This window comes from Ketobacter sp. GenoA1 (assembly GCF_003671475.1).
Classification (GTDB): Bacteria; Pseudomonadota; Gammaproteobacteria; order Pseudomonadales; family Ketobacteraceae; genus Ketobacter.
Genome location: NZ_RCHM01000009.1, coordinates 115,178 through 230,520, shown reverse-complemented (window position 1 = coordinate 230,520; position 115,343 = coordinate 115,178). Strand labels below are relative to the sequence as shown.

Sequence of the window (115,343 nt, the reverse complement as noted above, 5' to 3'; positions counted from 1 at the left end):
TTGCGATACGCCCACATCGGTACTGCCGGCAGGCGTAAACAGGCCTATGTCGCCACCGGAACGGGTCTGGATGGTTGAGAACCGCATATCAATATTGCCCCCTCCGGCCACCCCGGCAGGAAAGGCAAAATCAACGCCAGCATCCTGCTGCCACGACGCCAGCAATGCTCCCAGTGACTGCAGGTCGGTGGTGCTCGGGCCACCCAGATTGAAATCTTCCAACTGTTGGGTGCCCTGGATAATATCCACAACCATCTGCGAATCCATTGCACTGAAATCCAGGCGACTTAACTGCAGCAAGCGACGGTCAAGCGCGTCACGGTCAATCACCCCACGGCGAAAATCTTCATGCGCCGACAGCATGTTCTGCAGTGTTCCCGGGCTTTTGCTTCTGATATCAATCATGGCAGACTTCAGATCCATACCACGCAGGGCCAGATCATAGTCTGAACCAAAGAACTGCCGTTGCGCTACATAACCCCGTTCGAAGTTGAACACAGCGCTACCGGCAGCAGCCCCTTCTTCCGCTGCCGCCGCGTTGTGATGCAACATAACGGACTCAGCCACCAGCAATTGCTTGCCTGCGTCCAATTGGTTGAATGCGGTGGCCGCCAACTGCAATTGCTGCCAAGCAGGTAACTGGGCCACCTGTTCCAGCGTTCTGTTATCCGCCAGGGCCAGAAAATCTTGCGTTCTATTGGCTCCCTGCAGGTAATCCAAGGCAATAAAACTGCCCGCGCTTTCCAGGTACGACCGGAACAGATTGCTGCGCGCTGCCCCTGATTGCAGTCCGGAATCCCCAATGGCCGGTAAAGTAAATAGATCACCGGCACCCACCACCAACCGATCCGGCTGCTTCATCACCACCTGCTTAACAAAGTTCACTGCCAAACGCTGCTGCAGGGAGACTTCCAGTTCCGCAAAATCACGGCGCATGGCACTCAGGTTGAGGTCAAGCTGGGCAGACTCATATCGATCACCGGTCGCACTGGAAAGCACCTCGGCCAGGATCAGGTAGAGGTCGTAATCCGTGTTATCCGAATCGGGTGCGGCGCTGTTCAACAGGGATTCTGCCAGATCAATGAAGCTGGCCTGCTGCCGCTGAGATGCCCCCAGTTGCGATCTGAACAGTGCTATTTCGTTGTTGTTGGTAATTCCATCCCCCACCAGATTACGGTATCCCTCGAGGTTGAAGGAATCAGAATAGAGAGTGTTACGTAGGCCGGCGTATACGTGCAGAGAGGCTCCGTTGGCAGACAGATTCCGGTTCTCATCATTGGCAATGGAAAGAATGCCACGGGATGCACCAAGTTCAACATTGCCACCAGCCTGCATCAGCAGATCACCAGGCCCGGCCACCTGAATCACCTGAGTTCCCCCTGTGGTGGTCAGGTTATTACCCCGACTATCCAGAGTAAAACGAATGTCGCCGGCAGCAACGATCGTGCTGAGATCATTATCGTTATTGTGCTGCAAAACGAAACTGGCATTGGTCATGTCAGCACCGGAATAGGCCTCCACCCGGTGTGGCAACCGGAACATAATGGCTTCGTCTTCCGAGCCGATCCCACCGGACAGGGAAACAATCCTGCTGGCAATGGACTCATCTCGCTCAATCCGGGAACTGCGATGATTGAACTGCAGATTATCCGAGTTCATACCATAGGGCAGCAGAATTCCCGCCACCTGTCCCCGGCTGCGCAGGGAATTCACCGGATTCTCCATGGAAGGCAGATCCTGAGGCAGAAAATCCGGCAGGTAGATTTCCAGACTTTCATTCACATTCGCCGCAGTCGCGCGCGCTTTGATGCCGTTTGCAGCATAGAGTTTGATACGGGATGAAGTGGAAGGAAACAGGGTGAGCACATTGGTGGACAATGTAAGCGAACCGGTTGCCAGCGGAATATTCCTTTCATCAATGTTCACACTACCGGCAAGAGCCGCCACCCCCACCCTGCTGGGCAAGACATAGTAAGCTGGCAACAGCTGTTCATAAGCAGAAGAAAAACGTGGAAAATGACGCTTCAACCCGCTGTTGGATTCCATATCCGCCAATAGGTTTAAGTCACCGGCAACACTGGTCAGTTGCAATGAACTGGAATCGTAGCCTTTGAAATAATAAGAGGACAGTTGATCTATCAGCGACGGATTAACGAAAGGCTGGGCCGACTGTCTGAGATCCCCCGGCAGCATGAAGGTATTGATCATACCGCCGAAATCCAGCTGCCCGATGGTAGTAATCTCCGCATCGGCTTCCGAGCCGATAAACAGGCTGTCAGCAAGCGCCCCACGGACCAGCAACTTCAACCGACCGTTATCAACGTGATAATAACCGTTATTAACATCCGCCCGGGCGGACAGGTCAATATCACCACCGGCAAGCTCCAGTGACTGGCTAACACCCTGGCTGGGCGCAGCAAAGCCGGCAGCATACACCGTCCCACCAACCTGCGCAGCAATGGACCCGCCACCTACGGCATTCACACCACCGCGCAAATCACCTATGGCGGCATACCAGGAGGTGATGTTGCTATAATCTATCCCAAGTACACTCACATCGTCCTCAGTGTTGTAACGGATCATATAATCCGCGCTGGTGATCCCAGCGCTATTGCCTTGCAGATCACCTCCCACGGCAAGACGGATATCGCCACCCTGCACACCAAAGCCACCGAATTTTCCATACAACAACCAAAGAGATGGGTCGGAACCGGGAGTGATACCGGACAGGTAATCTAGATCGCCCCAAGCGGGAAGCCCGGCAGAATCCAGCTTGAAATTGCGTCCCAAGGTGGCAATATAGGATGTGCCTTCCTGCAGCAGGTCACCGGACGCCTGCACATCGATGTTACCGGTGCCAGTACGAACATAGCTGTTGTTCCGCAGCAGAATGTCGGCGGAACCAAGACGCAGACTCCGATTCATCGCTGACCCCTCGGCAACACCGGCGGTCAACTGAAGGCTGGAGGACTCATCAGCGGCCAATACCGGCACGGCGGCCGCAGACTGATTCAGGTCATCGGTGTAATCAAAAGTGATTCCCGCGGGACTCAAATTCGACAGCAGTCCACGGACACCATCACTGATACCCCCCTGAACAGTAATACCCTCTCGGGCCCGAAACGACACCCGTCCGGGATCACCCGTCGCTGTGCGATAGCTCATCAAATCCAATGCCTGCCCCGGCTCCCCAATCACCAGATCAGCATCACTGACGATATCCAGTTGCGGCCGTAACCGTAGCGCAACCGGATCCACGCCCGCCTGCACCGAAATGAAGTCAGTGGGGCTCAAACCATCCAGCGCTGCCAGGCTGCTCTGCAGTTCCTGGCTCAGGGTGGGTACATTATCACTGGCAAAGGTGCTGACCCCAAACACATCGATGCCCGCTGCGCCAATCACATCATTATTGCTGATCACCACATCGCCAACACCGGCAGCACTCGCCGGTAGCATCACCTCCAATCCACTCTCCAGATTCAAGCGCGCCCCTGCAGACACCACCAATGCACCGTTTCCACTGTGCAATAGCAAGGGAGCACCACCAGCTTCAGACTGAGAGACGGTGATACTTGCCGTGTTCCCGAGCGACAAACCCTGCTGTCCAAACAGCCCGGATTGATGCTGGGCATTAGCTGCTGCAAGATCAGAGGCAACCGTCAAGCTGCCACGGGCAGCTGCAAGATAGAATGACTCAGCAGCCAGGTCATGCTGCCCCTCTAACAGATTCAGATTGCTGCCAACACCGGTAAGAATCAGTTCAAGATCACCATTGGCACCAGCTGCATTGAGCCCGGTGATGGCATCCAGTTCCGACAGCCCGTTGCTGTCCGTTTGCGCTTGCGCAAACCGTTGCGCCTGTATCCGTAAATCAACACCACCATTTCCCAGCTTGAGGTTCTGCACTGACGCCAGATCCAGTTTGTCGCCGGCAATGATCTCCAGTACCCCATCATTCGCACTCTGCCCCTCATCACCATAGTCAAACGCACTCATTTCCTCGATTGTTATATCCTGGGCGGCACGCAGACTGATTATTCCCGCTGGCCCGGTTATCGTTTCGTCGAGGAAGGTCTGCCGATACGCACTGGCGTCAATGTACGCCTCCCCGCCCAAAGTGAGTTGGCCACTGTCTGCAACCAGTGTGGTGATACCACTGCGATTGGCAATGGCTGTGTCCAGTTCAACAGCATCACCGAACAAGCGAATACTATGACCGGGCGCCAGCGCCGCCAACTCCGCAGGTATGGCCGCTTGACCATCACTGTTGCGCAGCACCAGATCTCCCTCAGTTGCAAGTTCAATACGGGCGCCTGCCTGGCGTGATCCCAATAATGGAGAATCCACTACAAGCCCGCCCTGACCTGAACCAGCCCGCAAACTAAGGCGGCCGGTCAGATTGACCAGATTGCCTCCGCCAAGCTCCACTTGCTCCGCCAGCAGACTGATCCCGGCGGCCTGCTCTCCATCGCTGCCTTGAATGTTCAGCGTATCCGCCGCCACCAGCAGAGATGATCCCGCCGCTATACTTCCATTGGTGATGGAACCTGCGCCAGCCTGAATCGTCGCCTGCTCATTGGCACGCAGCTCAACCCGACTGTTTTCCGCCACGGCCACACTGTTGGCAGCCAATTGCAATGTATTCAGGTCGAGAGTCAGATCATTTGCAAATCGCATCACGTCGCCGGATCGCAACTCCAAGTTACTGGCCGTGGTCAATATCGCTGTATCCAGGTTTGCGTCAGCAGTCGAGGCATCGCCCAGCGTCAATTCGTTGGCAAACACCTGTAGGCGCCCGCCTAGCGCATCCACCACACCCGCGAGCAAACCTTGCCCACGTTCTTGTCCAAGTTCTTCATCGCTGTCATTACTGCCACGGTGAGCAATCGCCACGGTACCACTGCCTTGAATACGACTGCCTGAAGCAAGATTCAGCACCCCCGTCATGTTTGCGAGATCATCCAGCAGAAACTGGCTGTCCGACGAATTTGATGTGAGCAAGGCAGCGCCCGCTTCACTGATATCCCAGGCGTTACCACGATAGGACGCGGTACCAGTGGCCGAGATCTCCACCGCGCTGCCCAGATTTATGGTGTCTGCAGACACCAGTAAAATTTCGTCACCCGAGATCGAATCGTCAACCATGATATCACTAGTGAGATTACGTTCATCATCGATTGCCCAGCCACCGTCCTGCCAGGTCCTGTTGCCACCCAGTAAGATGGAGCCTGCACCGATTTGATCAAACAGCGAAGCCGATAACTGCAGTGTATCCTCCAGTGACCGGTTCGGATTGTCACCAACCAGAATGTCTCCGGGTGAAGTAATATCAACAAAGGTGCCGACTTTGGAACGTGAGGAACCCCGCACCATTGCATCAAAGTCCAACTGCTGGATAACATCAATACCCACGCCACCATTCGCACCGGGTAAGCGCCCGGGCGCCAGGTCACTGTCAGCAAAGTAATCGTCCACTGACGTCAGGTTATAGGTGCCGTATTTACTCAGTTCTGTATCCGCCTCCAGTGTGAAGCCGGTCCACAGCGACTCACCACGACCACCATCATGCACCACCCGACCGGATACCACTTCGATACCATTCAGGTTATCCGCCGCATAACCCCTGCGCACCAGTTGATCGCCATCAGGACGCACCAGATAGGCACCGGGCAGCAACGCGTAGTTAGCCGGAAGAACAGTATAGAGGCCATCGCCAATCTGCCGCGACCCGCTGACCTGGAACTGCGTACCCCATTCCTCATTCAGACCACTGCCCCGAAATTCCAGCGGATCATAGGCAGCATAACCTGAGCGCATGGTGGGCACGATGGCAAACAGCTCGGTGTAATGGGCATCCGCCAGAATATCCACCGAGCCTTCAAGGCCCGCTTCGAATTCACGACCATACACGCTGCCACCCGCAGACACATCCAGCACACTGCCGGCATCCGCCAGCACCCGGTTTCCTTTCAGGCTCACAATCTTGTTCACAGGATTAGTGTCGATGGTGTTAATTTCCGTGGGGTTCTGGTAATTGAACAGCAGCTCCCATTCCACGCCATCAGCCTTGATTCTACCCATGGGCACGTTCTCGGTGGACGCAACCGAAAGCACGGCATTCTCTCCCAGAACCAGATCGCCGGACGCCAGACCATAGCGCTGATGAGCAGCTGTCTCATTCCCCGGTGTGCCCGTTGCATCCAGAACAATCTCACCGAAACTGGCTGCAACCCGGGTGTCTACCGCGATCGCATCCCCTGCCAGTTTCAAGGTGGATCCTACCGACAGAATACTATCGGTATTATTGCCGGTGCGCTTGAGATTAATGACGCCGTCCGAATACAACGTGGCATTGGCGTATGACTCGGTCCAGATAACGGGGGTTGCAATGTCCAAGCTGCCGTTCACCCTCAACAGCGATTCATTGAACAATCCATCCAAGGTATCAAAAGCGTTGCTATTGAGTAATACCGAGCGCAACCGAAGCCCCTGCTGCGCCATCAATTGGGCTTGGCCATCACCCGACAGAATGAGATCCCCGAACAGGTCCACCAGACCCCCATTGATGTTAAGCCTTCCCACACCGTTACCCGGCAGGCCCTGTGGCATTAACGCGGGATCTGTCAACAGCGACCGGTTATCACTGTCGCCAATCTGGACGTAGGCCGAATTCAGGCTTAACTGATGATCCGCCAGATCCAGCGCTACCGAATCCAGGATCAGGGATTCAGATGTGGATACATCAACATCACTGGCCAGGCGGATATTACTCTGGGCGGAGAGACTAACGTTATTATTGGCCACGTAACGGTCGGTATTGAGACGAGCCGAACGCACATGGTTTTGTTCCAGGTTATCGGTGGCAATCAAGCCCAGGTTTTTCGTTAGGTTACTCAATTCTCCGAAAGACCCGTCAGCATTTCTGACGGCATTCAGGCTCAAGTCATTGAGCAAACTGAACGCACTGCTCTGGTCATCACCACGGTCGGCTCCCAGTACGATCGAATGCACCTGCGGCCGTTCACCACCTGAGTAGCCTCTGCCGGAAGACAGATCGAAGTTCAGCACGCCCCCCCGATAACCTTGTCCAGCGGCGCCAAAATCCACTTCCGCCGCCATCACGAAACCACCGTCTGCTTTTAGTTTAAAGGTACCCGCCGCTGCCGCCCTATTCACATCACGTGTTACACCCTGAATGTCTTCCACACCACTGAAAACACCGCCTTGTAAGCTGATGGTTGCGCTTTCATCCACCAGCACGTATCCCAGGTTGGATTCCAGGTTGACCTGCCCTGCTGCAATCAAGTCGCGGGAAGGAGCGGGATTGACGCCGGGGCGGGAGATCATATCTGCGGCCAGATCAATCACTGCATTTTCACCCAGGTAGATACTGTTGCCGATGCTTGGCACATCCGTTGTTTCAAACTGATCCAATACCGCATTGAAGACTCCACCTTTGGAGCGGAAGGTACCATCAAACAGGATCGCCTCGTCCGCGTGTAGGTTCAACGTAGACCCATACAACCCGTGAATAGTGGCTCCTTGCTCCACTACCACAGAGCCTTTCGTGGAAACGGAATTGGTTTTTCCCGCCTGCAGGGTCAATGAACCAGCGAGGGCTTCGTAGGTCGGTACTTCATAATGCGCCAGTGCACCGGCAATGGAATCCCCACTGATGGTACCTGCCGTGCCGTTGCTTTCACGATAGGCGTGTTGATGCATGCGGATGTCAGCATCCGAGCCCAGCGTGATATCACCCTCCCGGGCACTCAACGTGACATTGCCCACACGCAACTGGTCAAACCATTGGTTAGCAATGGTCACGGTGTCGGGGTTTGCACCACCACTATCCAATAGACGGGTAGGATCATCACCCCCAATGCGAATGTCCGAGGCCACCAGCGAAAATTGTCCACCCTGCCGGTTATCCAGTGCCTCAACCCTTCCCCGCATGTCCAATGCCGGTCGATCCGGGGCGTTACTGGCACCGGGGCGACCATCATCGGTCAATCTCAGTGCAACCTCACCCGCGTGTCCTATCTGTAGCTTGCCATCAGCACTCAATCGGGCGCCAGCGTTGGCTCTTAACCGGGCTTCATCCTCTATAACCAGGCTTTTTCCTGCGGCAAAATCAATGGTTCCGGCATCCAGCACAGATACCAGGGAGCTTGATTCCACCTGATCCAGACGCCGGTTAACCCAATTTCCGCTGACATCGATGGTGCCCGCCACATCCACCCAGTCTGCCGCATCAAGTACAACATCCCCTCCCAGACTGCGCACATCGCCCAACATTTGAATGTAACCGGCACCCAGCTCCAGCCCCTGATTCCGCCCCAATGCCAGCTGCACACCGGGTTCCAGAACAATAGACTGCGTACCGGAAATCCTGAAGCTGTCTGCGCCACTGCTTTCTATGATATCGGCACTGAGATAAAGCGCTTCCATATCATCTTCAATCAGCGCCATACCGTCCTGAATATAGATGTTCTGGGTACCGCTCAACCCGGCGACATCAATGTGCACTGATCCGCCGGTCGCCCCCAAGTCATCCCTCTGATACAGACCTATATAGGGCGCCGCCCGCAGATTGATGCCGTCTGCAATGCTCTGCCGGTTGGCCACGATATCAATGGAACCCCCGTCGTGCCCCTCTTCATAGGTTGGATAGTAATTCAGGGAAGACATCAGCACTGTGCCGGCATGATGGGAATCCCGCTCCCCCCATTTGCTATCCATCACCGAAGACCTTTGCAGGTCAATCACGTCATCGATGGTTGCGTTGGCCGGTGCTTCACTAATATCCATCAGGCGCCCATTGGCAATGACTTTGGATGTCTCAGCAATGCCTTCCTGGTAGGTCACCTTGCCACCGGAGACATCCACCGTTGCCCCCTGGTCCAAGTTAACAGAGCCGGTAGAGGACACCACCACGCGCCCACCCTGCGCTGAGCGTTCACTGGCAGTCTTCTGTACGGTATCCAGTGCCGAGCGCCAGTCAAACAGCTGCGTACCCTTGCGGATATCAACGGCAACCGTCTTGCGCAGCAGCTCGCCCCCTTTCTGAACCGCGTTGTCTTTCACTTCACTGGAGGTAACAAACATGCTGACCACATTGCGTTCCGCCTCCAATACCGTATTAGTAGTACCGGAGGCGTCGATCAATGCGTTTTTACCAATGGTAATACTGGCCTCTGAGTTTGCTTCCCGCACATCGTTGCCCGGCAGCGGATCCTCTTTGGCAACCAGACTGATGGCAGCACCCTCATTCACCCATGCACCGGTTCCGCTTACTTCCGTAATTTTTGCACCTTTGGCACGCAGAACACTGTTCTCTTGCAGATCAATGCTTTTACCCGCCACGTGAAGGCGGGAATCACGTTGCAGAGATTGATTGGTCGCATACTTAACGTGGTCTGAAAGACGGAACTGACGCTCCGCATCGCTTTCCAATTTCTTTATCTGAGCGATCTGCTGCGCCTCAGACTGTTTGTAAAAAGCCACCGGGTCGACACCATGATCCACCAACAACGGCGTCAGTTTACCGTGATCCAGATCCTGAACCGCAACCTGCGTAACGCTACCCGGCGCAAAGGTGACACTGCCACCTTCCCGCCCGATAAAGGCTTTACCGGTGGAAGGACGTTGATTGGTTTGTTGATCCGCCGGAGGATCGGGAACCAGTCCTGCACTACTGGTCACACCATCGGGTTTAAGGTTGGTAGACTCCCGAGCCACATCAAAATTGGCGGCACTCCAGTAAGCTGAGTTGCGGGCCAGAGTCTGAAAATCGCCTACCTCTTTAGCCTGATCACGGGCCATAATATGGATACTACCGTTTACATCCACTGCCGAAGTCGCCTTGATCTCACCGGCCTGAATGATCTCGCTGCCAACCAGGGTTACGTTACCCAGCGTGGCAACGATGCTGCCGGCGTTCGTCACCTTACCCCGCTCACTGCCTGAACCGGAGTTGACTTCAACCAGATAGCCCCGCAAATCATAATCGTTATCGCTCACCGCCAGATAAAAGTCTTTGCGGCCACCTGCCAACACCACCTGTGAATTGGAAGCCAGAATATCCCCGTAATTCTCCACTTCCGGCCCCGCCAACACCACTGGTGCATCATTGGAGTGTATGGCCGCACCTTTTTCCACGATAATACGCGGCAGATTTTCTTCACCGAGTTCGCGGATGGCCTCGTCGTCTACAACCAATAGCGCTTTACCATCACCAATCACGTCCAGTAGCGAGTTCTGCAGGAACGTTAGCTTTTGATCCTCACTGATTGAGGCCAGGTCATCGTAACCATTGAGTTTTGCCGCAGCGGCGATCATCCCACGTACATTCACCTGGGACCCTTCCCCAAAGATAACGCCATTCTGGTTCAACAAATAGATCTGACCATCCGCTACCAGTTTGCCAAATATGCGGCTGGGCCTGGCATCTTGAATTACGTTGACGGCCACATCTTCGGGATTCTGATTGAACTTCACCGTGCTGCCTGATCCAATATCAAACGTAGCCCACTCCAGCAGTACCTTAGCCGTCTCCTGGTCGATCACCAGCGTATTGTCTTGTTGTGTCAGGGACGCTGCACCGGCACGAACAAAATCTCCACTGGCTGTTCCGGGCAACGCATTGGCAGCCGGAGCCGGCACTTTGATGTGACGGCTGATCACTGCCTGCTGCATCTGCGCCGGTAAGGTACGGGCATACAGGGAACTGATCGGCCAACTCAGATAAATCACCAAATACAGTACAAGAAATCGCTTTAACATAATCATAACCTGCAGCAAAACTGCCTAGAATTCGTAACGTAACTTAGCATTGACCCGAACATCACCCTGCTTAACCTCATCAATGTCCTTCAGGGGATAACCAGCGTCCAGATTTACAAACCATTGCTTTTTTAACTGAGCCCGCACCCCGATTCCGAACGAGGCCAACCTGAATTCACTTTCCTCTTCAATGCCTGTATCGGTATTTTCCAAATAGGCACCCTCCAAAAAAGTCAAAGCCCATAATTCGCCCAACTTGCCCGCATAACTGGGGGTGCTTATTTCAAAACCCAGGCGCGCTCCCATATCGGCAGACACCTGTGATTCATAGTAACCACGGACGGTATCCACACCGCCAGCCGACATCTGTTCGTTACTCACCAATGGCGTCGAACTCCACTGTGCACTCAGAGCTCCCAGCGCCGACCAACCCTCCCCCAGAAAATAATTAAGTTCATAGTCCAGTTTCAAAACGGTGAAATTGGGTTCTCCCCTGGAACGCTTGTTATTGAACTCTTCGTTCTCATTAAACAATTCCCGCACCCCGAATTTCAGCGCCAGCCCCAGATTATCGGCCCACTGTTCGGAGCGATTGAACGAGCTGTACTGGCTGGTTAACACCATATAGTCAATGGGCGTGGTCAAATCGTCTGTACCGGCCACGCTGATTGCTTCGTCAAAGTCCTTATAGTCAAAACCGAATATCAGTGTACTGATGCCCGTATCCCGACGCTGAAAAGGGTGGATATAACGACCGCCTAGAATGAAACCATCACCCACTACCCGTGTGTTGCCAACCGTTGCCACATCGGAATCCGACAGCACTGCGTAGAGCGCCACCTTGTTGCCCTTGAAACCAACGGGTAACACATAGGTACCGGCCAGCACCTGGACTTCGTCGGTGTCTTCAGGAGAAACCTGTATCTGAAAAGACAGATCATGCAGCTTCTGCCATAGATTGCTGTACTGGATCTCACCAATCAGGCGAGCATCCGTTGTGTTGGCCGAGTTGTAATCGTTCAGCTCTAGCGCACCCGACAAGGGCAGCTGATCATCCACTTCCAGATCAACCTCAATGGTCTTTGCAGTGGGGCCCTGTTTCAGCATTGGCAGCAGTTTCAAATTCGGGTTCAGGGCATTGGCATATTGAATATCTTCCTGCAGATCTCGCAGATTCAAGGCATTGCCGGTTTGCAATGAAGGCAATGCCTGCCGGATCATACTCGGCAGGAAATATTCGGCCCCCGACACTCGCAGCCGCCGTAACCGGGTTTCCACTACCTGCAGGCGAAACACCCCCTGCACCACCGTTTGTGGCGGTATTTCCACAAACACCGCCGGATATCCCGCCCGTTTATACAATTCCTGCAATACCTTGGCTGCCCGCTCCACATCCTCAAGTGTTCTGGCCGCCCCCAGATACGGAGCGAGCTCCCGTTGAATCAGCTCATCAGCCAACAATGAGTTACCTTGTACACGGTATTCCCAAATATCCAGATACTGCACGGCTGCTGTAACGGAAGTCGAAACAACCACCACGCAAACCGCCCAAAACCGCATTATCCCCTTCACCATAAAACCCACTACTGTCCAGTGCTCTCACTAATCTGCTTTCTATCTCTACCGTTAGAAAACGCAAGAACAGGAGCACCCTAAGGTACTCCTGTCTTGGCGTTGTACTACTGGATTTTTACTGTGCTTTAATCCGTATTACTGACTCACATCAATACCGGTAGAACCCAGGGTTGGAACGGCACAAGAACTCTGGCCTGTCAGCCCTTTATTAAACGGCATCACCGGATTTGAAGCATCAAACGGGAAAGAAGGAACGTTGGTGCTGTCGGCAAACACCAGGCTGCCCACGTTTACCGGTCCGGCACCGCCGGTAACCAGAATCTCCGGAGTATTGAAGCCACCCACAGGACGGTTATCATTGTTGGTGCTGCCATCATCAGTCTGCAGACCCAGGTTAAAGTCTTTCACGTCATCAATATTGCGAGCGATCTCAACAAATTTTTCTGCCAGTGCTTCAGCGTCGGAGCCCGGCGTCACAACATCAGTACGCCATTGAATGGTCATGGAAGCCCAGTTCTGATACAGGCCGGCCTGCACGTTTTCCAAAGTAGGAGCGACACCGTCGATTGCCAGGTACTTGAAGTTGTTACGGTCAGTACGACCTTCGTCCACTTTTTCCAGCGACTGCACACCCAACGCCCAACGTCCGTCTGCAGAAACGTTGGTCACACATTTACCCATATCGGAAGAACCTTCGTTTTTGTGGATATGAGGACCTGGAGCCGGGAACAAACCACCGATCAGGGGAACAGACGAATTGTTTTCTACGCCGTCACTGTCAACAGCAGTGGAGAAACCCACATAGCCGTAATCGCCCGCGCCACGGTAGTTACAGGGATTACCCAGATAATAAGCGTTGAACTGGGCCTGGGTACCGGAACCAGGTGTGCGCACACAAATATTCACAGCACCATTGCTGAGACCGGCACTGGCATCAATGCCCAGGCCTGCCGCATCACGCAGCTGCGACCAGTTCGCCACTTTACCGGAGAACAGGTTGGCAATCAGATCAGAAGACATGGACGGCATATCCTGGACTTCGTCAGAACCCACCGACAGCCCCTGAGCCGCCTGCAACGCGTCACGCAAACCGGGGGATGCTACCACACCAAATGTTTGCGCGTTCACAGTGTTCACCTTACGGGGAGCGTTCAGGTTAATCTGTACACCGGCTTCGTTGTTATCACTAATGGTGAACAGTTCAGGTTCAACATCAGAAATACCAACCATCGCCGCTGCGGGTACAGTCCCGGTGCAGGTATATTCGCCAGCAACGGTTCCGGTGTTGGCAGATATCTGGGTGCAGGTGCTCAGATCCACCGCTTCAACCGGAGTCACGTTGAAAACGGGTGCTACACCATCAATAGAACCACCGCTCTGCTTGTGGAACAGCACATTGCGGTCAGTTGCAAACACACCCGCTGACGCTGGCACGGTGCAGAATACGGCACTTGCATCGGTACCGGAGCCATCAAATTCATAGTTATCCTGAGTGGAAATATCACACAGTGTGGAGTAGTAGGTTTGTACCTGGACGTCAGCCGCAGTGGCACCTGACAACTGGAATACTGCATCAGGTGTGGTGGTTGGGCTCAACGCGTAAGCGTGAGACGCCACAGTGGCTGCTACTGCAACCGCCAGTTTGTTCAATTTCATGATGTTAACCTCTTGGTCGAATTGGGAGTATTACTGTGCCGGGGAACCAGCCGGAAGGCTGACTCCCGCTCACAGGATTAACTGATGGGAATCAGGCTTGACGACGGCGGCGAGCTACACCCGCCAGACCCAGTACGCCGGAAGCGAAGAGCCATACTGCGGCCGGAACCGGCACGTAGGACAGCGTGGAGCTTTCAAGATCCACAACCCAGTAACCGGCAGATTGAACCGCATAAGGTGTGAAATCCTGCTGCGCGATATCGGACAACTGGAAGCTGTAGGCATACAGTGAATCACCGACCACGGCAGCGGAGTCTATTACCCCTACGCCCTGGTTGGTCATACCGCCCATGGTAGTACCCCAGTAGCCATTGAAACCAGAGTACTGAGTTCCACCTGACATCAGGATGGTAGGATCTTCTTCAGTGGAAGTGGCTGACTGAGAACCGTAGTTGAGCAACTGTAGACCGTAGTTGGACACACGACCCAACATCCCACCACCCATGGTAGCGAAGGTAAATGTGGGAGTAGGCTGAGCCACCTGGGTGGCATACAGAGAATAGCTCTCAGGATTGTTAACGATATTGGCCTGATCGGCGTTTGAACCTACTAGGTTGAAATACAGATCGCCAGCACCGGCAGTAGCCGCGCTGATGTGATCCAGACCACCTTGGTCCAGTGCAAAGGTAGTACCGATGGCCAGGCTGGTGGCATCCACGGTGGATACTCCAAGATCCATAGACATGGAGGTTTCTGTAGCATTATTCCAGATAGTCAACATCAACTCCCCATTAGGAGAAGACACTCCACCACCGTTTTCCCAGGCAGCGTTTGCAGTAGCAGACACGGCAGCCAACGCAACGGAAGCTGCAATAGCTTTCAATTTCATATTCACATCCTCGGTCAAAAATCAGTTTTTTGTTCGTAACTACCAAGCCGAATGCTGTATTGCGCCAGCACACCCCAGTAGGAATGAGTGTCAATGCAACTTCCCCACTGCACCGACGGGCACAATAATGGCGATGAAATATGAAAAATTGTTGAATTCATGGGAGAAATCCTCATGAATTTTTCGTGAGAGAACAGAGTAGCTTTCAGGTCGCTTTTGTTACGTTGATTGAAATAAAATATTCATCAATACTACGTATTGGTGCCACCTGATCGTTCATGTGGCGTAGATTCACCTTCGCAGTCAGAGTTACTGTGATGAATTGGACTCACCAGGTCGCGCAAAAATCCCCAACAGCAAATAAAAAAACAACCATAACAGAAGCATCAAAAAAACATCATAAAAATGCAACCCGGCAGGCGGCCATGCTGATACGCTTGCCGTTGATACACGTATCAGGACCAGCTCAAATCCTGTTTGCGAAACGGTGTTGAACGCACCCGTTTGCCGGTGGCCTGAAAAATGGCATTACCGATGGCAGGGCCGATGGGCCCCACCGGCGCCTCACCAATAATCGCAAACCGGTCGTGGCCGGAGAGCGCATCAAAGTGAATATTGATCTCGGGCATGTCGCCCATCTTGAGTAGGGGCAGGCTGTCAAAATTTGCCTCTACGATAGCGCCATCACTAACCGTCAAGCCTTCATTCAACGCCATGTTCAAACCAAAAATAATCCCGCCCTGCAGCTGGGACAACACCGCGTCCTGATTGACAACCCGCCCGCAATCAAAGGTGAAATCGATTTGATGAACGATCAACTTGCCTGCGGGGGTCACCTCAACCCGCGCCACCGCACACACGGTTGAGCCCGCTTGCTTTGATCCTGAATGCGGCCAGTTACTGATGGCAATTCCGCGGCCTTGCCCCGGCGGCAATGCTTGACCCCAGTGGGCTTTTTCCGCTGCAATTCTCAGGCAGTCCGACCAGGCCGGATCCCAGTTTGCCAACAGCCTGAGACGGTATTGCAGCGGATCAATCCCCGCGGCAACCGCACACTCATCAATGAAGGTTTCCACAGTGAATGCATGGGAGTTGTAACAGGGGGCCCGGTAGGCACCGGTGGCAATGTGCAAGGGCAGTTTGCTGGTGGCAATGCGCACATTGGGGATGGCACCGGCAGCGGCGTACGCCATGTCGGTATAACCCAGGCTTAACTCCATACCGCTGAAGCAGGTTTCACTCTGCAGCGACAGGGGCATCCCCTGCTCGTCCAACCCGGCCTTGTAACGGGCGGCCAGCATGGTGCGGTACGATCCCTGGCGCGTGGTTTCCTCCCGCGACCAAATGACCTTTACCGGCACTCCGGGGTACTGGCGGGCTACCGCCACCACCGTACGCACATCATCGCCAATCACCCGGCGGCCAAAGCCACCTCCCACCATGGTCTGGTGAAAGTGCACGTGCTCCGGTGCCAGCCCCGACTCATCCACCGCCACCCAGAATGCCTGTTGCATGTCCTGCGTGGGATGCCAAAGCTCCAGGCTGCTCTCGGTATACTGAGCCGTGCCGTTCAGCGGCTCCATGGCCGCATGCTCAGAAAACGGCGTGCGATAAGTGGCTTCAACCGTTGTGGCCGCCTGCACACCGTTCACATCACCGGCCTTGGTGAGTGCCGCGCCACCCCACTTTTGCAATACCTTATCCTGGCGCTGGTGGATTTTCTTCTCCGACTCCCAGAAGGTTCCCAGGCCCGGAGCCCAAGTCACCGGCAATGCATCCAGGGCTGTTTTCGCCTGCCAGTAATGCTCTGCGATCACCGCAACGCCACTGTGACATTGCGAGCCTTCAAAGCCGAAGGTAGGGTCCGCCGGCACCGGCGAGCCCACCGTTGCCGCCGGATCAATCACCACCACCGCTTTCACACCAGGCATGCCCAGTACCGCATCAGGGTCATGGCTTTTCAGTAAGCCGCCGTGCACGGGGCACTGCAGCACCGCGGCGTACACCATGTTCGGCAAGATCACATCCATGCCATAAACGGCTGTGCCCCGCACCACATCCGGCAGCTGCAGTTTGTGGGGTTTACCTTTGCCCAACAGGCGCCAGTCACTCTGTGGTTTCAGTGCAGGTTCGGATTCCAACTGCACGGCGGCCGCAGCCAGGGCCACTTCACCAAAACGCACTGTACGGCCACTGGGTACATGGGTCAGCACACTGTCCCGGGCTGTGATCTCGGCAACCGGCACACCCCAACGCAATGCCGCGGCCATTTTCAGGCGCTCACGGGCGCTGGCCCCCAGTTGCAGGGTATAGGGCATGCGGGCGTGATCGGTACTGTGGCCACCGAAGAACGGCTGCAGGCCCACCGCGTAACTGCCGGGCGTGCGATACTCGCGGCTGTAAGAGGCAAACTCCACCCGGACCTTGCTCCAGGCACACTCCAGTTCTTCGGCAATATTCATGGCCTGCTGCGTAGAGGCGCCATTGCCGATTTCCGGAGTGGGCACAGTTACCACCACGGTATCGTCCGGCTGAATCACCAACCAGGGCGACAGCTCCCCTGCGTTGTCCTGGGCGGCTGCGGTGGCGGACGCCAGGCCGGCAACCGGCAGCAATCGCAGGGACAGCCCCCCCGCCAAAGCCGAGGCCGACACCAGGAATTGCCGCCGGGTCAGATGCTTTTTCTGCAAAACGTTCTGTTTCATGCCTTCAGCTCCTGTGCCGCCCGCCGAATCGCAACCTTGATGCGTGGATAAGTACCGCAGCGGCAGAGGTTGGAGATGTGAGCGTCGATCTCCTCATCGGTGGGATCCGGCGTACGCTTAAGCAGGTCTGCTGCGGCCATCAAAACCCCGGACTGGCAATACCCACACTGGGGCACATTCAACTCCACCCACAAGGTTTGCAGGATGTGATCACCGGCTTCCGACAGGCCCTCAATCGTGCGGATATCCGCACCGGCCACCGCTGCAGCCGGAATCTGACAGGAGCGCACGGCGGCACCGTTGAAATGCACCGTGCAGGCGCCACACAGGCCGGCGCCGCAACCGAATTTAGTGCCGGTCATTTGCAGATGATCCCGTAACACCCATAACAGTGGCGTGCTGGGATCAATATCCAGCGATTGCGCCTGCCCGTTGACCGTAAACGTCAGCTTTTTCATTCCAACCCCGCCCTCTTTCTGGCCAACGCTTCAAAGTCAGCATTTATTTTTTCCAGCTTGGCATCGGTAATCGCCTCACGGTCAAATTTCTGCATGAAATTCAGGGTAAAGCCGCGCCCCTGGCCGATATCCGGATGCGTTGAGAATCCCGGCAGGTAGCTGTCTACAATATCCCGTGCTTCGGGATCATCCAGTATCACCCCCACCAGGGTGGAACCGGTGGTGTAAACCACCACATTCGACCCTTCCAACTGCCTCAGTTCTGCATCAATGGCGGCCAGCCGGCCATCGGTAATCATCTGCGGAAAATAGGGCTGAATATCCTCCAGTGTCAGTGGGCGGGCCACGTCGATCTGGCGCAGGCCGGTGAGGCCCGGCACGTGTCGCTCCAGCACCGCCCGCGCCTCTGAATAGTTCAACAAAGAGTCTATATCGGATTCCGCTACGGAATAGGACAGGCCGGGCAGCGTCACGGTGGGCTGGGGCGCCATGATGTAGTAAAACCAGCCGCCGGCCGCCGCAGCCAGCAGGACAGCCACAACGCTGCCAACAATGAGGGATAGTTTAAGTCGGGTCATGATTTGTGGGCCCCGGAATATTTGTTATTATGTCGCTATTGTACACCACTGTTGATCATATGAAAACGACAGGCAGAGCGCGGTCAGCCCGGATTAACACTTTCACAAGTGCTTGATTTCCAATTATGGTGTCAACTGGGGTAAATCCGTTCAAAATAGAGAAACAGAAGAGAAAGGATCAACAGGTTCTATGCACAGTCTGGATCATCAGGTTCTCCACACCTTACAAAGCTGGGTGGAACAACACCACGCCGCCTGGTTATGTACCATCGTTGCCACCCATGGCTCATCACCTCGCCCGGTGGGCTCCTTGATGGCCTGCAACAATCACGGCCAGGTGGTGGGGTCCCTGTCCGGCGGCTGCGTGGAAGAGGAGCTGCTGGAACAGCTCCTGGGGGGAGAGTACACAACCCTCCCCTGTACCGTACGCTATGGCTTGAACGCTGATGACAACGCGCGCCTGGGCTTGCCCTGCGGCGGACACCTGACCGTGCTGATCGAAAAGATAGACAAAACCTCGCTTCCTGATCTCATCACTATTAACAACCGGCTGAATGAGCGTAAATGCATAAAACGCACGGTGGCACTCAACAGCGGTCGAATGTGGCTTGAACCGGTAGCGCAATTCGAGGCCCTCACCATGGATGAACACCACTGTGCCCAGGTGTATGGCCCGCGCTATACCCTGCTATTGGTTGGTGCCGGGCAACTGGCCGCCAGCCTGGCACAGATGGCAACCATGATGGATTACCGGGTGCTGGTGACCGACCCGCGGGCCCAAAAGCTGGAGGATTTTCAGGCTCATCTGTTAGGCCCGGACACCGAGGTTCTGTGTATCCATGGCATGCCGGATGATGTAGTACGGGAACAAGGAAACGATCCTTTTAGCATTGTGATCACCCTCACCCATGACCCCCGCATTGACGACATGGCGCTGATGGAAGCACTGACCCAGAATAATTTTTACGTGGGTGCGCTGGGATCCCGCAAAACCACCAACCAACGCCTGCAACGACTGCAGCAACTGGATCTGTCGCCCCAACAACTGGCGCGTCTGCATGCTCCGGTGGGGCTCGCCATCGGTAGCAAAACGGCACCGGAAATCGCTGTCGCTATTTTGGCTGAGCTCACTGAAATCAGGCGCACCGCCCTGCGCCACCCACCACAGGCACAGGGCACCCGGTGAATAACACCGGTGTTATCATCCTGGCGGCCGGCCGTGGCGAACGATTCGGCAGCGACAAGCGCGAGGCATTGATCGGGGACACCCCCATGCTGCTGCATACGGTGCAGCAATACGCGCCCCTCGCTACCCCTATATTGGTGGTGGCGAGCCCAACGTTATCCGCCGGGTTGCGCCAGCAGGTACAGCAATGGGCCGAGGTGATAGTGCTGCCGGAGCGGGCACACCCAGATCAAGCCGCAGGTATGGGCGATAGCCTGGCACTGGGCGTGCAACAGGCACACAGCAACGGATGGGATGCCGCGCTGATCGCGCTGGGGGATATGCCCTGGGTTCGGCACGGCACCCTGAATCAAATTAACCGGGCACTGCAAACCAACCGTGCGGTCGTACCGGTTTTTAATGGCCGCTGGGGGCACCCGGTGGGTTTTCAACGCGACCATTTTGCAGCGTTTGAATCCTTGCAGGGTGAGCGGGGTGGACGGGCGATTTTAACCGGTATCGCCCCCAGGGAAATACCGGTTACCGACCCCGGAGTTATTCTGGATGTCGACACGCCGGACCAGCTGAATTTACACCATTAACCACTAACCACTGACACTGAGCAGGCAACCGAGATTACGCTAATGAAAGAAAATTTTGCAGCCATTATTAATGCCATTGGCGAGGACTTATCCCGCCCCGGCCTGGAGAAAACACCAGAGCGTGCCGCCAAGGCGTTCGAGTACTTGACTCGAGGTTATCATCAGAATCTGGACGACGTCATCAACGATGCCTTGTTCCCCTCGGATGCCAGTGAAATGGTGGTGGTGAAAGACATTGAACTTTATTCCATGTGCGAGCATCACCTGTTGCCGTTTATCGGCCGGGCCCACGTCGCCTACATTCCTTCCGGCAAGGTATTGGGCTTATCCAAAATCGCCCGCATTGTGGATATGTATGCGCGCCGGCTGCAAATCCAGGAGCAGCTCACCACCCAGATTGCTGAAACCATTCAGAATGTGGTGAACGCTGCAGGGGTGGGTGTCGTGATTGAAGCTCAACACATGTGCATGATGATGCGCGGTGTGGAAAAACAGAACTCCGTAATGAAAACTTCCGCCATGCTGGGTACATTCCGCGACAATCAGGCAACCCGCACTGAGTTCTTATCACTGATTAACGCACGATAAACCAATGAAGACAGCCGTGGTTACTGCACACGGAGCACATACAGCTCAGACAGGCTGCTTTCAAGGCGGTTGATGTCCACTGTGGATAATGCGAATTTGTATTCACCAAACGTCAGATCCTGCAACACCGCTCTGGTGTTGCTGCCATCCACTTCGATCATATTGCTGTATCCGGACTCCGACGTTAACCCATAATAAATTCGGTAGGTATCGATCTCGGTTTGACTCAACCAACTGCCATCCATCCGGGACGAAGGCGCGCTCCATGAAATCGCCACATCGGCACTGCCCGCAACCGCCAGCACATTCACGGTGATGGTTCCACTGCGCGTACTACCGGCGGCATTACTGGCAACGCAGTAATAACTGCCACCATCGTCACTGTCGACGTCGTTCAATGACAGCGCATTGGCGGTGGCACCCGGAATGCTCACCCCATCCCGATACCACTGATAGAGAATGCCGGAGCCCATGGCCGAGATACGCAAGACCACGTCACTGCCTTCGGAAACAACCTGATTACCGGACTGGGTTGTCACCACCGGTGGCTGCAGATCGCCGCCGGTGAAATCATCAACCGAGTCACGAACCAATACGGTTATGGTGGCGGGCATGGTGACCGGCTTAGTGCCGGAAAAAGCCTGGGCAGTGAGGGTGAAATCATCGGAAAACCCAGTGCAACTGAGATAATTGCCGCTGTAATCACCACATGCCGCGTAAGGCGCCGCGCCTTCCTGCCGACTGCTGCCATTGGACGTATTGAATTTCACTCGATCATAGGCAACACCGGAGAACTGCACATTGAAATTGAACGCCGAGTTCTGCTGCAACACAACCTGGCTGCCGGGGAAAAATGAGGCCAACGGCACATCCGTATCCGCATCAATCAACCCAAACGTGGCTTGCGCAGAGCCGCCACCAGACGCCCCCCTTGCAACCGACAAGGTGGCGGGCTCGCCAACCGGTGAGCCACCCGAGTAGGCCTGTGCCGACAGCACGAAATTACCGGCAAAACCCGATACTCCGGAACAACTAAAATAATCCCCGTTGTTATCACCGCAGGCCGCATAGGGCGAAACACCCTCCTCCCGCACGGCGCCGCCCGTGGTGGTGAAGCGCACACGATCGTAGGTGATATTCAGAAAACGCACATTAACATTGAATTTTGCGTTGTCGGGTAAAGCCAACTGACTGCCACTGGCCAGTGTACTCGTCACCTGGTTGGTGTTGGCGTCCACCAAGCCGAAATAGGCGTCGGCTACCGGTGTCGGTTGCGGTTGCTGCACCAACACACGAATGGAAGCGGCACTGCCCACCGGGGCATTGCCTGAATAGGCTTGGGCGGTAAGCGTAAAGTCACTGGTAAAACCGGCCCGGGCGGAACAATCCAGGTAACGGCCGTTGATATCACCGCACAGGGCATAGGGTGCCACGCTTTCTGTCTGGCTGTGTCCATTGGAGGTGAAGAAATGGATCCGGTCGTACTTAAGATCCGTAATCTGCACACTGACATTAAAGGCCGACACATCACCCAGCACAATCTGCTGTGACGGTGCGATATTCGATTGCACCACAGCGCCGGACTCGGCATTGATCAGATTGAATCGAGTAAGGGCGCTAACCTGATTGCTGAAAACCTGACTGGTAAAAAAGAGGGCACTAAAAAGAATAAAACGGAAAACGGTACATCGATCACTCATCACTTCAATCGCTCATAATGGTAATTGGGGGAGTGTCTGTTCTCTGATAGACGAGAATAGTGGTTATTCCTGATAGCCTTTTAAAGCTCTTTTCGCAGTTAGCCGCAGCCCTGAGCAACCAGTCACATGCAAGCTTTGAACCCAATCACACAACACGAAAAGCACGCTGACAAAGCAGTTCGTATTTTGATCAATGCCGAACCCAACACCGTTGCACATTGCTCGGGCAGCGTCGTTTAAACCGTATCCAATCCGGCTTTTTTGAAATATTTGTGCAACTTTTTGGAGCGCAGTGAAAGCCCATTGTGCAGCGCACTTAAGCGCGCTGGCACCATCAGGTTATCGGCGTGTGATGAAGTGGTGCGATCCTTCCCCATCGCTTGAGCGAAGATCGGGCCTATCAGGGATGCCCTTCACTCCACCCGCAATACCGTCATCCCAACCTGCGATGAAACACCATCGCGATGGCATTGTTATAGAGAAAGTCAGGCAGCAGTTTTCTTACCGTCAATGTAAAGCGGGCATCGTGACCCACCACATAGCGCAGCTTTTTACGACCATCGGTGGCTGCTGCCAGAATCGCCTTGGCAACCGCTTGCGGTTGCGACGATATTTTTGCCGCAGTGCCATCAATAAATCCAAGAACCTTATTGCTGTAGTCAGTATAGACATCGACACCGGTCTGGTTTTCCCGATCAGTGGAGCGGCCCCAGAATTCCGTTCTAATGGTTCCCGGTTCAATGATTTTTACCCGAATATTAAAGCTGCTTAGTTCAAAGGCCAGCGAATCCGAAAAGCCTTCAACGGCCCATTTGCTGGCGTGATAAACGCTGTACAGTGGCACCGTGGATCGCCCGGCAAAGCTGGCGATGTTGATGATGGTGCCACTGTTGCGCTGCCGGAAATGGGGCAACAACGCCCGTGTCAATTCCATCAAGCCAAACACGTTAGTCTGGAATTGGCGTTCAATCTGCTCCCGGGAGAGCGTTTCAAAGGCACCAATCAAACCGTAACCTGCATTGTTCACCAACACATCAACGGCTCCAAATAGTTCCAATGCCTGATCCACAGCCTGCTGGATACTGTCACCGTCACACACATCCAGTTTCAGGCAGGTTACGTTCTGCAGTTGATTCAACTCTTGCTCTTGTTCCGGCGAGCGCATGGTGGCCACCACATTCCAGCCCTGTTGCTGAAACAGTTTTGCCGTCTCCCGACCAATCCCACTGGAACAGCCGGTAATCAATACGGTTTGTGTCATGATTATTATCTCAAGGGTTATCCCAGTATGCTGGGTGGGGGAATCGATCAGATTCACATCCAGGGCGATTTCAGGAGCCCTGAAACCGCCCAGACGGGTATCGGCAGTATTTGCACATTGCACTGATTAGGATCGAGAAACGCGCGCCTGATATTCTCGGGTCTGTTCATTATCCGGTGCTATGCGTTCCTGTGCACCTGCCATTTTCTTAATCCAGTTACCCACTCGTTCAGGCAAGGCCTGCTCGATAGTACCAATCGGAAACAACCATTTCGGCATGGTTACCTCCGGCTGACCATGCCCACAGGATGCGACAACCTCTGCCGCGATATCAGAAGGCTTGGCCTTGGGAATTCCACGAATATTCATACCGGCCGTCAGATCAGTATCCACTGCGGACGGCATAATCGTAGTAATGGACACGCCCGAACCCATAATTTCGGCACGCACCGAGCGCGATAATCCAGCCACTGCAAATTTACTTGCGGTGTAAACGGCAGCCCCCGCGCAAGTCATTTTTCCCGCCATGGAGGACACATTCACAATATGCCCATAACCCCGTTGCAGCATTTCCGGAAGGACAAGGCGCATGCCATTGATCACACCACCGGTATTAATCGCCATTTCCCGGTGCAACAATGCCAGGTCGATGCTGGCGAACTCGCCGGTACGCATAATACCGGCATTGTTCACCAGCAAATCCACCGGCCCCAGTTCACGCGCCACATTCAAAAATTCTGCGAACGACTCGGGGTCGGCCACATCCAGTTTTACTGCTCTTACACCTGAGAGTGACGCCGCTACGGCCTCTGCAGCTTTGGCATCAATGTCACCGATAACCACGCGTGCCCCGTGATCAACCAGGGCTCTGACCGTCGCCTCGCCGATTCCTCTACCGCCACCGGTAACACAGGCAACCGCACCATTCAGAGTGATGGACATAAACGACAGCCTCTTAGCGAACGAAGGGATAACGAAGGGCGAAGTAACCGACAATATCCCAGCCGTGTTTCACCTTGTACACCACCCGACCCAAAAATACGTCTGGCACGATTTCCACGATCTCGTCCCGAACTTTAGGAAGAATCAGTGGATTCTTGAATGACGGTTCATCATAAGTAATGGCGCGAACTTTCAGGTGAGGTGCCACAGGTGAGCTGTCAATGCGATGATGGAAATCGAATCCAAGCAACTCATTACCCTGCTTTTGCAGCTTGTAGTGAGGCATAGCAAGCTTGGTAGGGATATAAGCAGAGGCGGTGATTCGGTTGTAGCCGGTGCCGGTTTTTCGATTAAACGTTTTGCCTGTCCAACCCATGCGCCCCAGAAGCTGCCCCAGCATAACGGCGCTGTTAATCGTCCGCATCAGGAATGAACCGTGCAGGTTCATCACCATGCCTTCAGTGTCACCATTGGGTGCTTCTGCGTCACCATTGCCCTGGGCAAACAACCAGGGTAAGCGATAGAACTGCGATTCGTTTTGCAGCTCTTTGAGCAGCTCCCAGGCATTTTCTTTCGCCAATTCGGGGTGGCTCTCGGCTTGCGCCCTGAGATTCTTCAGTCGTTGCTCGTCTGATATTGGCGCCGGAACGGTGGATGCCTGTTTTAACGTGGCTTGCATAGTGTTACTCCCTCTACTGATCTGAACGTTTATAGTCTATAGTTGGTACAGCACAGTACCAACTATATATTCAGTCATCTCGGCCTGTCAATGCTTGCTCGACTGAACTTCATACTGCTACGATAATTGCCTGATCTAATGGAATATTTTAGCCAATGACCCATCCTACTCGCCCTTTTCAGGGGCAATCAGCAGAGTCACGGGTTCACGCTCGGCGACAACAATTATTAAGTAAGGCTTATGAAATCATTGCCGCTGAGGGTTGGCGAAACCTGTCTATCCACAAACTCTGCGTTGAGGCGGGGCTGAACAAACGCTATTTCTATGAAAGCTTTGATAGTCTTGATTCATTGGCTGCGGCGCTGGTGAATGAGCTTGCAGATGAACTGATTGGCGTCGGTCAGAATGCAGCACAAAGCGGCTGGCAGAAAGGGCTGGACACTTCAACACTCGCGCGCTACGTGCTTGATCATTGTATTAGCTGGATGGTGGATGAACCGGCGCGCACCCGATTACTCTTTTCCTCAGCGTCCGAGAATCCGCAGGCTCTTGTGCAGCGTAAGTTGGTTATCCGAAAAATGGCGCAGGTGCTGTCCGCCTTCAGTATCCAATACCACCAGGCGGGTGAGCCCCTGTCAATTGCACATGTCGGCTCAGCTTTTCTGATCGGCGGAACAATCGAAGCGGTGATGACATGGCTGGACCAAGACGTTGCTGTCAGTCGGGAAGAGTTTATAGAGGATCTGGCTTGTTTCTGGGTTGCCGTGGGTGACAGTGCGGTCTCGCTTGCTCGTAGTCGAGGCGCTACACCGACTAGCTCGCCCGGCACCGAACCAAATTCAGACAGCTAAAGCCCCGCAGGTTCCATTGTAAAAATCGGATACCCCATGTCCGGCAGCACAGGATTACAGATTTTGCATCGTCAACAAGAAAACTTATACACTTCTGTTTTATCAATACACTACAAGCGCCGCACAGCATTTCATAACCATCTCGCCCGATGGCTGCGCTGACATTCAATTCTGCTGGAGGAGCGGCCGGTTGGCCTTGGTTACTCGGCCAAATACATCTGCTCGTACGTATTTAGTATCAAGATTGAACTGCGGGTTAGACGAAGACCTCGTCATTGATCAGTTTCTTCGCGGGCCATCAGGGTCAACACATAGTGGTATTTCCATCCTTGCAGCAGCCCCGCCCCTACAGCCCGGTTACAATCATGTGATGTTGGTCTGCTGGCTGAATGCCCCGCGCATCCGTCGCGATAAACTGTCCACCAACATATTCAGCAACGCGGTTACCACAATCAGCAGAAAGGCCCGGTCGTAACGGATTTCTTCAAACGCCGAATCAATATAAAACCCCAGTGTTGCCACGCCCAGTATGCCCATAATCGCACTCTCCCGCAGAATCACCTCCCAGCGGTAGAATAAAAACGCCATCAGCGCCGGCAGGCGCCGCGGGGTTTCGATGTAAGCATAACGGGTGAGACCCCGGGGATCATCGGCGCGGGCCTGCCCGCTCCTGAACGCCGCATCACTGGCATTGGCCACCAGAAACGCGATCAACCCACCATTATGCAAAGCCAGCGCCAGCACCACCGGTAACCCGGAGGGCCCAAACAGCAGCAACAAAACAAAGGCCAGAACCATCTCCGGAGTGCAACGCAACACCAGCAACACAAAGCGCCCGGGCCAACGCAACCACGGCCCCACCAATGCCCGTGAGGCAAAGGGATAGGTGAACAGGACAATAAACCCGGTCAACACCACGGCAATCTGGGTCAGTAACAAGGTTTGCACCACACCGGGCCACACCTGCTGGCTGAACATGACACTGAACCAATGCAGCAAGCCGTGCCAGTCTCCTGCCAGCAGTGCGGCGGGCCAGATATCCACACTCACAAAACGCCACAACGAACCACCGTCACTGAACCCGATGGTGTCCGGTAATAGCCAGATGGCGGCAATGAGGTAAGGAACAATCAGCCACGGGCGCAACCACCAGCGGATGCTGGCGATCAGCAACAGAAACGCCCACATCAAAGCGCCGGCTTCACTGTACTGACCCTGCTTGAAGGCCGTCTCCAGATGAAACCCCAGAGTGGGCAAACCAATAAAGCCCAGAATGGCGCTGGAGCGCAGGGCACACTCAAAGCGATAACGGGTATAACTTAACAACGCCGGCCAGGATTGGGGAATCAACGTGTACAGGGTGCGTATGAAAACAGAGGCCCCCTTGGGTGCCGCACGGGCCGGCAAGGGCGATTGCTGCTCAAAGATTTCAGCAAACACCTTGGCAAACACACCACTAAAGGGAACAATGATCGCCAGCAATCCCGTCAGTGGGCTGATGCCGAACAACTGCATGAAAATAAGGCCCCAAAACAATTCGTGCACCGAGCGAAGCGCCGCACACAGCATTCGCACCAGACGCCAACGAAAGGCCATGGCCAGCAACAGGCCCAAGGGTGTGGACACAGCCACCGCCAGCAAGGCGAACGCCACCGTCTGCAGCAGAGCTTGAATGAGCGTTGTTGCTTCGCTCCAGCCCGGCAGCAGCAAGCCCCAGCCAATACGGGACAGCTCCTGCCAGGGGTCCACCGGATAGCGTTGAAAATCCACGCCCAACAGTGCCAGCACGGCGGCACCGATCATCAACAGACAAACGGCATTGAGGCGCCGTGCACTGGAATGCGACGGCCACCAACGTTTTGTGGATACCTTCATGAGGTGCGGATTACCCAGCCATCGGTTTGATGCCCGCAAGCAACCGGATTCAGCGGAGAGGTGTCCTGTTGATAAAAGTGATCCAGTTGTTCCGCGCTGAGATCCCCCGCCGGCGCATCACAACAAATGCGTCCGCCCTGCAGCACAACAATCCGATCAAACAAATCCAGTGCCAGGCGCCGGTTATGCAAGCACACCACCGCCGTTTCATGTTGTTGTAAAACGTAGGTTAACAGCTCCGCCGCCTGCACCGGATCCACCGCGGACACCGGTTCATCCCCCAGAAACACCGGCTGCTGCCGGAACAGGGCGCGCCCCAGGGCCACCCGTTGCCGTTGCCCGCCGGAGAGCCGGTCCACCGAATGCCAGAGTTTGTCCTGCAAACCCAGCCGTTGCGCCAGATCTGTGATGGCCTGCCGTTGACCTGCCAGCGGGCGCACCAGGTTCCACAGGGCGGCCACAGTGCCAACCCGGTCCAGGCCACCAATAAAAATATTCTGGTAAGCCGATAACAAATCCACCAGGCCACCCCCCTGGGGTTGCAGAGCGCTGCACTGGGGTTGCTGCTGATACAAAAGATCCAGCAAGGTTGACTTTCCCGCACCGGAAGGCCCCAGCAACGCCACCTTTTCCCCTGGCCCGATGGTGAGGGTGATGTCGGCCAGAGCCGGGCGTTCCCCCTGCTCCGGGCCGCTGTAACGAAAGGTGCACCGGATCAGCTGAAACAGCTCCGCAGACGCCGTCATCAATCCAGCAACCCGATCGCTTTGGCAGTGGCTTCTATGGGTTCGTAATCCCCATTACTGGCGGGGACGAAACGCAGCCGTGGAAAACTCGCCAGCAGTTCGGCATCGTTCATTTCCAGTAACGCCTTGCGCACGTTGTCGGTAAACCCCACACCAAAGTGCTGATCCACATCGCCGCGAATCGTCCACTGATAATCAGGGTAAGTGGGTGTGGTCCAGATCACCTGAACTTTATTGGTATCGATCTTACCCGCCGCCAACTCGCTTTCCCACACTGCATAATTCACCGCACCCACCTGATAGGCGCCGGACTGCACCTGGGCGATGGTGCGACTGTGATCGCCGGAAAAACCCACCCGGGAAAACAGCGCCTGTGGCGCACTCTTGAACTGCTGCCGCAGATAGAACTCCGGCATCAAACGCCCGGAAGTGGATCCTTTGGAACCGAAGGTAAAGGTTTTACCTTTAAGCGCCGCGGGCAATTCATCAGCCTGTTCCAGGCCTGCATCCTGATGGGCAATAAAGTAGGTTTTAAAGAGTTGGTCTTCGTAGCCCTGGGCCAACGCCTGTGAACCGGGCACCAGACGCCGGGCCTGTACCCCGGAAAGCCCGCCGAACCAGGCCAACTGCACCTGGTTATTACGAAACGCCGTGATGGCGGCGGCATAGGATTTTACCGGAATGTATTGCACCTCCACTCCCAGTTGGGCACTGAGATAATCCGCCACCTTGCCAAAACGTTGCTGCAGCCGGGATTCATCCTGATCCGGTATCGCGGTGAACACAAACGCTTGCGCCTGCGCCCACAATGGCAGTGCCAGCAACAACAACGAACTACAGATCAGCCGTACACACACCAGACTTTTCAGCAAACCATACAACCTTGACATAAACACTCCCGTAAAAAATCAACCCGGTTTAAATGAAGTAGAATTCCAGAGCCCCGGCTCCGCGAAGTGGGCGGCCTGACAGCCCAGATAATCCTGTACCGCCTCCCGATTGCCCTGAAAAGCGATCAGATCCTGCCGCTTGGCCAGCTGATAGTCGTACATGGGATCGTAGTAATTGACCAACAGCAATCGAATCAAATCGCGATGGCGCAGGGGATTGCCCTGGCGGTGCTCAACCAGGGCCTGCTCCAGCAAGGCACCGATTTCGCGGTAACGCACCCCCCCCAAACGCTTGCGCACCCGATACAGGGATTGGGTCAGATCATCGGCAAAGGCGTCAAAGCCCGCCGCCTCCCCCAGATACGCCTGCCACTCCGCCAACTTATTCAGGATATAATTGCGATAACTGTGTTCAATCCGTTCTTCCAGGGGAGCTTCCAACACCACCACCGGGCAACGGCCCATGGCCTGCAGCAAAGGCGGTGGCAATGAACAACGCCCCACCAGCCGGCTTTCGTCTTCCAACAGAACAGGCAGATGGTGACTCTGTGCCTGCTGCTCCGCTTTCAATAGCGCCACGGCCACCCGGTTTTCAAAGTTCAATTGCGATGGCTGGCCACCGGGGCGGCGGCCAAAACTGGAACCCCGGTGATGGGCCAGCGCCTCCAGATCCACCGCCTGCGGCAGGGCCTCAATGAGCGCGGTTTTGTTGCATCCGGTGCGCCCGGCCAGCAACTGCATGGGATAGTGCTGACAAATCCGTTCAAACTCATCAAGCAGAAACCGGCGCAACGCCTTGTATCCGCCGCCTATACGGGGATACTCACAGCCGGCTTCCCGCATCCATTGCTGGCAGATTTCACTGCGCAAACCGCCACGCCAGCAATACAAATAACCTTCAGGGTGGCGTTGGGCGAAATCAACCCAGGCACTCACCCGCTGCTGCTGCAGTTGCGGTGTGACCAATGCACGGCCCAATTCCATAGCGGCCTCCTGGCCGTGCCGCTTGTAACAGGTGCCCACCTGCGCCCGTTCCTCATCGGTCATTAACGGCAGATTCACGCTGGTGGGAAAGGCACCCCGTTTGAATTCCACCGGCGCACGGGTATCGATCAAGGGCACGTCATTGAGAAAGAGGGCGCGAAAATCCCCACTGTCTGGGCTGGCATCCGGGCGCGTCACGCTGTTTCCTCTTCCGTTACCTGCACACGATGCTCACCGGTGGCCCGGGTTAACGTGCCAATGGCCTGTGCAGGCAGGCCCTGATCCCGCAACAGTGCCTCCAGTGCGGCCGCCTGGTCCGGCCGCACCGCAATCAACAGGCCGCCACTGGTTTGCGGATCGCACAGCAGTTGCTGCAGGGGTACGCTCATGGGCCCCAGGTGATGGCCATAGCTTTCATGGTTGCGGGTCGTGCCGCCGGGGATGCATCCCTGCTGTAAATAGTCACGGGCCGCCGGAATCACCGGAATCCGGTGGGCCTGAATGCTGGCCTGCAATCCACTGCCCTCGCACAACTCCAGCAGATGCCCCATCAGGCCAAAGCCGGTGACGTCGGTCATGGCGGTAACACCCGCCAGCCGCGCCGCCAGCGCACCCACTGTGTTCAACTGGCACATAATATCCCGGGCCAGGTGTTGGTGTTGCGGCTGCAGCTTCTTCTGTTTCTGGGCCGTGGTCAGGATGCCGATGCCCAGGGGCTTGGTCAGGTACAACAGGTCACCCGCCTGAGCCTGGTTATTCTGTTTCAGATCAGCGCGCTCACTGAGCCCGGTAACCGCCAAACCGAATATGGGCTCGGGCGCGTCAATACTGTGCCCACCGGCCAGCGGGATACCGGCCTCGGCACAGGCCTGCCGGCCACCCTCCACCACCTGTTGCGCCACCTCGGGCCCCAGGCTGTTCACCGGCCAGCCCAGTATGGCGATGGCCATCAGGGGATTGCCGCCCATGGCGTAAATATCACTGATGGCATTGGTGGCAGCAATGCGGCCAAAATCAAACGGATCGTCCACAATGGGCATAAAGAAATCCGTCGTGCTGAGCACCACCCGGCCATCCCCCAGGTCATAGGCGGCGGCGTCGTCCTTGCTGCTGTTGCCCACCAGAAGCTGGGGCCAATCCGGCAATGTCAGCCTGGAAACCAGAATCTTGTCCAGTACCTGCGGTGAGATTTTGCAGCCGCAACCCGCGCCATGACTGTATTCGGTCAGGCGGATGGGGGTATCACTCATGCGTTGGCCTCCGGTTGGTATAGCCCTTGATTAAACAGGGGGAATGATACGGACTCGGCAGCGTTTTGTCAGTGCAGAAGCCGTTCCTTTCCTGTCACGTGGGCAGCTTGGCATTAATTTGATAAGGTCAGAGAGACGCTGTGCCACCCAGTAAGGAGAACCCCATGTCCGTAAAAACGGCTTTAGTCCCCGTGGCCGACGGCTCGGAGGACATCGAGACAGTCTGCATCATCGACGTATTGAGGCGGGCGGAAGTGGCGGTAACCGTTGCCTGCGTCATGGCCGGGCGTCTGGAAATCGAGGCCGCCCGCGGTACACGCATTGTGGCGGATATCAACATCGAGGATTGCCGACACCTGCAGTACGACCTGATCGCCTTACCCGGCGGCCTGGCGGGGGCTGAAAATCTGCGCGATTGCGCCACCCTGATCGAGATGCTGAACCGGCAACGGGACAGTGGCCAGTGGTTCGCCGCCATTTGCGCCAGCCCGGCACTGGTATTTGCAGGCCACCACTTGGATGAGGGGTTTCGCACCACAGCGCATCCTGGCTTTACCCAATCCCTGAGTGCGTTTCAGGATGCGACCACGGTGGTGGACCGCCACTGTATCACCAGTCAGGGCCCCGGTACCGCCATTGAGTTCGCCCTCACCCTGGTGGAAGCCCTGTTGGGTAAAGCAAAACGGGAAGAGGTGGCCAAACCTATGGTTTTGGGGCACGCAGCTGCAGCACCCACATAAGAAAACAGGGCAGAAACGTCAGTGTAATGATGGTGGAGCAGAAGATGCCGGCCAACACCACAACCCCCACCCCCCGATACAGCTCCGTGCCGGCGCCGGGGATCAGCACCAGCGGTGCCAGTCCAAAAATGGTGGTGAAGGTGGACATCAGGATCGGCCTGAGCCGCATGGACACCGCCGACATGACCGCCTGCTCCACCGACTGATCCGCCACCCGCATGTTGTGTCGGGTCTGGTCCACAATCAGGATGGGATTGTTCACCACCGTGCCCAGCAGAATCAGAAAGCCCAGCATGGTGATCATATCGAAGGGCTGGGAAACACCTGCGCCGTTGAGCGCGATCAGCCCCACCAGGCCGCCGGCCAACCCCAGGGGAATGGTGGTCAGAATCACCAGCGGGTACCCCCAGTGATTGAAGATCGCCACCAGCAGCAGGTAAATCAAAACCAACGCCACCGCGAAATTATCGGTCAATGCCTGGCGAGTGGCCTGTAGCTGGTCAGCCGCACCGGAAATACTGACACTGACACCATCACCGATTTCACCTTCGGCCCGCATCCGGGGCAGCAACTCGTTTTCCACCCGCGCCACCGCTGTCTCCAGTGCCACGGCGCGGGGAGGAATAATGCGTAACGTGACCGTGCGGTGGCCATCCACCCGCCGCAACTGGGCGCTGTCGACGGTTTCATGCAAGGTGGCCAACGCCCCCAAGGGCATCACTCCGCCACTGGCGGTCATCACCGGCAGATCATTCATGTGCTCCAACTGCCGTTTCTGACCGGCATCACTGAGCAGGAATATATCCACCTTGTTGTCATCAAGAATGAATTCATCAACAAAGGCACCATCACTGAGGGCCGCCACCGCATAACCAAATTCATCGGCGCTGACGCCAAACTCCGCCAGGCGCTCCCAGTTCGGGCGCACCTCCACCAGCGGCTGATCCAATGACAGGGACGACGGCTCAGACTGAATCTGGGGATTATCGAACAAGGCCTCCGCCCGGCGGTAAGCGCTTTCACCCGTGGCGTACAATTGCGCCAGATCGGGCCCCGAAATATCCAGGTTCACTGCCCGGGTACCGCCATCGTTGCTGGAAATGATGGAGCCCCGGGACGAAAACGCCCGCATGCCGGGATACTCCCGGAACAGTTTGGTGAGCGCATTCATCATCGGAATAATGTCATCCTCACGCACCGGTTCCGATAGAAACCAGAGCCGATCCGCGGACACGCTCATGGAGGCGTACTTCAGGGCCGGTACCGGAATCTCGCCCTCATCAAACAACCGGGGATCGGCGTTTAATGACGGTGCCACCCTGGCCCGCACCTGGGCACCGATGCTCTCCATTTCCTGCAGGTTGTATCCCGGCGGTGCGATCATCATGCTGAACGCTTTGGGCTCTTCCCCTTCCGGCAGGTACTCCGCCGCCGGCATCAGCCAGATGGCCAACCCCAGCGTCAAGGCCAGTGCCGCCAGCATGGTCACAGCGCGGCGCGGCACCGTGTGAATCAACCAGGCCACCCGCTCCAGAATCCACTCCTGCAAGACACTGGGCCGCCCCTGTTGGGCCTTGCCGCCGAATCCCATGCGGGCACTGGCCGAGGGCACCACCGTAATGGCCACCAGCAGAGATGCCAGGATGGCGGCGGCAATGGCGATGGCAATATCCGAGTACAGTTGCCCGGCTTCTTCCTCCACAAACAGAATGGGTGCAAAAACCAGCACGGTGGTCAGCGATGACGCCAATACCGCGGGCCACACTTCCCGCACCCCGGTTAATGCCGCATCGAACAACGACAAACCACGGCGACGGGATTGCTCGATACTTTCCAGCACCACGATGGTGTTATCCACGGTCATGCCGATGGCAAAGGCAACACCGGCCAGGGAAATCACGTTGATGGTACGGCCGAAAGCCAACAGCCCGAGGAACGCAGCAATGGTACAAATAGGAATGCTGAGCACACCCACCAGGGTGGCACGGAAGGAACGTAAGAACAGAAACATCACCAGGGTGGCCAGGGCAGCGCCCAAGGCCAGATTGGTCCACACGTTTCGGATAGAGGCCTGCACGTAGCGGACATCGTCCCCCAGCAACACCATACGCAATCCGTTGGGCTCCAGCAGCTCGGTGCCCATGGTCTCAACCAATGGCAACAACTGTTCCTTGATGTTGATGACGTTGGAGCCGGCCTCGCGCTTGACCGCCAACCGGATCACCCGTTCCCCATCCTGATAGCCATAACTGCGCACTTCGTAGTGATCCAGCACCACCGTGGCAACATCCTTCAGGCGCACCGTGGCGTTATCCTGTTGCAGCAGGATCAGGTTTTCCAATTGCCGCAATTCGGAAAAACGCCCCACGGTGCGCAGCAGGTAGCGGCGCTTGCCACTGTCAATATCACCGGCGGAGGTATCGGAATTACGCGCCCGAATCAGGTTACGAACCTGGCTCAGCGTCAATCCGCGCTGCGCCAGCTTTTCGGGGTTGAACAGAATCTGGATCTGACGTTCGGATCCGCCACGCAACTGTACTTCCGATATGCCCTCCACACGCTCCATGCGAGGCCGAATATAGTCGTCCACAAAATCGTACATCATGTCCATATCCAGCCCCAATGGGTTGTCCTGCAAGGGCAGCACACTGAAATACATGAACGCGTTTTCAGAGAAAGAACTGCTGTACAAGCGGGGCTGATCCACGTTCTCCGGATAGGAGGACACCTGACTGAGGGCATTACTCACTTCAATCAGGGTTTGATTGATGTCGATACCAAAAGGGAATTCCAACTCAATGGAGGCACGGCCGGTCTCGGCGGTGGCCAACATGCGCTGCAAGTTGGGCACCGCGCTCAGATAACGCTCCTGCTCAATGAGAATTTCCTTTTCTATATCCTGCGGGGTGGCGCCACTCCACCCGGTACGTACGCTGATGGTACGCACCTCCAGATCCGGAATCATCTGCACCGGAATACGAAAGGCGGACACCACCCCGAGCACGCACAGAATCAATACCGTGACGCTGACAATAATGCCTTTGCGAATGCTGGCTTCAAACATAGGACACTACAACCTGCTCAGGACTCATTGACCAACTTGACCGGCTGGTTGTGGCGTAAAATCTCATTACCCCGCACCACCACCTGTTCATCCGGCTCGATGCCGCCGGTAACCTCGATGACGTCACCCAGCGTGCGGCCCAATTGAACCTGACGCCGCTGGGCAGTGAGTTGACCGGCCTTATCTGTGAGCGTGAAAACACTGAAGCTCCCGTCGGGATTGCGCAGCAGCGCGTCCCGCGGCAACGTAAGCACCGACCTGTCGGCGTTTGTGATGGTGAATACGGCGGTGGCGGACGCCCCCGGCAACAGGGCGGTTTCACCGGCGGTGCTCTGCAGCCGCAAGCGGAAAGAGCGGCTCACCGCATCGGCCACCGGCACACTGGCGGCAATCCGTGCCGGAATGTCTCTGCCGGGTGCGGTATCAGGCCGTATGCTGACCTCCGCGCCGCTGGCCAGTTCACCATAACGCTCCTGCGGCACCTGTACGTCCAGATACACATTTTGGGTGGCCACCAGTTCCAGCACCGGCGTGCCACGGGTTACCCACTCCCCCCGTTCCGTCATGCGCCGGTACACCACCCCCTTGAAGGGTGCCTTGATGGCGTGCCAGTCCAAACGCTGCTGTTGGGCCTGCCGTTCGGCGCTGGCCGCATCCAGCAATGCCTGGGAGGTTGCCAATGCGGCTTTACGCAGGGCCAGTTCGTTCTGGGGCAGATGGTTATCCCGGGTCAGGCGCAAAGCCTCATCCACCAAGCGCTGGTTCTCGTTCACCGTGGCCTGGGCCGAGGCCACATTGGCGCTCAGGCGCGCCAGTTCATAGCGCTGCAGGCTGTCATCCAGTTGCAGCAGTAACGCCCCGGCCTCCACTTCGGCACCGGCATCCACCAGCACATTGGCCACCGCACCATCCACCCGCGCCGACAACTGTGCCCGCTGTACCGCCACCACCGTGCCCGACAATCGCAACTCATTCACCGCGGCACTCTGGCTGGGCAATACCACCGCCACCGGTGTGGCATCCTGACCGAAAGCATGACCCGCCAAAAACAAAAAAATCGCTGACCACGTTCGTAGCATGCCCGCATCCCCGGTTTACTGCGCCAAATCAAATGAGAACTATTATTAACATTGAAGTATCTCAAACTCAATGCGTGTCGAACAAAGATTCAACTGTTGCAGCCGGGGCCTGGGTACCGGCTGGCAACACAGGCCCCGCTGTGGTAAACAGAAAAGGATTTTCATCACAAATCCGCAGTGGGTGACGGGCATGAGTATCTGGGCTCTGGACAAAGGCAATCACGTCAAGCAGGCATTGATTCTGATCGAGCACCATCTGGGCCGCGATGCCTTCCTGCTGGATCAAACACTCCCCCTCAACACCGATGGCGTGTATCTGAATCACCCCGCCGAGCCTGGTGTGCGCGCGTATCTGTTCACCCAGGGGCAGGCAGAAAACCGATACGGCCTGCACCTGGAGTATCCACCGGCACAGATCAATAACAACCTGATCGATGCCTACGACAATCTGACGCTGCGCTCCCTGCTTAACATTCTGGCGGTGCATTTTGACGTGGCCGACATCAAGGATCTCGAGCGGCTGAGCTGAACACGGGTTTTAGCGCGGGTTCTCATGCTCCGGCGCACCGGGCCCCAGCGGCTGCCCATAGCTGAATTCCACATAGTTACCCGATGGGTCTTTAACACCGCAGTAGTACCCAACCGGATAGGGATCCTCTCGGGGAGGCCAGATCAGGATTCCTTCGGCCCTGGCCAGTTCTGCAATGGCATCCACCTGAGCCCGGGACGCCAACGCAAATCCCAGGTGCGCGTAGTCCGGCTCCGCATGCTGCACCGGTGAGCCGCCTCCCATGATCACAAAAATCATTTCGGTTTCCCGACCCGCTTCCGCCATCCAGCAGATGTGGCCATTGTCGCGCTCGTGTACCACTTCCATGCCGCAGTAACGCTGATAAAAATCCACACTGGCTTTGATGTCCACCGCATGCAGGGCGACATGTGTTAACGTTGCCTTCACTTGATTCTACCTTTCTGATTTTCCCAATCGCACCGCATCCAGAAAATGCATGTGTTTCTCGTACTGATCGATGATGTCAGCGATCAGTTGATCGATGGTCCAACCCATCACGTCATAATCCTGACCGCCTTCTTTCAGATAGACTTCAGCCCGGTAATAACGCAGCGCCTCATTACGGCGCGGCGTCACATCACGCATGACAAAACTGGGTGGCTCGTAAGGCCGCAGATGAACGGAATAGAAAAAATCGATCTCATCGCCGTGTGCCACTTCCAGCCAGGTACGATCCTGATCATCGTTGTTCACCCTGGCCTGCAGTTCGCGTTTTTCAAACTCAGCCGCCACCTGCTGCATGGCCTGGGTTACCGTGTGCTCGATAAAGGTCAGCACTTCCTCATGGTTCGGGTGTTTGATGATTCGAGCCAGGCGCTTTTGCCAGGGAACCGGATTATGGGCAATGCGGGGTGCCAGCATTGCCTCTTTCAGGCTGACCTTTCTGACAATTTCCAAACGCAGCGCCCGCAGCAACCCCCAGCACATCAACAGCATTACCACCGTAAACGGCAAGGCACTGGCGATGGTGGCCGTTTGCAATGCGACCAGCCCGCCGGCCAGCAACAACGCAGCGGCAATGGCGCCTTCTGTCACTGACCAGAAAATTCGCTGCCATACCGGGCTGTCTCCTTCCCCTGCGCCGGACGTGAGCATGTCCACCACCAGGGAGCCGGAATCCGATGACGTCACAAAAAACGTGATCACCAGAATGGTTGCCAACAAAGACGCCAGTGATGAAAGCGGAAAGTGCTCAAAAAATTTGAACAGGGCCACCGAGGTGTCCGCCGACACCGCCTGCGCCAATTCCACCATGCCCTGATCAAACACCAGGTGCAGCGCACTGTTGCCGAAAAACGTCATCCACATAAAGGTAAAACCGGTGGGCACCATCAGCACACCAATCACAAACTCACGGATGGTACGACCGCGTGAAATACGGGCGATAAACATGCCCACAAAGGGTGACCAGGCGATCCACCACCCCCAATAGAACAGCGTCCAGCCGCCCATCCACCCCTTGGGTTCATAAGCGTTCAGTTGAAAGGTGGCGTCCACCAGTTTCGACAGGTAATGACCGGTGTTTTGCACCAGGGTTTGCAGCAAGTAGACCGTTGGCCCCGCCAGCAGTACAAACCCCAGCAGCACCAAAGCCAGCACCAGGTTGAGTTCCGAAATGCGGCGAATACCGCCGTCCAGCCCCAGCACCACGGAGGTGGTGGCCAGGGCAGTGATGCCGGCGATCAGCAACACCTGAACCCCGACTCCAGTGGGCACATCGAACAGATAATTGAGCCCGGAATTCACCTGAATCACGCCCAGCCCCAACGAGGTGGCGACACCAAACAAGGTACCCAGCACTGCAAACACATCCACCGCGTGGCCAATGGGGCCATAAATCCGTTCACCGATCAGGGGGTACAAGGCGGAACGCACCGTGAGCGGCAACCCTTGCCGGAAACTGAAATAGGCCAGTGACAACGCCACCACCGCATAGATCGCCCATGCGTGCACGCCCCAGTGAAAAAAGGTAATGCGCATGGCATCACGGGCAGCCTGGACCGATTCCGGTGCGGCGTGCGGGGGCGCACTGTAATGCATGACCGGTTCCGCCACACTGTAAAACATTAAGCCGATACCCATGCCGGCGGAAAACAGCATGGCAAACCAGGAACCGTAACTGTATTCCGGCTCACTGTGATCCGGGCCCAACTTGATGTGACCGTAACTGGACAGCGCCAGCACCACCACAAAAATCAGAAACAACGCCACAGCCAGCACGTAAAACCAACCGGCTGAACTGACCACCCAGCTTTGCACCGCAGCAAACACACCGGCTGCCTGCACCGGCCACAGCACCGCGTACAACACAATGCTAAGACACAAACCGGCAGCCCAGAAGAACACCGGCGGGTTGATTTTGATCCAGCTCGCTTCATTGAGGCGGTTCATGCATTGCACTCCTTATAGATAGAAGTCCAGGGAGACATAGAGTGCTTCGAAATCCCCTTCATTAACCCGACCATCACGATCGATGTAGCCATCCTGATTGAGATACTCCAGGTACACCCAGCCCGGACCATAGTCGTAACTGAATCCCGGGGCAGCGGCACTGATAGCGTCTGTGGAAGAACCCCGTGTATCCGGTTCCGCCACTGAAGCATCCAGATAGAAACGCCACGGCCCCACACTGTAGCCGGCTTCAACAGTGAGGCGTTGATTTTCTATACGTTCCGGCACGGCAGCGGAAATCACATAATCATCCGGTAGATCACGCTGCATGATGATCCAGGAGGCCTTACCAAACCACTGGTCAACGGTACCTTCGTAAAACAGCACCGCCGCCTGGTGGTCACCGTCCACCGGCCGCTCAGCGCTCATCAGGTTCTGCAGACGGCCTGCCTGCAGCGACAGCCCCAGGGTGTGATCGGATTGCACCTGCCATTCGCCGTTCACCACCAACGTCTGCACCTTGCGGTACGTGGTGGCGCTACCCCAATGTCGATTGTCATCCACGGTGTCGGTGCTGGTGGAGCCCCAATCGTCAGCCAGATACAGTGCCGCATCGTAATGCAGTGTGTTATGGTCACCGGACAGCTTCACCCCCACATCCATTTGATCACCGAACCCGGCCAGAAAAATATCACCGGGCCAGAAGTTCGTGGTTTTCCAGCCGAAGGGCACCTGACTTTTGCCTACCCGCACTATATGATCCGCATTCAACTGCCATCCCACCCAGGCCTTGTGGATCACCCAATAATCACCGGTAGAGTTGTTGTCCGGATCAGTGAAACTGCCGGGCCCCGCCCGCACTTCGGCGGAATAGCGCCAGTTGCCGGTACCCTCGTCAGCGGCACCATCCAGATAGATGATCAATGCTTCGTTGCCGATCTCACCCCAACTGTTCTTATTGGCTTCATCATCTGGAAGGTATTGATAATTAGCCCAAATTCCACCGGACAGCGCACTTTGGGCAAAGAGGGGAGAACAGAAAGGAAACACACACAAGAGCCACGCGACCGCGCTTAAGGGAATGAGTGTACTGATGCTGCGATAGGCCATGGTGAACCTCCTTGTCGAGCCAGGACACTGTACACCATGGCAGGATACCGCCGCTGTATCAAGTCCGTGCTAGCTTACAGGCCCAGCCCGCTCAATCGCTGCAGGATCGACTGCAGCTCGTCCACGCTCATATCAACTTGTTCGATCACCCGGCCATACAGCATTGCGGTGGGCACGTTACGGCCACCCAGCTCCTTCTGGGTTTCATGCAGACAAACCAGTACGACACGTTCACGGCGAGTCAGTCCATCGCGGACATCAGGCAGGTAATCTCTGGGATCAGGCTGATCTTGCATCGTATATCAGGACAAACGTAACGGCAAATCCCGCAACCGCTGCCCGGTGGCGGCAAACAGGGCATTGGCAAGCGCAGGTGCAATGGGCGGTACAGCGGGTTCCCCCACGCCGCCCGGCGCCTCGGCACTGGAGAGGATGTGCACGGTGATAGCGGGCGCTTCATGGATGCGCAGCAGCGGGTAATCATGAAAGTTGGTCTGCTGCACCCTGCCATCCTGCAGGGTGATTTCTCCGCGCAACGCCGCGGTTAAGCCGAAAATCACGCCCCCTTCCATTTGCGCTTTGATGATGTCGGGATTGATGGTTTTCCCGCAGTCGATGGCCACGGTTACCCGGTGCACCCGAATGTCCCCCTCCACCACACTGACTTCCACCAACTGCGCCACATAGGATCCGAAAGAATAATGTGCCGCAATACCCTGGGCGGAACCCGGCTCCATAGGCGCTCCCCAACGCCCCACCTCGGCAACCTGCCGCAACACTGCGGCCAGGCGAGGATTGCCGGCAAGATGCTGCAACCGGAACTGCAACGGATCCCGGCCCGCCCGGTGCGCCAGCTCATCCATAAAACTTTCCACCACAAAAGCGTTGATGGAATGCCCCACCGAGCGCCAGTAGCCGGTGCGCAAACCCGGATCGGCTTGCACGTGACGCACTTCTGCGCTGACACTGTCATAGCCAAATTCCACCGCGCCTTCGGTACTGGCCGGATCCATCAGCAGGGTGCCGTATACCCAGGGGCCCAGATTGGCCAGTCCACGCACCAACCCATCCGGCAGCCAGGCGGGCAACACCGCCGTGGCAAATTCCTGAAAAGCGTAGGGCAGAATATTGGGATTCACGTTTTTCTGGTGCCAGCCGGTGATCCGCCCCTGCTCGTCCAGGCCGGCCTTTATCTCGGCGTGGGCTGCGGGCCGATAATAATCATGCTGCATATCGTCTTCACGACTGAACACCAACTTGATCGTCAGGCCGGTGGCCTTGGCAATCTGAGTGGCTTCCAGCGCATAATCCACACTCAGGCGCCGACCGAAGCCCCCGCCCAGCAATGTGGTGTGCACCGTTATTTGATGACGGCGTAATCCCGTCACCTCTTCGGCAATGGCGGCACAAACGGAAGGTACCTGGGTGGGCACCCAGATTTCACAATGATCGTCACGCAGGCGTACCGTACAGTTCATGGGTTCCATGGTGGCATGGGCCAGATACGGCAGACGATAGGTGGCTGCGTGCTGTAAAGCCGCGGCACGGATATCAGCGCGCGCATCGCCCACCGACAAGGCACTGCGCCCGGATTCACTGGCTGCCAGCGCCTCAAACTCACGGCGGATATCCTCGCTGGAACGCTGTGACAACGCCGGCATCGCCCAGCTCACGGTAATAGCCTGCAGCGCCCGCTGGGCATGCCAATAGGTTTCTGCCACCACGGCCACCCCGTTGGCAATGGGCACAATGGCTTTCACGCCGGGCAACTCATCGGCACCATTGGGGCTCCAGCTTTCTATGTGTCCGCCCTGCACGGGGCAGCGTTTCACCAGGGCAGTAAACAGGTCCGGCAGCTGCACGTCGATTCCATATTGCGCTGTGCCCCGCACCTTCATGGCACCGTCCAGGCGCACGGAGGGGCGTCCGATAAAGCGGAAATCCCGCTCCGACTTCAAGCTGACTTCGGGCCGGGACAGCGATTGTGCCGCCTGCACAAACCGCCCCATGGGAAGACGGGTATCCCGATATATAATGTGCTTGTCCCGCACTTCCAACAGCGCCACATCAACACCCAATTCAGCCGCCGCAGCCGCCCGCAACATCTCTCTCGCCTGGGCGGCCGAGCGCCGCAAAACATCGTAGTAGATGCGTGTACTGGTGCTGCCGCCGGTGACCTGCACGCCATAGAAGGGGTTCACATAATCTGCATGCACCCCGGCTGACTTCACCTCAATCATGTACGGCTCGGTATTCAATTCTTCTGCAATCAGGGTGGCCATGCCGGTCATGGTGCCCTGCCCCATTTCCACACTGTTCAGATAGAAGCGGATATCATTCTGCGGCGTTATCTGCAGCCAGGCATCAGGTTCAAAATCACGGGCATTGCCATGGGGTAGCGGTGTGGTGCAGCCGGACAACGACAGCTCCAGAATCAGGCCACCCCCAACCAGCCCCATGGCTTTCAGAAATTCACGCCTGGAGTTCATACGGTCACCTCCACTCAGCTTTCCAGATTGCTCTGATAATAGGGTGCCGGGGTCTGACCGGAATCAGACTGCAATTGCCCCGCCGCATCATGAATGGCGGCCCGGATGCGGCTGTAAGTGCCACAGCGGCACAGGTTGCCCGCCATAGCCCGATCAATATCCTCATCCGTGGGGCTGGGATTCTGTGCCAGTAAGGCGCTGGCTGCCATGATCTGCCCCGGTTGACAATACCCGCATTGCGCCACGTTATGCCTGATCCAGGCATCCTGCAGCGGATGATCGGCTTGCCCGCCCAACCCTTCAATGGTGGTGATTCGCCTGCCCTGCACCGAGGACATCGGCGTGGTGCAGGCACGAATGGCCTCGCCTTCCCTATGCACAGTACAGGCGCCGCACAAACCGGCACCACATCCGAACTTGGTACCGGTTAACTTCAACACATCACGCAGCGCCCACAACAGCGGCATCTCGCCTTCCACGTCCAGGCTTATGGAACGGTCGTTGAGCATAAAAGTGATTGGCATCGCGCTTTCCTTACTTGTGTCCGTACCAGAAATATAGCCCATATTATCAATACACAGGTTCACTGACAGTGTACCTTCCACCGGCCATGGAACGTCAGATCCAGGCAGGACAGTTCCCTTGTCATCCGCGGACAGGGTTGGTGGACAGGGCTTGTGGCCCGTGCAGCATGCCTTTCCTGCAACAGTGCTGTTAAACTGCCTCTCGTTCACCACAACCAACCATTGGACCCCTATGAAATTCAAACGAGTGCACAGTCATGACAGCGACAAATTATTGGTGGAATGGAACAGCCAATGGTACAGCGTGGCGGATCTCAAGGGTTTACCCACCGCACCAAATGAACTGCTGCCGCTGCTGGCCGACTGGGATCACTGGAAGCCGCTGCTGGAATCCGCATTGACGGAGTCAGGCGCTACCCCCTTTGCCCCCGATGGCCCGCTGCAACCATTACTGCCGTTTACTCCGTTGTCGCTGCGGGATTATATGTTGTCGGAAACCCATGCAACCAATGCGGCCCGCGGCTTTGTCAAACACTTCATGCCAACGCTGTATCCCATCATCACCGGCTATGAGCGGTTGCTTCGGCGCCCGTTCCCGGCCCTGCGCCCGAAGCCCATCTGGTATCGACAACCGGTTTATTACTTCAGCAACCATATGAATATGGCCTGCGAGGGTGACACTGTGCACTGGCCTGCCTATACCGACTATTTGGATTACGAGCTGGAGTTGGCGTTTGTATTGGCCAAACCGCTGCTGAATGCTACCCGGGAACAGGCTTTGCAGGCCATCGGCGGCTTTATGGTGCTGAACGATTTCAGCGCCAGGGATGTACAGCTGGAAGAAATGCGCAGCGGCTTCGGGCCACAAAAATCAAAACACTTCGTGAACGCACTGTCGGCAACGGTGGTCAGCGCCGACGCGATCCTGCCCAGGGTGGACCAACTTAAAGCCGAGGTCAGAATCAACAACAGGTGTATAAGCCAAACCCATACCGGAGATTTTCAACACAGTATTGCCGATATGCTGGTGCATGCCAGCCGCGATGAGCCCTTGTATCCGGGTGAAGTTTTTGCCACCGGAACATTGCCCAATGGTTGCGCCATGGAAAACGACCACTGGTTGCAACCAGGGGACACCATAGAACTGTGGATCGAAGCCGTCGGCTCACTCACCAATACGATCAGCAAGAAGGATTAACCATGAACGACCTGAAACAACTGGTGAACACCGGGCGCAGCCATACCCGCCACGGGGAAGCGGTTCAGTTCCAGGAGGGACTGTATCAGCTCAGCAAACAATGCTATGGCTGGATGGTGCCCAATGGTTCCTGGGGCGAAACCAATATCGGCCTGATTGACTGCCATGGAAAAAGTGTTTTGATAGACACCTGCTGGGATCTGCATTTTACCCGGCAAATGCTGGAGGGCATGCAGCCTGTTATTGAAAAATCCCCCATTGACACCGTCATCAACACGCACTCTGACGGTGATCACTGCTGGGGCAATCAGTTGTTCAAGGATCGCAACATCATTGCCACCCAATCCTGCCATGCACAAATGCATCACATGAAACCGGCTTCACTCAGTGCCCTTCAGCATAGCTGCAAAGCACTGCGCCATGTTCCCTTTGGCGGCATGAATACGTTTTCCAACTACATGATCGACATGCTGGCACCCTATCAGTTCGGCGGCATACACATCACCGAACCGGGGCTTACCTTTCAACAGGAACACAGCCTGAATCTCAACGGCAAAGACATCGTACTGTATGAAGTGGGGCCCGGGCACACCAGCGGCGACGCCATTGTCTATGTCCCCGATGAACAGGTTGTCTATGCCGGCGACATCGCCTTTATCGGCAGCACCCCGGTGATGTGGAGCGGGCCGGTGGAAAATCTGCTGCGGGCACTGGAAAAACTGCAAAGCTTAAATGCCCGTGTCATCGTACCGGGGCACGGCCCGCTGGCAAACAGCAATGACATACAAAATATTATCGATTACTGGCACTTTGTGCATGAGAATATTCATCAACGCTACCAACAGGACAAGCAGCCCCATGAAGCGGCCAGCGAAGTCCTGTACAGCAAGGCGTTTCTGCAATCGCCCTACGCGCGCTGGAGCTGTGCGGAGCGCATGGTAACCAATGCGTTCACACTGTACCGACAATGGGGCGCCAAGCTCACCAATTTGCCGGAGCCAATGGGCACACTGGACATCATGCGCAAACAAGCAAAGGTTGCCCACCAGTTTCAACAACAAACCGCCCACTGACTGATTGTGCCACCGGAAAGATGTGGCCAAGATCGCCCTGGCCTTGCATAAACCCTTCCTGGAAGGGGATACCCGCTGAGCTTTCCCCTAACCAGGTTTGGCGTTATTGCGACGGGCATTGACGCCAGGCACTACGATGTTATATTTTGTATTACATTAATTCTGCAGTGCGGAGATCGATCTGTGCCCGAGCGCGAAACACCCGACAACAAGACACCCCGCAAAGCCGCTTCCCGGCGCCGGGGCCGTCGTCCAGCAGCGGCAGAAGAGCGCAAGGACCGGGTCATTCAGGCGCGGGTCCCCGAGGATCTGGAAACCACACTGAAGGAAGCGGCGGAGAAACGTCGCATGTCGGTATCTCACCTGATCCGCAACGTACTGGAGGATACCTTCACCCTGGTGGATAACATCGTAGCCGACTCCAGTGCCCTGGTGGAACAGGTGAGCCGGGACGCCAAACGGGTGGCAGCCAGCGTACGGGGCGACGGCGAGTCATCCCAGGCCAATACCCAGCAACTGCTGGACAGTGTGGATGCCTGGCAGGATGTTATCGTCAACAAGCCCGGCCACTGCGCTGAATGCAACGCCGAACTGAAGCGTGGCCAGCGTGCCTACCGGGGATTGAGCCAATTACAGGGGCGGGAACTGCCGCCCATCTGGCTGTGCCCGCACTGTATTGAGACTTTGTAAGATCAGAACAGGCCGGCACCGCCGGTTTTTTTAAACCCTAAAATGTACTACAAAAAAAGACACCAAGACCATCACCATCGAGGAACCCAATATGGATAGCACCACACCGACACAATCCGGCTCCCGTAACGAAGGCCTGAAGGCGTGGCTCAATGTGATGAACGCATCCCTGTCAGCACTGGAACAAACACTGTGGCAGGGGCGCGAACTGGCAGAGCAGGCCGTTGCCGCCCTCAAGAAAGTGAGCTCCGGCGTTGAACTGGCAAAAGAAGAGTACGAGGCCCTGGCCGAGGAAGCAGCGCAGTGGCCGGCCCGCGTCAAACGCATGAAGACTACCGGCTGGATGCTGACCCGCATCACCGCCCGGTACCGCCTGTGGGGCATCCGCTCGGCGTTTATTTCCAAGCGCCGGACGCCGGCGGCCCTGGCCGAGCTACACCGTAAAAACGCGCGCCTGTTCCGCGATGTGTCCCTTTCGCAAGGGGGCGCCTTCCTGAAGGTGGGCCAACTGCTGTCCGCCCGCGCCGATATCCTGCCCAAGCCCTGGGTGGAGGAACTGAGAGTGCTGCAGGATCAAGCGTCGCCGGTGGCCTTTGAGGACGTGCGCCAGGTGATCGAATCCGAACTGGGCAAGTCGCTGAAAGACATGTTTGCCGAATTTGATCCACAACCCATTGCCGCAGCCAGTATCGGCCAGGTCCACCAGGCAGTGTTGCCCACCGGCCAGAAAGTAGCGGTAAAAATACAACGGCCCGGCCTGGAGCACATTATTGATTTGGATATGGCGCTGCTGAAGCTGTTCACCAACAGCATCGCCTCCATGCTGCCACCCACCGACCTGGACACCATCACCGGGGAAATCGAGCGTACGATCCGCGAGGAACTGGATTACACCCATGAAGCCCGCGCCATGGTGCAGGTGGGGGATTTTCTCAGTAATGTGGAAAACGTAGTTGTCCCCCACCCGGTGCCCGGATTCACCCGCAAGCGGGTTATGGTGAGCAACTTTGTGGTGGGAACACCGCTGATGCAGGAGCTGGACCGCCGTCAGGCTGAAGGGGATGAAGACGGCATTGCCGATCTGCTGGGGCGCCTGCTGGACCTGTATCTGCGGCAAGTGCTGCAGGCCGGTGTCTTTCAGGCAGATCCCCATCCGGGCAACCTGCTGGTGACACCGGACAACAAGCTGGTGTTGCTGGATTTTGGCTGCACCATGACCCTGTCGGAGCCATTCCGCGAGGGGTACTATAACGTGCTCGGAGCCGCTCTGATGGGCGAACGGGATACCATGGCGCGGGAATTGAAGGCCATGGGGTTCACCACCCGCAGCGGTAAACCCGACACCTTACTGGCCTTCGCAGACGCACTGTTGTCACAGATCCAGCGCACCGCGTTTGAAATGAGCCGGGACAAACCCAACTGGCCCAGCCAAAAGGACATCCTGTCCGGGGCAAAAAACCTGTTGGCCCAGGCGGAAGCCGATCCGGTGGACAAACTGCCCTCTGAATTCATCATGCTGGCCCGGGTCTTCACCACGCTGGGCGGTTTGTTCATGCACTATCAGCCCAACATTGATGTGAATACCTATCTGTTCCCACACCTGGTGGGGCCCGCATTAAGTCAGGCTATCTAGGCTGCACCGCGTCGGGTCGCAAACAGCGACCTGACCATTTCGCCCCTGTATCAGACGCTGGATTTGTGCAATGATCTGCACCCAATTGTTGTACAGATCCAAGCGTCATGAACCAAATCCGCGTTGGGGAATTCGTTGCCCTGGCGGCCATGTTGATCTCTCTGGTTGCCCTCTCCATCGATGCCATGCTGCCAGCCTTACCGGCCATCGCCGCCGATCTGGCCGTGGCCGATCAAAATGACCAGCAATACATCATCACCAGTCTGTTCCTGGGGTTGGGTATTGGTCAGCTGATTTATGGGCCTCTGTCCGATTCCATCGGCCGCAAACGGCCCATTTATGCAGGTATTACGTTGTTCGTTGCCGGCAGCGCTCTGTGTCTTTTCGCGCCCAGCTTCCAACTGTTGCTGTTGGGCCGCTTTCTACAGGGATTGGGTGGGTCCAGCTCCCGCATCGTCACCATAGCCATTGTTCGCGATCGCTTTGAAGGCAACGCCATGGCCAAGGTCATGTCATTCATCATGGCGGTGTTTATTCTGGTACCGGCACTGGCCCCGTTGCTGGGGCAAAGTATTTTGTTGCTGGGTGACTGGCATCTGATTTTTGTCGCCATACTGGTGTTTGCGCTGGTGGCGGTGATCTGGTTTGCGGTGCGCCTGGATGAATCTCTGCCACCGGAAAAGCGTCATGCACTGCAGCTGAAAACAGTGCTCACCGGTATCCGCTTTATTCTGCGGCAACCGGTCAGCATCGGCGCCATTCTGGTGATGGGGTTGATGTTCGGCGGCTTTGTAGCCTACCTCAGTAACGCCCAACAGATATTCGTGGACATCTATGGCACCGGCACCGCCTTTCCGGTTTACTTTGCGCTGCTGGCATTATCCATCGGAGCGGCATCCATACTGAACGCCCGCATTGTGATGCGACTGGGCATTGTTCAAGTATGCCTGCTGGCACTCATCGGCCAATGTGTCCTGACCGCGGTTATGCTGATGCCATCAATATTGATTTATGATCACCAGCCACCGTTGTGGCTGTTTATGCTGTATTGCGTGCCGCTGTTTTTTTGCCTGGGCCTGCAGTTCGGCAACCTGAATGCGCTGGCAATGCAACCCCTGGGCGCCATCGCCGGTCTGGGTGCATCCTTCGCCGGCGCCGTTTCCACCACCCTGGCGGTACCGTTGGGGGCATTGGTGGCGCATCAATACAATGGCACACCCACCCCCCTTATCATGGGTTTCCTGGCCTTTGGTGTGGGCGGCCTGTTGTTGTTTCGGCCACTGTGTTTGCAAGGGGCAAGTTCACCATGATGCGGGGTTACCTGTTTGCCGCCATCGCGGTGTTGATCTGGAGTGGTTTTATTCTGGTTTCCCGCTTTGGCGGTATCGGGCCATTATTACCGGCGGACGTGATTGCCATCCGTTATTTCACCTGTTCAGTTTTGGTGTTGCCGGTCTGGCTTTTTTTCTTTCGTTTTAACCTGTTGAATCCGAAACTGATTACCGCAGCCCTGATCGGCGGGCTGGGTTACGCCCTGTGTGCCTTTCAGGGCTTCCAAACCGCACCGGCCTCCCATGCGGCCATTCTGTTGCCGGGCATGCTGCCGCTGATCATTTCCCTGATCAGTTATTTCTCCGGGGCAGAAGCCTTCACCCCCATTAAATGGCTGGGTATCACGTTGATCAGCAGCGGTATATTCTGCCTGTTCTGGTTCGAGATTCTCACCAGCGATGGTGTCCAGGGTGGCCAACTGTGGTTTGTGGGAGCGGCTTTTTGCTGGGCGATTTTCTCGGTGCTGATCAAACGCTGGCAGATCTCACCCTGGCAGGCAACGGTGAGCCTGTCAGTGGTGACGGCCGTTGTCTATCTGCCTTTCTATGCCGTCAGCATGAGCAAGAACATCAGCCTTGATCACTGGCAACACATTGCCCTGCAGAGCGTGTATCAGGGCTTTCTTGCCACCATCGTGCAGATGCTGTGTTACGTGCAGGCCGTACGCCGTATTGGCCCCGCCAACATGGGCTCGATGATGGCGCTGGTGCCTTTACTGGCCGGGTTTTCGGCCGTTGCTTTGTATGATGAGCCCTTGGGCATTCCGCTGCTGGTGTGCCTGCTGCTGGTCAGTTGTGGTGTGTGGATTGCGAATATTCAACGCAACGGGCACAAAGAAAAGCGCGCGGGGCACTCTTCTTTGCGCTCCGCCCAGGCCCATGACCAGGCGGGGCCATGATCAGGCGGGCCGATAGCCCAGAATGGATTTCACTTCCAGGTATTCCTCAAAGCCTTCCCGCCCCCACTCACGGCCATTGCCACTTTGCTTGTAACCACCAAACGGGCAGCTGAAATCCACTTCGGCGCCGTTGATGTGCACATCACCGCTGCGGATTTGCCTGGCCACGTTCAACGCTCTCTCGTGGCTGCCGGACACATAACCGGACAGGCCATAGGGCGTGTCATTGGCGATGGCCACCGCATCCGCATCATCCTCGTAGGGCAGGATACACAACACCGGCCCGAAAATTTCCTCCCGCGCAATGGTCATCTGATTATTTACATTGCTGAACACCGTCGGCTTGACGTAATAGCCGGTTTCCAGGCCCTCCGGTTTGCCGGGGCCACCGCTTACCAACTCAGCTCCAGCGGCGATTCCGGACTGAATCAAACCTTGGATCTTATTGAACTGAGCGGCACTAACCACCGGACCAATGGTGGTGCCATCGGCATCCGGTGCCCCCACGACAATGCGCTGCGCCGCCGCTTTGGCAATGGCGGTGGCTTGCGCCAGACGGCTGACAGGTACCAGCATGCGGGTTGGCGCATTACAGGATTGGCCGCTGTTGATAAAACAGGATTTTACCCCAGCGGCCACTGCCGATTCAAAATCAGCATCATCAAGAATGATGTTGGCGGACTTGCCGCCCAACTCCTGAGCCACCCGCTTCACGGTATCGGCTGCGTTTTTGGCAATGGCGATCCCGGCACGGGTGCTGCCGGTGAAAGAAACCATATCCACATCCGGGTGCTGGGTCAGCGCGGTACCCACACCGGGCCCATCACCGTTCACCAGATTAAACACCCCAGGGGGCAAGCCGGCATCATGCACGATTTCCGCCAGAATCATGGCGTCAAAGGGCGCCACTTCACTGGGCTTCAGCACCAGGGTGCAGCCGGTTGCCAGCGCCGGCGCAACCTTGCAGGCGATTTGGTTGATGGGCCAGTTCCAGGGGGTAATCATTCCGCACACACCAATGGGTTCTTTGCGCAGACAGCTGCTGCCCCGCACTGCTTCGAACTCATACTGTTTCAGGATTTCCAGCGCCTGCATAAAGTGTCCCAAACCGGCGGGGCCGTGGGCCGCCTTGGCCAACCAGGAGGGGGCCCCCATCTCCAGAGTAATGGCCTGGGCGATGTCTTCCATACGGTTCTGGTAGCCCCGGATGATGGCTTCCAGATAGCCTATACGTTCGTCCCGGGACAGGGCCGACCAGGATGGGAACGCGGCCCTGGCAGCGGCCACCGCCTTGTCCACGTCTTCGCGTCCACCCAATGAAATAACACCTGCAGGCTGTTCCGTGGCGGGGTTGATCACTTGCAGGGTATTTTCTTCTGTTGCCGGCTGCACCCACTGCCCATTGATGTAAAAGTTTGTATATTCGTACATTAGCCTCTCCATGTCCGTTGTCTCACCTTTGATTCAGCGCTATAGTGATTATATTGATGTACTGAATTCGGTCGCAAATCATGCTGCGCAGTTTCCTGATACTGATTACAGCGTTTCTGTTACCCATTGTGGCAATGGGCAATGCTGTCGCATTCAACGCAGAGAAAACCCTTCAGCAATCCACTCTGGATTGCGATCCGTTCACCCTTGCCCTCGAAGACAGCAGCGACGATACCGATGGTACCTTAACTGCAAACACGTTACCGCCTTTCTCTTCTACCCCGGCGCTGAATAAAGCCACAATAGTGGCGGCTTATTCAGGGCAATCATCCAACGGCTTTCCTATTCGTGGCCCACCTGCCCCGGTTTTGAAATAAGCGCATACCTTCATCCTTCGCTTGTTGCCCGTGCGGCTACGCAGTCTCTGCGCCAAAGCGAATTCTGCTTATTGCAACCGAGGTTCTTAATATGAAACATCTGCATTTATTTCGTGCCGACCAGGCACATCATGTAGCTTATCCGGAGACGGTAAAAACCATCACCACGCGGGATTCTGCCCTGGAAATTTTTACTGATTTTCAGCACGCCCCTGCGCTGGTGATCGACTCAACGCTTTCCCCCCAACAAGCTGAGATACAAATGCGCACCGCCCACGTGAGGATGAAAATCGTGGTGGATCGTGACAATCAGGTGCTGGGTATCGTCAGTCTGGATGACCTGAGCAACCAGGAAATCATCAAGCGTATTTCCCAGGGATACCAGCGATCTGAATTGAACGTAACCGACTTTATGCACCCCTTGTCCAGCCTGAAAGCGTTTTCCTGGGAGGAACTGCAGGATGCCAGCATTCAGGATGTAATCGATACACTGCAAAACAGCGGTCAACAGCACTGCCTGGTATTGGATGGCGAAGAAATCCGGGGCCTGATTTCAGCCAGCGACATCGCCCGCAAACTGAAGCTGCCCCTGGACATTCACAGGGAATCCAATTTCTCACGTATCTCCCATGTTATCTATCATCAAATCCACCCCCACCCAACAGTGGTCAGCAATGGTTGACACTGAGGTCTTGGAGGTGAATGACTGATCGTGACGCTCCACCGCCGGCTTTAAAGGTTGTGCGGTGGAAGGGATGCAACCAGTAGCAGTTTTTCACAGCGGGACAGTTTTTTGATCTGGGCTTCCCGTCTCGCCGCCTCGGAGCGGCTGCCGGCCGGTTCGGAGTAAACCAGGGTGACAGGCCGCCTGACCCGCGTGTAGCGGGCTCCGGCTTTGGCCTCGTTGTGTTCCCGCAGACGCCGCTGCAGGTCTGTGGTAATCCCCGTGTACAGCGTGCGATCCGAACATTGCAACATGTAAACAAACCAGCTTGACGGCATACCTTAACGCATCCAGCGTAACCAACGCAGCGCGCCCAGCACACTGGCCAGTGACGCGCTGACATAGGTGAGGGCACAGGCGGTCAGAATGTTGCGGGCAGCCGCCATATCACCCGGGGATAGATACTGACCTTCCTGCAAAATGGGCAATGCCTTGTTGAAGCTGGCATCCCACTCCACCGGCAAGGTCACCAGGTGAACCAGGGTCGACAGCAGAATGCCCACCACAATCACCACAATGGCCAAGCGCATCAAGCCCGGATTCAGCCCGGCCAGCAGCGGCAGTGCGATGAGCGCCACTTGCGACACCCGGGCCGCCAGTCCGGCTACCACAGCCAAGCGATAGCGGGTTGCCAGTCCGCCTGAACCCCGCTGGTGCTGAATCGCATGCCCCACCTCATGGGCTGCAACCACCACCGACGTCAGGGATTTACCCTCATAGTACTGCGGGCTCAAGCGCACCATCTTTTGTGACGGATCATAGTGATCGCCCTGATTGGTCTGCTCCACTCCAACGCCGTCGACGCTGAAGCGCTCCAGTAAATGACGGGCAAACTCGCCCCCGGTGCCGGGAAAATCCGGCCGGGGCACGGCGTGTTTTTGCAAAATCCTGCGGGTGGCGTACTGAGGCAGGAACATCACCCCCAGCAACAGCAACACCCCAATTAGGTAAATCATAGCAATTCAACAGTTTAGGAAATCAGATGGCATCATCGTTTACTGTAAATGATCGAAAAGGCAATAGGAACCTGCGCCGAGATGGATAGCATGTTGGTTTTTCTCTGCATCCTATCCAACCATCGTCCAACCATCGCGATCAGCGACGCAGATTGTGCAGGAACCGAAGCATGCGCGATAGTCCCCTGGCCATGAATCTGGCCAAGCACGTACCCAAACATGGCTTTTTATGGGGGCTGCTGCTGTTCATTCTATTGTTCGCTATAGTGCTGATAAAACCGGCCCCTGCAACCTTGCCTGACACCGGTGAGCTGGTACTGGATGCGGAAACCGGTGGCGTCGAGCTGGGCCCCTATATTGAGTATGCCCCGGCGGCTAAGGAATACACCCCGACAGAGCATGCCAACTCCATAGGTGCCGATCCACAACTACTGGCCGTGACCGGCTGGCAGCGTGCCCAGGCCGATGCCATCAGCCTCGGCTATCAACCATCCGCCTACTGGTTTCGCACCCGCTGGCGCACCGCCGCAAGCCTGGGGGAGCAAGCCTGGACATTGGTGATCAATAATTCCCACATAGATCACATTGAACTTCGCCTGTTCCAAAACGGCGAACAGATTCACCACTGGCAAACCGGCGATGCACTGCCCTACTCACAACGCCCCATTGACCATCCCATGTTTGTGTTTCCCATTACGCTGCAGGCAGACAGCGGCTATCAACTCTACCTGCGTATTCAAAATACGGAGGCCATGGAGCTGCCTATCAGGCTGCTGGATCAGCCCCACTTCACCACCTTCAACACCCTACACTCCTGGGTAGATGGAATATTCAACGGATTCCTGATCATTATGGCGGCCTACAGTTTGGCACTGTATGCCATTCTGAAAGACAAAACCTACCTGTATTACGTTTCCTACATCATTTCCATGCTGCTGTTTTTTCTGTATCAGCAGGGCTTGTTGTACCGTTTTGTTTATCCGCAATGGCCGCTTGTACAACATTATTTTCCACTGCTGATTTCGCTGTACATCTTTTTCTCCATCGCGCTGTTCTTTCGCACCTTACTGGCGCTGCCGCGACTGCTGCCAAAACACTGGTTGGTGTACAAACTGCTGTTATTGCTGCATGGGGTGTATTGCCTGCTTTTTCTGGTATTGGAATATCAGACAGCCATGTATCTGCTGATCGTGAATACGTTACTGTCGACACTGATGGCGGTCACCTCCATTATCATCCTCGCGGTCAAAGGTTCCCGCTCCGCGCAAATTGTGTTGGTGGGATGGACGCTGTTGCTGTTTTTCCTGGTGATCTTTACCGCCGCCAAAACCGGGGTTATCTACAACGAATTTATGGCGGTGTACGGACTACGCATTGGTATCAGCTTTGAGATATTGATCTTCTCATTTGCCCTTTCATTTCGCATCAATCAGGAACGCCAGGAGAAAGCGCAGGCGCTGCAGCAGGCCAATCAGGAGCGCACTGCAAAGCTGCAAGCACAAGAGCTGGCCCTGCAGCGGGAAATCGAGGCCAGCCAAGCCAAGGAAGAAGCCCTGCAGGTTGAAATACGCCACCGGGAAAACCTGGAAAAAGTAGTGATTGAGCGCACCGCCGATCTGGAGCGGACGCTACAGGAGCTGGAAAAATCCAACCGGGAACTGGCCTTGCTGAGCAGCAGGGACAGCCTGACCGGCCTCTACAACCGCCGCCTGTTCGATCTGAAACTGAAGGAGTACTGGAACCTGGCGCAACGCAATCAACAGCGCCTCTCATTACTGATCATCGACCTTGATCATTTCAAGCAGATCAATGATACCCGGGGACACCAGTGTGGTGATTATGTGCTGGCGACATTTGCCGAGCTGTTAATGAAAAATCTGCATCGCCCCAGTGATTTCATTTCCCGTTACGGCGGCGAAGAGTTTGCCATCCTGCTGGCCGACACCCCCTTGACCGGCGCCGAAATGATTGCAGACAAGATCGTCAACAAAACCGCCAACACCGTTTTCACCTGGGCTGGTGAAGAGTTTCACCTCAGTGTCAGCATTGGTATTGCCACCCAACAGAACACCAGCAACCTGGCTCCGGCGTCTCTGGTCAGCGAGGCCGACAAGGCGCTCTATGAGGCCAAGTACAGGGGCCGCAACTGCTGGATCAGCCATCACTGACAACGCGGCAATACACGGCCGCGCGACGGTTTGGCAAGCTGTTTGCTACCAATCGGGTTTGATGCATAAAAAGCGGTGCAAGGTGATCTATAGTGCGGATTTTTGTCGGATATACGACTCAAACACCTGCGCTGGTTGGATTCACCACACACCGGATGTTCTATGCCCGCCTGACAACGTTACCAAGACACTAGCCCTATGATCCGCTTCATCGTTTGCCATCTGCACCGCTCCAGCGCCCGCTTGCGCTTTCTGAATTTCAATGATCACCTGTGTGGCCCCGCTCCGTTACCCAAATTGGTGGAACTGATCGACGAGCCGCCAGCGGCGGGTGCCCCCAGTGAACACCCGTCGCCGGCCTTGCAGCAATTGAAAACCCACCTCCAACTGGCGGAGCCACAACTGGAACTGATTCCGGGATTTCGTTGCTGGATCGAGGCGCCGGGGGAGGTCATCCCGGTGTACATGGCAGCCGCCACTGACCGGGACCCATTCCCCCCGCCTGCCGGCAATCACTGGATCGAACTGCCGGAAAGCTGGATGTTTACACCACTGGAAAGGGAGTTACTGCGGGAAGCCTACGAATTTCTGCTGACCTGAATCAGCTTCAACCGGCGTAATAAGCAGCACGCAGCTTCATCAAACTCGGTGCACGCAGTTCCTGGCCATCGGCAGCGCGGGTTACCGCATATTCTGCGCCTTCCAGAACAATCTCTTCGCCACCTTCCGCGAAAGCCACCACATTGCGTTCTTTGACCCACTTGTGACGATACAAGCCACCTTTCGCCTTACTGAAATCGGCAACGATTCCGGCATGGGGAGGATTCACCACCACCACCCACCAGGGTGTATGGGCATCGTAAGACCAGGCATTACCCACTGTCTCCGGTGGCAGAAAACGCTCCACCAGGGTTTCCCCCACCACGCCATGTTGGTGTCGGCCGGCGGCATCCAGCCCCTCACCATTTTTGGGCTCCCGGGTCTCCAACACCTCTTCATTCACAAAGGCTTCCCAAGCAGGCAACACTCGATGCTTGTCGCCATCCAGACTCTTATGTTCGAACATCTCATCACTCCTCAAAATTGTTGCATTGGCAGGTTACACACCGGGGGATAGCAAGGCCTATGCCAGCTGCCACAATTGATCCCGAATTGCGCCACAGGGATGCCGAACTGATGCCCCATGGTGAAATCCGTGAGCAGCCGGGCTTTGAAACATTCCACAGGGACTACATCAACTTCCAAACCTCAGATCGACGGGGCATCCAATCCCAACCCGTGCTGAAGGTGAATGCGGAGGAGCTGCCGGTAGGCGCCAACGCTCAAGCGCTGCCCTTTCCATCCGGCCTGCATTCGATACTGCAACCCATTAATGAATATAACGAAGACATCAGGTTCGATGCGTAACTTGCACTATCGGGGATGCAACAGTTTTCCCTGACCCCAATGGCAAACCGTGCCCAAATCACCCTGCGCTCCAATTGGCCACACCCTGAATTCACCGGTGCGGGCCTATGGAATTTCTGCGCTGGCATGCTGTTCGTTGTTGCAGTTTTATCTACGCCATGTGTTGCACCGGATGAGCACAGCTTGGGTGTTCAGCGGCGCCCTGCTGTGCCTTTACAGTCTGCTGTTTGTCATTTTACAGGCCGAGGATTTTGCTCAGCTGATGGGCACACTTCTGGTGTTTGCGCTGCTGGCAGCGCTGATGATATCCACCCGCAAGCTGAACTGGTATGAGATTGCCAAAATTTCGAAGACTGACCTGAAACGGCCGAGACTGCATGCCAAAAAAAGGGGAGCTAGCGCTCCCCTATTTCCAGATATTTCTGCTTGATGGTTTCCAGATCCGCCAACCGATCATGCTGCCAGGGGTGGAAATCTTTTTTATAAAAATCCAGATATTCCGGCAACAGTTTCCAGACCATCCCTTTACGGCCCCAAAAATAGCGGGTGCCGTTCAACCACATTTTCCAATTGGTTAACTGATCTGTGTCCCGCAGCAGTTGTACCGTACTGGTGGCGGTTTCCAACACAAACAACGCCGTAAGCAAGGCCATCTGTGAGCGACGCAGCCATTGATCATCAACAGTACGCTGATATACATCAAAGGCCACCGCCTTGTGCTCGGTCTCTTCTATCACATGCCAGGCCCAGATTTTTCTCACCTGCGGGTGCAGTTTTTCCAATTCCTGCGGCGATTTGGTCATGAAAAAATCGGCCATGATGGCGGTGATGTGTTCAGCGCAGACCGTATTGGCCAGCTGCCGCTCCGGGGACCAGTTATCCCGCATCCATTGCGCCATTTTTGTCATGCGTTTTTCGATGCGCAAGACAGAAAAACCTTTACGCTTCATCAAGTCATTCAAGGCATCGTGTTCTTTGGAATGATGGGCTTCCTGTCCAATAAAGGCTCGAATCTGCTTGCGCAACTCCGGATCGGTGATTTGCTCCTGAAAATTGCGCACACTCTGGATGAATTGCTTTTCTCCTTCAGGAAAGGTGGCAGACAGGGCAGTCAGAAACAGGGTCAGCAGCGCATCGTTGCCATACCAATAATCCGGTATGGCATCACCAAACTCAAAATCCATGCGCCGAACCTTGATGCCCACCTCCATGATGCCTGTTGTATCCAGCTTCTTCGCAGCCGCGGTCATAGGGTTTCCCTCTGCGTCATTGTTATTATCGATCTACAGGATTATGCCAGCTGTGCCACAAAGCCATTAGGCCAGGGCAGGACAGAATGCTTGTCATCAGTGGCCAAGCAGGGTGCCCGTGGCGTCCGTCAGCCAGATCACCACCGCGTAGCGCGCGCCCTTACCGATGCCGCATAACAACAGCAGCACCCACCAGCGCACCCGCATCACCCCGGCAATAAAGGTTAATGCATCCCCTCCCACCGGTAGCCAGGCAAACAGCAATGTCCAGCTGCCGTAGCGCTGAAACCAGGCCTGGGATTTATGCAGGGTTTCAGGTTTGAAGGGAAACCAGCGGTGATGTTGAAAGTGCAGTAGATAACGCCCCATTACCCAGTTAACCCAGGCCCCCAGGGTATTGCCGAGTGTGGCATAGAACCATAATGCCAGCGCCGGCTTACCCTCCAGCAGCAGGGAGACCAACACCACTTCAGAATAAAACGGGAGTATCGTGGCGGCCAGAAAGGCGCTCACGAACAGCAGGCCATAACTCATCATGACAACTGCGGATCGTGTAATTCGAGATGGCTGTCATTACGGCGCACAGCCTGCTCAAACAGTCTGAACAGGGCTCGCTGGCGACGCTGGTAAAACAGGTATTCAGGGTGCCACTGCACGCCCAGCAAAAAGCCATAGCGGCCCTCAATCGCCTGCACAAACCCATCCCGGTCCCGGCCCACAATCGTCAAGCCATCGCCAAGACGTTCTATGGCCTGCTCATGGAGGCTGTTGACCTTAACCGCCTCCACCGCCAGCCCCGTGGCCAGTCGGCTGCCGGGTTCCAGATCCACCCATTTTACCGGGCGCAGACTGCGCCGGTTGGACGTTACCCGGCGCAAGGGGCGAATGTCCTGTTGCAGAGAGCCGCCGGCAACCACATTGATTAACTGGGCCCCGCGACAAATACCCAGCATGGGCAGGTTGGCTTCCAGTGCCTGTTCGATCATGGCAATTTCAAATCGGTCCCGTTCCACATCGTAACGGCGCCGGGGATGCAATTCACCACCGTAATGGTCCGGTTCAATATCATCACCCCCGCCAATAACGATTCCGTGCACCGGCACCTGGGGCATGCCGGTGTGGGCAGTGACGTATTGCGCCCGTAATCCGGCCAGCCGCAGCATCAAGCGCGTGGCCCACCAGGCAAAGGGGAAGCGCTTATGAGCACCGGTTACCGCGATCAAGGGCGATTCAACGGGAACATGTTCCACCGGTGTTTTCATGGATGGCTGCATCGACGGCTGCATGGGCGGTTGTGGTGAAATGCTCATGACTCCTTAACCAGGCGGGACGATGTCCTGAGCCATTCCGTGTCGAACGGTGTGGTAAAGGATTGCAGATACTGCTGGTAACGGTGACAGAATGCCTGCAGGCGCTTTGGGTCGGCCGCCAAACGTTCCACCTGCAACCAGTTTCGCCAGGGCTGATCCAGATTCCACTTGGGGTTATCGATATCGCAGTTAGGCAATCGATAATGCAATGTGGGCCGCGCCTTGATGCGGGGATCATCCAGACGGTTGCGGACCCGCGCCTCGTCCAGGTGCGTGAATAACGGCAACATGTCCATGCTGCGGTTTCGTGTGGGATTGAAATCGATATAGTCGTCGATCAGCTGTGACCGGCCCGGCTGGTACTGCCAGTCAATCACCTTCTGAATATAGTCTTTACCGAAATGCTTAATGTAATTGGTCAGTTTACGGGTCAGGTCAATCTGATCCTGATCGGCGATCCAGTCATACAGACACAGATACGCCCGCAGGTACGCCAGAATGGTGCTGACATCGGTGCCCGGCAACTCCGGATTCAAATGCAGGCCAAAGGCATAGCGAATACTGTTGCGGGTACCCAGGGCGCCCGCTTGCCGTAAACGGGTGAATAAATCCTGCACGCGGTGTAATTCCGACAGCGGCACCGGTGGTGTGACCAGCTCCCAGGGGACAATCTGCTCCGCCGCCTTGGTCAACAATTCGGTGGCCACCGCCTCGATGGAGAATTCATCCTCCAGATCCGCCGATTCCTCCAGGTGCGCACCCACCGCCTTAACGTAGGTGGCATCCAGCTCAATCACAAATTTACCCAATGCGGTGTCGTGAATGGTGAAGTCGAAACTGCTGTGGCGCTCCACCTTGCCACCCAGCTCCGCCTGCACACACTGGATGATCTGCTCCGGTTGCAGCCCGGCAAACTCCAGCTCCACACCTACCCGGCGCTCTTTATCCTGCTCGGTCCGGGTCGCCCCGGGTAACCAACTGCTGGTATTTGTCACACAAGCCTCCCAGATGGGTAACGGTCGGCAGATTGTCTGCCTAATCAATATTGTACAGATTCAAAGCCGGGGCCACACCTTTGTCGCATTTTGCCAGCCGATGATTTCAATATGTTGATGAGCAGACTAAACTTGCTTATAAATCATTCAGCAATAGTGTGCCCTGCAGTAATGGAACAGCATATCATCAGCCGTGACCAGTTCGAGGCTCAACTGGCGCGGGCGGCCGCCCAGGTCAAAGATCCCGAAGTGGGCCTGTTCGGGCCGGATTCCATGATGTGGCGGCTCTCACGCCATGCACTGTTCGGAGCCCACGGCGCCGGCCGTGCCCTGCTGCTGCAGATTGCCCATCCCTGGGTAACCCGCGGCGTGGACGAGCACTCCAACACCCGCACAGACCCTTTGGGCCGCGCCAAACGCACTTTCACCTCAGTGCTCTCCATCGTGTACGGCAATCTGGAACAAGCCACCAAATACGCCCGTGCGGTACACAACATTCATAGCCGGATTCAGGGCCGGATGGATTATGATGCCGGCGCTTTTGGCCGGGATACGCCCTATCAGGCCAACGAAGCACAGGCCATGCTCTGGGTACACGCCACCCTGTGGGATACCACGGTGATGATGTACGAACTGTTCCGTCGCCCCCTCAGCCAGCAGGAAAAAGATCAGTTCTACGAAGAAACCCGGTTGTTTGCCTATATGTTCGGGATTCCGGACGAGATTCTGCCCCCGGACTGGAATGCCTTCATGGAGTACAACCAGACCATGTGGAATTCGGATCAGCTTGCTGTCACCCCGGCCACCCGGGAGTTGACCGCGTTTCTGTTTCAGCCTCTGCATTTCACCCTGGCACCGGCCATGGCCTGGCTGAAAATAGCCACCGCGGCCACCCTGCCCCCCCGCCTGCGGGAGGATTTTGGCCTGCACTATGGCAACAAGGAGCGGTTGCTGTTCGCCAGCGGCCGCACCGTACTGAGCCTTGCCGAGCCGGCTGCCCCGGCTATCATCCGCAATGGGCCCGCCTATGTAGAGGCCACCCGCCGCATACGGGGCCTACCGTCCACCCTGCTGACCCGGGCTTTCACCCGGGCGATTTTTGGCCGCCCCGAATTGGTGGCGCTGAAGCCGCCCGGCGCCAAGTAATCGAGGCGTATGCATAGCCCGCACCGCCCACCACTGACGGCCCGTTGCCGCCGCCGCGCCATAGGACAAACCGGGCCGGGTGGACTATAAATACTAAAAACCCTTCATGGACAGAGGTGGACCTTCCTGAGCAACTATGCACGCTATTACATCTGGTTAATTCCTGCTTTTCTGACACTGCTCATCGTGGCCGGCGGCGTGTTGGTCGACCAACTCAACAACCAAACTGCAGACAGGCGACTGCGCAACGATATCCTGAGTGATATCAGCCTGTTACGTGCCAACCTGGAAGGTAGCCTAAGTTCCAATCTACAAACAGTACAGGGCCTGGTGGCGGCCATTCGACTGGAGCCCGACCTGAATCAGCAGCGCTTCTCGGACATCGCGCGACACCTGCTGGACAGCCAGCATCAGCTGAAAAACATTGGTGGCGCTCCCGACATGATCATCCGCCTGATGTACCCGCTCGCCGGCAACGAAGGCGCCATCGGGCTCAACCTGGCCCGGAATGAAGAGCAACGGCGGGCGGCACTGGAAGCCAAGTCCAGCAATGATATGGTCATTGCCGGGCCGTTGCAGCTGGTGCAGGGTGGTAGCGGCATCATCGGTCGCATCCCGGTGTTCGTTGAGCGCAATGGCCGGGAGGAATTCTGGGGCCTGATTTCCGCGGTCATCGATGCCGAGCAACTCTATCAGCAAGCGGGATTACACAACCCTTCGCTGCCTTACCAAATCGCCCTGCGGGGCAAGGATGGCAAAGGCGAACAGGGTGAGGTGTTTTTTGGAAACCCCGACCTGTTCCAGCGGAATCCGGTGCTGTCACAGGTCACCCTGCCCTCCGGTGCCTGGCAAATTGCTGCGATTCCAAAGCGCGGATGGCCACCCCATGCCCCCAACGCCATGGTATTGCGAACCACCATGGCGGTCATCGGAGGCCTGTTTATCTTCGGTCTGTGCACCTTGGTGCGGCTCTACCAACACCACCGCCTGAACAACCATCGATTACAAACCCTGGTGGAACTTTCCGAGGCGCAGAAAGCGTCCCTGGAACAGATGAGCCGGCAGGCCCGTATCGGTGCCTGGGAAGCGGACCTGGAGGCTGGCACCCTGTACTGGTCGCCGGTGACCAAGGAAATTCAGGAGGTGGCACCGGATTTCCAGCCCGGGCCCGGCGATGCGGTGCGTTTTTTTGAGGAAGGCGCCCACCGCCGGGCCATGGAGCAGGCCATTACCCTGTGCCGAACCCAGCAACAGCCCTGGAAGCTGGAAGCCAAGATCATCACCGCCCAGGGCAGCGAAATATGGGTGACCAGTACCGGTCAGGGTGAATTTGAAAACGGTCACTGCATTCGGCTGTATGGCTCCCTGCAGGACATCACCGAACGCAAATTGAATGAACAGCGCCTGGCCCAGACGCACGAGCAACTGGAACGGCAGATGTCCCTGCTCAGGGCCATTGGCCGGGCGCAATCCGCTTTCATCGTCAATGAGAATTACCTGGAGGCACTGCAAAGCTTGCTGAAGAATGTGCTGGCCCTGACCCAAAGCCGGGAGGGTTTTATCGGTGAAATTCTTTATGGGGATGACGGCGCACCCTATCTTAAAGTGCAGGCCATGATCAGCGAACCGGACCCCCATGAACTGCATGAAGAGAGCCAGGCATTCTATGAACAATTCGCCGTTCAGGGCATGGAGTTTCATAACCCGGACTTCCTGATCGGTCAGGCCATGACTTCGCTGCAGCCTGTGCTCTCCAACAGCCCCGGCAACGATATGCGGGCCGCAGGGCTACCGGATAATCATCCACCCATGCAGGCCTTTCTCGGTATTCCCATCATCCATAAAGGGCGAGGATTGGCGATGGTGGGGCTGGCCAATCGGCAGGCAGGTTACGATCTGGGCATGGTGACCTGGCTGCAACCGCTGATGACCACCATCGCCCAGTTGATCGACGGCTACCGTAACCAGGCCGCACGCCGCCGCGCCGAACAGGATCTGGTTGCGGCCAAAGAAGCCGCCGAACAGGCGGCCCGCACCAAGAGCGAGTTTCTGGCCACCATGAGCCACGAAATCCGCACCCCCATGAACGGCGTATTGGGTATGCTCAACCTGCTGCAAAAAACCCACCTGGACAGCAACCAGTTGCGGCGCCTGAACCTGGCCATGAGTAGCGCGGAATCCCTGCTCTTGCTGATCAACGATATCCTGGATTTCTCCAAGGTGGACGCCGGCAAACTGGACATCGAATTACTGGATTTCGATTTACGGGCCATGTTGGGTGACGTTTCCGAAGCAATGGCGCTGAAGGCGCAGGAAAAAGGCTTGGAGCTGATTCTGGATCTGACCGGGGTGGACGCCAGCATGGTGCGGGGCGACCCCAGTCGCATCCGCCAGATCTTCACCAACCTGGTGGGCAACGCGATCAAGTTTACCCTCCAAGGCGAAATTTTAATTCGCTGTGCACTGTCCCCAAACGAAAACGGCCTGATGTTTACTGCCAGCATCATAGACTCAGGCATAGGCATTCCCCAGGCCAAGCTGGCAACGCTTTTCTCCCCATTCACACAAGTGGATGCCAGCACTACCCGACAATACGGCGGTACCGGCCTGGGGCTGGCCATTTGCAAACAACTGGCCCAAACAATGGGCGGTGATATCCAGGTTGAAAGCGCACCGGGGCAAGGCAGTTGCTTCACCTTTCATCTGCGCCTGGAACCCAGTCAGATGGCCCGCCCGGTATTGCCGGAGATTGATACCCGCAGCCTGAGGATTCTGGTGGTAGACGACAACAGCACCAACCTCGAGGTGCTCCATGGCCAATTGACCCACTGGGGCATCAGCGTGTGCGAAGCCGGCAGCGGCCAGGCAGCATTGCAGCGTTGCGAAGAGCAAATGGCCAGAGAGCCGCAGCGCCGCCCCCCGTTCGATATTGCCATCCTGGACATGAGCATGCCCGGCATGAGTGGTGCACAACTGGCACAACGGTTAAAGGCGGATCATCAGCTAAAGGACATCAAACTGGTCATGATGACCAGCATGGCCCACCGTGGGGATGCCCGTTACTTCGGGGAGCTGGGGTTCAGCGCCTACTTCCCCAAACCGGTTACCACGGAAGATCTGCTCACCACCCTGTCGGTGATATCCACGCAGGATGCCGACGCGCCGCTGATCACTCGCCATGTCTTGAAATCACTGCGCCACGAACTGACACCAGGCGACACCCTGCACTGGCCGCAGGCCACCCGCATTCTTCTGGTGGAGGACAACAACGTCAATATCGAAGTGGCCAAACAGATCCTGGCCGACTATGGCTTGAATGCCGATATCGCCGGCAACGGCCTGGAGGCCATGGAATCCCTCTTATCCTCACCGGCACAGGAACCTTATACGCTGATTCTGATGGACTGCCAGATGCCGGAACTGGACGGCTATGAAACCACCCGGCGCATCCGCCAGGGTTTGGCAGGCGAACACTATCGCAAGATTCCCATCATTGCCATGACCGCCAATGCCATGAAAGGGGATCGGGAAAAGTGCCTGCAGGCCGGTATGGACGATTACCTGAGCAAACCCATTTCCACCGAGCGCCTGGTGGAAAAGCTACAACAGTGGGTGCTGGGCAGGGCGCCACAGCAAGCCGATACGGAACCCAACGATCAACCTCCTTCCGGGTACAGCACAGGCGCAGGCGTGTGGAATGAAAGCGAAGCCCTGACCATGGTCAAACAGCGGCAGGATCGCCTGCGCCTGTTGCTGGAATCCTTCTGCGATCATATTCCGCAACATCTACACACCCTTGATGACACCATACACCAGCACAATTTTGCCAAAATACGCTATCTGGCGCACACCATCAAAGGCAGCGCCGGGCAAATGAAAGCAGCCCAGCTGGAACAGATATCCGCCGCCATGGAACTGGCCGCAAAGAACCAGAACATCCAAGAAATAGAAGCCCTGAAAACCAGCTTGCATGCAGCCGCCAAGGCGGTGCTGGAGCGCTTCCGGGATTGGCTGAACACACATTCAACCTGATATTGGCTTTACACCACCACTGCGTTACCCTCGAACAAACAACAAACATAAGCCCAGGTAATGCAGGACATCCCCCAGATTCAAAAAGTGACGCACACCCTGCAGCAAGGCCGTTGGTTCAGTGCCATTGCCACACCGTTACAAGACGCCCTGATTGCTGCCGGCAAAGTCAAGACCCTGTCCCGGGGCAATACGTTGTTCTTGCGTGGCGACGCTCCCTGTGGCCTGTATGCCGTCATTGAAGGTGCTTTGCGCATCGGCATGCTGGGTGAAGACGGCAAGGAGGCCATCCTGACGTTTATCGATCCACCCAACTGGATTGGAGAAATCTCGCTGTTTGATGGCGAAGCCCGCACCCACGATGCCATTGCCGAGACCGATTGCCTGTTATTGCATGTACCCCAGCCAGCACTGGATGCACTGCTGGCGGAACAGCCCCGATACTGGCGTGCCTTTGGCCAGTTGTTGACCCAGAAACTGCGCCTGACGTTTTACGCCATCGAGGATTTTGCCCTGTTGCCCGCCCCCAAAAGACTGGTTCGCCGGCTGGCATTGATGGCGGAAGGCTACGGTGCCCGCACCGCAAACCATCCGCAAACCATCCGCCTGCAGCAGGAGCAACTGGGGCGCATGCTGTCCATCTCACGCCAGACCACCAATCAGATACTCAAGGATCTGGAAACCCGCGGCCTGATCCGCCTGGTGTATGGCGGCATTGAAGTTCTGGATCTGGACGCCCTGCAACAGCTGGGAAATCTGCCACCAATGTCAGGCAGCTGACAGACTTGCGGTAACCCATTGGTTAGGCTGACCACATGAGTGGCAACTGACCATAACAAACAGACAAGGAACCCGGCATGAAAACCCTCAACGAACAGCTGATCCAATACGCCGAATACCATCGTGACAAACGCAATATCCTCACCCACTTTATCGGAATCCCCCTGATTGCGGTGGCGGTGGCGACCCTGCTGTCACGCCCGGAATGGCATCTACTGGGCCTCAGCCTGACCCCCGCCCTGCTGGTGGCCAGCGCCGCCTCGGTATTCTATTTGAAACTGGATCTGCGCTTTGGCCTTACCATGGCGGTTGCTCTGGCAATAAGCCTGTGGATCGGCCAGGCCCTGGCTGCACAGTCCACTGCACTTTGGCTCAGCGCGGGGCTCGGGCTGTTTGTGGTGGGCTGGATCATTCAGTTTGTGGGCCACATCTATGAGCGCCGTAAACCGGCCTTTCTGGATGATGTGGTGGGTCTGGCCATCGGCCCACTGTTTGTCGCCGCTGAAGTCGCCTTTCTGCTGGGCCTGCGCAAAGAGGTGCAGGAAGCCGTGGAAGCGGTCGCCGGCCCTGCCGTCATCAAGCAGGCCGCCAACGCCCGACCAAACTGACAGCCACCTGCAAACACGCTCGGCCACAGCGCCGGGTGTGCCCTCCAACGAATTAATTCACCAGACTGACCTGCACCTGTCACTGCCTTGTCACCAGATCAGCATACCCACGCAACATAACCCACCTAGGCTCAAGACTCCGTTTGAATCCTTAATTTTGCTTGGAACAGAATTTTTTCGGAGAATAGACCTATGAAAAAGCAACTGATAGCAGTGGGGTTGATCCTGTCTGCGCTGTTAAGCGGGGCAGCCTTTGCCGGCAATGGCACAGGCAAAGAAACCGGCCGCGCCGCCCACCACAAACACCCTGCCCAACAGGGCAAGCCTCACTGGCTGTTCAACTACATCAAAGGCGGTGCCGTGCAACTTGGTCCGCGGCCGTTTTATCTGCTGGAGGAGCTGGATGACAGTGCCCTGAAGCAGGCCCTCAAGCAATGCGAGAAAGGTCCGTTTTTCAAAACCGACTTTTCCATCGGGCACCGCGGCGCCGCATTACAGTTCCCCGAACACACCAGGGAATCCTACCAGGCTGCCGCCACCCAGGGAGCCGGTATCATTGAATGCGATGTAACTTTCACCAAAGACAAACAGCTGGTATGCCGACATTCACAATGTGACCTGCACACCACTACCAACATTCTGGACATTCCCGAACTGGCGGCCAAATGCAGCGTGCCCTTTACCCCCGCAGATCCGTTGTCGGGTACGCCGGCGCAGGCCAGTTGTTGCACCAGTGATATCACCCTGGCGGAATTCAAAAGCCTGTGCGGCAAGATGGATGCCTTCAACCCGGCTGCCACCACCGCGCAGGAATATATGCAGGGCACGGCCGACTGGCGCACCGACCTGTACGCCACCTGCGGTACCTTGCTGACCCACGCCCAGAGCATCGAATTAATCAAGGAACTGGGCGCCAAATTTACTCCGGAGCTGAAATCCCCCAGTGTGGAAATGCCTTTTGAGGGCGACTACAGTCAACAAGATTACGCACAGCAGATGATCGATGAGTACAAGGCAGCCGGCATCGCGCCGCACCAGGTCTGGCCTCAATCCTTCGACCTTGACGATGTAAAATTCTGGATTGAACAGAATCCGGCGTTTGGCAGGCAGGCGGTGTTTCTTGATGCCCGCATGTATGAGTCCAATGATTTTTCCCCCACTCTGGCCTCCATGGAAGCCTTGAAAAACCAGGGTGTTAATATTGTAGCCCCGCCCATGTGGGCGCTGTTGACACTGGACAACAACGGCAACTTAATACCCTCGGAATACGCCATCAACGCCAGAGCGGCCGGCCTGGACATCATTACCTGGACTCTGGAACGGGATGGCCCGCTGAGCGGCGGTGGCGGCTGGTACCATCAGTCCATTCGCGATGCCATCAACAACGATGGTGATACCCTGCGGGTTTTGCATGTATTGGCCCAGGATGTTGGCGTCATTGGTGTGTTCAGTGACTGGCCGGCAACCACCACTTACTACGCCAATTGTATGGGGCTGTAATCCAATCACCGGTGGTGCCGAACACGCCAGCAACCCCTGGTGTTCGGCACCACCCCATCAAAGGTTATATTTCACTGACCACTTTATTTCACTGAACGTGTCATTCGACTGAGCGCAGATCCCGCTGCTGCTGTTCCCGAACCAGGCCATCAATTAGCCCCCGCTGCTCTTCAAAGCGCCAGGGCAGCTGCTTACGCTGCTTTATATCAAGCCAGTCCCAGCGCACAATTTCCATTGTGTCTATGGGGCCCACGGGGCTGTCACCGTTGACGTAGCAGCGATAAAGATGAAATCCGTTGTCCAGGGTCAGAATCCTGAATTGCGCCGTAACGTCCAGCCCGGTTTCCTCCAGCGTTTCCCGCTCCGCGGTACAGGATGCCGTTTCCCCCGCTGCCGCGGTCCCACCGGGCAGCGCCCAATGGCCATTGCTGCGCTGCTGCACCATGAGCAGCTTATCCTGTTGCAGGATCAGGCAACCGGCGTTACCCACCACCTCATCATTCGCTGCCGGGCGGCACTCATGACCGGTGCGCTGACAGGCGATCAACAGCGGCGTGACAATTGACAGTAAAAAGGCAAGGCAATATTTGCGGTTCATTCAATCCCTGAAACAGCACACGTCATAAAAAGTGCGCTCATTATGGGGCAGCCGCCTGACAAGGTCCAGAAACCGAGGCAGCCACACGCCCCTGAACACCTTCTGACTCCAGTTTCGTCAGCCAGTGGCCCGCCTGGGTATTCACACCGCCGGACAAGGTTGCGTTGGCAAACGCCCGGTAGGCCGCGGCCTTTTTACCAAGGCCGTACTCACTGATACCCAACATAAGATTTGCCCGCCCCACATAGCGCGGCCCTATGCCCGCCTGGCACAGTTCTCGAATCACCCCATTCATCTCACCCCAGCGGGCTTGCTCCATCAATTGTTGTGCCCAGTACAGAAACAGTTCCGCATCCCCGGACAACCTGGCGGCCCTGGCCAAGGCAGCCAGCGCCCGCTCCCGTTCTCGTGCCTGCAACCAATATTCAAATAATAGCCGGTAATGGTCACCACTCTCCGCCACCACCCCCGTATCCAATGCCTGCTCCAAAACCTTGGCGCCGGCATAGGGATTACCCTGGGTGGCGTGCAGTCCCGCCAACAACAGAATATTCTGTTGGCTAAAGGTAATACCCTGCCATTGCGCCATCAGCAGATAATCCAGTGCCGACAGGTGCTGCCCCAACTTCAACAGTACCGACACCAATTGAAACCAATAATCTGCCTGGCCGGGGTAGTGTTCCAGCAACCCCTCCAGAATTGCGGCACTGCGTTGGTAATCCTGGATGCCATAGGCCAGCACCACCATCCGTTGGTACAACCCCTGTTGCTCTGGTGATGCCAACTGCAACAGACGATCCAGGCAATCGGCCACTGCCAGGTAATTGCCCAACATGGACTGGGCACGGCCATAGGTAAGCAATACATCGGGATCTGAAAACGTTTCCCAGCTCCCCAACGCCTGCAGGGCTTCGAGAGCCTGGGCCGGTTGCCGGGTATGCAGATAAACCTCCGCCAGTTCGCGCCGCAAGTCCGCCTGCACGATGGGTGCAAGGCCCTGCGCGGACAGGGCGGACTGGTAGTAGGCGATGGCTTTTTCATAGTTTCCCTGCTGAACATGGTGCCGGGCCAACTGGGAACCGGCACTGGCCCTGGCATAATCCTGTTCGATATCCGCAAAGCGTGCTTCCAGCTCGTCGATGGAGGCGGCGGCCGATTCGCTCAGCGCCCGGCCCGGATTCAACAACAGCTTGCTGCGATACTGTTGCGCGCCGGCGGTGCCGGACAGGGCCAGCAAAACAACTATGATCAGTACTTTTCCGTATCCCATCCTCGCCATGATTAATCCAGGTAAGGGCTGTTATCAGGATAGTCGCGCCAGAACAGTTCAATCTTTTGTGTCAGAACGATGTCCCCCTGCTGCTTCAGGTTACCCATGTCATAAAGCCAGTCTTCCACGGCACTTATCACCGATTGCTCGAACACCCCCCCGGGTTGGGCATCCAGCACCCGCACATTGGCGGTGCGGCCATCCGCCTTCAGGGTAAACGCCACCAATACCCAGCCATCGATCTTGTGATGCCAGGCCCGCTCTGGAATGTTCGGCCGTCGCGTCGCCAGCGGCACCACCTCAATATACCCTTTGCCTTTTTTACCGGCATCAAATCCAGCGGCGCTTACCGGCACAGGTCCACTGGATGAGGGAGCAGGCACATCGGGTGTAAGGGCCTGCCAATCCGGCTGCGCCGCAAGCGGCGGCGATGGCAACGGTTGACTGACCGGCGTCAGCGCCATGACGGGCATCAGGTTGCTGGTGGAGGCGGGCTCTGCTGCCGCTGCCGCCTCGGCCTGGGTCTGCTCCTGCTCAGGTTCCGGAGGCGGCAGCTCGACAAATTCCATACGCGTGACCGCCTGATCGATTTGGGTCGGTACGGCCTCGTCTGCCAGCAGTCGCAGCATGAACACAAACAGCAGCACCGACATCAGCAGGCCCGCCAACGCACTGCCCACACAGCGCAACATCATGGCGGCGCGACTCTCGACGCCACGGCGATTTTATCGATGCCGGCCAACCGAACCTGGTCCATCACTTTCACCAAAACACCGGTATCGGCTTTTTCATCCGACTGCACCACCACGGTTCCTTGAGGGTTTTCCGCATGCAGACGGGCAACGGTGGCTTTCAACGCCCGGACGTCAATCGGGCGGCCGTCAATCCAGATGGAACCGGACTCCTCAATGCCGATCAGTATATTGGCGCTCTCCTGGCGCTGTGCGGTTTCAGCTTCCGGTGTATTCACCGTAATGCCAGCTTCTTTCACAAAGGAGGTGGTCACAATAAAGAAAATCAACATGATGAACACCACATCCAGCATCGGTGTCAGATCCAGTTCTGTTTCCTGATCCGGCCTTTGGTGTCTACGCACGGCGCTCAGCACCTCCCTCGCGTACAACTGTGCCGATCTGCAGCGAATCAGCAAAACGATCCAGTGCTCTGCCCGCCAGCCGTTGCAGTTGCGCCGACATATACAAACCGCTGATGGCAATCACCAGGCCCGCCATGGTGGGCAGAGTCGCCCTGAACACACCCCGTGCCACACCCTGAGCATCACCGGCACCATGCAGGGCAATAACATCAAACACCGCCACCATACCGGTGACCGTACCCAGCAATCCCAACAGCGGGCACAACAACACCAGCACTTTGATAATGGGCAACGGCGAATACAACTTAAGAGACAACTCAGCGATCAGGCCCCGGCGTACGCAATGCGCCTTCCAGGATTGACGATCCGGCCGCTGCAACCAGGCCCGGCGCAATGTGCGGGCGGACACCCGCAGAGTGAAACGATAGAACCACAGGCGCTCGAAGATCAGGGTCCACATCAGGCAGGACACCATCAGCAACAACCAGATCACCGGGCCGCCCTGATCGGCAAAAAACTGTAACCGCTGCAGGTAATCATTCACCAGCATGCGCCACCTCACCTTCCAGTTGCCGGGCCAGCAAACCGGCACTTTGCTGATCCAGGCGCTGCACGAGGTTACGTGACAACGACACCACAAAACTGTGGGAGAACAACAGGGGAATGGCCACCACCAAGCCCAACACCGTTGTCATCAACGCCTGGGAGATTCCGCCTGCCATCAACTTGGGATCACCATTGCCAAACAAGCTGATGGATTGGAACGTCAGAATCATACCGGTTACCGTACCCAGCAATCCCAGCAAGGGCGCAGTGGCCGCCAGCAGCTTGATAAAGTTCTGCCCACGCTCCAGCGCAGGCAACTCCGCCAGTACGGATTCATCCAGTTTGAATTGATAGTTTTCATCCCGCTCGACGCGAAACTGACGGGCTTTAATCAAAACGCGCCCCAGCGGGTTATCCTCCACCGGCGCCTGCAGATGTTGCAACTGCGAATTGACTTTAACCGAAACCCACAGCAGATAGCTGATGCGCCACAGCGACAACAACACACCCAGCCCCCCCAACACCAATATGATGATGCCAATCAGGCCGGCCTGTTCGATGCGATCACGTAACGACACGCTGGCCCCCAGTTGCCTGATCAGGGCACCCCGGGTTGGATCAACCACTAAGGTGGTGAGGGTTGACGGGTGCCGGTAAAAATCCTCAATCGTACTCTGATACCGGCTGGCCGGTTGCGTGGCCGGCAACAGCAGCTCGGCGTTTTCCGGGATGAACTGCAGGAACCCAGCCGCGGTAAAGGTGGTGAATGCCCCCACCCTCACCAAGCTCCCGGAGCGCACCTGACCGCTCACATCCGTATACACGCCTTGGTACTGGCTCACTGCGGCGGCCAGCGTCATTTCCTCCTGCAGCAGCAGCCACAGGGATTCCAGATCTTCGATTTGCGGAAGAGCGTCCAGGGCTGACAGGCGCTGCAGCTCGGCTTCGCGCTCCGGTCGCTGCGGGACAACCAGGGATTGCTGCAGACTGGCATGCACCTCACCGGCGATACGGACAAAAGCGCCCTGCAGAGCACGCAGATCCTGTCCTTGCTCCTGTAACCGGGATTCAAGTTGCTGCACCTCGGCGGTCAGATCCGCCAGCTCATCCTGCAGTGGTTGCAGGGTTTTCATCTGCTGCCGTTTTTCAGCCCGGGCCCGATCCAGGCGCGCTTTCTGCTGCGCCTGTTCCTCAAGAAAGCGTTGTTCCCTGGCGCGCAGCTCGGCCTGCTGTTGCGTCCGCTCCTGTTGCAAGCGTTGCAGTAATTCGGCCAACGATCGGGCTTCTGCCTCTTCAACCGCGGCCACAGCAGAACAATGCATCAGTGCCACAGCGGCGGACAGCAACAGTGAGGACAACAGCGTCAGCAATCTATTGCCCATCACCGGCCTCCCCGCGCTGCCCGCTCAACTCGACTGCCGCCATCGGTAACGGCAGCAACCTGGGCGCAACCTGGCCACGGGCCACCCGTATCCCGTCACCAATCACGCGGGCGAAGCGGTCCGGCAAGGGAGCCCATTGGCGGCTGGCGGCATCCCAATAGCCCACGGTGGCTGCATCAGGGGTAAGGAAATAGAGCGCCGTGCGCCCTACCCGCAAACACGCCACACTCAGTGATTGCCCCTGCCACTGGATCTGATCCCGGTAGGCTTCCAGAGTATTGCCGTATTCCAATTCAATCTGGAACGCTTCCATCACCAATTGGAATCGATCCGCCAACGACAAGCTGACATCCTGCACCCGCTCCCGGAGCATCAATACCGAGTCAATGCGTTGCTGGTGATGAAACGGCAGGTCCAGCACAATAAACTGTTCCAATGCCTGCACCATGCTGGCCAACAACGGCAGCAGCCGCTGCTCGGTGATTTGCCTGGTTTCCAGTTGATGGAGCAACACCGACCTGCGTGCTTCCTGCTGCTGCAATGCCTGAGTCAGGTGTTGCTTCTGCACCTGAAAATAATCGCTGTCCAGCGCCAGTTGCCGGTATTCCTCCAGCATCTGCCGGGTGCTGTCTGCCACCTTATTGATTGTTTGCTGAGATTTGACGGCCTGCTGATTGATGGCACGGGCCTCATCGAGACTGTGCTCCAGACTTTGCGCTGGAGCCTCACCGGCCACCAGCACCGTGCAGAATACCGATAAAAAAAACCTGATTCTCATTACCACCCCATCGGCAATACCTGGCTGAGTTATACTGTGTAAACTTTAGTGCAACGATACAGGGAATGGAAATCACTAACTGTTGGCGGCCGAATCAACCTCCACATTGACCGCAGGAACCAGATTTCGTACCAGGGCCTGGCGCACCTGATCCAATTTGATTGGCTTGGACACGTAGTCGTTCATACCGGCCGCCATGCATTCATCACGGTCCCCATCCATGGCATTTGCTGTCATGGCAACCACCGGCAGCTGCGCCAAGGCATCTATTTTCCGAAGCTGCCGGGTTGCATCATACCCATCCATCACCGGCATCTGCACATCCATAAACACAATGTCCACTGTCTGCTCGCGCAGAAAATTCAAGGCTTCCAGTCCATTGTCCACCACATCAACCGTTTGAACACCGAGCTTCCTCAGGATCCCGCCAGCCACTTTTTGATTGACTTCGTTATCTTCAACCACCAGCACCCGATAGGATGACAGATCCACCTTTATGGGATCACCGTCGTGATCTTCCAGCTCCGCTATCTGTTCAGGACTGGCCGTCTCACAGGGAAGGCTGAAACAGAATTCACTGCCCTGCCCTGGTGTTGACGTTAGCGCCAGCTCACCGTCCATCAACCGTACCAATTTACGGCTGATGCTCAAACCCAAGCCGGTGCCACCGTATTCCCGGGTGGTGGTACCATCGGCTTGCTGAAAGCTGTCGAACACCGCCTCCTGCTGGTCCGCTGCAATACCAATACCCGTATCCAATACCGAAAACCGAATGCGCTGCCCATCCGCGTACACTGAGTCCAGGCGCAGCACCACACCGCCACGCTGAGTGAACTTGATGGCATTGCTGATCAAATTGGTCAGCACCTGCCATAACCGGGTCCGGTCGCCGATGACATAATCCGGTACGGCCGCATCCACCACCACCTTGATGGTCAGGTGTTTATTTTTCACCTGTTGGCTGTAGAGGCTGCACAGATCCTCGGTCAACTCCCGTAAACTGAATGGTTTCTTCTCCAGTTCCAGTTTGCCCGACTCGATTTTGGAAAGGTCCAACACATCGTTGATCAGGTCCAGCAGGGTTCTGCCGGAGCGGCGGGCAATGTCCACATAATGCCGCTGTACCGCATCCAGCCCCGGCTTATCGATCAGCTCCAGCATACCCAGAATACCGTTCATGGGTGTGCGAATTTCGTGACTCATGTTGGCCAGGAATTTGGAGCGAACCTGAATGGCCTGCTCCAATTGCCGGTTAACCTGACTCATTTCCTGCAGGTGACGTTCACTGACCTTGGTTTCCGCCTGAGCCACTTCCTGCTCCCGCAACATTTCAAAGTGACGGCGTTTCAGCTCATTGATGCGCCCTGCCAGGCTCATGGAAAACAGCATCAGTTCCGCCGCCGAACCCACTTTAATGGCCAGCGGAGCCAGAAAATAGAACGGCACCAGATTCAAGGAAGACAACGACGTAAAAATCACCGAGGATAAAAACATCCCCTGCCCGAACACAAAATAGGACGCCGCCTGGTAACCGGTCAGATAACGGTATAGCGCAACGGGAAACAGCAACAGCACGGTGAACATCACCAAGGACACATTAATCTTGGCGGCCACGGTGGGCGAAACCAGCATTTCAACCAGCAGAGCCACAGCGGGCACCCACATGTAGTATCGATAGAACCGATCCAGCCTGGGCAGTTCAGCCCGGGTCTGCAGAAAACTGCGGGTAAACTGGATAAAGGCCACCGCCATGGCGGTGGAACAAAAGTAAATTCCCTTGTCCGCAAGAAACAGGTTTTCAGGAAACAGGATACCGGCATAGCCATTGAGCGACGCAATAAAGCCGATTTGCAGAACAACACAAATCACGTATTCCAGATAAATACGCTCCCGTACCACCAGCATCAACAGCAGGTTATACATCATCATGGCGAACGCGATTCCGTAATAGCCACCGTCCAGCCACTCGGTGCTGGTATTGAGCGCCACCAGCCCGGTTTCCGTGGACAGATAAACCGGCAGGGACAAGGAGCTGGTAGACTGTACCCGCACATACACTGTCTGTTGCTGGCCTGCAGCCAGCTCCAGCCGATGCAGGTAATCCTTAACGGGATATTCCCGCTCCTGCAGCGGCCGATGATCACCTGCCTTGCGGTGTACAACCTGGTTGTTTTGGTCCAGATGATAAAAGTCCACGAAATCCAGCAGCGGATACCTAACCTGCAGGGTCAGTGTGGTGGAGTGTGGCAACGCATTGCGGATGGCGATACGCAGCCAGTAGGCCGATTCACTGTAGCCGAATTGCAGAGTATCCCGGTTCGTATAGGAATAGGCCGACACCGGCTGCAGCAATACATCCTGAATCGTCCACCGGGTCGATGGGTCTTCTATGAAACCCACCTGCTGCACCAGGCGCTGGGAAAAATCCTTATGCCCGATATCAACAACAGGCGTATCCGCCTGCACCACAACGGCACAGCTCATCAGCAACAAGCCGGCAAGGATTCTCAGCGACAAGCACCACCGACAGTTCCGGATCTGGGCCATGATTTCAACACATCAATGAAGTTACTTTTCAATTGTTTTAAGTCTAGCCGAGACTGACGGCATGACGGCAATTGCGCTTTTTTATTGCCAACGGATGTAAAAACCTGAACCGCACTGTGGTGATGAAACAATCAGAAATACTCTAGATCTTGGCCTGGATGCTTTTTCCATTACAATTTTATGACTGTGAATTCTTGCTAAAAAGTCAGGTAGTCTTTTGCATACGTCCTCAAACAATGCGGTTACCGGTTTGGAGAAGCAGCTGGGCTTACTCCTCTACCAACCCTATAAGCTCATGATATTTCTGCCGATTCTCATCTTCAGCACGAATCTGATCGGCGCGCTGGTGGTGGTACTGATGGCCCTTGGCCTAAATCGGTTTGCCCGCATGCTGCCGGTACTCTGGGCACGGATCAACGCGCTGTCGTCGCTGTCCCGGGTAAAAGTCAGTGGCCGCCAGCATGTAGACCCACACCAATCTTACGTGATCGTGGCCAATCATCGCAGCCATTTTGATATTCTGGCGGTTTACGGCTGGCTGGGAATCGATTTTCGCTGGGTTATGAAGCAGGAACTGCGCAAGGTACCCGCCCTGGGTATTGCCTGCGAGAAGCTGGGCCATGTGTTTGTGGACCGTTCCGACAGCGACAAGGCCCGCGCTTCCATCGAACAGGTAAAAGCAGAAATCCGCGAGGGTACCTCCATCTTCTTTTTCCCGGAGGGCACCCGCACCGAGGGTGTCCAAATGCTGCCGTTCAAACGGGGGGCTTTCAAGCTGGCAAAAGAGTTGGGGCTACCGGTGCTGCCCATCACCATTAACGGATCAGGAAAAGTTCTGCCCGCGCGCTCCCTGAATCTGGTGCCGGGCAACGTTGAACTGATCATCCACGCGCCCATCCCATCAGCGGATGCGGACGAGCAGGAGCTGTCCTGCCTCGCCCGGGACCGCATCGCTTCCCACCTGGAAAGTCCCTGATCCAATCAACGCAAATGCGGGCAGTTCAATATAATAAACGTCTGTTTGCCTTCCTCTATCTCGGAATCCGGCACCACGGCATTGCCGCCCAGTTCAGCTGCCGTGTTGCGGGCCAGGGTAGCCAGCTCTTCGGCCATTTTTTCCTGATTGCGGTTCACAAACCAGATTTTATCCAGTACCTGACTGGTGGTACGACGCACCTGCTCACATTGTTTGGTCTGAAACGGCTTCAGAACCAGAATATCTTCTGCTGCCGGATTCAGATCCACCCAGCTGCAGGCACTCAACAACGCTGTACCCAGCGCGACCACCGCTATCGATTTAATCGTTTTCATATCACTCCCATTGTTTACAGGTTGTTTCACATCAAGCGCCAATGGTAAAACAGCGCCACCCAAACCGAAACAGGGGGCCAGGCAAGGCATTGCCATTTTTGACCATAATTGCTCACCAGTAGACCCTATTTTTGCTCCGCAAGCGCCCCCTTTGCCGTGTTTAATCACTCCTGTAAGCAAATACAACCAACACAGCACTTCAGGAGCACACTATGCACAACCTCATCAGCAACTTCAAAATCACCGCCCTCGCCCTGGTGGTATCGTCATCTCTGCTGGCCACCGCCTGCACTTCTCAGCAGACGAAACCCGATACCGCCTATACCCCCAGCCAGGAACCCGAGCCCACCGCTATCAGCACCAGCAGCATCAGTCTGCAGGCGCTACCGGATACCCTGGCCACAGATCCCCAGCTTGAGCCTGAACAGGCACCCGGGATGGAGGCGGTGGATGGCGACCATGCCATGGCTGCCGCCGATACCGACAGCAGGCCGGCTAAAACGCTGTTTCTGTTTGGCTTTGACCAAAAGGATCTGGACACGGATGCCGAATCCCTGCTGCGCCAACACGGGCAATTTCTGGCAGCCCATCCGGAGATGAAAATCAGCATCAACGGCCACGCGGACCCCCAGGGGGATGCCGAATACAATCGCTATCTGGCGCAACAGCGGGCAGATTACGTAGCCCGGCTGCTCACCGACGAAGGGGTCGGCAAGGAGCAGATTCTGGTGCGCAGCTGGGGTGCGGAAGCACCGGCTCCGGCCGCCACCCACCACCGGGACAACCGCCGCGTGGAACTGATTTACGAGGATGAGTATCTGGTCAACTACCAAAGCGAATAAACAGCGGGGCACTGCCCATCCCCCACCGCGAACAGGCCCGCCGGCACGTTTTGCTGAGCGGGCCTGTTGCATTCTGTGCTAAGGTGCAGGTTTACCTTTAATCAACTACCTGGCACCACGACAGACATCTATGAGCACTCAATTCAGTGTCGAACAGATCAAATCCGGTTTTGCCCAGTCCGGTTATATCTGTAACGACAGCATCGCCATGACCATGTTCCTGGCCTATCAATTGGAAAAACCGGTGTTGGTGGAAGGCCCCCCCGGCGTGGGCAAAACCGAACTGGCCAAAGCCACCGCCCAGTTCCTGAATTACGAGCTGATTCGCTTGCAATGCTATGAGGGCCTGGACGAGGCCAAGGCGCTGTACGAGTGGAAATACGGCAAGCAACTGCTGTATACCCAGGTATTAAAAGACAAACTGGGTGATCTGCTGAAGGGCGCCCACGGCCTGGCCGAATCCATCGATCGCCTGCATGAATTCGGCGATATTTTTTACTCGGAGCAGTTTCTGGAACCGCGCCCGCTATTGCAGGCACTGCAGGCGCAACGGGGCACGGTGTTGCTGATCGACGAGATTGACAAAGCGGACAATGAATTCGAATCCTTCCTGTTGGAAATGTTGTCGGATTACCAGATTTCCATTCCGGAAATAGGCACCATCAAAGCCCGCCGCCATCCCATCGTATTCCTCACCAGCAACAATACCCGGGAGCTGAGTGACGCCCTCAAGCGGCGCTGCCTGCACCTGTTTATCCCCTTTCCCGACAGCGCCCTGGAACGGGATATCATTCAGACCCGGGTGCCCGGCATCAACGAAAAACTGCGGGCACAGCTGGTGGGATTCGTACAGGAAATCCGTAAACTGGATCTGAAAAAGCAACCCGCCATCAGTGAAACCATCGATTGGGCCCGTACCCTACTGTTGCTGCACGCCGAGGCGCTGACCCCGGAGATGGTGGAAACCACATTGAATGTCTTGTTGAAACATGAGGATGACATCAATAACGTCAAAGACGACATGCGAACCCTGTTCAACAAACTGTTTAAACGCTAGAGACCGCCATGGATCGTATTCTGGTGGATTTTATCAAAGCGTTACGGGGCAACGGAGTGCGCATCGCCACCTCCGAAACCCTGGATGCCATTCACGCCGTTGATCTGGTGGGCTACCGTGAACGCAGCCGACTCAAATCCGCCCTCAGTGCCACCCTGGCCAAATCCGAAGAAGAGAAAGCCCGCTTTAACACCTGCTTTGATCAGTTCTTCCAGTTTAACGATCTGCAAACGCTGGCCCAGCCCCCTGCGCCGCAAGCGCCACCGGGCAACCGCCTGCAACAGATGCTGAACGGCGCCCAGCCGGCTGCTGAGCAGGCCCAATCCCCCCTCGGGCAAATGCTGATGGCCGGTGACAGCGAGGCCATTGCAGCGGCCATGGCGCAGGCGGCCAGCGCTGCCAAGGTGCGGGATATCAGGGTCATCACACAAAAGGGCCTGTACGGGCGACGCATGATGATGGCCATGGGGCTGGAAGCAATGGAGCAGGAGATGTGGGCGGCAGAAGCCGCCACCGATGCGCAACAACAGGCCCTTGGGGATGCCTTGCGCAAGGCGCGGGAACTGCTGCGGGAAGAGGTCAAACACTATGTGGAGCGCCAGTATTTGTTGCAGGCCAGCGGCGACAGCCGAGCCCTGCGGGAATCCGTAATGCGCGAAACCAGCCTGGAAAACCTGCGCGAGTTCAAGGACGTGCAGGGGCTGGTGCGCAAGCTGGCCAAACGCCTGGTGGCCACCCATTCCCGTCGCCGCAAAATCTATCAACGGGGCAAACTGGATGTCCGCCGCACCATTCGTCACAACATACCTTACAGCGGTGTCCTGCTGGAAACCCGCTGGAAAGCCAAACGGGTGGACAAACCCAAGGTCATGGCCATTTGCGATGTCAGTGGATCGGTCAGTCAGTATTCCCGCTTTCTGCTGATGTTTCTCTACAGCCTTACGGAAGTGATTGCCAATGTGCGCGCCTTCGCCTTTTCATCCGACTTACAGGAAGTCACCCAGTGGTTTCTGCGGGAGAATCTTGACACCGCCATCGAGCTGACCCTCAAAGAGGTTGGTGGCGGTTCCACTGATTACGGCCGCTCTCTGGACACCTTTACCCATCAATGCCTGCAGCAGGTGGATCACCGTACCACGGTAATCGTGCTGGGTGACGCCCGCAACAACTATGGGGACCCGCGCACCGAACTGTTGCAGGCGATTCACAACCGGGCCCGGCAACTGATCTGGCTGAATCCGGAAAGCCGCTTACGCTGGGGCAGCGGTGATTCTGAAATGAAACGCTACAAGCCCCATTGCAGCTGGGCTGAACCCTGCCAGTCCCTCAATCAGTTGGAGCGCTTCATTAGCAATCTGCTGCGTTATAGCCAATAATGAAAAGAGCTTGCAGCGGACTTCCCCCCCCAAAAACCTGTAGAACGAGATTTGTTATGTCGGATCATCCAAAAACCCTGCCCATCCCTCCCGAAATTCAAAACAGCGATGCCCAGGAACTGGTTAGAGTGTGGGATGTGGACGGCAAACAACACGTCTCCATCAGCAGCGCGTTGGGTGGCTCACCGAAACAATTCGGTCAACTGCTGGCGCAGATCGCTCTCTACAGCGCCCAGATTTATGAACAAAACGAAAAGCTGGAACGCACCGACTGCCTGCGTCAGATCCTCACCGGATTCAAGGAGGAAGTGGCCAAGGAAGTCACCCGACAAGGTTGAGCTGGCCCACGGAAAAAAAGAAAAAAAAGGGGAAGCTTCCGCCTCCCCTTATCACCGGGATAGATAGATGCATAATCTATCTGTTCATCAGATTACTCCGCCAAGGTCTGAGGTTCATTGAGTTATATCAATAACGCCACACCCTTTCCTGCTTGCAGCACGATTTACTGCAGGAAAGTGCCGAACAGGCTCAGCATCACCGTGCCATTCACCATACCCAATACCGCCCCCATAAACACATCGCTGGGATAATGTAACCCCAACACCACCCGGGCCAGCGCTGTCAGCAAGGCAAACGGCAGCAGGAGCAACCCCAGGCCCGGGACCGCATAGGTTAGCAGGATGGTAAATGCCACCGCATGCATGGTGTGGCCGGATGGAAAACTGTAACAATCCAGGGTACGCGCGCCCTGGCGGATACAGCGATGGCTGACAAAAGGCCGAGGGCGCATGGAGCGTTTCTTGATGTAGCGATAAATGTAAACTCCCCAGGCCGCCATCAGGATCATCAGAGCTGTGATCACAAACCCCTCAGCCCCCATAAAAACGGGGAACAGCAGCATCAGGCCATACCAGAAAATACCATCCCCCAAACGACTGATGGTGCTGAAAAAGCGGTGCAGATGGGAATCCCGAATCCACCGGTTCAAACGAATACAATACAAGGCATCCACATGCCCCATTTTTTCAACTACGGCGGCCACGGACTTTTCCATTATCAACACCTCAATTGGTTTGCGGAATGGCTGCCCATTCCTCGGCTAGATCGGATTCCCTCAACAACACTTCCTTGTGATCGGCCCAATGCACCAGCTCGAATTGACCGTCCCTGGATTCGATCAACGCCGTGCAATGTTCTACCCAATCACCATCATTGCAGTACAACACCCCCTCAATGCGGCGCATACCGCTTTGGTGAATGTGGCCACAGATGAAACCGTCGTATTTGAGTTCTTGTGCTTGACGAGCGGCGATGGTCTCAAAGCGCCGGATAAATTGATTGGCCTTGCCGATGCGTTTTTTCAGATAACCTGCCAAAGACCAGTACGGCAGCTTGAAAATACGGCGCAATCCATTCAACAACGTATTCAATCGCAACAGTAAAGAATGGGACAGATCCCCCACCACATACCAGAACACACCGGCATGTAAGGCGCTGTCGAATTCATCGCCATGGCTGACAAAGAAACGCCGGCCATCGGCACAATAATGCACCCGGTTCCGATGAATCTCGATGCCCGCCACCATCTGGCCGCAGAAGCGACGCATCAGGGCATCGTGATTGCCCGGGATATAAATCACCCTGGTTCCCTCGCGGGCCAAAGCCATCACCTTTTCCACCACCTGTTCGTGCAGTGGCGTGAAATTTACCCGCCGGCGCATGTGCAACAGGTCGATGATGTCGCCCACCAGATAGAGATACTCCATCTGACAGGTTTCCAGAAAGTCCAGCAAATACTGTGCCTGACAGGCCGCGGTACCCAGATGGACATCGGAAACAAACGCAGAACGGACTTGGGTTTTGATCATATCCAGCCTCCTGTTGACCAGCAGACTAGGCGGTTTGCAGGGCGTTTTTCTGACAAAGTCATGAACAATTGATGACAATGGAATGCCCACAGGCTCGACAAACGCGCCCTGCGGGCCTACCATCCCGACCATCAAGGATTAACAGGCAGGAACCCCATGAACCACTCTATTCGATTGATTTTCCTTTCATTACTGGCGCTGCTCGGGGCCTGCGCCAGTACCCAGGTGGAGGAAAGCTGGACCCTCCCGGGTTATGCGCCGCCGCCGGCAGAACAACGCAAAGTGCTGGTGGTCACCCTGGCATCCACTGAAACCATACGCAAGGCGTTCGAACTGGCCTTTGTAAAAGAGTTGGAGGAAAACGGAATCCTGGCGGTGCCCTCATTGCAGTGGATGCCGGACAGCACGCAAGTGAACCGCGACAGCTTGCGCCCCATTGTCGCGCAGAACGGCATCACATCAGTGCTGGTCAACAGCCTGCGCGGCATCGAAACGTCCAAGACCTATCAGCCGGCGGAGCAAATCGGCCCCGGGGATAACCTGTATCGAAACTTTGATACCTATATGGTGTACAGCAGCAGCGGACAGCATGAAACCGGAAGTTATGCGGAAATGACCGAATACCTGCTGGAAACCAACCTGTTCGATGCCCGTAATGAAAAACTGAGCTGGTCGGTCAGAACCCGAACCACCGACCCCACCAGCCTCGAGGCCGGTGTTCGTAGCGTGGTTTCCAAGGTGATTCAACAAGCGGAAAACGACAACGTGTTCTGAAGCAATAGAACCGGATTCAAGCCAATAAAAAAGGGTGCTGAACGGCACCCTTTTTTATTGGCCAGCGGTGAATCGACAGGCTAGAACATACCTGATAACAGCATGTGACAAGCGATACTGGCGATATAGCCCAAGGCGATGGCCCAGCTCCATTTGAGGTGACTGAAAAAGGTGTACAACCCCTTGGACTGCCCCATCAACGCCACACCGGCCGCCGACCCCACAGACAGCAAGCTACCACCCACACCGGCGGTGAGGGTAACCAATAGCCATTGGTTCAGGTCCATCTCGGGGTTCATGGTCAACACCGCAAACATCACCGGAATATTATCCACCAGAGCCGACAGCACACCGACGATAATGTTGGCGGTGGTTGCCCCCCAGCCTACATACATGATGTGGGAAACTTCCGCCAGAAAACCCAAGGTGCCCAAGCCGCCAACACAGAAGATCACACCAAAGAAGAATAACAACGTATCCCACTCGGCCCGCGCTACCTTGTTGAAAATATTGAACTCAGCCGGGCCCTCGGCGGAATTCTGGGTAATCTTAATGTAGTAGGAAAACAGCAGCAGGTAGCTGAGGCCCGTCATCATGCCCAGGAAAGGCGGTAAATGCAGAAACTGCTCAAAACACACCGCAGTGGCAATGGTGCACAGAAACAGGACACAGATACGCCGGGCACCGCGCTTCATACTGACACTTTCTGCAATGGGGGAAGGGGTCACTTTTGGCACCACCAGATTCATCAATATCGCCGGTACCAGGAAATTCACCACCGCCGGAAGGAACAGATTGAAGAACTGTACAAACTCCGCCTTGCCGCTTTGCCACACCATCAGCGTGGTGATGTCACCGAACGGACTGAAGGCACCGCCGGCATTTGCTGCGATGACGATATTGATAAAGGAAAGTGAGACAAAGCGGGGATTATCCGCACCCACCGCCAGTACCACCGCCCCCATCAACAACGCCGTCGTCAGGTTATCGGCTATGGGCGAGATAAAGAACGCCAGCCAGCCGGTGATCCAGAACAGTGTGCGGAAGCTGTAGCCTTTCTGCACCAGCACCGAACGCAGCTTCTCAAAAACATTACGCTCCGTGAGCGCGTTGATATAAATCATCGCAGTGAGCAAAAACAGGAACAAGGCCGCGTATTCATTGACGTTGTGGTCCACCGCCTCGTCCAGCAGCTCCGGGCCGCCCTCCACTGAGCCGGCAACAATCGCCACCAACACCCAAATGATCCCCGCCGCCAGGATCACCGGCTTGGATTTGCGCATGTGGATGAATTCCTCGGCAATGACCAACGCATATGCCAACACAAACAACACCACGGCCGTGATGGCCAGAGGATGAGAAATCATGTGTAGATTGCCGGAAGCCCACACGGGGCCAGCCCCCAGCAGGGCGAACAGCAGCACCCAAAAGCGATTGAGTTTCATCGAGCTAGTCTCCTTAATTTGCCGCGCGCTATTGTAACGGCATATTCATCAAAACAGTAATGCCGATCACAAAGAATCGCCTTATTCCGTTAGACAGGAGTGTAGACAATAGCGGCGGATACGACCGCTCAGAACTTCCACAGGGTAAACTGACTGGTACGTTCCCTGGCTCGGACCAGGGCCTGATCCCGCTCTTGGGGGCTGAATCGGGTCCAGTTACGAATATCATCCAGAGTCCGGCCACACCCCAGACACACATCGTCGTCATTCAGACAGCAATTGCGGACACAGGGCGATGGAATCGCCTCCTGGGTAGGTCTGTCTTTGCATGATCCGGGCATAAGCCACCAAAGTCTGTCAGATTACTTTCCAGTATAGCCGTCTCACTGCTGTATCCAAACCTCAACCCGGCGGTTGCGATGCCCATTGGGGCTGTCCGGATCGGATACCGCAACTGCACTGCCCGCCAGGGCCGATATGTTGTGACGAATGCCTTCTGCCCGCAGCGCCCAGCGCACGTTTTGCGCCCGCAAGCGGGACAGCGAAGACTGGCTGGCGCCGGTAACCGGGTTGGAAAAACCCACCAGGGTAATCCGGCTTTCCCGGTGTTCCGCAGCGGCCAGGAACGCCGCCAGACGCTGCACGTCCAGCTTGGATTTGTTATCCAGCGCTGAACTGCCATCCTCAAAACGGATATTCAGATTCAATCGCAACAACCCCGTCAAACGGCCATCCGCCGCATCCAACGACATGGCATACAGGGCCTGTGCCACATAACCGGTCCGGGCCACAATGGACTGCCCGGCATTGCTGTGAACAAAGGCAAGAAAATCACTGACCACCGGTTTCCGCTTGGCCGCCGCTGGGGTATAGAAATAAAGGCGACGGGACAAGGGGTAATCTTCCGTCGCCACCGTCAACTCACTGGGAATCAATGGCAGAGCAACACCATCCGATACCGCCAGCGCCTTGGCAGAACCGATACTGGGCAGCGCCACGAAGCCCACCGCATTGATATCGGAATTCACTGCCGCGGTCAGATCATCATTGGATTCATAGCGCCGGGATGTGCGACTGAGGGATGCGCCACTCAACACCAGGCGTTTAAAGGTGTCGAAGGTCCCGGAATTATCGTCCCGGGCGTGCAGTTTTATAACACCATCACGGCCGCCCAGTTGCGACCAGTTGCTGAGCTTACCGGAGAAGATGTCGCGCACGGACTGCAACGGCAGCTGCGCAAGAGGGTTATCCCGATGCACGATAATCGCCAGCCCATCGATGGCAACAATGTGTTCGTTCTCCAGACTGAGCATATCGCCCAGCGCTGACAGGCTCATCACCTCCTCCTCCCTGATCGGCCGTGATGATGCCCCCAGATCCGCGCCACCGCTGGCTAATGCTTTGAAGCCGGTGCTGGAGCCTTTGGCGATAACCGGAACCGAGACCACAATGCCATGCTCTGTGCCATCCAGGCGCGCTGTCACTTTACGACTGTGCGCCTCCGCGGCGGACTTCACCACCACATCCGAAAAACCACGGGACTTCAGAAAACCCGCCACCAGCGCCGGGGCAAGTTTTTCGCCCACGGTATTCGAGCCAACGATACTGAATAACTCTATCTCCGCCGTGGATTGCGCAGCCTGCTCCAACGCCTGCTTCCAAGCAGCCATTACCGAAGCTGATCCCCCCATCAAACAAACAATCAACAGCACCCTGGCCAGAAAGGCAGATCCATTGCCATAAAAAAACATCACCATAACAACCTCTCGAACAGCCGGCACAAGCAAACGCGCCATAATGCATGGCGCAACGACAAAGTCTTTCTGTTACGGCGGCGGATTATAGTGACTGCGGATCTATCTGGCGAGGGCGATTCGTGAAAGTCATACGATTGTCATGGGAGTTGATCAGCTTTGTGCGGCCAACAACTGAAAGTCTTCGGCATAGTTGCGTAACTTATCAACCATGCGATCACGCTGGCGTTGCGACAGGGTTTTATCCAGTTCCAAATACAGTTGCACCACCAGCTCACTGTTGTGATCCAGTTTCTCCTGCAGGGCATCACTGCGGCCAAAGCGAGGATTGGAAATCAAGGTTCTGAAGGCCTGTTCGTAAGCCACGCGATCTTTGCGCAACGCCAATACACGCCTGAATTCCTCTTGCCAGGCCAGCCGCGCCGCCTCTATTTCCGGCCCCATCAATTCAAACTGGCCGGCCCAGTCGCTGATCTGCCCGACCTGATCATCCGACAATCGCCCGGTCCAGCGTTCGGCGTATTTTATGACTTCCTTAAAGCGCTGCTTGCGTTGTTTCTCCGGGGGCGCTTCAATGTATTCCCGACGATAGGTTGCATTGTCTTCTTCAAGACGCTGGAATAACTGTGCAATCTGCTCATCACTGGCGGTTGCCAGTAGGTCGATCAAATCATTCAACATGCGATCCATCATTGCTTCGGCAAACACTTCCGTCTGCTGTTCGATGGCTTCGATATCCGCTCGATTCAGGCCCGCTTCGGCTTTATCGGCCACCTGATTCAGAAACACTGCGTAACGGGGTAATTGATCGCTGCGGTGCCAGGCCAGATACGCCTGCAGACGATCCTCGAACAGGGTTTCCTGATGCCGTTCCAGCTCGACGTAATCATCCAGGTACCAGGGGATCAGCCAATCCAGCTGATTATAAGCAAAGCGCACGCCGCACCCGCTCAGTACTATGCTGAACAATACAACCAGACTGAACCGAAATGAGCGTCGCTGCATCGAATGACTACCTTGTTCACCCCTGCGCCGGGATGGAGTGTTAATTGATGGAGGCTCCCACGCCTTTACCAAATGGATTGACCTTAACGTAAGACATCAGTTCCATCACCGCCTCGTTGTGTTCCTTTTCCAAGGCCCACATTTCCTGCTCGTGGCGGCGCTGTTGCTTGCGGTCCAGTGCTTGCCAACTGCTGTGGGTGGGAATGTGCCGGGTGGCGTTGTAGATCTCGAAGACAACCGAAAAGCGGTGCTTGGTATCACAGTCCAGGGGCAGATTATCCAGCAATACGGCCATGCGTATGCAGCCCTCGGTGATCGGGCACTGGCTGTCCAATACCGCCGAGGCGATCACATTCAGGCTTTCATGAATATGATCAAGACGGTTTTGCTCATGGCGGGCACGCTGCTGCTCCAGCTCCTGGCGCATCTGCTGTTGCTGCCGATTGATGCGCCACACCTTCCACCACAGCCCCGCCGCCACCGCGGCGAGCACTACAACCACCCCGCTGAGGGCGGCAAATAACCACATCATGATTCAATTACCTGACTGATTTTATGGGTTGAGGGGCGAATTATACCACGGAGCTCAGGCCCTGGGCCTGGCAATGGGAAGCTGTCGAGCCTGCAGGAACTGCTCGGTGGCAGCCAGTGTCATGGGGGTTTGCAGAAAGAAGCCCTGTAAGCCATGACAGCCCATTGCCACCAGGCGCTCCATCTGTTCACGGGTTTCCACCCCCTCCGCCACCACCTGCATGGAGAGCGCTTTGCCCATACTGATAATGGTTTGCACGATGGCCAGGGCCGCTGCGTTGTCATGCATATTCCAGACGAAACTGCGATCAATTTTAAGCTGGTCCACCGGTAACCCCTGCAAATAGGATAAGGACGAATAGCCGATGCCGAAATCATCCAGAGCCACATGAACACCCCGCCCCCGCAGCCGCTCCAACTGCTTGCTGGTCCGCTCCACATTAGCAATTAACGCGTTCTCGGTGATTTCTATTTTCAGCATATTGCTGCGCAAGCCCAGCTCTTCAATGCGCTTCAACATATGCAGAGAAAAACGTTCCCGCAGCAACTGATAGGGGCTGATGTTGATGGCCACGCCTTCAAACGACTCCGGCAACCCCAACTGCTGCCAGTGATGCACGTGTCCCGCCACCGTGCCCATCACCCAATCCCCCAGTTCATGTATAAGGCCACACTCTTCGGCCACATTGATGAACAGGTCAGGGGGCACCATTTCACCGTTATGGCACCAGCGGGACAGGGCCTCCAGGCTCAGAAGCTGCTTGCCGGGGCCAAAAATAGGCTGATAGTACACATCCAGCTGGTGGTGACGCAGGGCATGGCGCAGGGCCGTTTGCAGCGTAAAGCGCTTTTCCGCCTGCTTCTGCATTTCGCTGGAGAAAAAGGAAACCCGGTTGGCAGACTGGTAGCGGGCCTGTTCAAATGCGCTTTCGCCCTGACGCAACACTTCCAGGCTGCTGGTCTGATGCACAGGAAACAACACCATGCCCACCGTCACTTCGGTATGCACCAGCTTACCGTCAATCTCAAAGGGGCGCGCCACCGCCTTCTGAATCTGATCCGCAACGCCCCGGCAATAGTCAGCCGCCAGCTGGCCATCATCCGATATTTCTGACAACACCAGGGCATAATCATCCCCACCCAGCGAGGCCAGGCTGTCTTCACGGCGTTTGATGCGGGCAAGGCGCTGGGCCACCTTGCGTAACAGTGCATCGCCCACCTGATAACCCATGGTGTCGTTGATGGCCCTGAAGCTGTCCAGGTCCACATACAACAGCGCACTGAAGTACTTGTGCTTTACCGCCCGGGCCATTTCCTGCTCCAGAATCTGCAGCAGCATCTTGCGGTTGGGCAGTTCCGTGGCGCTGTCGAGAAATTCAAAGCGGTGCAGGGTCTGGGCCTGCTCCGAGCGCACCTGTTCCAAAAGCCGTTTTTGACCGATCAATCCCCGCACCCGGGCGATCAATTCATCCTGCAGAACCGGCTTGCAAACATAGTCGTTGGCACCCCGGTTCAGTAACTCGATGCGCCGGGAAGGCTCGTCATAGGCGCTTACCGCCAAAATGGGAACATCACCGTGATCACCGCACTGACGGCGCACATTGTTCACCAGCCTGATGCCACTCATGTCGCCGGTCAGGACCACATCCACAATCAGCAGATCGTAAGTGTTCTGCTGAAACCGCTCCCAGCCCTCCTCGGCGCTGGCCACGCAGAGCACATCCAGCCCCACCGAACCCAGTATGTGGGACACGGTCTGTTGCTGAACCAGGGAATCTTCTACGTACAACACGCTGCCGTTGAGGGGTTCATAGCGGCTGTTATAACGCCGGATAAAAGTCACCAGCTCTTCCACCGCATGGCGGTGAAAGACTTCGGTTGCACCGGCTTTCAGCACTTCGGTAAGGGACTTCTCGTCGTATTCCGAGGTAAACAACACGATGGGGGTATGCTGGTAACCGGGGATTTTACGCAGTTGCTGAATGAAATGGGTGGCTTGCATATCATCCGGAAACAGGGATACGCAGACAAAATCGAACAACAATTGGCGCGCAGCATACAGCCCTTCCCCACCATTGGAGAGGCAGTGACAATGCAAACCTTCCATGACCAGTTGCTGTTCCAGGATAGATCGAAAGGTTTTGTTTCCTTCCACACAGAGGATACGCATCCAATCCCTCGAATCGATCGTGCCGGTGAAATCCTTCCACCGTAACTTACCGCCAACATCGACCTGACCGGCACACCAGCCCGGCCCACCTCACTGCTTTACTGAAGCATAGTTCCCCCCACCACGATTGCCAATGCCGGAGGTCGGAGAATCGGCGCTGAGTAACGTGCGCCCCTCAGGGCTGGCGGCGCCCTCTGTTGTTACCCCTGGCCGTACATCAGGTCCACCGCTAAAGCAGCCAGGGCAATCAACAGGATAATGCCCAGCATGGCGCCAACAAATCGCTTCACTTCTACCGGGATTCGGTGCTCTTTTTCCATGGGTGTTATTGATCCTCAAGGATTTTGGCAATTTTACGGTTTCGAAAACCTCACTGTGCCATTTCTGATCGAGTGTGGCCCCCTTACACTAATCCTGTATCTGCCCCAATACAATCACACTAGCGTCAGGTGTCTATGAAAAAGGTCAACCTTTTCTCCGCCATCAGCCATTACCGGCTGGACAACCAGCCCCATATCCAGCTGCTGTTGCAGGGCCACCCCACCGGGCGCCACCTCAAGGGGCGGGAATTGATGGATCAATATGCCTCGGGCCAGCGTTATGTGCTGATCACCAGTGACGACAACCCCTTCGATGAAGTGCTGCATATCTATCTGCTGGATCTGGAACTCAATGTGCTGGACGAAATGGACTTGTCACAACCCTATACACCTGGGATCTATCAACCGCAACACCAATACGGTGAGCGCCTGGAGTTTACGTTTTTTCCTGAAGGGTTATGGTGCCTTGAAGTGCGCGAGCACCCGAAAAGCAAGCCACTGAACTTTGACCACTATCCGGTACGGCGCCCCATCAAACTGTGGGGCCAGCAATATCTGCGGCTGCATCGGGAACAGTTTCAGGTAGCCTGATTCTGCAGGCACGCCCGGTATAAGTCCGCCATGGATTGATCAAAACAGGCAAACACCACCCGTTTGAACATCAGGTAGGATTCCAGACAGCGCTCGACTTCGTCCACCGCCACCGCCACTGCCTGGGCTTTCGGGTAGCCATAGACACCGCAACTGATGGCCGGAAACGCAATGGTACGAAACCCTTCCCGCACTGCCAGGGTCATGGCTTCCGAGTAACAGGATCGCAGCAGATTGGCTTCATCCTGGTCGCCCCCCTGCCAGACCGGCCCCACCGTATGGATGATGGCCCTGGCACCCAGATTAAACGCCGGTGTCATCACCGCCTGCCCGGTGGCACAGCCTCCGATTCGGCGACAGGCCGCCTGCAACTGCTGCACACCGGCGGCGCGATGTATGGCGCCATCCACGCCACCACCACCGGCCAGTTCGCGGTTGGCGGCATTAACAATGGCATCCACTTTCAGAGTAGTGATATCCCCTACCCAGACTTGAATTCGGTCATCCATGACGCGCACTCATATCATTGAAATCAGTAAGAACCCCATGACCCCCAGCACCACCACGGTCACGCCTACCATCAGATAAGGCATCCAATCCCGGCGGATCACGTTTACCGCCGCTGGTTGCCGCAATTCCTCCACCGGCTCATCGGTAGCCGCCACCGGCTCCAGATCCCGCTCGACACATTGCTGGAGGAGCTCCCGGCGGCGGCGGCGGTATTCAATTTTATTGAACGCGCCATCGCAATACTGGCGTGCAATGAGACGCATCTGCGGCGCCAGCTCTTTTTCTTTTTGCGGGGTCATCATTGTACTTTCACCGCGATCACCGTGACGTTGTCGCGAGCCCCGGCTTGCAGGGACCGATCAATCAGCAGGTGCGTTGCCGCCTCCACATCGCCCCCGCTCAGCAGCCCGGCAATTTCAGTTTCGTCAATCGCCCCATAGAGCCCGTCACTACACAGAAGATAGATGTCATTACTCTGCAACTCAACCAGCGTAACATCAATGTACAGGGTTTCACTTGCACCCACCGCCCGGGTGATGACATTGGACGCCGGATGATTCTGCGCCTCCTGCTCTGAAATCATGCCCCTGGACAGCATTTCATTCACCTGGCTGTGATCATCTGACACCTGCTCCAGGGTTTGATTACGATATCGATAAAGACGGGAATCCCCAGCCCACAAACACACACCGACATTCTCACGCACAAAGAACGACACCACGGTGCTGCCCATGGTGCGCCCCTCGCAGTGGGTGCGGGAATAGGTACGGATTTTATGATGCACTTCCAGCAGGGTATCTTCAATGGTGTCCACCACATCGGATAACGGCTGATTCACATCCAGGCGCCCGAGGGAAGCAGTGATCATCTCACTGGCGACTTCACCGGCCTCATGCCCTCCCATGCCGTCGGCCACTACCCACAATCCCTCGTTGTTGCGGTTGAGGAATGCATCCTCATTCATGTTTCGAACGGCGCCGCAGTGAGTTGCTGCGCTACTTAGCCAATGGGTCTGCGCCATGCAGTTTCTTACTCATTCTGAATTTCGTGTGTATTGTTACAGTTGTTGCTGAAAAAGGCCAATGGTGTGATCGCATTCAATGGTGTGCTCCACCCGCACTGTGCCCAGCCCCCCGTTAATAAAGAAGTGTAGCACTGTGCAGCCGGCAGATAACCACTAATCAGATGGGCCGGGGCAACGCGTTCCGAACCGGCACTGCTCCACAGGCTATAGGCCGACAAGCGTTGTTGCAGCAATTCGTGCAACAGATAAGGATATCCCTGCCCCGGGCTCTGTTGCGGCGGTATAAACAAGGCCAGCGGCCGACCCGGTTCCCACTTACCCGCAGCGCGATGATGACACTCTAAAGGCCGCAGTTGCTGCAGCCGATGCTCGATCTCGGTAAACGAATGGCCCGCCTGCAGTGCCTCCACGGCAAAGGCCTCCAGGGCGTCAAACCAGTCCGCCGCCTCCAGCAATGGTGCGGTTGGCAGCGTATCCGCCGCCAATGGCTGTGCCAATACCAGGGGATAATAGCGCCCCACCTTATCCACACTGGGCACCATCACACCAGCCCAAACCCGCTGATCCAAAATGCCCTGACTCAACACAAAGCGCCATACCGGGCTGGTCAGATACACCTCCAGCCAGCCATTGCCCAATGCCTCCTGGGACGCCAGCAAACTGCGTTGCATCCACTCATCCCAACCGACACAGAATGCCAGCGGCAGATTACGGGTTACAAAATCCCGCTGTTGTGGCAACTTACCATGCAGACCCACTGCACTCGCTTCATTCATGGAATACCGTTCCTCGCTTGCAACACCGGCCGACAGACACTAGATAGACATGCACCGGATAAAAACTGCAGAAAAATTGATCACCCTGGGCTTTTTACTGATGGCCTGCACCGGCTGTACGCGCTATCAGGACATGGCCGACAACGCCGGCCTCAAGACATCAATTATTGAGGGCACAATCTACCGGCACCGAATCTACCGCCATCAACCGTCCGGCCCGGAACGCCCCCCTGAACGCTGGCACGTGTACATTGAAGGCGATGGCCGGGCGGTGACCGCCGCCGGCACCCCCAGCCTGGACCCCACCCCCCGCACCCCATTACTGTTACCCATGATGGCCCTGGACCCGCAACCGGCACTGTACCTGGGGCGGCCATGCTACTTTCACACCAGCGACCCTCGATGCAGCCCCCTCAACTGGACTCTGGCCCGATACAGTGAAGCCACCGTCGCCAGTATGGCCGCCGCCCTTGAAAAAGCCCTGGGTACCGACACTCCGGTCACCCTCATCGGTCACAGTGGCGGTGGTACTCTCGCCGTGCTGCTGGCCCCACGGCTCCCGCAGGTGGATCAGGTGGTGACCCTGGCAGGCAACCTTCAGGTGGGCAAATGGACTGCTTATCACCACTACAGCCCCCTGACCCTGTCGCTGGACCCCGGCCGGCTGCCCCCCCTGCCCGCCGACATCCGACAGTATCACCTGGCAGGAGCCCGGGACCGGGAAATTCACTGCCACTGGATTCGGGAATACGCCGAAACTCAACCGGGTTCACACTTTCAGCAGGTCAGTGGTGCCGATCATCGCACAGGATGGCCCCCCTGGTGGACACTGATCAATTTAGAACCAACTATTAAGACTCAACGATGTGACAAAGTAACGAGGTAGAGTTCCGCCCCTGAGGGTATACTTGTTCTCATAACGGATTCATTTGAGGTGAAAAATGCGTGCTCCTAAAGGATTTCAGCTGACTGCAAGCGGTTTTTGCATTGGCTTTCTCAGTGTCATACTCAGTGCCTGTGCAACCGCTCCCAATCAGCCCGGTAACGGTCAGGCCGCTGAAACCAAAAATGCCGACGATCTCCTGATCATTGATTGCCTGCTGCCTGGCCAGGTGAAAAAACTGGGCACCCAGACCACCTTCCTGACCGCTCGACGCCCCATCAAAACCACTGCCACCGACTGCGAGATTCGCGGTGGCGAATACGTGGCTTTCGACCGGGCGGATTATGCCACGGCCTTGAAGATCTGGTTGCCGGTGGCACAGTCCGGCGACGCCGAGGCCCAAACCTATGTGGGTGAGATTTACGAGAAAGGCCTGGGCCTGAAACCGGATTACCAGGCCGCCTCCGTTTGGTACGAAAAAGCCGCCAAGCAGAATTTTTCCCGCGCCCTCATCAATCTGGGCAACCTGTATGAAAAAGGCCTTGGCGTGGCCCAGGACAAGGCCATGGCCCTGAATCTGTACCGTCAGGCCGCCGGCCTGCAGAGCGATGATCTGCTGTATGCCTCCACCGTGGAAGTTCGGGCAGTGGACCAGAAAGAACTGATTCGACTGAAAGATGAAGTGGCCTTCAAATCCCAGCAACTGGCGGCGGCTGAAGGCCAGCTGGCCAACCTGCAGGCAGACCTGGCACAACGTAAGCAGGCCCTGGCCGCTGCCGAGCAAACACAGAAAAATGCTGAACTGGCCCTGTTTGCCCAGGAATCCAAAGCCATTCACGAGCAAAGCCAGGCGTTGATCAAGCAATTGAAATCGGAATTGAGCCACGCCCGCCTGGCGGTAGACAATCAGCAACAGCAGTTGGCCGCCGCCAACCAGCAGTTGAACCAGATCAGCAATCAGGTTGCCAGCACCAACACCAGCATCCTGCAGTCGGAAACCCTGATTGCCAGCGCCGACACCATGCCCATCATTGAGATTATCGATCCCCCGATGACGCTGATGCGGGGCCTGCCCACCATTCCGGTGAAAGCGTCCCTCAGGCAAAAAGAAATTGTCGGTAAAATCAAAGCCCCCAATGGCCTGAAAAGTTTCAAAGTCAATGGCCGGGAGCAAACCATCGACGAATACAATCTGTTCTGGGTGAACGTACCCATTGACGGCGACCGGAAAACCGTGAAGCTGGAGGCCATCGACACTAACAACAATCGGGTGGCGTTCAATTTCAGTGTGGTGCCGGACCAAAGCGCTGTTGTCTCATCCGTGCCGGATACGGCGCAACCGCTGGCGGTGAAATCCGGCCTCAACCTGGGCAACTACCATGCCTTGGTGATCGGCAATAATGACTACCGCAGTTACCCCAAGCTGAAAACCGCCGTCAATGATGCCACCGAGACTGCGTCTGTGCTGCAGGAAAAGTTCGGCTTCAAGACAACCGTTCTGAAAAACGCCACCCGTTACGAAATTCTGGCGGCGCTGAACGAGCTGCGGGAGCAACTCACCGATCAGGACAACCTGCTGATCTACTACGCCGGCCATGGTGAGCTGGATGACAAAACAGACAAGGGTTTCTGGTTGCCGGTGGATGCAGAACAGGGCAACTCCCGCAACTGGATTTCCAATGCCGCCATTTCAGACATTCTTAACACGCTGAAGGCAAAGCACGTTATGGTGGTGGCGGATTCCTGCTACGCCGGTACCCTGTCCGTAGCCGCCATGCCGCGGGTGGACGAATCCATGCCCGACGATCTGCAAAAGGAATGGATCCTGGCCATGTCACAGGCCCGTGCCCGTACCGTATTGACCTCCGGCGGTGTGGCGCCGGTGCTGGACGGTGGTGGCGACGGGCATTCAGTGTTTTCCCGCGCGTTTCTGGACACCCTGCGTAAAAGCGATGGCATCATCGAGGGCCACTCGGTTTATCGTGAAGTCCTGAGCCGGGTGCAGACCAAAGCCCGCAGCCTCAATGTGCAGCAGGTTCCGGAATACGCACCGGCCCGCTACGCCGGTCATGAGGCCGGGGAGTTTTTCTTCAATCCGGGTACCACCATCTAACGCCAGCAGGGAAGCCAATGTCCAGCCGCGTTCTTTCCGCCTACTTTGACGACTTTCGCAAAGGTAAACGGCAACGGGAAGAACTGCGGCAGTTCATGGAAGATGCCATACGCAAGGACCCTATTCGACGGGGCCATTTCATGGGCTGGCTGGATCAGGCACAATATGAGCATCCGATTCCGGTGACGGAATTTCTGTTGCTCAGAAGAGAGATTGAAGCCACCTTGGACACTGACGATGAAACCCGCATAGCCCCACCACAACAACCGGTAAAAACCGCACCGGATGCGGAAACCCTGGTGGCCGGGGATGAAGGCGCCACTCTGATTGCCCCATCTACCGGTGACGAGGGTGACGCCACCGAAGTTTCCAGTGGCAGTCAGCCCAGCGATATGGCCCGCCTGCACGATGTCCCCACCCTGATTGCCGCGCCCGGGGGGAAGCTCCCCGATCCCGCACCGGAGCAGCCAGAAGACGCCACGGTGGTGAGCGGAACCCATGCTTCCGTGGCCGCAACACAACAGTCCGCCGCACCCACGCCCGGCGCAGCGCAGGCAACCGCTCAACCGGCGCGCTCAGGCAAGCCCCCGCTGATCCCGCCCACCTGGCTCTGGGGCAGCGGTGTATTGATTAGCATCACGCTCCTGCTTGGCTACTGGGCATTGCAGCCCATGACTAAAGTGATCCGGGTTGAACCTGCCGAGCCCACAGTGGAGGCGGACACCCCCGCTGCGGCGGCTTTGCCTGAGCAACCGCCGCCGCAGGACATGGCCCCCGCGTCAGAGCCGCAGCCACCAGCCGGCGAAGCGCTCACCGCTGCCGAACAAGTACCCCAGTCAACACCGGCACCTGAAGCGAATACCACAGCAACCTCCGTGGCGCCCCCGCTCACCGGACTCAGCGCGCAACAGGCATTGGCGCTGTTACAACAACGGATCGGAGAAGGCTTGTTGCTGCCACTGGATCAGCCAGGCAACGCCCAGGAAGTGTTTGACTTTATGGAAGCCGAGCACGCCGGATCAGCGGAGTTGTTGCAAGCCCGCCAAGCGTTGAAAGACACTTACCTGGCAGCCAGCAAACGGGCACAGGGCAAAGCCCAGTGGGATGATTCGCAGACTCTGTTGGATGCGGCGTTTGAGGTGTTGAATACTACTGCTCGATAACCCGATTACGCAGCAGCATAATACGATCATCATTGGGAAACAGTTTCTGGGCCAACGCCAGATGCTTTTCCACATCTTCCTGCCGCCCTTCCAACGCCAATAACTGAGCGCGTTTGAAGAACCGGTTCTTGACCCGGTTGATGCCATCCAGCGCCGCACTGTGCTGTGGGTCCACCTGCAGCACCAGCTGATAGGCTTCGAACGCGTTGCTGCCCTGGGGCGACACCAGCCGCCCAACTTTGAAATGGGCTTCCGCCACCGCCATCAAGCGCTCCACTTTAGCCTGCTCCTCTGCGGACAGGCCACCGGCAGCGGTTTCCACACCGGGCTGGGCCATTTTCTGATCACGCTGCAGCTTGAACCACATACCGCCACCAATGGCCAAAACCAGAATCACCACAGCCATGGCTGACCACAACACCAGGTTATTGCGCTTGCCCGCAACCGGCGCCACGGCGCTCTGCAGATCTTCACGAAACTCTGCCGCGGTCTGATAACGGTGGCCCACATCCTTGCACAGGGCTTTCTTTAGGATCCCGTCAAAAGCCTTCGGTAGCGCAGGATTCTGGCTGCTGGGGCGTTCCGGTTCGGCAGACAGTACGCTGTGCATAATGGCGTGGGTGTTATCGCCGCTGAAAGGCTTCTTGCCCGCCAGCAACTCATACAACACCACCCCCGTGGAAAACAGGTCGCTGCGGGGGTCCACCGGCTGCCCCTTGCACTGTTCCGGCGACATATAGGAAGGGGTGCCCAACACGCTGCCCATCTGGGTCAATTCAGCGTTATCCACCCGGGCAATACCAAAATCCGCCAGTTTGATCTGGCCGTTATGGGTGATGAACACATTGGCCGGCTTGATGTCACGGTGCACAATGCCCAGTTTGTGGGTGTAATCCAGGGCACTGAGGATCGCACCAATAATATGCACGGCCTCTTGCGGACTGTACTTGCGACCATCCTTCAGCAGCGTTTTCAGATCGTGGCCTTCCACGTATTCCATTACAAAATACGGGGTCCCCTTATCCTGATCAAATTCATAGATCGAGACGATATTGGCGTGATTGAGACGGCCCACGGCCTGCGCTTCATTGCGGAAGCGATCCAACAACTCCCGCCCCATTTCCGTATCCAGCAGGGACGCGTGGATGGTCTTGATGGCCACCGGCCGGGCAATGTTGGGGTCAAAACCTTTGTAAACCACCCCCATTGCACCTTTGCCAAGCAATCCCTGGATCTGGTATTTGCCGAGTGATTGGGGTTGGCTCATGGGGCGACATCCTGACCGGTCTGGTTATGGTTAGTGTTAAGCGTAGCAAGGGTCACAGACAAAGGGGCCAAATATGGCCCCTAATGTGCTGAAAGTGTGAGGATTATAGCGCCTCAGCCCTGTAATTCGTAGACGTGGTAGGCTTCCGGCAGGTATTGATCAATGGTGGTACCCAAATAAGAGGCGTTATCCGGGATGCCGTCCCCGGTGGCAAACACCCGGAACTGGCGCGACACCTTGGTGACGGTCATATCCGCCGGAACCTCCGCCCACATGTAAATGGTGCGACGCGGCATCAGATATTCCACGTGGATGATATTGGCGCTCTCAGGCAGATCGATGTTTTGGACTTCTTTGGAAATGGGGACTTCAAACTTATGGATGGTTCTCATGTAATACTCTCGGTCAGAACGCGTTCAGGCTGATCACTGGCTACCGGCAGGGGCCGTCACACCAATGTCTTGGTCGGACTCTATAATAAGCCCAATGATTGCCAATACGATGATCAACGTCAAACGATTTTGCAAACCGGCCGATTGCACGCCTCAGGCCAGTAGACCGTACAGAGCATAAAGCACGATCCAGGACCCCAGCCCCATCAGCAGGCACGGACCCAGGTTGGTTTCAACGGTGGAGGTATCTTTGAGATCGCTACGCAACAGATCCTTTCGCACGCCGGCTTTGTCCTTGTTATGAGTGATTCGACGGTAGACTTCTGTCATAAAAGTAGTCGATGGATCATGGTTTCGCACGCAATGCACCCTGTTTTTGATCGCATTTTCTGTTTTAATCTTCTATCAAATCCAGATAACAAAAAAATGACAGCGGATCAGGAGCAAGAGGGGTATGGCCACTTGGAAGTCCCGGGTTGAAGGCTGGTTTGGCCGGCTGGCGAATCAATTGTACGATCATCCGATTCGTGCCTTGCTTTGCCTGGTGTTGGTGATCGGGGTCAGCGCCACCCAATTGCAGTACATCTACTTCGACACCTCCACTGAAGGCTTCCTCTCCCCCGACCACCCCGCAATCCGCGATTACAATGCGTTTCGCGAGGAATTTGGCCGTGATGAGCTGGTGATCATCGGTGCCCGCACAGAGAACGTGCTCACACCCGGGTTTGCAGCCCAGTTCCGGGCTCTGTACCAGGATGTGGATCAGGGGTTACCCACCACGGAATCGGTGGATTCCCTGATCAGCGCGCGCTACGTACACGGTGCCGATGACGAGCTGATGGTGGAGGATCTGTTTGAACCCTGGCCGCAAAACCGCGAGGATTTTGCCGAGATCCTGCGGCGTATCAACAGCAACAACCTGTACCAGGGATTATTCGTTAGCCGGGATCTCAGCATGGCTACCATCGTCATCCGGCTGCATTATCTGAAGGCCGATACTGACCTGGAGCCCGGTCGCGCCCAGGCCCGGGCGGATGCGCAAACCGCTGGGTTTCTGCGCCAACTCAATGAGATTCTGGATCAGCATCGCGAACGGGGCATGACCCTCTATGTGGCCGGCTCACCGGTGGTCACCGACCTGCTGCGCACCAGTATGGTAACCGACATGCGCACCTTTTCATCGTGGATCATTGGCACCATTGCCTTACTGCTGTTGGCCCTGTTCCGGCGTATCAGTGGGGTCATTCTCCCCTTGATTGTGGTGCTGCTGAGTGTTGTGCTGACCATCAGCCTGATGGGCTTTTTTCGCCAGCCCCTGCAATTGCCCACGGCCATGTTGCCGTCCTTTCTGATCGTGGTGGGCATCGGTGATTCCATCCACTTCCTGAGCCTGTTTTACGCGGAATTCAACCGCACCGGCCACAAGCGCAACGCCATTGTGCATTCACTGGAACACAGCGGGCTGGCAATGTTCCTCACCAGCCTCACCACGGCGGCGGGCATGGCTTCTTTTGCCAACGCCGATCTACTGCCGGTGTCCAATCTCGGTGTCTTTACCGCGGTCGGGGTCATGGGAGCATTCCTGATCACCATTGTTGTGTTGCCGGCCAGTCTGCGCCTGCTGCCTCTCCGCACCAAGGCCCGGGGGCATTCGCCCCACACCTCGCCATTTCTGGATCGCGTGATCGATGGCGCCACCCACGTCAGTTTCCACTTCCCCAAAACCGTGGTGCTGGTGTGCAGCCTGCTCATGGCAGGCGCACTGGTGCTGGCCTCGCACATGGAATTCAGCCACAACCCAATGAAATGGTTACCGGATTCCATGCCGCAGAAACAAAGTATTCTGGCCATTGATGGCGAGCTCGGGGGCAGCATTTCGCTGGAAATTGTAGTGGATACCGGCACGGACACAGGTGTCTATGAGCCCGGGTTCCTGAAGAAACTGGAGCAACTGGGCGCGGAACTGGCGGCCTTTGAAAACGCTGATTTCAAGGTCAACAAGGTGCTGTCCATCACCGACCTGGTGAAAGAGAGCAACCGCGCCCTGCACGACAATGATCAGGCTTATTATCGCATTCCCGACGACCGCGCCCTGATCGCACAGGAGCTGTTCCTGCTGGAGCTGAGCGGATCGGAGGATCTGTTTCGCCTGGTGGACCGGGAATACCGCAAGGCCCGCATCACCCTCACCCTGCCCTGGATCAACGCCCTGCTCTACGCACCGCTGATGGACACCCTGGAAGAGCGTTTTCATGCCACCCTGGGAGAGGAGTATGACGTCACCATAACCGGTTTAATTCCGCTGTTGGGCAGCACCCTGAACTCGGTGATCCATTCGGCCGCAGAAGCCTATGTCATCGCGTTGGTGGTGATCAGCCTGCTCATGATTCTGCTGCTGGGCAACCTCAAGCTGGGCCTGATCAGCATGTTCCCCAACATCCTGCCCATTGCCATGGTGATTGCGTTGATGCAACTGAACGACGTGCCCTTTGATATGTTCACCATCTTGATTGGCTCCATCGCCATCGGACTCTGTGTGGATGACACCGTGCACTTCATGCATCACTTTGGCCGCTATCGGGAGCGCGGCTACGGGACCAAAGACGCCATCGCCCACACCCTGCACACCGCGGGCCGGGCCATGCTGGTCACCAGCATTGTACTGTGCAGTGGTTTTCTGGTGCTCACGCTGTCGCAACTGAATAACTTCACCCACTTCGGGGTGTATTCCAGCATTTGCATTGTTCTGGCGCTGATGGCGGATTTTCTGCTGGCCCCGGCATTGATGACGTTGCTCAATCCGGTACAGCCCGACACGGAATAAGGTGCCCTAGGGGTCGGATTTCAGAAAACGCTGATCATCGAAGGTTTTCACCAGGTCGGGAAAAAACACCGTGACCGAGGTCACCAGCATGCCGTTCATAAAGCCTTCCGAATACAGCAGCGGCACCACAAAAGCCCGCTTATCCCACAACGCCAGCAATGCCTTCTCCGGTAACAGCAGCCAGAATAACCCCAGCAATAAAAGGCAATTGAGCAACGTAGTGAGCAAGGTGCCGAAAAAACCGAGCCCCAGGATGTAGACAAACAGATTGCGGGTCGGCAGCCGCTCAATAACGCGCAACAGGGCGTAGGCCAGGGTTGCGGGAATCCAGGCTGAAAACAGCCAGTCCCAGGGCAGGGATTGCCACTGGGCGGTTCCCACCAACACCAGCAAAGCCAGTGCCAGCGCACCGGTGGCAAGCGCAAAGCACCAACCAAACACCAGGGTGATGGTGGTCATCAAAAACGGGTGGAAAGAAAGCCCCGGTATCACCTCAAACTGAAACGACCAGATCAGGCATAACGCCACCAGAGATCCCAGCAAAGCATGTTGCCTGGCGGGTACCGACAATATGGCCTGCCAGGGCGCCCGCCACAAAGCCAGCAACAGCAACACACTGCAAACCAAGAACGCCGGCCACAGGGGCAGGCTCTGCATAAGCTCAGATGAAAACGTCATATTACCGCCCCCTAACCTTGCCAACTGCGTCTAAAATTCAGGATTTCATCTTCCCCGGCCCACGCAAAATCCACAAGCCTGTCTATCATTAATCAGGGCCAGCACCCTATTCCGATCCGCTCAATCTAGCACGAGAAGTCAACGATGAAATTGATCACCAACATGATATTGCTGCTTTCTGCTTTGTTTATTGCCACCGCTCAGGCGGAGGATGAGGAAGCCACCGCCCCCAATGAAGAGGTCATTTATGTTGAGCTGAAACCCGCCTTTGTCACCAATTACCAATCCCACAAAATGGGTTATCTGAAAGCCGATGTCACCCTGCAGGTAAAAGGCGGCCTTACCGCTGACGCCATCAGCCGCCACAAACCGGCCATCCGGCACCACTTGGTGATGCTGTTCAGCAGTCAGAGCGAAGAGGCCCTGAGCACCATGGAAGGCAAGCAGATGCTGAAGGAAGCCGCCCTCAACGAACTGATCAATGCCCTGCAGGAAGAAGGGGAAGCAGCGGATGTGCAGGATGTGCTGTTTACCAGTTTTATTGTCGACTGAGCCGGCCTGTTTCATTGCACCGGCCCAATAAGCAGATGAAGTACACGGGCGCAGATGAAGTACAAGGCTGGCTGTGACATAATCAGCGGCCCATTTTAACGACGTATTCTGCATGTCCGGGCACCGCCACAAAGACCTCCTCAACGGGCCGATCGTTCCCACCCTCACCAGCATGACCATTCCCACCGTGTTCGGGATCGTGGCCATTCTGATGTTCAATCTGGTAGACACCTATTTTATCGGCCTCATTGGTACCCAGGAGCTGGCGGCGGTCAGCTTTACCTTCCCGGTGTCCAATGTACTGATGAACATCTCCATGGGCATCGGTATCGGCACCGCCATTCACATCTCATCCCGTATCGGCCGCGGCGACATCAGTGAGGCCAGGCGCACTGCCGCCCACGCCCTTACGTTAGCACTCACTATCGCCATACCGATCGGAATCATAGGCAATCTCACCATTGACCCTCTGTTCCGCCTGATGGGCGCCAACGATCACTCCATTGATCTGATCCGCGAGTATATGAGCCTCTGGTACGGTGGCTTCTTCCTGCTGGTGGTGCCCATGGTGGGCAACAGTGTGATCCGCGCCACCGGCGATACCCGCACCCCCAGCATCGTCATGGCCATCGCCGGACTGGTGAACGGCATCATGGACCCCCTGCTCATCTTTGGAATCGGCCCATTTCCCGAACTGGGCATTCGCGGTGCCGCCATTGCCACCCTGATCGCCTGGGCCTTATCGGCCAGTGCTGTGCTGGTGGTGTTGGTGCATCGTCGCAAGCTAATGCGGTTCAGCGATATTCTGGGCCGCAAGCGGGAACACTGGGCCTCCATTCTGCGGGTGGCTCTGCCGGCCACGGCCACCAACCTGATGACTCCCCTGGCCGCGGCGGTGCTCACCGCCATGGTGGCCCGCCATGGCCATCACGCTGTGGCCGGCTTTGGTGTGGGCACCCGCATCGAAGCCCTTGCCCTGGTGGTCATCATCGCCCTGTCGTCGGCATTAACCCCTTTTGTGGGCCAGAATTTCGGCGCCCGCAATGGCCAGCGTATTCGTGAAGCCGTGCGTATGGTACTGGCCTTTGCCTTTTTCTGGGAGCTGGGCATCGCCGTGCTGCTCTATCTGACCGGTGACTGGGTGGCCCGGGTATTTTCCGACGAACCGGCCACCCACTCCGCCATCGTCTGGTACTTGATTCTGGTGCCCATCTCCTATGGCTTTCAGAGCCTGGTCATTCTCAGCTGTTCCACGCTTAACGCCCTGCAATTGCCCCTGTTTGGCACCCTCATCAGCGTCATTCGCCTGTTCTTGCTGACCGTGCCGTTGGCCTGGCTCGGCTCCAGTCAGTTTGGCTTCACCGGCCTGTTCGGGGGAATTGCCCTGGCCAACCTCATTGCCGGTGTAGGCACGGTGGTGTGGTTGTCGCGCCAACTGCCCAGGCTGTCGCAAAACGCCGCCCCGGCATGAACATTGTCTGTTAATGCAAGCCCGGCTTCTTTAAGATGGACACAGGCTCAGAACCCAGGTTTAACACCATGTCACGAGAGGAACATCGCCGCTCATTCAGCCGCGCCAGCAATACGGCCCATGGCTACTTCAATGCGTTATTCGATTTTTCGTTCACCAAGTTCATCACCGTGCAGATGTTCCCCGTGCTGTATGGGGTGATTCTGGCCTCCACATTGATCGGCGTGGTGTATTTTACCGTGGAGGCCTTTCTGACCTCCTGGTGGCGGGGCTTGTTTTATCTGTTTGTTGCCGGGCCGGTGGGGTTCATCACGGTGGCCACCATCACACGGGCGTTAATGGAATTCTACCTGGTGGTGTTTCATATTTATGAGGACATGGAAGAAATCAGGATCATATCAAAACGCTTCTCCGGATTGTCGGAAAGCATGGAATCCGTGGCCGGTATTACCCGCCGCCTGCCGTTTCTGAATGGCACCAACGGCAGCAAATCCACGAAAGAGCACCCGGATAGCGGCAGCCAACGGACCCGGCGCCGGCGCAACAATAAAGCAGAGCCCCTCTAAACCCGGGTCTGCAAAGCCGGGTCTGCCGGGCAGGCTGGTTACTGCCGGCCACCCAGCAGGATGCGCACCGCGGTACAGGCATCTTCCAACTGATCAAGGTCGGGCTCCTGGCCAATGATCATCTCACTGAACACACAGGATTGCCCAATACGGCACATAAAGTAAGACAGGCTGGCGACGTTCATGGCGGGATGAATGGTGCCCTTGTCGGTTTCCCGGGTAAGCAGATCCGTGTTCAACTCCACCATACGGTCGTGATAGGGGCTGTTCTTTGAAGACAGAATACTCAAGGCATACTGGCCATCGGCGTGCAACCAGTTACGCATGGGTTGGTAAGTGAGGATTGCGGTGTTGACCTGGCGGAACACATCCACCACGTATTCCACCCCGTCGCCGGAGCAGGATTGGCGGGCCTGCATGACGGTGGGCTCATACAGGGACCACATGATCTCGCCCATCAGCAGATCCTTATTGCCGATCCAGCGAAACAACGTGGCACGACTGACCCCCAACTCTTCCGCCAGCTCACCTACGTTCAGTTTCTGGGTCATCATCCAGTTTTTCTTGGCCAGATTGAACGCGTCCAAGGGGGTCGCCCGACTGCGTAAGGTTTTGTCGGACAAGGCCTTGGACAAGGGTGTTTTCTGGTTTGACACGCTCACCTCTACACTCCAGTGGATTACGAACTGCAAACCGGGATTTTACCCCTTTTCTCGCAATCAATCCGGCTCAGGGAGCACTCAATTTCAGGCAGTGGCCTGATTCTGTGAGTATTCTTCCAGTTCGCGTTCCTCTTCCACCTTAATTGCGTTGAGGCAGGCATCGATTGTGCTGCTGATCAGGGTGGAATTGCGGATCATCTCCAGTTTGGGCCAGGTGCTGATTTCACCGCTGCGGATATAGCGCGCCACATCCTGGGGTGATGCATTGGACAACACCTTGAACGCATTCAAAGGCTGACGTGGTGGCACGATATTGATATCACCCTGGTAGCGCTGGGATACCACGGAATGGGCTTTGTCCACCAACAACGCCAGGCTGCGGTTACTGATCCGGTTTTTGGTGAAATCAAGCAACTGGTTGACGTTGTAGCGTGTATTGCTGATCACCATATCCTTGAGGTAGGAACCAATGCTTTTTTCGCCGGCTTCGGCCCGGGACAGGAACGGCAGCACATGGGGATTGGTCTGACTGACAATGGAGTGGTTCACCCCGTAAATACGGGCCAGACGCTGAATGGGCAAATCGTTCTTGATGGAGCCGTCCACCCACTGCCGTGAGGGAATATAGGGCACCTTCTCACCGTTGATGTTCTTGGCCCACAGCATGACCGGTGGATAGACATAGGGGATGGCGCAGGACGCCAGCGAGGCCTTGCGAATCAGAACGTGGGGGGATGTCACGGCGTTGAGCAGGCGGGATTCCTGATGGGGATCCGCCGGTGAAACGGTAATGTTGATGCGCCGGCCGGTGCGTTGATAGGCTTCTTCGAAGGTCAGATCCTGAACGTTCCGTTCCAGACACAATTCCAGCTGTGCCGGATCCAGTAAGCCTTTACCCCGTAATGTACCCCGCAGGCCTACCACCCGGAACGCTTCCGCATAGATGTATTCCGGGTCCAGCATGGCCTGCAGTTCATCGTCGGTGTGGGTTGCCACCACTGAGGCCATGATGGAACCGGCGCTGGAGCCGGATATGATGCTGGGCAACAGTTGGTTGTCCCACATGGCTTTCAACACCCCCAGATGGAACATACCCAGGGCGGCGCCGCCACTGAGCATCAATGCGGACTCACCGAACGCCTGATGAGTCCGTTCAAAGAATTCCAGTTTCTGCACCAGGGAGAAATTGGGGAAATCGGTTTCACAGATCCATTTGAGGCAGATGCAGACCTCTTCCAGATAATCCGTGATGAGCTTCTTGGTGCCGAAATAGCACTGCTGATAGAGCATGGGGTTGGCGATGCGCCCCAAATTGCCGTGCAGGCCTTCATTAATGTAGAACACCAGCTGGTTGACATCACCACGCTGACGGGCCGTGCGCAGCTCATTGAAGCGCAGGCGAATCATTTTGTAGTCGTAATGGGGGGAAGCATCCTCTTCGCGCCACTCTTCGTTACCCGACAACCGGTCGTATTCCCGGGCCGCATCAGACCAGGACTGATAGTCTTCAGCATGATCCATTGCTTCCAGACAGGCTTTCAAAGCTCGCTTCATATCGTTAACCTTCCCCCGAACCACATAAAACTTGTGTAAAAAATCAGGCAGTTAAGCCGTTATATTTATGCTCCTATGTTTAACACCGATCCTGCTTGGTTTCACCTAAATCTTCTTGTCAGTTTATGCAAGATTTGCATCATTTTGTAAACCGGCGACAGGCGGCTGAGAACCGGCAGCCACCCCCTTATACACCAATAAGGCGAAGTATAGACCAACCGGCCTGATTGTAAATTCCGAAAAGAAAACAGACAGTTAGACCTTAGTCTAAGGGCATCGCTAAAGCCTGAGAACCTTGCGGGCGAACCAGCATGAAGCCTCAATGGCGAGCCCTTGATCCCGCGCCCATTGGGCCGCCGTGGTGACCAGTTTGACCGCAATACCACTGCCCCTGGCTGCTTTGGGGACGAAGGTATGATTAAAATCCACCCGGGAGCCCCCCAGCAACCGGTAGGTGAGCAGCGCCTGCTGACCATCACAGTCCGCCACAAAGCTGCACTGTTCCGGCTTGTGTACCACCTGATAGCTGCTCACCGGCCACCTTTCACTGATCGGACTCAAGCAAATGCCCGGCCAGGCGCTTCTTCACATCCGCCGGGATGGGTACGGATTTACGGGTGTGTTTGTCGAAGTTCACCATGGTGGCGGTGCCGGTGGCTTTCAGCTCCCCTTCCTGCCAGGCTTCCTGGCCCACCAACACGGAGGAGGTACCGATGCGCAGAACATAGGTCCGGATTTCCACTGGCTTACCGAAAAACGTTTCCTCCAGGTACTCGATCTCGATCTTGGCCAGCACCAGGCTGACTTCTTCGGTGGAAAGGTTGGGGTTGAAAATTCTCAGAATGGACTCCCTTCCCTCGAGGAACCATACCGGAACAACGGTGTTGTTGATGTGGCCCATGGCGTCGGTATCGCAAAACCGTGGGTTAATCAGCAACGAAAACATGGCATCTTGTTTAGTCATTTTTTAATTCATATCCTTGGCACAAGCTTGATCAAAAAACAATCTGATCAGAAATGTGCGGTGAATTATACACCCAGATTGCGTTGGCTTCCTCCCTGCACCGCAAATTCCGACGCTCAAAGCCCCCTTTTCCGAAACCGGGTGCAGCATGGGTGAAGAGCCCTGCATTCCACGCTATAGTATTGAAATTCCGACAACAATCAGGAAGCAACACTATGAACGACCCCCGTGCGCCAATCGTGATGGTGTTTGCCGGCCACGACCCCTGCGGTGGTGCAGGGATTCAGGCGGATATCGAAACCCTCGCCAGCCTGGGCTGCCATCCCTGCACCGTCATTACCGCCCTCACCGCTCAGGACACCGGCGGGGTGAAGGATTTTGCGCCGGTGGACGCCACGTTTATGGTGGAACAGGCCCGCGCCGTGTTGGAAGACATGCCGGTGGCCGCGTTTAAAATCGGTATGACGGCCAGCGTCGATATCATCGAAGCCATCCACATTCTGCTACAGGATTACGCTGATATTCCGGTGGTGTTCGACCCGGTGATGGCCGCCGGTGGCGGTGGTTCACTGGCCCGGGAGAACCTGATTGAAGCCTTCCACGACCTGTTGATACCCAACGCCAGCATCGTCACTCCAAACACCGTGGAAGCCAAAACGCTGTGCAGCGATGCAGATTCCCTGGACGCCTGTGCGCAACAGCTGATGGCGCAAGGGGCCGAATACGTATTGATTACCGGCGGCCATGAGGCCCAGCCCCGGATCGAAAACCGGCTCTGGGGCCACCGCCAGTTTCTGGAATCCTATCATCAGGACCGGGTTCCCGGTGAGTTCCACGGCAGTGGCTGTACTCTGGCATCGTCCATTGCCGGCTACCTGGCACACGGCGCGTCCATGGCCAGCGCGGTACGGGATGCCCAGACTTACACGGCCAAAGCCATTGCCCATGGCCGCCGCCTGGGGATGGGGCAACTGATCCCGGATCGTTTGTCCTGGTCTTCCAAACATCATTAGCCCCTTATTCTGTTCACCACAACCGGAGCCCGTGCCATGTTGCGTGGTCTGTACGCCATAACCGATCCCCACCTGACCCCGACGGCCACCTTGTTGCATCAGGTGCAGGCGGCCGTGCGCGGCGGTGCACAGGTGATTCAATACCGTGACAAGAGCAGCCCTGCGCCGCTGCGTCTGCAGATGGCACAACAACTGCGGGCACTGACCCGCGAGATGGGTGCACTGCTGATCATCAATGACGACCTGTCGTTGTGCCTGCAATGCGACGCCGATGGCGTACATCTGGGGCAGGAGGACACCCCGGTAGCATCGGCGCGTCAGCAACTGGGCCGCAACAAAATCATCGGTGCAACCTGCCACGGCTCCCAGGCACTGGCAGAAGCCGCCATCGATCAGGGGGCAAATTACCTGGCCTTCGGCCGTTTTTTCCCCTCCCGCACCAAGCCCGATGCGCTGCCGGCGGACCTGGAGGCATTGCGGCCTTTCCTGCAGCGCTGCCCCCTGCCCACCGTTGCCATCGGCGGCATAACCCTGAATAATGCGACCCCATTAATAGACGCAGGCTTCAATATGCTGGCGGTCATCAACGACCTGTTTGATCGTGCCGACACCGAACAGCATTGCCAGCGCTACAGCACCCTGTTTCAATAGAGCTGTTACATCAGCCTGCACCATATAACCATGCATAGCACCCGTCAGGAATTCCATCATGAGCCGATCTGAAACCCTCTTCGCCGCCGCCAAAACCCATATCCCCGGGGGCGTGAACAGCCCGGTACGGGCCTTCAAAGGCGTGGGTGGTGATCCCATCTTCTTCAAATCCGGCAAAGGTGCCTATCTGATAGACGAAGATGACCGTCAGTACATTGATTATGTAGGCTCCTGGGGCCCCATGATCCTTGGCCACGGCAACCCCACCATCATCCGCGCCGTGCAGGAAGCCGCCGAACGGGGCTTGAGCTTCGGCGCGCCCACCGCCATTGAAGTGGAGATGGCCTACAAAGTCTGCGAGGTATTCCCGGGCATGGATATGGTGCGCATGGTCAGCTCAGGCACCGAGGCCACCATGTCGGCCATTCGTCTGGCCCGCGGCTATACCGGGCGCGATAAAATCGTCAAGTTCGAAGGCTGCTACCATGGCCACGCGGATTCGTTGCTGGTAAAAGCCGGCTCCGGTGCGCTGACCCTGGGGGTGCCCAATTCCCCCGGTGTGCCCGCCAGCGTGGCCGAGCATACCCTGACCCTGGAATACAACAACATTGACCAGGTGAAAAAAGTCTTTGCCGAGATCGGCAACGAGATTGCCTGCATTATTGTCGAACCGGTAGCCGGTAACATGAACTGCATACCGCCGGTACCGGGTTTTCTGCAATGCCTGCGGGACGTGTGTGATGACAGTGGCGCGGTACTCATTCTGGATGAAGTGATGACCGGCTTCCGGGTATCCCTGCAAGGCGCGCAAGGTTATTACGGCGTCCAGCCCGATTTGACCACGCTGGGCAAGGTAATAGGCGGTGGCATGCCGGTGGGTGCCTTCGGCGGCAAACAAGCCATCATGGATCACATCGCCCCCACCGGGCCGGTGTATCAGGCCGGTACGCTGTCCGGTAACCCGGTGGCCATGGCCGCGGGCCTGGCCATGCTGGAAGGCATTTCAACCGAGGGTTTTTACGATGCGCTGAGCAAAAAAGCGGCGGCGCTCATGGCTGGCTTGCAAGAGGCAGCGGACGCCGCCGGCATTGGGTTTACCACCAATCAGGTAGGTGGCATGTTCGGCTTCTTCTTCAGTGAAGAAAAAACCATTTCCCGCTTTTCCCAGGTCACCCGCTGCAATCTGGAGCGCTTCCAGAAATTCTATCACCTGATGCTGAAAGAAGGGATCTATCTGGCCCCCAGTGCTTACGAAGCAGGCTTTGTGTCCTCCGCCCACGGTGACACTGAATTGGAACAAACCATCAAAGCGGCCGCTAAGGTCATGAAACAGCTTTAATTTTAAAACCGGCTGCGGATTCAGTGGCCATCACCGCTGAATCCCACCCCGGCACTACCTCTATCGCCTCATAGCCCGCCACGCCCTACCCCCTATTGTCTCTTTTCGCATACCCCTCAAGAGGTACACCCGACGTATTCTTGATCTCAATCAAACCTGACCCGCAATGGCCCTCTACACTTTAAGTGAACCAAGGAGAGCGCCATGAATTCCCCTGAACCAACACAAGCAGACAAAAAGCAGGAATTGCTGCTGTTTTTATTTTTGACGGTGGTACTGGCCCCGGCCATTGCCGTTGCCGCCATCGGTGGTTACGGATTGTTTATCTGGATTTCACAGATGTTGTCTTGATCATGGACGTTTCCCGCAGACGCTTTCTACGGGGGGAGGTAACCCCTTCCCTGCAGCGCCCGCTGCGCCCGCCCTGGGCCATTGACGAAGATCATTTCGTGGCCGGTTGCAGCCGGTGTGGTGATTGCATTCAGGCCTGCCCGCAGCAGATCCTCATCCATGGCGACGGCGCTTATCCCACGCTGGATTTTTCGCAGCGGGAATGCACATTCTGTCGCGCCTGCACCGACGCCTGCTCCCTGCCGCTGTTTAACCCGCAGCAAACACAGCCCTGGCAGCAGGTGGCAGAGGTGGGGGAACACTGCCTGACGCACACCGGCATCGTCTGTCAGAACTGCAAAGACGCCTGCGAGCCCCGCGCGATTGTGTTCCGTTATCAGGCCGGAGGTATCGCCCGGCCACACATCAATCTGCAGGATTGCACCGGCTGCGGTGCCTGCATTGCGCCCTGCCCCAACAACAGCATGAGCATTGTTTCGTCCATCAACCCAGCGAGTTCACCAGCATGAGTGACGAGTTTCATATCAGCAGCTTCATTGTTCAGTCCAAACCGGACTGCATGCAGGTTCTGATCGATCAACTGATGAATCTACCCGGCGTGGAAGTCCATCAGACCAGCCCGGAAGGCAAGATTGTGGTGACACTGGAATGTCAGCACACCGGCGAAATCAGTGACACAACGGCAGCCATTGGCCGCATGCCGGGTGTCTTGTCCTGCAATATGGTGTTCCACCAGATCGAGCAGGAAACCGATAACAGAATCCCCACGCATACACCATAAGAAACTGGAGAGAGGTTAGCCATGGCTACCGACCGTCGTACCTTTTTGAAAATGCAGGCCGCAGCCACCGCCGCGGTCGCCGCCGGCATCAGCACCAGCACAGAGGCCACCAACCTGGTGGCTGACAGTTCCATCACCGGCCTTAACTGGAACAAGGCCCCCTGCCGTTTCTGCGGCACCGGATGCAGCGTCAACGTCGCCACCAAGAACGGCAAAGTGGTGGCAACCCACGGTGACATTACCTGCGAGGTCAACCGGGGCCTGAGCTGTGTGAAGGGTTATTTTCTTTCCAAGATCATGTACGGCAAGGACCGGCTAACCCAACCCCTGCTGCGCATGAAGAACGGCAAATTCCACAAGGACGGTGACTTCACGCCGGTCAGCTGGGAACAGGCCTTCGACATCATGGAAGAAAAATACAAAGCGGCACTGAACGCCAAAGGGCCGGAAAGCATCGGCATGTTCGGTTCCGGCCAGTGGACGGTGTGGGAAGGTTACGCCGCGGTGAAACTGATGAAAGCCGGCTTCCGCTCCAACAACATCGACCCCAATGCCCGTCACTGCATGGCCTCCGCCGTGGGCGGTTTTATGCGGACTTTCGGCATCGATGAGCCCATGGGCTGCTACGACGACATCGAGGCAACCGATGCCTTCGTACTGTGGGGCTCCAACATGGCAGAGATGCACCCCATCCTGTGGACCCGGGTCACGGATCGACGCCTGAGCGCACCCCACGTCAAAGTGGCCGTGCTGTCCACCTATGAGCATCGCTGCTTTGATCTGGCGGACATGCAGGGTATTTTCACACCCCATACCGACCTGGCCATTCTGAACTTCATCGCCAACTACATCATTCAGAACAACCAGGTCAATCAGGATTTCGTCAACAAGCACAC

General features: G+C 56.3%; 105 protein-coding genes (2 of these 105 running past the window's edge). 44 read left to right on the top strand and 61 right to left on the bottom strand.

Annotation, left to right across the window (positions count from 1 at the left end; translation table 11 throughout):
- From D9N13_RS02430 to D9N13_RS02400, 7 genes are all read right to left on the bottom strand, one after another.
- Nucleotides 1-10,782 carry the 5' portion of a filamentous haemagglutinin family protein gene (locus tag D9N13_RS02430; protein ID WP_290585407.1) on the bottom strand. The gene continues 654 nt to the left of window position 1, outside the view, so only the first 10,782 of its 11,436 coding nucleotides appear in the window; the start codon lies at nucleotides 10,780-10,782; the stop codon falls past the left edge of the window.
- Nucleotides 10,783-10,806: 24 nt separating this feature from the next.
- The gene (locus D9N13_RS02425; protein ID WP_290585404.1) at nucleotides 10,807-12,321 is read right to left on the bottom strand and encodes a ShlB/FhaC/HecB family hemolysin secretion/activation protein; all 1,515 of its coding nucleotides are present in this window, start codon (nucleotides 12,319-12,321) and stop codon (nucleotides 10,807-10,809) included.
- Between the two features lie 171 nt (nucleotides 12,322-12,492).
- Complete coding sequence (locus tag D9N13_RS02420; protein WP_290585402.1) at nucleotides 12,493-14,013, bottom strand: hypothetical protein; 1,521 nt, start codon at nucleotides 14,011-14,013, stop codon at nucleotides 12,493-12,495.
- Between the two features lie 91 nt (nucleotides 14,014-14,104).
- Nucleotides 14,105-14,902 (bottom strand): VPLPA-CTERM sorting domain-containing protein, encoded by a 798-nt coding sequence (locus D9N13_RS02415; protein WP_290585400.1) that lies wholly within the window; start codon nucleotides 14,900-14,902, stop codon nucleotides 14,105-14,107.
- 455 nt (nucleotides 14,903-15,357) lie between these two features.
- A complete protein-coding gene (locus D9N13_RS02410) occupies nucleotides 15,358-17,607 on the bottom strand; it encodes a xanthine dehydrogenase family protein molybdopterin-binding subunit (RefSeq protein ID WP_290585397.1) in 2,250 nt (749 codons plus the stop codon).
- Nucleotides 17,604-18,065 (bottom strand): (2Fe-2S)-binding protein, encoded by a 462-nt coding sequence (locus D9N13_RS02405; RefSeq protein WP_290585394.1) that lies wholly within the window; start codon nucleotides 18,063-18,065, stop codon nucleotides 17,604-17,606. The genes D9N13_RS02410 and D9N13_RS02405 overlap by 4 nt, the downstream gene beginning before the upstream one ends.
- Nucleotides 18,062-18,643 carry a hypothetical protein gene (locus D9N13_RS02400; RefSeq protein ID WP_290585391.1) on the bottom strand — a complete coding sequence of 194 codons (582 nt, stop codon included), beginning with the start codon at nucleotides 18,641-18,643 and terminating at the stop codon, nucleotides 18,062-18,064. Before D9N13_RS02400 ends, D9N13_RS02405 begins: the two co-directional genes overlap by 4 nt.
- Nucleotides 18,644-18,833: 190 nt before the next feature.
- Between D9N13_RS02400 and D9N13_RS02395 the strand changes: the two genes are divergently transcribed.
- Genes D9N13_RS02395 through folE form a run of 3 tightly spaced genes read left to right on the top strand, consistent with a single transcriptional unit; the run spans nucleotide 18,834 to nucleotide 20,998 of the window.
- On the top strand, nucleotides 18,834-19,829 hold the full coding sequence (locus tag D9N13_RS02395; protein ID WP_290585389.1) for an XdhC family protein: 996 nt from the start codon (nucleotides 18,834-18,836) through the stop codon (nucleotides 19,827-19,829).
- Entirely contained in the window at nucleotides 19,826-20,410 is a 585-nt protein-coding gene (locus D9N13_RS02390; RefSeq protein ID WP_290585387.1) for a nucleotidyltransferase family protein, read from the top strand. The genes D9N13_RS02395 and D9N13_RS02390 overlap by 4 nt, the downstream gene beginning before the upstream one ends.
- Before the next feature lie 42 nt (nucleotides 20,411-20,452).
- Nucleotides 20,453-20,998: a GTP cyclohydrolase I FolE gene (gene folE, locus D9N13_RS02385; protein WP_290585385.1), complete on the top strand. Its 546-nt coding sequence runs from the start codon at nucleotides 20,453-20,455 to the stop codon at nucleotides 20,996-20,998.
- Nucleotides 20,999-21,018: 20 nt separating this feature from the next.
- On the opposite strand, the gene D9N13_RS02380 is transcribed toward folE, so the two are convergent.
- From D9N13_RS02380 to D9N13_RS02365, 4 genes are all read right to left on the bottom strand, one after another.
- Nucleotides 21,019-22,698 (bottom strand): immunoglobulin domain-containing protein, encoded by a 1,680-nt coding sequence (locus D9N13_RS02380; protein ID WP_290585383.1) that lies wholly within the window; start codon nucleotides 22,696-22,698, stop codon nucleotides 21,019-21,021.
- 433 nt (nucleotides 22,699-23,131) lie between these two features.
- Nucleotides 23,132-23,959: an SDR family oxidoreductase gene (locus tag D9N13_RS02375; protein ID WP_290585380.1), complete on the bottom strand. Its 828-nt coding sequence runs from the start codon at nucleotides 23,957-23,959 to the stop codon at nucleotides 23,132-23,134.
- Between the two features lie 126 nt (nucleotides 23,960-24,085).
- Nucleotides 24,086-24,901, bottom strand: coding sequence for an SDR family oxidoreductase (locus D9N13_RS02370; protein WP_290585378.1), 816 nt, complete (start codon nucleotides 24,899-24,901; stop codon nucleotides 24,086-24,088).
- Between the two features lie 13 nt (nucleotides 24,902-24,914).
- Complete coding sequence (locus D9N13_RS02365) at nucleotides 24,915-25,580, bottom strand: hypothetical protein (protein WP_290585376.1); 666 nt, start codon at nucleotides 25,578-25,580, stop codon at nucleotides 24,915-24,917.
- Between the two features lie 155 nt (nucleotides 25,581-25,735).
- On the opposite strand from D9N13_RS02365, the gene D9N13_RS02360 reads away from it, so the two are divergent.
- On the top strand, nucleotides 25,736-26,431 hold the full coding sequence (locus D9N13_RS02360; RefSeq protein WP_290585374.1) for a TetR/AcrR family transcriptional regulator: 696 nt from the start codon (nucleotides 25,736-25,738) through the stop codon (nucleotides 26,429-26,431).
- A gap of 363 nt (nucleotides 26,432-26,794) precedes the next feature.
- Here the strand turns inward: D9N13_RS02360 and D9N13_RS02355 are convergent, their stop codons facing one another.
- The 5 genes from D9N13_RS02355 to selD are packed head-to-tail and all read right to left on the bottom strand — an operon-like array spanning nucleotide 26,795 to nucleotide 32,176.
- On the bottom strand, nucleotides 26,795-28,306 hold the full coding sequence (locus tag D9N13_RS02355; RefSeq protein ID WP_290585372.1) for a PhnE/PtxC family ABC transporter permease: 1,512 nt from the start codon (nucleotides 28,304-28,306) through the stop codon (nucleotides 26,795-26,797).
- Nucleotides 28,303-29,052 carry an ATP-binding cassette domain-containing protein gene (locus D9N13_RS02350; protein ID WP_290585370.1) on the bottom strand — a complete coding sequence of 250 codons (750 nt, stop codon included), beginning with the start codon at nucleotides 29,050-29,052 and terminating at the stop codon, nucleotides 28,303-28,305. The genes D9N13_RS02355 and D9N13_RS02350 overlap by 4 nt, the downstream gene beginning before the upstream one ends.
- Nucleotides 29,052-29,942, bottom strand: coding sequence for a putative selenate ABC transporter substrate-binding protein (locus D9N13_RS02345; RefSeq protein WP_290585368.1), 891 nt, complete (start codon nucleotides 29,940-29,942; stop codon nucleotides 29,052-29,054). Before D9N13_RS02345 ends, D9N13_RS02350 begins: the two co-directional genes overlap by 1 nt.
- A gap of 18 nt (nucleotides 29,943-29,960) precedes the next feature.
- Complete coding sequence (gene mnmH, locus D9N13_RS02340; protein ID WP_290585366.1) at nucleotides 29,961-31,124, bottom strand: tRNA 2-selenouridine(34) synthase MnmH; 1,164 nt, start codon at nucleotides 31,122-31,124, stop codon at nucleotides 29,961-29,963.
- Entirely contained in the window at nucleotides 31,121-32,176 is a 1,056-nt protein-coding gene (gene selD, locus D9N13_RS02335; protein ID WP_290585364.1) for a selenide, water dikinase SelD, read from the bottom strand. The genes mnmH and selD overlap by 4 nt, the downstream gene beginning before the upstream one ends.
- Nucleotides 32,177-32,340: 164 nt before the next feature.
- On the opposite strand from selD, the gene D9N13_RS02330 reads away from it, so the two are divergent.
- Nucleotides 32,341-32,916: a DJ-1 family glyoxalase III gene (locus D9N13_RS02330; RefSeq protein WP_290585361.1), complete on the top strand. Its 576-nt coding sequence runs from the start codon at nucleotides 32,341-32,343 to the stop codon at nucleotides 32,914-32,916.
- Here the strand turns inward: D9N13_RS02330 and D9N13_RS02325 are convergent.
- Entirely contained in the window at nucleotides 32,879-35,980 is a 3,102-nt protein-coding gene (locus tag D9N13_RS02325; RefSeq protein WP_290585359.1) for an efflux RND transporter permease subunit, read from the bottom strand. The genes D9N13_RS02330 and D9N13_RS02325 overlap by 38 nt on opposite strands.
- A gap of 17 nt (nucleotides 35,981-35,997) precedes the next feature.
- Complete coding sequence (locus D9N13_RS02320; RefSeq protein ID WP_290585357.1) at nucleotides 35,998-37,059, bottom strand: efflux RND transporter periplasmic adaptor subunit; 1,062 nt, start codon at nucleotides 37,057-37,059, stop codon at nucleotides 35,998-36,000.
- A gap of 190 nt (nucleotides 37,060-37,249) precedes the next feature.
- Between D9N13_RS02320 and D9N13_RS02315 the strand changes: the two genes are divergently transcribed.
- Nucleotides 37,250-37,588, top strand: coding sequence for a hypothetical protein (locus tag D9N13_RS02315; protein ID WP_290585355.1), 339 nt, complete (start codon nucleotides 37,250-37,252; stop codon nucleotides 37,586-37,588).
- Nucleotides 37,589-37,597: 9 nt separating this feature from the next.
- On the opposite strand, the gene D9N13_RS02310 is transcribed toward D9N13_RS02315, so the two are convergent.
- The 6 genes from D9N13_RS02310 to D9N13_RS02285 all read right to left on the bottom strand — a co-directional run bounded on the left by D9N13_RS02310 (nucleotide 37,598) and on the right by D9N13_RS02285 (nucleotide 44,144).
- On the bottom strand, nucleotides 37,598-38,017 hold the full coding sequence (locus D9N13_RS02310; protein ID WP_290585353.1) for a VOC family protein: 420 nt from the start codon (nucleotides 38,015-38,017) through the stop codon (nucleotides 37,598-37,600).
- Nucleotides 38,018-38,023: 6 nt separating this feature from the next.
- Nucleotides 38,024-40,021 (bottom strand): BCCT family transporter, encoded by a 1,998-nt coding sequence (locus D9N13_RS02305; RefSeq protein WP_290585351.1) that lies wholly within the window; start codon nucleotides 40,019-40,021, stop codon nucleotides 38,024-38,026.
- Between the two features lie 12 nt (nucleotides 40,022-40,033).
- Entirely contained in the window at nucleotides 40,034-41,131 is a 1,098-nt protein-coding gene (locus D9N13_RS02300; protein WP_290585349.1) for a hypothetical protein, read from the bottom strand.
- 74 nt (nucleotides 41,132-41,205) lie between these two features.
- Entirely contained in the window at nucleotides 41,206-41,427 is a 222-nt protein-coding gene (locus tag D9N13_RS02295) for a hypothetical protein (RefSeq protein ID WP_290585347.1), read from the bottom strand.
- Between the two features lie 6 nt (nucleotides 41,428-41,433).
- Nucleotides 41,434-43,620, bottom strand: a complete 2,187-nt coding sequence (locus D9N13_RS02290) for a xanthine dehydrogenase family protein molybdopterin-binding subunit (protein ID WP_290585345.1) — start codon at nucleotides 43,618-43,620, stop codon at nucleotides 41,434-41,436.
- 14 nt (nucleotides 43,621-43,634) lie between these two features.
- Nucleotides 43,635-44,144 carry a (2Fe-2S)-binding protein gene (locus D9N13_RS02285; RefSeq protein WP_290585342.1) on the bottom strand — a complete coding sequence of 170 codons (510 nt, stop codon included), beginning with the start codon at nucleotides 44,142-44,144 and terminating at the stop codon, nucleotides 43,635-43,637.
- A 232-nt stretch (nucleotides 44,145-44,376) separates the two neighbouring features.
- Between D9N13_RS02285 and D9N13_RS02280 the strand changes: the two genes are divergently transcribed.
- The 6 genes from D9N13_RS02280 to D9N13_RS02255 all read left to right on the top strand — a co-directional run bounded on the left by D9N13_RS02280 (nucleotide 44,377) and on the right by D9N13_RS02255 (nucleotide 50,968).
- Nucleotides 44,377-45,342 (top strand): fumarylacetoacetate hydrolase family protein, encoded by a 966-nt coding sequence (locus D9N13_RS02280; protein WP_290585340.1) that lies wholly within the window; start codon nucleotides 44,377-44,379, stop codon nucleotides 45,340-45,342.
- A 2-nt stretch (nucleotides 45,343-45,344) separates the two neighbouring features.
- Nucleotides 45,345-46,415 carry an MBL fold metallo-hydrolase gene (locus D9N13_RS02275; protein WP_290585338.1) on the top strand — a complete coding sequence of 357 codons (1,071 nt, stop codon included), beginning with the start codon at nucleotides 45,345-45,347 and terminating at the stop codon, nucleotides 46,413-46,415.
- Between the two features lie 183 nt (nucleotides 46,416-46,598).
- A complete protein-coding gene (locus D9N13_RS02270; RefSeq protein WP_290585336.1) occupies nucleotides 46,599-47,105 on the top strand; it encodes a hypothetical protein in 507 nt (168 codons plus the stop codon).
- A 91-nt stretch (nucleotides 47,106-47,196) separates the two neighbouring features.
- Nucleotides 47,197-48,738 carry an ABC1 kinase family protein gene (locus tag D9N13_RS02265; protein ID WP_290585334.1) on the top strand — a complete coding sequence of 514 codons (1,542 nt, stop codon included), beginning with the start codon at nucleotides 47,197-47,199 and terminating at the stop codon, nucleotides 48,736-48,738.
- A 107-nt stretch (nucleotides 48,739-48,845) separates the two neighbouring features.
- A complete protein-coding gene (locus D9N13_RS02260) occupies nucleotides 48,846-50,048 on the top strand; it encodes a multidrug effflux MFS transporter (RefSeq protein WP_290585332.1) in 1,203 nt (400 codons plus the stop codon).
- The gene (locus D9N13_RS02255) at nucleotides 50,045-50,968 is read left to right on the top strand and encodes a DMT family transporter (RefSeq protein WP_290585329.1); all 924 of its coding nucleotides are present in this window, start codon (nucleotides 50,045-50,047) and stop codon (nucleotides 50,966-50,968) included. The genes D9N13_RS02260 and D9N13_RS02255 overlap by 4 nt, the downstream gene beginning before the upstream one ends.
- On the opposite strand, the gene D9N13_RS02250 is transcribed toward D9N13_RS02255, so the two are convergent.
- A complete protein-coding gene (locus D9N13_RS02250) occupies nucleotides 50,969-52,399 on the bottom strand; it encodes an aldehyde dehydrogenase family protein (RefSeq protein WP_290585327.1) in 1,431 nt (476 codons plus the stop codon).
- Between the two features lie 80 nt (nucleotides 52,400-52,479).
- On the opposite strand from D9N13_RS02250, the gene D9N13_RS02245 reads away from it, so the two are divergent.
- Together D9N13_RS02245 and D9N13_RS02240 are read left to right on the top strand one after the other, a co-directional pair.
- Nucleotides 52,480-52,776 (top strand): hypothetical protein, encoded by a 297-nt coding sequence (locus D9N13_RS02245; protein WP_290585325.1) that lies wholly within the window; start codon nucleotides 52,480-52,482, stop codon nucleotides 52,774-52,776.
- Nucleotides 52,777-52,867: 91 nt separating this feature from the next.
- Nucleotides 52,868-53,458, top strand: a complete 591-nt coding sequence (locus D9N13_RS02240) for a CBS domain-containing protein (RefSeq protein ID WP_290585323.1) — start codon at nucleotides 52,868-52,870, stop codon at nucleotides 53,456-53,458.
- 50 nt (nucleotides 53,459-53,508) lie between these two features.
- On the opposite strand, the gene D9N13_RS02235 is transcribed toward D9N13_RS02240, so the two are convergent.
- Nucleotides 53,509-53,754 (bottom strand): GIY-YIG nuclease family protein, encoded by a 246-nt coding sequence (locus tag D9N13_RS02235; RefSeq protein WP_290585321.1) that lies wholly within the window; start codon nucleotides 53,752-53,754, stop codon nucleotides 53,509-53,511.
- Nucleotides 53,755-53,781: 27 nt separating this feature from the next.
- Nucleotides 53,782-54,456, bottom strand: coding sequence for a zinc metallopeptidase (locus tag D9N13_RS02230; protein ID WP_290585319.1), 675 nt, complete (start codon nucleotides 54,454-54,456; stop codon nucleotides 53,782-53,784).
- A 170-nt stretch (nucleotides 54,457-54,626) separates the two neighbouring features.
- Here D9N13_RS02230 and D9N13_RS02225 point away from each other — a divergent pair, with 170 nt between their 5' ends.
- Both D9N13_RS02225 and D9N13_RS02220 read left to right on the top strand, forming a co-directional pair.
- Nucleotides 54,627-56,624, top strand: coding sequence for a diguanylate cyclase (locus D9N13_RS02225; protein ID WP_290585317.1), 1,998 nt, complete (start codon nucleotides 54,627-54,629; stop codon nucleotides 56,622-56,624).
- Between the two features lie 198 nt (nucleotides 56,625-56,822).
- The gene (locus D9N13_RS02220; protein WP_290585315.1) at nucleotides 56,823-57,224 is read left to right on the top strand and encodes a hypothetical protein; all 402 of its coding nucleotides are present in this window, start codon (nucleotides 56,823-56,825) and stop codon (nucleotides 57,222-57,224) included.
- 7 nt (nucleotides 57,225-57,231) lie between these two features.
- On the opposite strand, the gene D9N13_RS02215 is transcribed toward D9N13_RS02220, so the two are convergent.
- Nucleotides 57,232-57,690 carry a hypothetical protein gene (locus tag D9N13_RS02215; RefSeq protein ID WP_290585312.1) on the bottom strand — a complete coding sequence of 153 codons (459 nt, stop codon included), beginning with the start codon at nucleotides 57,688-57,690 and terminating at the stop codon, nucleotides 57,232-57,234.
- Nucleotides 57,691-57,749: 59 nt separating this feature from the next.
- Between D9N13_RS02215 and D9N13_RS02210 the strand changes: the two genes are divergently transcribed.
- Together D9N13_RS02210 and D9N13_RS02205 are read left to right on the top strand one after the other, a co-directional pair.
- A complete protein-coding gene (locus D9N13_RS02210) occupies nucleotides 57,750-58,031 on the top strand; it encodes a hypothetical protein (protein WP_290585310.1) in 282 nt (93 codons plus the stop codon).
- 49 nt (nucleotides 58,032-58,080) lie between these two features.
- Nucleotides 58,081-58,461, top strand: a complete 381-nt coding sequence (locus tag D9N13_RS02205) for an inner membrane CreD family protein (RefSeq protein WP_290585308.1) — start codon at nucleotides 58,081-58,083, stop codon at nucleotides 58,459-58,461.
- Here the strand turns inward: D9N13_RS02205 and D9N13_RS02200 are convergent.
- The 4 genes from D9N13_RS02200 to D9N13_RS02185 form a co-directional block, all read right to left on the bottom strand.
- A complete protein-coding gene (locus D9N13_RS02200) occupies nucleotides 58,427-59,281 on the bottom strand; it encodes a metal-dependent hydrolase (protein ID WP_290585306.1) in 855 nt (284 codons plus the stop codon). The genes D9N13_RS02205 and D9N13_RS02200 overlap by 35 nt on opposite strands.
- Nucleotides 59,282-59,377: 96 nt before the next feature.
- On the bottom strand, nucleotides 59,378-59,818 hold the full coding sequence (locus D9N13_RS02195; RefSeq protein ID WP_290585304.1) for a YqaA family protein: 441 nt from the start codon (nucleotides 59,816-59,818) through the stop codon (nucleotides 59,378-59,380).
- Nucleotides 59,815-60,591, bottom strand: coding sequence for a gamma-glutamyl-gamma-aminobutyrate hydrolase family protein (locus D9N13_RS02190; protein ID WP_290585302.1), 777 nt, complete (start codon nucleotides 60,589-60,591; stop codon nucleotides 59,815-59,817). Before D9N13_RS02190 ends, D9N13_RS02195 begins: the two co-directional genes overlap by 4 nt.
- The gene (locus tag D9N13_RS02185; RefSeq protein WP_290585300.1) at nucleotides 60,588-61,586 is read right to left on the bottom strand and encodes an amidoligase family protein; all 999 of its coding nucleotides are present in this window, start codon (nucleotides 61,584-61,586) and stop codon (nucleotides 60,588-60,590) included. Before D9N13_RS02185 ends, D9N13_RS02190 begins: the two co-directional genes overlap by 4 nt.
- 171 nt (nucleotides 61,587-61,757) lie before the next feature.
- Here D9N13_RS02185 and D9N13_RS02180 point away from each other — a divergent pair, with 171 nt between their 5' ends.
- From D9N13_RS02180 to D9N13_RS02160, 5 genes are all read left to right on the top strand, one after another.
- Complete coding sequence (locus D9N13_RS02180) at nucleotides 61,758-62,732, top strand: oxygenase MpaB family protein (RefSeq protein ID WP_290585298.1); 975 nt, start codon at nucleotides 61,758-61,760, stop codon at nucleotides 62,730-62,732.
- A gap of 198 nt (nucleotides 62,733-62,930) precedes the next feature.
- Nucleotides 62,931-66,764, top strand: a complete 3,834-nt coding sequence (locus tag D9N13_RS02175) for a response regulator (RefSeq protein ID WP_290585296.1) — start codon at nucleotides 62,931-62,933, stop codon at nucleotides 66,762-66,764.
- A gap of 60 nt (nucleotides 66,765-66,824) precedes the next feature.
- Entirely contained in the window at nucleotides 66,825-67,544 is a 720-nt protein-coding gene (locus D9N13_RS02170) for a Crp/Fnr family transcriptional regulator (protein ID WP_290585293.1), read from the top strand.
- A gap of 77 nt (nucleotides 67,545-67,621) precedes the next feature.
- Nucleotides 67,622-68,152 carry a DUF962 domain-containing protein gene (locus D9N13_RS02165; RefSeq protein WP_290585291.1) on the top strand — a complete coding sequence of 177 codons (531 nt, stop codon included), beginning with the start codon at nucleotides 67,622-67,624 and terminating at the stop codon, nucleotides 68,150-68,152.
- A 192-nt stretch (nucleotides 68,153-68,344) separates the two neighbouring features.
- Nucleotides 68,345-69,652: a glycerophosphodiester phosphodiesterase family protein gene (locus tag D9N13_RS02160; protein WP_290585289.1), complete on the top strand. Its 1,308-nt coding sequence runs from the start codon at nucleotides 68,345-68,347 to the stop codon at nucleotides 69,650-69,652.
- A 100-nt stretch (nucleotides 69,653-69,752) separates the two neighbouring features.
- Here D9N13_RS02160 and D9N13_RS02155 read toward each other — a convergent pair whose 3' ends face one another.
- From D9N13_RS02155 to D9N13_RS02120, 8 genes are all read right to left on the bottom strand, one after another.
- The gene (locus D9N13_RS02155) at nucleotides 69,753-70,250 is read right to left on the bottom strand and encodes an NUDIX hydrolase (protein WP_290585287.1); all 498 of its coding nucleotides are present in this window, start codon (nucleotides 70,248-70,250) and stop codon (nucleotides 69,753-69,755) included.
- A gap of 40 nt (nucleotides 70,251-70,290) precedes the next feature.
- Nucleotides 70,291-71,529, bottom strand: a complete 1,239-nt coding sequence (locus D9N13_RS02150; protein ID WP_290585285.1) for a tetratricopeptide repeat protein — start codon at nucleotides 71,527-71,529, stop codon at nucleotides 70,291-70,293.
- Nucleotides 71,530-71,531: 2 nt separating this feature from the next.
- Nucleotides 71,532-72,215, bottom strand: a complete 684-nt coding sequence (locus tag D9N13_RS02145; RefSeq protein WP_290585283.1) for a TonB family protein — start codon at nucleotides 72,213-72,215, stop codon at nucleotides 71,532-71,534.
- The gene (locus tag D9N13_RS02140) at nucleotides 72,212-72,616 is read right to left on the bottom strand and encodes an ExbD/TolR family protein (protein WP_290585281.1); all 405 of its coding nucleotides are present in this window, start codon (nucleotides 72,614-72,616) and stop codon (nucleotides 72,212-72,214) included. Before D9N13_RS02140 ends, D9N13_RS02145 begins: the two co-directional genes overlap by 4 nt.
- Entirely contained in the window at nucleotides 72,609-73,166 is a 558-nt protein-coding gene (locus D9N13_RS02135; protein ID WP_290585279.1) for a MotA/TolQ/ExbB proton channel family protein, read from the bottom strand. Before D9N13_RS02135 ends, D9N13_RS02140 begins: the two co-directional genes overlap by 8 nt.
- Nucleotides 73,153-74,544: a MotA/TolQ/ExbB proton channel family protein gene (locus D9N13_RS02130; RefSeq protein ID WP_290585276.1), complete on the bottom strand. Its 1,392-nt coding sequence runs from the start codon at nucleotides 74,542-74,544 to the stop codon at nucleotides 73,153-73,155. The genes D9N13_RS02135 and D9N13_RS02130 overlap by 14 nt, the downstream gene beginning before the upstream one ends.
- Nucleotides 74,534-75,322, bottom strand: coding sequence for a DUF3450 domain-containing protein (locus tag D9N13_RS02125; RefSeq protein ID WP_290585274.1), 789 nt, complete (start codon nucleotides 75,320-75,322; stop codon nucleotides 74,534-74,536). The genes D9N13_RS02130 and D9N13_RS02125 overlap by 11 nt, the downstream gene beginning before the upstream one ends.
- Before the next feature lie 75 nt (nucleotides 75,323-75,397).
- Nucleotides 75,398-77,839, bottom strand: a complete 2,442-nt coding sequence (locus tag D9N13_RS02120; RefSeq protein ID WP_290585272.1) for a hybrid sensor histidine kinase/response regulator — start codon at nucleotides 77,837-77,839, stop codon at nucleotides 75,398-75,400.
- A gap of 247 nt (nucleotides 77,840-78,086) precedes the next feature.
- Here D9N13_RS02120 and D9N13_RS02115 point away from each other — a divergent pair, with 247 nt between their 5' ends.
- A complete protein-coding gene (locus tag D9N13_RS02115) occupies nucleotides 78,087-78,845 on the top strand; it encodes a lysophospholipid acyltransferase family protein (protein WP_290585270.1) in 759 nt (252 codons plus the stop codon).
- 5 nt (nucleotides 78,846-78,850) lie between these two features.
- Here D9N13_RS02115 and D9N13_RS02110 read toward each other — a convergent pair whose 3' ends face one another.
- Nucleotides 78,851-79,180, bottom strand: a complete 330-nt coding sequence (locus D9N13_RS02110) for a DUF4156 domain-containing protein (RefSeq protein WP_290585268.1) — start codon at nucleotides 79,178-79,180, stop codon at nucleotides 78,851-78,853.
- 212 nt (nucleotides 79,181-79,392) lie between these two features.
- Between D9N13_RS02110 and D9N13_RS02105 the strand changes: the two genes are divergently transcribed.
- The 4 genes from D9N13_RS02105 to D9N13_RS02090 all read left to right on the top strand — a co-directional run bounded on the left by D9N13_RS02105 (nucleotide 79,393) and on the right by D9N13_RS02090 (nucleotide 82,793).
- Nucleotides 79,393-80,022 carry an OmpA family protein gene (locus tag D9N13_RS02105; protein ID WP_290585266.1) on the top strand — a complete coding sequence of 210 codons (630 nt, stop codon included), beginning with the start codon at nucleotides 79,393-79,395 and terminating at the stop codon, nucleotides 80,020-80,022.
- 130 nt (nucleotides 80,023-80,152) lie between these two features.
- Nucleotides 80,153-81,079 carry an AAA family ATPase gene (locus D9N13_RS02100; RefSeq protein ID WP_290585264.1) on the top strand — a complete coding sequence of 309 codons (927 nt, stop codon included), beginning with the start codon at nucleotides 80,153-80,155 and terminating at the stop codon, nucleotides 81,077-81,079.
- A gap of 8 nt (nucleotides 81,080-81,087) precedes the next feature.
- The gene (locus tag D9N13_RS02095) at nucleotides 81,088-82,455 is read left to right on the top strand and encodes a vWA domain-containing protein (RefSeq protein ID WP_290585262.1); all 1,368 of its coding nucleotides are present in this window, start codon (nucleotides 81,088-81,090) and stop codon (nucleotides 82,453-82,455) included.
- 56 nt (nucleotides 82,456-82,511) lie between these two features.
- Nucleotides 82,512-82,793 carry a DUF5076 domain-containing protein gene (locus D9N13_RS02090; RefSeq protein ID WP_290585260.1) on the top strand — a complete coding sequence of 94 codons (282 nt, stop codon included), beginning with the start codon at nucleotides 82,512-82,514 and terminating at the stop codon, nucleotides 82,791-82,793.
- 164 nt (nucleotides 82,794-82,957) lie between these two features.
- On the opposite strand, the gene D9N13_RS02085 is transcribed toward D9N13_RS02090, so the two are convergent.
- Nucleotides 82,958-83,509, bottom strand: a complete 552-nt coding sequence (locus D9N13_RS02085) for a phosphatase PAP2 family protein (RefSeq protein WP_290585258.1) — start codon at nucleotides 83,507-83,509, stop codon at nucleotides 82,958-82,960.
- Nucleotides 83,510-83,519: 10 nt separating this feature from the next.
- Nucleotides 83,520-84,323, bottom strand: coding sequence for a UDP-2,3-diacylglucosamine diphosphatase (locus D9N13_RS02080; RefSeq protein WP_290585256.1), 804 nt, complete (start codon nucleotides 84,321-84,323; stop codon nucleotides 83,520-83,522).
- Between the two features lie 156 nt (nucleotides 84,324-84,479).
- Here D9N13_RS02080 and D9N13_RS02075 point away from each other — a divergent pair, with 156 nt between their 5' ends.
- Nucleotides 84,480-85,097: a hypothetical protein gene (locus tag D9N13_RS02075; RefSeq protein ID WP_290585254.1), complete on the top strand. Its 618-nt coding sequence runs from the start codon at nucleotides 84,480-84,482 to the stop codon at nucleotides 85,095-85,097.
- An 80-nt stretch (nucleotides 85,098-85,177) separates the two neighbouring features.
- On the opposite strand, the gene nhaD is transcribed toward D9N13_RS02075, so the two are convergent.
- The 6 genes from nhaD to D9N13_RS02045 all read right to left on the bottom strand — a co-directional run bounded on the left by nhaD (nucleotide 85,178) and on the right by D9N13_RS02045 (nucleotide 92,002).
- The gene (nhaD, locus tag D9N13_RS02070; protein ID WP_290585252.1) at nucleotides 85,178-86,542 is read right to left on the bottom strand and encodes a sodium:proton antiporter NhaD; all 1,365 of its coding nucleotides are present in this window, start codon (nucleotides 86,540-86,542) and stop codon (nucleotides 85,178-85,180) included.
- Nucleotides 86,543-86,670: 128 nt separating this feature from the next.
- Nucleotides 86,671-86,883 (bottom strand): DUF1289 domain-containing protein, encoded by a 213-nt coding sequence (locus D9N13_RS02065; protein WP_290585249.1) that lies wholly within the window; start codon nucleotides 86,881-86,883, stop codon nucleotides 86,671-86,673.
- Nucleotides 86,884-86,925: 42 nt separating this feature from the next.
- On the bottom strand, nucleotides 86,926-88,299 hold the full coding sequence (locus D9N13_RS02060) for a phosphate ABC transporter substrate-binding/OmpA family protein (protein WP_290585247.1): 1,374 nt from the start codon (nucleotides 88,297-88,299) through the stop codon (nucleotides 86,926-86,928).
- 150 nt (nucleotides 88,300-88,449) lie between these two features.
- Nucleotides 88,450-89,301, bottom strand: coding sequence for a DUF6279 family lipoprotein (locus D9N13_RS02055; protein WP_290585245.1), 852 nt, complete (start codon nucleotides 89,299-89,301; stop codon nucleotides 88,450-88,452).
- 40 nt (nucleotides 89,302-89,341) lie between these two features.
- Nucleotides 89,342-89,833 (bottom strand): DUF2489 domain-containing protein, encoded by a 492-nt coding sequence (locus tag D9N13_RS02050; RefSeq protein ID WP_290585243.1) that lies wholly within the window; start codon nucleotides 89,831-89,833, stop codon nucleotides 89,342-89,344.
- A 54-nt stretch (nucleotides 89,834-89,887) separates the two neighbouring features.
- Nucleotides 89,888-92,002 carry an EAL domain-containing protein gene (locus D9N13_RS02045; RefSeq protein WP_290585241.1) on the bottom strand — a complete coding sequence of 705 codons (2,115 nt, stop codon included), beginning with the start codon at nucleotides 92,000-92,002 and terminating at the stop codon, nucleotides 89,888-89,890.
- 455 nt (nucleotides 92,003-92,457) lie between these two features.
- On the opposite strand from D9N13_RS02045, the gene D9N13_RS02040 reads away from it, so the two are divergent.
- Nucleotides 92,458-92,913: a hypothetical protein gene (locus tag D9N13_RS02040; RefSeq protein WP_290585238.1), complete on the top strand. Its 456-nt coding sequence runs from the start codon at nucleotides 92,458-92,460 to the stop codon at nucleotides 92,911-92,913.
- Here the strand turns inward: D9N13_RS02040 and D9N13_RS02035 are convergent.
- From D9N13_RS02035 to tagF, 4 genes are read right to left on the bottom strand one after another with little or no spacing between them, the layout of a single operon-like run.
- A complete protein-coding gene (locus D9N13_RS02035; RefSeq protein ID WP_290585236.1) occupies nucleotides 92,901-93,422 on the bottom strand; it encodes an O-acetyl-ADP-ribose deacetylase in 522 nt (173 codons plus the stop codon). The two genes, D9N13_RS02040 and D9N13_RS02035, sit on opposite strands and share 13 nt — an antisense overlap.
- Nucleotides 93,423-93,431: 9 nt before the next feature.
- A complete protein-coding gene (locus tag D9N13_RS02030; protein ID WP_290585234.1) occupies nucleotides 93,432-93,725 on the bottom strand; it encodes a hypothetical protein in 294 nt (97 codons plus the stop codon).
- Nucleotides 93,722-94,444, bottom strand: a complete 723-nt coding sequence (locus D9N13_RS02025) for a PP2C family protein-serine/threonine phosphatase (RefSeq protein ID WP_290585232.1) — start codon at nucleotides 94,442-94,444, stop codon at nucleotides 93,722-93,724. The genes D9N13_RS02030 and D9N13_RS02025 overlap by 4 nt, the downstream gene beginning before the upstream one ends.
- Before the next feature lie 8 nt (nucleotides 94,445-94,452).
- Nucleotides 94,453-95,223 carry a type VI secretion system-associated protein TagF gene (gene tagF, locus D9N13_RS02020; protein WP_290585230.1) on the bottom strand — a complete coding sequence of 257 codons (771 nt, stop codon included), beginning with the start codon at nucleotides 95,221-95,223 and terminating at the stop codon, nucleotides 94,453-94,455.
- 49 nt (nucleotides 95,224-95,272) lie between these two features.
- On the opposite strand from tagF, the gene D9N13_RS02015 reads away from it, so the two are divergent.
- From D9N13_RS02015 to D9N13_RS02005, 3 genes are read left to right on the top strand one after another with little or no spacing between them, the layout of a single operon-like run.
- Nucleotides 95,273-96,109 (top strand): alpha/beta fold hydrolase, encoded by an 837-nt coding sequence (locus tag D9N13_RS02015; RefSeq protein WP_290585228.1) that lies wholly within the window; start codon nucleotides 95,273-95,275, stop codon nucleotides 96,107-96,109.
- A gap of 55 nt (nucleotides 96,110-96,164) precedes the next feature.
- Nucleotides 96,165-98,219: a caspase family protein gene (locus D9N13_RS02010; protein ID WP_290585226.1), complete on the top strand. Its 2,055-nt coding sequence runs from the start codon at nucleotides 96,165-96,167 to the stop codon at nucleotides 98,217-98,219.
- A 17-nt stretch (nucleotides 98,220-98,236) separates the two neighbouring features.
- Nucleotides 98,237-99,382 (top strand): hypothetical protein, encoded by a 1,146-nt coding sequence (locus D9N13_RS02005; protein WP_290585223.1) that lies wholly within the window; start codon nucleotides 98,237-98,239, stop codon nucleotides 99,380-99,382.
- On the opposite strand, the gene D9N13_RS02000 is transcribed toward D9N13_RS02005, so the two are convergent.
- The 3 genes from D9N13_RS02000 to D9N13_RS01990 all read right to left on the bottom strand — a co-directional run bounded on the left by D9N13_RS02000 (nucleotide 99,369) and on the right by D9N13_RS01990 (nucleotide 101,371).
- Entirely contained in the window at nucleotides 99,369-100,649 is a 1,281-nt protein-coding gene (locus D9N13_RS02000; RefSeq protein WP_290585221.1) for a serine/threonine protein kinase, read from the bottom strand. The genes D9N13_RS02005 and D9N13_RS02000 overlap by 14 nt on opposite strands.
- Nucleotides 100,650-100,762: 113 nt before the next feature.
- Nucleotides 100,763-101,041, bottom strand: coding sequence for a hypothetical protein (locus D9N13_RS01995; RefSeq protein WP_290585219.1), 279 nt, complete (start codon nucleotides 101,039-101,041; stop codon nucleotides 100,763-100,765).
- 153 nt (nucleotides 101,042-101,194) lie between these two features.
- Nucleotides 101,195-101,371, bottom strand: a complete 177-nt coding sequence (locus D9N13_RS01990; protein ID WP_290585217.1) for a hypothetical protein — start codon at nucleotides 101,369-101,371, stop codon at nucleotides 101,195-101,197.
- Nucleotides 101,372-101,495: 124 nt separating this feature from the next.
- Between D9N13_RS01990 and D9N13_RS01985 the strand changes: the two genes are divergently transcribed.
- Nucleotides 101,496-103,865 carry an efflux RND transporter permease subunit gene (locus tag D9N13_RS01985; protein WP_290585215.1) on the top strand — a complete coding sequence of 790 codons (2,370 nt, stop codon included), beginning with the start codon at nucleotides 101,496-101,498 and terminating at the stop codon, nucleotides 103,863-103,865.
- 6 nt (nucleotides 103,866-103,871) lie between these two features.
- Here D9N13_RS01985 and D9N13_RS01980 read toward each other — a convergent pair whose 3' ends face one another.
- Nucleotides 103,872-104,543: an energy-coupling factor ABC transporter permease gene (locus tag D9N13_RS01980; RefSeq protein WP_290585213.1), complete on the bottom strand. Its 672-nt coding sequence runs from the start codon at nucleotides 104,541-104,543 to the stop codon at nucleotides 103,872-103,874.
- A 144-nt stretch (nucleotides 104,544-104,687) separates the two neighbouring features.
- On the opposite strand from D9N13_RS01980, the gene D9N13_RS01975 reads away from it, so the two are divergent.
- From D9N13_RS01975 to D9N13_RS01965, 3 genes are all read left to right on the top strand, one after another.
- Nucleotides 104,688-105,095 (top strand): flagellar basal body-associated FliL family protein, encoded by a 408-nt coding sequence (locus D9N13_RS01975; protein WP_290585211.1) that lies wholly within the window; start codon nucleotides 104,688-104,690, stop codon nucleotides 105,093-105,095.
- Nucleotides 105,096-105,207: 112 nt separating this feature from the next.
- A complete protein-coding gene (locus tag D9N13_RS01970) occupies nucleotides 105,208-106,566 on the top strand; it encodes an MATE family efflux transporter (protein ID WP_290585209.1) in 1,359 nt (452 codons plus the stop codon).
- Between the two features lie 68 nt (nucleotides 106,567-106,634).
- Nucleotides 106,635-107,132 (top strand): DUF4282 domain-containing protein, encoded by a 498-nt coding sequence (locus D9N13_RS01965; protein ID WP_290585205.1) that lies wholly within the window; start codon nucleotides 106,635-106,637, stop codon nucleotides 107,130-107,132.
- A gap of 38 nt (nucleotides 107,133-107,170) precedes the next feature.
- On the opposite strand, the gene D9N13_RS01960 is transcribed toward D9N13_RS01965, so the two are convergent.
- The 4 genes from D9N13_RS01960 to D9N13_RS01945 form a co-directional block, all read right to left on the bottom strand.
- On the bottom strand, nucleotides 107,171-107,794 hold the full coding sequence (locus tag D9N13_RS01960) for a QsdR family transcriptional regulator (protein WP_290585203.1): 624 nt from the start codon (nucleotides 107,792-107,794) through the stop codon (nucleotides 107,171-107,173).
- Nucleotides 107,795-107,878: 84 nt separating this feature from the next.
- Nucleotides 107,879-109,348: a DUF3336 domain-containing protein gene (locus D9N13_RS01955; RefSeq protein ID WP_290585201.1), complete on the bottom strand. Its 1,470-nt coding sequence runs from the start codon at nucleotides 109,346-109,348 to the stop codon at nucleotides 107,879-107,881.
- A 279-nt stretch (nucleotides 109,349-109,627) separates the two neighbouring features.
- Entirely contained in the window at nucleotides 109,628-109,882 is a 255-nt protein-coding gene (locus tag D9N13_RS01950; protein ID WP_290585199.1) for a GNAT family N-acetyltransferase, read from the bottom strand.
- Nucleotides 109,883-109,892: 10 nt separating this feature from the next.
- Nucleotides 109,893-110,312 (bottom strand): acyl-CoA thioesterase, encoded by a 420-nt coding sequence (locus tag D9N13_RS01945; protein ID WP_290585197.1) that lies wholly within the window; start codon nucleotides 110,310-110,312, stop codon nucleotides 109,893-109,895.
- A 215-nt stretch (nucleotides 110,313-110,527) separates the two neighbouring features.
- On the opposite strand from D9N13_RS01945, the gene thiD reads away from it, so the two are divergent.
- The 7 genes from thiD to napA all read left to right on the top strand — a co-directional run.
- Complete coding sequence (thiD, locus tag D9N13_RS01940) at nucleotides 110,528-111,325, top strand: bifunctional hydroxymethylpyrimidine kinase/phosphomethylpyrimidine kinase (RefSeq protein ID WP_290585195.1); 798 nt, start codon at nucleotides 110,528-110,530, stop codon at nucleotides 111,323-111,325.
- Between the two features lie 36 nt (nucleotides 111,326-111,361).
- On the top strand, nucleotides 111,362-111,976 hold the full coding sequence (gene thiE / locus D9N13_RS01935) for a thiamine phosphate synthase (RefSeq protein ID WP_290585193.1): 615 nt from the start codon (nucleotides 111,362-111,364) through the stop codon (nucleotides 111,974-111,976).
- A gap of 58 nt (nucleotides 111,977-112,034) precedes the next feature.
- Nucleotides 112,035-113,315, top strand: coding sequence for a glutamate-1-semialdehyde 2,1-aminomutase (hemL, locus tag D9N13_RS01930; RefSeq protein WP_290585191.1), 1,281 nt, complete (start codon nucleotides 112,035-112,037; stop codon nucleotides 113,313-113,315).
- A 204-nt stretch (nucleotides 113,316-113,519) separates the two neighbouring features.
- On the top strand, nucleotides 113,520-113,666 hold the full coding sequence (locus tag D9N13_RS01925) for a hypothetical protein (protein WP_290585189.1): 147 nt from the start codon (nucleotides 113,520-113,522) through the stop codon (nucleotides 113,664-113,666).
- 2 nt (nucleotides 113,667-113,668) lie between these two features.
- Nucleotides 113,669-114,175, top strand: a complete 507-nt coding sequence (gene napF, locus D9N13_RS01920) for a ferredoxin-type protein NapF (protein WP_290585186.1) — start codon at nucleotides 113,669-113,671, stop codon at nucleotides 114,173-114,175.
- Entirely contained in the window at nucleotides 114,172-114,447 is a 276-nt protein-coding gene (locus D9N13_RS01915; RefSeq protein ID WP_290585184.1) for a chaperone NapD, read from the top strand. The genes napF and D9N13_RS01915 overlap by 4 nt, the downstream gene beginning before the upstream one ends.
- Nucleotides 114,448-114,468: 21 nt before the next feature.
- Nucleotides 114,469-115,343, top strand: the start of a protein-coding gene (napA, locus tag D9N13_RS01910; RefSeq protein ID WP_290585182.1) for a nitrate reductase catalytic subunit NapA. Its footprint extends 1,621 nt past the window's final position; 875 of the gene's 2,496 nt are visible here — the first part of the coding sequence; it begins with the start codon at nucleotides 114,469-114,471; its stop codon lies beyond the right edge, outside the window.

Excerpts from the sequence above, each read along its gene's own strand:
- D9N13_RS02420 (WP_290585402.1), bottom strand. The coding sequence starts at position 14,013 with ATGAAATTGAACAAACTGGCGGTTGCAGTAGCAGCCACTGTGGCGTCT.
- D9N13_RS02415 (WP_290585400.1), bottom strand. The coding sequence starts at position 14,902 with ATGAAATTGAAAGCTATTGCAGCTTCCGTTGCGTTGGCTGCCGTGTCT.
- D9N13_RS02410 (WP_290585397.1), bottom strand. The coding sequence starts at position 17,607 with ATGAAACAGAACGTTTTGCAGAAAAAGCATCTGACCCGGCGGCAATTC.
- D9N13_RS02405 (WP_290585394.1), bottom strand. The coding sequence starts at position 18,065 with ATGAAAAAGCTGACGTTTACGGTCAACGGGCAGGCGCAATCGCTGGAT.
- D9N13_RS02400 (WP_290585391.1), bottom strand. The coding sequence starts at position 18,643 with ATGACCCGACTTAAACTATCCCTCATTGTTGGCAGCGTTGTGGCTGTC.
- D9N13_RS02395 (WP_290585389.1), top strand. The coding sequence starts at position 18,834 with ATGCACAGTCTGGATCATCAGGTTCTCCACACCTTACAAAGCTGGGTG.
- folE (WP_290585385.1), top strand. The coding sequence starts at position 20,453 with ATGAAAGAAAATTTTGCAGCCATTATTAATGCCATTGGCGAGGACTTA.
- D9N13_RS02380 (WP_290585383.1), bottom strand. The coding sequence starts at position 22,698 with ATGAGTGATCGATGTACCGTTTTCCGTTTTATTCTTTTTAGTGCCCTC.
- D9N13_RS02375 (WP_290585380.1), bottom strand. The coding sequence starts at position 23,959 with ATGACACAAACCGTATTGATTACCGGCTGTTCCAGTGGGATTGGTCGG.
- D9N13_RS02370 (WP_290585378.1), bottom strand. The coding sequence starts at position 24,901 with ATGTCCATCACTCTGAATGGTGCGGTTGCCTGTGTTACCGGTGGCGGT.
- D9N13_RS02365 (WP_290585376.1), bottom strand. The coding sequence starts at position 25,580 with ATGCAAGCCACGTTAAAACAGGCATCCACCGTTCCGGCGCCAATATCA.
- D9N13_RS02360 (WP_290585374.1), top strand. The coding sequence starts at position 25,736 with ATGACCCATCCTACTCGCCCTTTTCAGGGGCAATCAGCAGAGTCACGG.
- D9N13_RS02355 (WP_290585372.1), bottom strand. The coding sequence starts at position 28,306 with ATGAAGGTATCCACAAAACGTTGGTGGCCGTCGCATTCCAGTGCACGG.
- D9N13_RS02350 (WP_290585370.1), bottom strand. The coding sequence starts at position 29,052 with ATGACGGCGTCTGCGGAGCTGTTTCAGCTGATCCGGTGCACCTTTCGT.
- D9N13_RS02345 (WP_290585368.1), bottom strand. The coding sequence starts at position 29,942 with ATGTCAAGGTTGTATGGTTTGCTGAAAAGTCTGGTGTGTGTACGGCTG.
- selD (WP_290585364.1), bottom strand. The coding sequence starts at position 32,176 with ATGAGTGATACCCCCATCCGCCTGACCGAATACAGTCATGGCGCGGGT.
- D9N13_RS02330 (WP_290585361.1), top strand. The coding sequence starts at position 32,341 with ATGTCCGTAAAAACGGCTTTAGTCCCCGTGGCCGACGGCTCGGAGGAC.
- D9N13_RS02325 (WP_290585359.1), bottom strand. The coding sequence starts at position 35,980 with ATGTTTGAAGCCAGCATTCGCAAAGGCATTATTGTCAGCGTCACGGTA.
- D9N13_RS02320 (WP_290585357.1), bottom strand. The coding sequence starts at position 37,059 with ATGCTACGAACGTGGTCAGCGATTTTTTTGTTTTTGGCGGGTCATGCT.
- D9N13_RS02315 (WP_290585355.1), top strand. The coding sequence starts at position 37,250 with ATGAGTATCTGGGCTCTGGACAAAGGCAATCACGTCAAGCAGGCATTG.
- D9N13_RS02305 (WP_290585351.1), bottom strand. The coding sequence starts at position 40,021 with ATGAACCGCCTCAATGAAGCGAGCTGGATCAAAATCAACCCGCCGGTG.
- D9N13_RS02300 (WP_290585349.1), bottom strand. The coding sequence starts at position 41,131 with ATGGCCTATCGCAGCATCAGTACACTCATTCCCTTAAGCGCGGTCGCG.
- D9N13_RS02295 (WP_290585347.1), bottom strand. The coding sequence starts at position 41,427 with ATGCAAGATCAGCCTGATCCCAGAGATTACCTGCCTGATGTCCGCGAT.
- D9N13_RS02290 (WP_290585345.1), bottom strand. The coding sequence starts at position 43,620 with ATGAACTCCAGGCGTGAATTTCTGAAAGCCATGGGGCTGGTTGGGGGT.
- D9N13_RS02285 (WP_290585342.1), bottom strand. The coding sequence starts at position 44,144 with ATGCCAATCACTTTTATGCTCAACGACCGTTCCATAAGCCTGGACGTG.
- D9N13_RS02280 (WP_290585340.1), top strand. The coding sequence starts at position 44,377 with ATGAAATTCAAACGAGTGCACAGTCATGACAGCGACAAATTATTGGTG.
- D9N13_RS02275 (WP_290585338.1), top strand. The coding sequence starts at position 45,345 with ATGAACGACCTGAAACAACTGGTGAACACCGGGCGCAGCCATACCCGC.
- D9N13_RS02265 (WP_290585334.1), top strand. The coding sequence starts at position 47,197 with ATGGATAGCACCACACCGACACAATCCGGCTCCCGTAACGAAGGCCTG.
- D9N13_RS02260 (WP_290585332.1), top strand. The coding sequence starts at position 48,846 with ATGAACCAAATCCGCGTTGGGGAATTCGTTGCCCTGGCGGCCATGTTG.
- D9N13_RS02255 (WP_290585329.1), top strand. The coding sequence starts at position 50,045 with ATGATGCGGGGTTACCTGTTTGCCGCCATCGCGGTGTTGATCTGGAGT.
- D9N13_RS02250 (WP_290585327.1), bottom strand. The coding sequence starts at position 52,399 with ATGTACGAATATACAAACTTTTACATCAATGGGCAGTGGGTGCAGCCG.
- D9N13_RS02245 (WP_290585325.1), top strand. The coding sequence starts at position 52,480 with ATGCTGCGCAGTTTCCTGATACTGATTACAGCGTTTCTGTTACCCATT.
- D9N13_RS02240 (WP_290585323.1), top strand. The coding sequence starts at position 52,868 with ATGAAACATCTGCATTTATTTCGTGCCGACCAGGCACATCATGTAGCT.
- D9N13_RS02235 (WP_290585321.1), bottom strand. The coding sequence starts at position 53,754 with ATGTTGCAATGTTCGGATCGCACGCTGTACACGGGGATTACCACAGAC.
- D9N13_RS02230 (WP_290585319.1), bottom strand. The coding sequence starts at position 54,456 with ATGATTTACCTAATTGGGGTGTTGCTGTTGCTGGGGGTGATGTTCCTG.
- D9N13_RS02225 (WP_290585317.1), top strand. The coding sequence starts at position 54,627 with ATGCGCGATAGTCCCCTGGCCATGAATCTGGCCAAGCACGTACCCAAA.
- D9N13_RS02220 (WP_290585315.1), top strand. The coding sequence starts at position 56,823 with ATGATCCGCTTCATCGTTTGCCATCTGCACCGCTCCAGCGCCCGCTTG.
- D9N13_RS02215 (WP_290585312.1), bottom strand. The coding sequence starts at position 57,690 with ATGTTCGAACATAAGAGTCTGGATGGCGACAAGCATCGAGTGTTGCCT.
- D9N13_RS02210 (WP_290585310.1), top strand. The coding sequence starts at position 57,750 with ATGCCAGCTGCCACAATTGATCCCGAATTGCGCCACAGGGATGCCGAA.
- D9N13_RS02200 (WP_290585306.1), bottom strand. The coding sequence starts at position 59,281 with ATGACCGCGGCTGCGAAGAAGCTGGATACAACAGGCATCATGGAGGTG.
- D9N13_RS02195 (WP_290585304.1), bottom strand. The coding sequence starts at position 59,818 with ATGATGAGTTATGGCCTGCTGTTCGTGAGCGCCTTTCTGGCCGCCACG.
- D9N13_RS02190 (WP_290585302.1), bottom strand. The coding sequence starts at position 60,591 with ATGAGCATTTCACCACAACCGCCCATGCAGCCGTCGATGCAGCCATCC.
- D9N13_RS02180 (WP_290585298.1), top strand. The coding sequence starts at position 61,758 with ATGGAACAGCATATCATCAGCCGTGACCAGTTCGAGGCTCAACTGGCG.
- D9N13_RS02170 (WP_290585293.1), top strand. The coding sequence starts at position 66,825 with ATGCAGGACATCCCCCAGATTCAAAAAGTGACGCACACCCTGCAGCAA.
- D9N13_RS02165 (WP_290585291.1), top strand. The coding sequence starts at position 67,622 with ATGAAAACCCTCAACGAACAGCTGATCCAATACGCCGAATACCATCGT.
- D9N13_RS02160 (WP_290585289.1), top strand. The coding sequence starts at position 68,345 with ATGAAAAAGCAACTGATAGCAGTGGGGTTGATCCTGTCTGCGCTGTTA.
- D9N13_RS02155 (WP_290585287.1), bottom strand. The coding sequence starts at position 70,250 with ATGAACCGCAAATATTGCCTTGCCTTTTTACTGTCAATTGTCACGCCG.
- D9N13_RS02150 (WP_290585285.1), bottom strand. The coding sequence starts at position 71,529 with ATGGCGAGGATGGGATACGGAAAAGTACTGATCATAGTTGTTTTGCTG.
- D9N13_RS02145 (WP_290585283.1), bottom strand. The coding sequence starts at position 72,215 with ATGATGTTGCGCTGTGTGGGCAGTGCGTTGGCGGGCCTGCTGATGTCG.
- D9N13_RS02135 (WP_290585279.1), bottom strand. The coding sequence starts at position 73,166 with ATGCTGGTGAATGATTACCTGCAGCGGTTACAGTTTTTTGCCGATCAG.
- D9N13_RS02130 (WP_290585276.1), bottom strand. The coding sequence starts at position 74,544 with ATGGGCAATAGATTGCTGACGCTGTTGTCCTCACTGTTGCTGTCCGCC.
- D9N13_RS02125 (WP_290585274.1), bottom strand. The coding sequence starts at position 75,322 with ATGAGAATCAGGTTTTTTTTATCGGTATTCTGCACGGTGCTGGTGGCC.
- D9N13_RS02110 (WP_290585268.1), bottom strand. The coding sequence starts at position 79,180 with ATGAAAACGATTAAATCGATAGCGGTGGTCGCGCTGGGTACAGCGTTG.
- D9N13_RS02105 (WP_290585266.1), top strand. The coding sequence starts at position 79,393 with ATGCACAACCTCATCAGCAACTTCAAAATCACCGCCCTCGCCCTGGTG.
- D9N13_RS02100 (WP_290585264.1), top strand. The coding sequence starts at position 80,153 with ATGAGCACTCAATTCAGTGTCGAACAGATCAAATCCGGTTTTGCCCAG.
- D9N13_RS02095 (WP_290585262.1), top strand. The coding sequence starts at position 81,088 with ATGGATCGTATTCTGGTGGATTTTATCAAAGCGTTACGGGGCAACGGA.
- D9N13_RS02090 (WP_290585260.1), top strand. The coding sequence starts at position 82,512 with ATGTCGGATCATCCAAAAACCCTGCCCATCCCTCCCGAAATTCAAAAC.
- D9N13_RS02085 (WP_290585258.1), bottom strand. The coding sequence starts at position 83,509 with ATGGAAAAGTCCGTGGCCGCCGTAGTTGAAAAAATGGGGCATGTGGAT.
- D9N13_RS02080 (WP_290585256.1), bottom strand. The coding sequence starts at position 84,323 with ATGATCAAAACCCAAGTCCGTTCTGCGTTTGTTTCCGATGTCCATCTG.
- D9N13_RS02075 (WP_290585254.1), top strand. The coding sequence starts at position 84,480 with ATGAACCACTCTATTCGATTGATTTTCCTTTCATTACTGGCGCTGCTC.
- nhaD (WP_290585252.1), bottom strand. The coding sequence starts at position 86,542 with ATGAAACTCAATCGCTTTTGGGTGCTGCTGTTCGCCCTGCTGGGGGCT.
- D9N13_RS02065 (WP_290585249.1), bottom strand. The coding sequence starts at position 86,883 with ATGCCCGGATCATGCAAAGACAGACCTACCCAGGAGGCGATTCCATCG.
- D9N13_RS02060 (WP_290585247.1), bottom strand. The coding sequence starts at position 88,299 with ATGGTGATGTTTTTTTATGGCAATGGATCTGCCTTTCTGGCCAGGGTG.
- D9N13_RS02055 (WP_290585245.1), bottom strand. The coding sequence starts at position 89,301 with ATGCAGCGACGCTCATTTCGGTTCAGTCTGGTTGTATTGTTCAGCATA.
- D9N13_RS02050 (WP_290585243.1), bottom strand. The coding sequence starts at position 89,833 with ATGATGTGGTTATTTGCCGCCCTCAGCGGGGTGGTTGTAGTGCTCGCC.
- D9N13_RS02045 (WP_290585241.1), bottom strand. The coding sequence starts at position 92,002 with ATGCGTATCCTCTGTGTGGAAGGAAACAAAACCTTTCGATCTATCCTG.
- D9N13_RS02040 (WP_290585238.1), top strand. The coding sequence starts at position 92,458 with ATGAAAAAGGTCAACCTTTTCTCCGCCATCAGCCATTACCGGCTGGAC.
- D9N13_RS02035 (WP_290585236.1), bottom strand. The coding sequence starts at position 93,422 with ATGGATGACCGAATTCAAGTCTGGGTAGGGGATATCACTACTCTGAAA.
- D9N13_RS02030 (WP_290585234.1), bottom strand. The coding sequence starts at position 93,725 with ATGATGACCCCGCAAAAAGAAAAAGAGCTGGCGCCGCAGATGCGTCTC.
- D9N13_RS02025 (WP_290585232.1), bottom strand. The coding sequence starts at position 94,444 with ATGGCGCAGACCCATTGGCTAAGTAGCGCAGCAACTCACTGCGGCGCC.
- tagF (WP_290585230.1), bottom strand. The coding sequence starts at position 95,223 with ATGAATGAAGCGAGTGCAGTGGGTCTGCATGGTAAGTTGCCACAACAG.
- D9N13_RS02015 (WP_290585228.1), top strand. The coding sequence starts at position 95,273 with ATGCACCGGATAAAAACTGCAGAAAAATTGATCACCCTGGGCTTTTTA.
- D9N13_RS02010 (WP_290585226.1), top strand. The coding sequence starts at position 96,165 with ATGCGTGCTCCTAAAGGATTTCAGCTGACTGCAAGCGGTTTTTGCATT.
- D9N13_RS02005 (WP_290585223.1), top strand. The coding sequence starts at position 98,237 with ATGTCCAGCCGCGTTCTTTCCGCCTACTTTGACGACTTTCGCAAAGGT.
- D9N13_RS02000 (WP_290585221.1), bottom strand. The coding sequence starts at position 100,649 with ATGAGCCAACCCCAATCACTCGGCAAATACCAGATCCAGGGATTGCTT.
- D9N13_RS01995 (WP_290585219.1), bottom strand. The coding sequence starts at position 101,041 with ATGAGAACCATCCATAAGTTTGAAGTCCCCATTTCCAAAGAAGTCCAA.
- D9N13_RS01990 (WP_290585217.1), bottom strand. The coding sequence starts at position 101,371 with ATGACAGAAGTCTACCGTCGAATCACTCATAACAAGGACAAAGCCGGC.
- D9N13_RS01985 (WP_290585215.1), top strand. The coding sequence starts at position 101,496 with ATGGCCACTTGGAAGTCCCGGGTTGAAGGCTGGTTTGGCCGGCTGGCG.
- D9N13_RS01980 (WP_290585213.1), bottom strand. The coding sequence starts at position 104,543 with ATGACGTTTTCATCTGAGCTTATGCAGAGCCTGCCCCTGTGGCCGGCG.
- D9N13_RS01975 (WP_290585211.1), top strand. The coding sequence starts at position 104,688 with ATGAAATTGATCACCAACATGATATTGCTGCTTTCTGCTTTGTTTATT.
- D9N13_RS01970 (WP_290585209.1), top strand. The coding sequence starts at position 105,208 with ATGTCCGGGCACCGCCACAAAGACCTCCTCAACGGGCCGATCGTTCCC.
- D9N13_RS01965 (WP_290585205.1), top strand. The coding sequence starts at position 106,635 with ATGTCACGAGAGGAACATCGCCGCTCATTCAGCCGCGCCAGCAATACG.
- D9N13_RS01955 (WP_290585201.1), bottom strand. The coding sequence starts at position 109,348 with ATGAAGCGAGCTTTGAAAGCCTGTCTGGAAGCAATGGATCATGCTGAA.
- D9N13_RS01945 (WP_290585197.1), bottom strand. The coding sequence starts at position 110,312 with ATGACTAAACAAGATGCCATGTTTTCGTTGCTGATTAACCCACGGTTT.
- thiD (WP_290585195.1), top strand. The coding sequence starts at position 110,528 with ATGAACGACCCCCGTGCGCCAATCGTGATGGTGTTTGCCGGCCACGAC.
- thiE (WP_290585193.1), top strand. The coding sequence starts at position 111,362 with ATGTTGCGTGGTCTGTACGCCATAACCGATCCCCACCTGACCCCGACG.
- hemL (WP_290585191.1), top strand. The coding sequence starts at position 112,035 with ATGAGCCGATCTGAAACCCTCTTCGCCGCCGCCAAAACCCATATCCCC.
- D9N13_RS01925 (WP_290585189.1), top strand. The coding sequence starts at position 113,520 with ATGAATTCCCCTGAACCAACACAAGCAGACAAAAAGCAGGAATTGCTG.
- napF (WP_290585186.1), top strand. The coding sequence starts at position 113,669 with ATGGACGTTTCCCGCAGACGCTTTCTACGGGGGGAGGTAACCCCTTCC.
- D9N13_RS01915 (WP_290585184.1), top strand. The coding sequence starts at position 114,172 with ATGAGTGACGAGTTTCATATCAGCAGCTTCATTGTTCAGTCCAAACCG.